This window comes from Psychrobacter sp. TB67, from assembly GCF_000511065.1.
Classification (GTDB): Bacteria; Pseudomonadota; Gammaproteobacteria; order Pseudomonadales; family Moraxellaceae; genus Psychrobacter; species Psychrobacter okhotskensis.
This window is the reverse complement of record NZ_AYYA01000052.1, coordinates 1-82,918: the sequence shown is the minus strand read 5'-3', so window position 1 is coordinate 82,918 and position 82,918 is coordinate 1. Positions and strand designations below refer to the sequence as shown.

64 protein-coding genes are annotated in these 82,918 nt (G+C 42.4%); 31 read left to right on the top strand and 33 right to left on the bottom strand.

Annotated elements, in window-relative coordinates; genetic code table 11:
• On the top strand, positions 1–510 hold a 510-nt coding region (locus W293_RS17010; RefSeq protein ID WP_025651758.1), incomplete at its 5' end, for an IS30 family transposase.
• A gap of 106 nt (positions 511–616) precedes the next feature.
• On the opposite strand, the gene W293_RS0108685 is transcribed toward W293_RS17010, so the two are convergent.
• Together W293_RS0108685 and W293_RS0108680 are read right to left on the bottom strand one after the other, a co-directional pair.
• Complete coding sequence (locus W293_RS0108685) at positions 617–1,798, bottom strand: aspartate aminotransferase family protein (protein WP_025652064.1); 1,182 nt, start codon at positions 1,796–1,798, stop codon at positions 617–619.
• Between the two features lie 49 nt (positions 1,799–1,847).
• Entirely contained in the window at positions 1,848–2,036 is a 189-nt protein-coding gene (locus W293_RS0108680; RefSeq protein WP_101211590.1) for a DNA gyrase inhibitor YacG, read from the bottom strand.
• Positions 2,037–2,306: 270 nt separating this feature from the next.
• Here W293_RS0108680 and W293_RS16310 point away from each other — a divergent pair, with 270 nt between their 5' ends.
• The gene (locus tag W293_RS16310; RefSeq protein ID WP_037025194.1) at positions 2,307–2,954 is read left to right on the top strand and encodes a DUF938 domain-containing protein; all 648 of its coding nucleotides are present in this window, start codon (positions 2,307–2,309) and stop codon (positions 2,952–2,954) included.
• 171 nt (positions 2,955–3,125) lie between these two features.
• Here the strand turns inward: W293_RS16310 and W293_RS0108670 are convergent, their stop codons facing one another.
• A complete protein-coding gene (locus W293_RS0108670; RefSeq protein WP_025652062.1) occupies positions 3,126–4,520 on the bottom strand; it encodes an ABC1 kinase family protein in 1,395 nt (464 codons plus the stop codon).
• Between the two features lie 343 nt (positions 4,521–4,863).
• The gene (purD, locus tag W293_RS0108665; RefSeq protein WP_025652061.1) at positions 4,864–6,201 is read right to left on the bottom strand and encodes a phosphoribosylamine--glycine ligase; all 1,338 of its coding nucleotides are present in this window, start codon (positions 6,199–6,201) and stop codon (positions 4,864–4,866) included.
• A 498-nt stretch (positions 6,202–6,699) separates the two neighbouring features.
• On the opposite strand from purD, the gene W293_RS0108655 reads away from it, so the two are divergent.
• On the top strand, positions 6,700–11,550 hold the full coding sequence (locus W293_RS0108655; RefSeq protein ID WP_025652060.1) for an NAD-glutamate dehydrogenase: 4,851 nt from the start codon (positions 6,700–6,702) through the stop codon (positions 11,548–11,550).
• A gap of 149 nt (positions 11,551–11,699) precedes the next feature.
• On the opposite strand, the gene W293_RS0108650 is transcribed toward W293_RS0108655, so the two are convergent.
• Both W293_RS0108650 and W293_RS0108645 read right to left on the bottom strand, forming a co-directional pair.
• Positions 11,700–15,668: an AAA family ATPase gene (locus W293_RS0108650; RefSeq protein ID WP_025652059.1), complete on the bottom strand. Its 3,969-nt coding sequence runs from the start codon at positions 15,666–15,668 to the stop codon at positions 11,700–11,702.
• A gap of 83 nt (positions 15,669–15,751) precedes the next feature.
• The gene (locus W293_RS0108645; RefSeq protein WP_227502355.1) at positions 15,752–17,347 is read right to left on the bottom strand and encodes an exonuclease SbcCD subunit D C-terminal domain-containing protein; all 1,596 of its coding nucleotides are present in this window, start codon (positions 17,345–17,347) and stop codon (positions 15,752–15,754) included.
• Positions 17,348–17,672: 325 nt separating this feature from the next.
• On the opposite strand from W293_RS0108645, the gene wecB reads away from it, so the two are divergent.
• The 9 genes from wecB to W293_RS0108600 all read left to right on the top strand — a co-directional run bounded on the left by wecB (position 17,673) and on the right by W293_RS0108600 (position 30,482).
• A complete protein-coding gene (gene wecB, locus W293_RS0108640; RefSeq protein ID WP_025652057.1) occupies positions 17,673–18,830 on the top strand; it encodes a non-hydrolyzing UDP-N-acetylglucosamine 2-epimerase in 1,158 nt (385 codons plus the stop codon).
• Positions 18,831–18,856: 26 nt separating this feature from the next.
• Entirely contained in the window at positions 18,857–20,101 is a 1,245-nt protein-coding gene (wecC, locus tag W293_RS0108635) for a UDP-N-acetyl-D-mannosamine dehydrogenase (protein WP_037025191.1), read from the top strand.
• A gap of 96 nt (positions 20,102–20,197) precedes the next feature.
• Entirely contained in the window at positions 20,198–23,146 is a 2,949-nt protein-coding gene (locus W293_RS17370) for a glycosyltransferase (protein WP_025652055.1), read from the top strand.
• A 1-nt stretch (position 23,147) separates the two neighbouring features.
• The gene (locus W293_RS0108625; RefSeq protein WP_025652054.1) at positions 23,148–25,271 is read left to right on the top strand and encodes a glycosyltransferase; all 2,124 of its coding nucleotides are present in this window, start codon (positions 23,148–23,150) and stop codon (positions 25,269–25,271) included.
• 34 nt (positions 25,272–25,305) lie between these two features.
• A complete protein-coding gene (locus W293_RS0108620; protein WP_156915609.1) occupies positions 25,306–26,928 on the top strand; it encodes a hypothetical protein in 1,623 nt (540 codons plus the stop codon).
• 16 nt (positions 26,929–26,944) lie between these two features.
• A complete protein-coding gene (locus W293_RS0108615) occupies positions 26,945–28,123 on the top strand; it encodes an SGNH/GDSL hydrolase family protein (protein WP_025652052.1) in 1,179 nt (392 codons plus the stop codon).
• Between the two features lie 61 nt (positions 28,124–28,184).
• Complete coding sequence (locus W293_RS0108610) at positions 28,185–28,940, top strand: class I SAM-dependent methyltransferase (RefSeq protein WP_025652051.1); 756 nt, start codon at positions 28,185–28,187, stop codon at positions 28,938–28,940.
• Positions 28,941–29,041: 101 nt separating this feature from the next.
• A complete protein-coding gene (locus W293_RS0108605) occupies positions 29,042–29,314 on the top strand; it encodes a hypothetical protein (protein ID WP_025652050.1) in 273 nt (90 codons plus the stop codon).
• A gap of 157 nt (positions 29,315–29,471) precedes the next feature.
• A complete protein-coding gene (locus W293_RS0108600) occupies positions 29,472–30,482 on the top strand; it encodes a glycosyltransferase (RefSeq protein WP_025652049.1) in 1,011 nt (336 codons plus the stop codon).
• A 116-nt stretch (positions 30,483–30,598) separates the two neighbouring features.
• On the opposite strand, the gene cysG is transcribed toward W293_RS0108600, so the two are convergent.
• Positions 30,599–32,203, bottom strand: coding sequence for a siroheme synthase CysG (gene cysG, locus W293_RS0108595; protein ID WP_025652048.1), 1,605 nt, complete (start codon positions 32,201–32,203; stop codon positions 30,599–30,601).
• A 213-nt stretch (positions 32,204–32,416) separates the two neighbouring features.
• Between cysG and W293_RS0108590 the strand changes: the two genes are divergently transcribed.
• Positions 32,417–32,599 (top strand): type II toxin-antitoxin system HicA family toxin, encoded by a 183-nt coding sequence (locus W293_RS0108590; RefSeq protein WP_025652047.1) that lies wholly within the window; start codon positions 32,417–32,419, stop codon positions 32,597–32,599.
• A gap of 59 nt (positions 32,600–32,658) precedes the next feature.
• Positions 32,659–33,075, top strand: a complete 417-nt coding sequence (locus W293_RS0108585; protein ID WP_025652046.1) for a type II toxin-antitoxin system HicB family antitoxin — start codon at positions 32,659–32,661, stop codon at positions 33,073–33,075.
• Between the two features lie 64 nt (positions 33,076–33,139).
• Here the strand turns inward: W293_RS0108585 and W293_RS0108580 are convergent, their stop codons facing one another.
• From W293_RS0108580 to W293_RS0108570, 3 genes are all read right to left on the bottom strand, one after another.
• On the bottom strand, positions 33,140–33,778 hold the full coding sequence (locus W293_RS0108580; protein WP_025652045.1) for a phosphoadenosine phosphosulfate reductase family protein: 639 nt from the start codon (positions 33,776–33,778) through the stop codon (positions 33,140–33,142).
• 195 nt (positions 33,779–33,973) lie between these two features.
• Positions 33,974–34,570, bottom strand: coding sequence for a DUF934 domain-containing protein (locus tag W293_RS0108575; RefSeq protein WP_025652044.1), 597 nt, complete (start codon positions 34,568–34,570; stop codon positions 33,974–33,976).
• Positions 34,563–36,248 carry a nitrite/sulfite reductase gene (locus W293_RS0108570; protein WP_025652043.1) on the bottom strand — a complete coding sequence of 562 codons (1,686 nt, stop codon included), beginning with the start codon at positions 36,246–36,248 and terminating at the stop codon, positions 34,563–34,565. The genes W293_RS0108575 and W293_RS0108570 overlap by 8 nt, the downstream gene beginning before the upstream one ends.
• Before the next feature lie 237 nt (positions 36,249–36,485).
• Here W293_RS0108570 and sat point away from each other — a divergent pair, with 237 nt between their 5' ends.
• A complete protein-coding gene (gene sat, locus W293_RS0108565) occupies positions 36,486–37,739 on the top strand; it encodes a sulfate adenylyltransferase (RefSeq protein WP_025652042.1) in 1,254 nt (417 codons plus the stop codon).
• A gap of 149 nt (positions 37,740–37,888) precedes the next feature.
• Here sat and W293_RS0108560 read toward each other — a convergent pair whose 3' ends face one another.
• On the bottom strand, positions 37,889–38,416 hold the full coding sequence (locus W293_RS0108560) for a hypothetical protein (RefSeq protein ID WP_025652041.1): 528 nt from the start codon (positions 38,414–38,416) through the stop codon (positions 37,889–37,891).
• 478 nt (positions 38,417–38,894) lie between these two features.
• Here W293_RS0108560 and W293_RS0108555 point away from each other — a divergent pair, with 478 nt between their 5' ends.
• From W293_RS0108555 to W293_RS0108535, 5 genes are all read left to right on the top strand, one after another.
• Entirely contained in the window at positions 38,895–40,031 is a 1,137-nt protein-coding gene (locus W293_RS0108555) for a sulfate ABC transporter substrate-binding protein (RefSeq protein ID WP_025652040.1), read from the top strand.
• Between the two features lie 243 nt (positions 40,032–40,274).
• Positions 40,275–41,372 carry a sulfate ABC transporter substrate-binding protein gene (locus W293_RS0108550; protein WP_025652039.1) on the top strand — a complete coding sequence of 366 codons (1,098 nt, stop codon included), beginning with the start codon at positions 40,275–40,277 and terminating at the stop codon, positions 41,370–41,372.
• Positions 41,373–41,553: 181 nt separating this feature from the next.
• Entirely contained in the window at positions 41,554–42,438 is an 885-nt protein-coding gene (cysT, locus tag W293_RS0108545) for a sulfate ABC transporter permease subunit CysT (RefSeq protein WP_025652038.1), read from the top strand.
• 1 nt (position 42,439) lies between these two features.
• Positions 42,440–43,375 carry a sulfate ABC transporter permease subunit CysW gene (cysW, locus tag W293_RS0108540; RefSeq protein ID WP_025652037.1) on the top strand — a complete coding sequence of 312 codons (936 nt, stop codon included), beginning with the start codon at positions 42,440–42,442 and terminating at the stop codon, positions 43,373–43,375.
• A gap of 96 nt (positions 43,376–43,471) precedes the next feature.
• A complete protein-coding gene (locus W293_RS0108535) occupies positions 43,472–44,194 on the top strand; it encodes a sulfate/molybdate ABC transporter ATP-binding protein (RefSeq protein WP_025652036.1) in 723 nt (240 codons plus the stop codon).
• A gap of 243 nt (positions 44,195–44,437) precedes the next feature.
• Here W293_RS0108535 and W293_RS0108530 read toward each other — a convergent pair whose 3' ends face one another.
• Positions 44,438–44,767, bottom strand: coding sequence for an ArsR/SmtB family transcription factor (locus W293_RS0108530; protein WP_025652035.1), 330 nt, complete (start codon positions 44,765–44,767; stop codon positions 44,438–44,440).
• A gap of 353 nt (positions 44,768–45,120) precedes the next feature.
• On the opposite strand from W293_RS0108530, the gene W293_RS0108525 reads away from it, so the two are divergent.
• The 3 genes from W293_RS0108525 (at position 45,121) to bfr (W293_RS0108515) (ending at position 46,760) form a co-directional block, all read left to right on the top strand.
• Positions 45,121–45,312 carry a bacterioferritin-associated ferredoxin gene (locus tag W293_RS0108525; protein WP_025652034.1) on the top strand — a complete coding sequence of 64 codons (192 nt, stop codon included), beginning with the start codon at positions 45,121–45,123 and terminating at the stop codon, positions 45,310–45,312.
• Positions 45,313–45,727: 415 nt separating this feature from the next.
• Positions 45,728–46,216, top strand: coding sequence for a bacterioferritin (gene bfr / locus W293_RS0108520; RefSeq protein WP_025652033.1), 489 nt, complete (start codon positions 45,728–45,730; stop codon positions 46,214–46,216).
• Between the two features lie 61 nt (positions 46,217–46,277).
• The gene (gene bfr / locus W293_RS0108515) at positions 46,278–46,760 is read left to right on the top strand and encodes a bacterioferritin (protein WP_025652032.1); all 483 of its coding nucleotides are present in this window, start codon (positions 46,278–46,280) and stop codon (positions 46,758–46,760) included.
• Between the two features lie 143 nt (positions 46,761–46,903).
• On the opposite strand, the gene W293_RS0108510 is transcribed toward bfr (W293_RS0108515), so the two are convergent.
• A complete protein-coding gene (locus W293_RS0108510) occupies positions 46,904–48,280 on the bottom strand; it encodes a DHA2 family efflux MFS transporter permease subunit (protein WP_025652031.1) in 1,377 nt (458 codons plus the stop codon).
• Between the two features lie 400 nt (positions 48,281–48,680).
• Here W293_RS0108510 and yghU point away from each other — a divergent pair, with 400 nt between their 5' ends.
• The 4 genes from yghU (at position 48,681) to W293_RS0108490 (ending at position 54,793) form a co-directional block, all read left to right on the top strand.
• Positions 48,681–49,538: a glutathione-dependent disulfide-bond oxidoreductase gene (yghU, locus tag W293_RS0108505; protein ID WP_025652030.1), complete on the top strand. Its 858-nt coding sequence runs from the start codon at positions 48,681–48,683 to the stop codon at positions 49,536–49,538.
• Positions 49,539–49,972: 434 nt separating this feature from the next.
• Positions 49,973–51,052 carry a DUF1176 domain-containing protein gene (locus W293_RS0108500; protein WP_227502354.1) on the top strand — a complete coding sequence of 360 codons (1,080 nt, stop codon included), beginning with the start codon at positions 49,973–49,975 and terminating at the stop codon, positions 51,050–51,052.
• Between the two features lie 562 nt (positions 51,053–51,614).
• Positions 51,615–53,279, top strand: a complete 1,665-nt coding sequence (locus tag W293_RS0108495) for a DEAD/DEAH box helicase (protein WP_025652028.1) — start codon at positions 51,615–51,617, stop codon at positions 53,277–53,279.
• 254 nt (positions 53,280–53,533) lie between these two features.
• Positions 53,534–54,793, top strand: a complete 1,260-nt coding sequence (locus tag W293_RS0108490; RefSeq protein WP_025652027.1) for a DUF819 domain-containing protein — start codon at positions 53,534–53,536, stop codon at positions 54,791–54,793.
• 217 nt (positions 54,794–55,010) lie between these two features.
• Here the strand turns inward: W293_RS0108490 and W293_RS0108485 are convergent, their stop codons facing one another.
• From W293_RS0108485 to W293_RS17615, 3 genes are all read right to left on the bottom strand, one after another.
• Positions 55,011–55,751, bottom strand: coding sequence for a peptidase (locus tag W293_RS0108485; protein ID WP_025652026.1), 741 nt, complete (start codon positions 55,749–55,751; stop codon positions 55,011–55,013).
• A 63-nt stretch (positions 55,752–55,814) separates the two neighbouring features.
• On the bottom strand, positions 55,815–56,600 hold the full coding sequence (locus W293_RS0108480) for a transglutaminase family protein (RefSeq protein ID WP_025652025.1): 786 nt from the start codon (positions 56,598–56,600) through the stop codon (positions 55,815–55,817).
• A 49-nt stretch (positions 56,601–56,649) separates the two neighbouring features.
• Positions 56,650–58,992, bottom strand: a complete 2,343-nt coding sequence (locus tag W293_RS17615; protein WP_025652024.1) for a circularly permuted type 2 ATP-grasp protein — start codon at positions 58,990–58,992, stop codon at positions 56,650–56,652.
• 312 nt (positions 58,993–59,304) lie between these two features.
• On the opposite strand from W293_RS17615, the gene rhuM reads away from it, so the two are divergent.
• Together rhuM and W293_RS0108465 are read left to right on the top strand one after the other, a co-directional pair.
• The gene (rhuM, locus tag W293_RS0108470; RefSeq protein WP_025652023.1) at positions 59,305–60,297 is read left to right on the top strand and encodes a RhuM family protein; all 993 of its coding nucleotides are present in this window, start codon (positions 59,305–59,307) and stop codon (positions 60,295–60,297) included.
• Positions 60,298–60,407: 110 nt separating this feature from the next.
• Positions 60,408–61,151: a zinc-dependent peptidase gene (locus W293_RS0108465; RefSeq protein WP_025652022.1), complete on the top strand. Its 744-nt coding sequence runs from the start codon at positions 60,408–60,410 to the stop codon at positions 61,149–61,151.
• Between the two features lie 130 nt (positions 61,152–61,281).
• Here W293_RS0108465 and W293_RS0108460 read toward each other — a convergent pair whose 3' ends face one another.
• The 5 genes from W293_RS0108460 to W293_RS0108440 all read right to left on the bottom strand — a co-directional run bounded on the left by W293_RS0108460 (position 61,282) and on the right by W293_RS0108440 (position 70,745).
• Entirely contained in the window at positions 61,282–61,968 is a 687-nt protein-coding gene (locus W293_RS0108460) for a hypothetical protein (protein WP_025652021.1), read from the bottom strand.
• 912 nt (positions 61,969–62,880) lie between these two features.
• A complete protein-coding gene (ppc, locus tag W293_RS0108455) occupies positions 62,881–65,655 on the bottom strand; it encodes a phosphoenolpyruvate carboxylase (protein ID WP_025652020.1) in 2,775 nt (924 codons plus the stop codon).
• A gap of 269 nt (positions 65,656–65,924) precedes the next feature.
• A complete protein-coding gene (gene lldD / locus W293_RS0108450; RefSeq protein WP_025652019.1) occupies positions 65,925–67,067 on the bottom strand; it encodes an FMN-dependent L-lactate dehydrogenase LldD in 1,143 nt (380 codons plus the stop codon).
• A gap of 202 nt (positions 67,068–67,269) precedes the next feature.
• The gene (gene dld / locus W293_RS0108445; RefSeq protein ID WP_037025212.1) at positions 67,270–68,976 is read right to left on the bottom strand and encodes a D-lactate dehydrogenase; all 1,707 of its coding nucleotides are present in this window, start codon (positions 68,974–68,976) and stop codon (positions 67,270–67,272) included.
• A gap of 65 nt (positions 68,977–69,041) precedes the next feature.
• Positions 69,042–70,745 (bottom strand): L-lactate permease, encoded by a 1,704-nt coding sequence (locus W293_RS0108440; protein WP_025652017.1) that lies wholly within the window; start codon positions 70,743–70,745, stop codon positions 69,042–69,044.
• Between the two features lie 293 nt (positions 70,746–71,038).
• Between W293_RS0108440 and W293_RS0108435 the strand changes: the two genes are divergently transcribed.
• The gene (locus tag W293_RS0108435) at positions 71,039–71,944 is read left to right on the top strand and encodes a LysR family transcriptional regulator (RefSeq protein WP_025652016.1); all 906 of its coding nucleotides are present in this window, start codon (positions 71,039–71,041) and stop codon (positions 71,942–71,944) included.
• Positions 71,945–72,088: 144 nt separating this feature from the next.
• Here the strand turns inward: W293_RS0108435 and W293_RS0108430 are convergent, their stop codons facing one another.
• The 8 genes from W293_RS0108430 to W293_RS17520 all read right to left on the bottom strand — a co-directional run bounded on the left by W293_RS0108430 (position 72,089) and on the right by W293_RS17520 (position 79,742).
• Complete coding sequence (locus tag W293_RS0108430) at positions 72,089–72,769, bottom strand: DUF421 domain-containing protein (RefSeq protein WP_025652015.1); 681 nt, start codon at positions 72,767–72,769, stop codon at positions 72,089–72,091.
• A gap of 265 nt (positions 72,770–73,034) precedes the next feature.
• The gene (locus tag W293_RS0108425; RefSeq protein WP_025652014.1) at positions 73,035–73,709 is read right to left on the bottom strand and encodes a glycosyltransferase; all 675 of its coding nucleotides are present in this window, start codon (positions 73,707–73,709) and stop codon (positions 73,035–73,037) included.
• A 40-nt stretch (positions 73,710–73,749) separates the two neighbouring features.
• Positions 73,750–74,547 (bottom strand): class I SAM-dependent DNA methyltransferase, encoded by a 798-nt coding sequence (locus W293_RS0108420; protein ID WP_025652013.1) that lies wholly within the window; start codon positions 74,545–74,547, stop codon positions 73,750–73,752.
• Positions 74,531–75,391: a PIG-L deacetylase family protein gene (locus tag W293_RS0108415; RefSeq protein ID WP_025652012.1), complete on the bottom strand. Its 861-nt coding sequence runs from the start codon at positions 75,389–75,391 to the stop codon at positions 74,531–74,533. The genes W293_RS0108420 and W293_RS0108415 overlap by 17 nt, the downstream gene beginning before the upstream one ends.
• Entirely contained in the window at positions 75,379–76,461 is a 1,083-nt protein-coding gene (locus tag W293_RS0108410; RefSeq protein WP_025652011.1) for an acyl-CoA dehydrogenase family protein, read from the bottom strand. The genes W293_RS0108415 and W293_RS0108410 overlap by 13 nt, the downstream gene beginning before the upstream one ends.
• 18 nt (positions 76,462–76,479) lie before the next feature.
• On the bottom strand, positions 76,480–78,057 hold the full coding sequence (locus tag W293_RS0108405; RefSeq protein WP_025652010.1) for a trehalose-6-phosphate synthase: 1,578 nt from the start codon (positions 78,055–78,057) through the stop codon (positions 76,480–76,482).
• Positions 78,054–78,947, bottom strand: a complete 894-nt coding sequence (gene otsB, locus W293_RS0108400; RefSeq protein ID WP_025652009.1) for a trehalose-phosphatase — start codon at positions 78,945–78,947, stop codon at positions 78,054–78,056. Before otsB ends, W293_RS0108405 begins: the two co-directional genes overlap by 4 nt.
• Before the next feature lie 501 nt (positions 78,948–79,448).
• Positions 79,449–79,742 carry a molybdopterin-dependent oxidoreductase gene (locus W293_RS17520; protein WP_264673011.1) on the bottom strand — a complete coding sequence of 98 codons (294 nt, stop codon included), beginning with the start codon at positions 79,740–79,742 and terminating at the stop codon, positions 79,449–79,451.
• Positions 79,743–80,611: 869 nt separating this feature from the next.
• Between W293_RS17520 and W293_RS0108385 the strand changes: the two genes are divergently transcribed.
• Positions 80,612–80,926: a hypothetical protein gene (locus tag W293_RS0108385; RefSeq protein WP_025652006.1), complete on the top strand. Its 315-nt coding sequence runs from the start codon at positions 80,612–80,614 to the stop codon at positions 80,924–80,926.
• 236 nt (positions 80,927–81,162) lie between these two features.
• On the opposite strand, the gene W293_RS0108380 is transcribed toward W293_RS0108385, so the two are convergent.
• The 4 genes from W293_RS0108380 to W293_RS0108365 all read right to left on the bottom strand — a co-directional run bounded on the left by W293_RS0108380 (position 81,163) and on the right by W293_RS0108365 (position 82,852).
• Positions 81,163–81,366: a CsbD family protein gene (locus tag W293_RS0108380; RefSeq protein ID WP_025652005.1), complete on the bottom strand. Its 204-nt coding sequence runs from the start codon at positions 81,364–81,366 to the stop codon at positions 81,163–81,165.
• A gap of 237 nt (positions 81,367–81,603) precedes the next feature.
• Positions 81,604–81,984, bottom strand: a complete 381-nt coding sequence (locus W293_RS16300) for an MgtC/SapB family protein (RefSeq protein ID WP_051395081.1) — start codon at positions 81,982–81,984, stop codon at positions 81,604–81,606.
• Between the two features lie 24 nt (positions 81,985–82,008).
• The gene (locus W293_RS16295) at positions 82,009–82,572 is read right to left on the bottom strand and encodes a transposase (protein WP_198015433.1); all 564 of its coding nucleotides are present in this window, start codon (positions 82,570–82,572) and stop codon (positions 82,009–82,011) included.
• A complete protein-coding gene (locus tag W293_RS0108365) occupies positions 82,547–82,852 on the bottom strand; it encodes an IS630 transposase-related protein (RefSeq protein ID WP_025651943.1) in 306 nt (101 codons plus the stop codon). The genes W293_RS16295 and W293_RS0108365 overlap by 26 nt, the downstream gene beginning before the upstream one ends.
• Positions 82,853–82,918 lie beyond the last annotated feature (66 nt).

The window sequence follows — 82,918 nt, the reverse complement described above, 5'->3', positions numbered from 1 at the left end:
CGTATCAATGACAGAGTCTCGATTCATGAGCGCCCTTGTATTGTTGAAGAACGTACGCGAATTGGTGACTGGGAAGCGGATACCGTTATCGGTCAGCATCACAAGCAAGCGATTGTCACGCTCGTTGAACGTAAAACGGGGCTGCTGAAGATGAAGCGTGTGGGTCATAAAACAGCACAGCAAGTATCAGAGGCAATGATAGAACTCTTAGCGCCAGTGAGGTTGCAGGTTAAGACCATTACCTCTGACAATGGTAAAGAGTTTGCTCAGCATAAAAAGGTGAAACAAAAGCTCTTTAGCTCTTTCTTCTTTGCCGATGCTTATGCGTCATGGCAGCGAGGAACCAACGAAAATACCAACGGCTTGATCAGAGAGTATCTGCCTAAAGGCTGTGACTTTAGACAAGTCTCTGATGATGAGATGCAGGACATTGAGAACAAACTAAATAACAGACCAAGAAAACGCTTAGGGTTTAAAACGCCTATGCAGGCGTTCTATAATATTAATTAGCGTTGCACTTGGTGTGTTAATCTAAGAAGCGTTAAAAAGCAAAAAGCCTATAGATAGCTACTATCTATAGGCTTTTTTAGTGTTAGCGTTTGATTAAATCAATAAATTAAAACAACACCTTTAATAGCTCAATCAAACGATCAGCCACTTGCGTGCTTTCATCACGGCTCATGTTAAGCGGTGGTAGTAAGCGCACCACATGACCACCAGTCACATTGATAATCAGCTTTTGTTCATCACGGGCTCGATCGACCAGCTGACTACAGTCCATGTCTTCAGGTAAGGCAATACCGATCATCATCCCAGCACCGCGACTGGTGACACCATGTTGTCCTAAGCTATTGACCAAGCATTCGCGAATGAACTGACCTTCCGTCACTGCATTATCCATAATATCGCTATTTGCCAATACCTCGTAGACGCTGTGCACCACACGACTGGCTAAGGGCGTGCCACCGTAAGTAGAGCCATGGCTACCAGCACCGAACAAACCGTTGGCGCGGCCACGTACCATACAAGCACCGACTGGAAAGCCATTGCCTAAGCCTTTCGCTGTCGTCAAAACATCAGGACGCGCGCTGCTATGCTGATACGCAAAATATTTGCCAGTGCGGCCATTGCCAGTTTGTACTTCATCTAGCATAAATAGCCAGTTATGAGCATCACACTCTGCTTGCAGCTCTTCTAGATAAGTAAAGCCATTGGGAGCAGTATTGAGACCGCCTTCGCCTTGAATAGGCTCTACAAAGATAGCGCAAATATCATCATGTTCTTGCGCGGCTTGCTTGATCGCTGCGATATTGCCAAAGGGGACACGGATAAAGTCATCGTCTAAGGTATAAAAGCCTTCGCGCGCTTTTGGATTGGCTGTTGCTGATAATGACAATAAGGTGCGACCGTGGAATGATTGCTCCATAACGATGACTTTTGGACGTTTAAACCCTTGCTGATGAGCGTATAAACGCGCCAGTTTTAACGCAGCTTCATTTGCTTCGGCACCACTATTGGCAAAAAACACGTTGTCCATCTGAGCTGCCGTACACAGTACTTCGCCAGCACGCTCTTGCCAATCGATACCGAATAAATTGCTCGTATGCACCAAGGTAGCAGCTTGTTGTTGAATGGCATCGGTGATTTGAGGGTGGCAATGCCCCAAGCCACAAACAGCAATACCCGTCAGGGCATCTAAGTAAGGCGTATTATCTTTGGTATACAGCCAGCTGCCTGAACCACGAGTAAAGCTGATCGGCTGACGATTATAAGTGGGCATCAGGTAAGTAGCTGACATACAAAATATCCTTGCGGTGATAACGTTATAAAGTGATTAGACGGATTGATTATAGCTCATCCGAAAATGGAGTCGACTCGGCCGGTAGGGTGTACTCTTCGTTGGCCCAAGCACCTAAGTCAATAAGCTTGCAGCGGTCACTACAAAAAGGCTTATATTTATTGTCTTGCCATGCGGTCTGAGTGCCGCAGCATGGACAAGGGTAAGTTTTGGGCACAGTGTTGGCAGTATCAGTCATAATAAGTGAGGTCATCCTCATAGGTAGTAGGAAAAGTATGCTCAGCGAATGGGAGTCGGTATAATAGCATGAGGCTAAAGAATGACAAAAGGCAAATAGCTTTCTATGTCAAACCAGCCTAAACAAAGCGAATAAAGAATACACCTAAAGCATATGCTGTAGTGCTTAACAGAGTTTTTATAAAATAGACATTACAACTAAATCAGTAATAGTTTAATAATCAAATTGATAGCCTACTAAAGACTATCGCTTACAGGACGAAATCCTACTATGACGCAACAAGCAACGCTTTCCCATCAGAAAAATCGTGCCTTTCAACCACAAAAGCTGTCAGCGCCGCGCGACTTTATTGTTCCAAAGATAATCAGCGAAAACCAAGACAACGCCCCTTTATTGTTAGAGATTGGTGCCGGGAAGGGCAAGCACGCGCTCAGTTTTGCCACACAAAATCCTGATAAGCAACTGATTGCCATTGAGCGTACCCGTAATAAGTTTGAAGCCTTTGCTAAGATTGCAACACAGCAGAATTTATCCAACTTAAACGCCATTCATGCGGATGCCATCGCCTGGATCGTACATGCCGTCGCGGCCAGTAGTATCGCCAAAATTTTTATATTATACCCTAACCCAGAGCAGCACAATCCCAACCAGCAATGGCTGAATATGCCGTTTTTTGAGTTTTTATTATCGCGACTACAAGTAGGAGGAGAGGTAGTATTAGCGACGAATATCGAAGCGTATATGGATACTGCAGAGCAACAAGCTTGCACGGTATGGTGCTTACCAAACAAGCGTTATCATGTGCCGATAGACAGCGAGCGTACCCACTTTGAGGTAAAGTACTTAGCGCGTGGAGAAACATGTTGGGAGTTGACTATGCATAAGCCAAAAGGCTATAAAACAAGGTTTGATGATTAGCAAGTTAGCGAAATGGACATTAAAAAATAGCCTAAGCAAAAAATAAACCTAATAAGGATTAGCTCCCGTATAAATAAGACAGTTGTTACATACAAAATAGCCTAAGCAAATAAAATTATAAAATAAAAAACTGCCACTAAAGGGCAGTTCAAAAATTACACTCATTTCATCTTACAGATAAGGTTTCACAAGTTTATTAGAATCCGTATAAGCATCTAAAACCGTTAGAAGGGTATAGGCGCCGATAAACTTACGGCTAATGAACATAAATTCTTTTGGCGGCAGATTAAATTCAAAAGACTGCATAGCGCGCGTCGCAGCAGAGGAAAGGCGTGAGTGTAGTTTACTATTTGCCCAGATATAACGATTTTGTTCATCCAAACACTCAGTAGGAATATCAGGATTGGTCGCTGGATCGCTAAAAGGCTCAGTTGCCAAGAGGAACAAAGAGGCGATATCGGAACAAACTTTTTCACTCATCGTGTCAAAAAAATCATAACCAGTCATGGCTTGCATCATTGCCTGATGGTCGTGACGGTAGCCAGCTTTTAGTAAGCCATGAGCAATTGTCAAAAGAGTATTATCAAACTGACGAATCGCCCCAAAATCCAATAATACTAACTTATCGACCTCGTGGTCATTGTCGCTGACACGAACGAGATAATTACCAAAATTTGGGTCTGTTTGCATCTCGCCCCAAACAAAAATCTCTTGCATCATGATCTCTATTGCCGACTGACCAATGGCATTGCGACGTTCGTGCGATAAAAGCTGCAGTGCTTCCGAGACGACGCTAATGCCGGGCTCGTAAGACATACACAATAGGCGTTTGCTTGAATAAGCGCGATTAATTTTGGGCACAGCATAGCGCGGATCATCTATCAGCCGCTCATAAAAACGCTCAGTAGTTGCAGCTTCTGCCTCATAATCGACTTCATGATGAAGTAGGTCACGTATCTCTTCAAACCATGCATCGAGCGAGCGCGTTTGCGGGACAATATTACTGACTTTTAGCAAACGCTTAAACAAGGCAAGATCAGAATTGATGGCATCTGCTACCCCTGGATATTGAATTTTTAACACCACTTGCTCACCAGTGGCTAATACCGTGGCGCGATGAACTTGGGCGAGAGAAGCCGTACCGATCGGAATAGTATCGACGTCGAGCTCGCTGAGTCTATCGCCTAATAATTGACGCAAGGTCTGCTCGATGGTTGGCCATGACAGGGTAGCGGTATCGTCATTGAGTGTTTGTAGTGCGCGCGTTATCTCAGGTGGCAATACATGCTCACCGTAAATAGCCAGCATCTGACCGATTTTGACCACGGAGCCTTTTAGTTTGCCCAGCTCTTCTGCGACATAATTTGCCTGCGCTTCCATAAAAGCTTGGTTACGTGCCGTGCGCGCTTCTTTATTCAAAAACATACCAGACACGCTGTTACCTGCCCAACGACGACCAATGTTTAGAGAAGTTTTGGCAATCGACATTCGACGTTCAAACCCTGAGGTTTTTAGATTGTCAATTGATTGCTTATTATTAGAAGGTTTAGACGTATCATTTGCCATAAATATAATCATTCATCCGGTTGGTATTGATGTGCGGGTTTGAAACCGACAATACAAGAGAGATGCGACGCGCAGGTACAAACGGGTACAAAATTGTATCATATAAAGGGGCAGGGGTTTATAAGCCTTAGCCGACCGCTAGCAGTTAGTTTGTAAGCTAACGTATTAATCTAAATGATGATACGCCCTAATAAGGTAGCAAAAAATACGACCTAGTATAGTACTAGGTCGAATCATAACTCACTTAGAGAACATGGCACTCAATACAATACATAACGTCAACGATGGTTTAAACGTGCCAGATAAGTGAATTATCCAATATTGCTAAATGGCTGATGATGAATTACGCCTGTTCGCGAGCAATGGCATGATGACCAATATCGCGGCGATACTGTGCCCCATCAAAACTAATCGCACCTGTCACTGCCAGTGCTGCTTGCTGAGCGTCTGCAATACTATCTGCTAACGCCGTCACACATAATACTCGCCCGCCGTTGGTGATGATTTCTGCATTAACGTTGTGCGCATTAGCATTGTTATCATCCGAAAATGCCGTGCCTGCGTGAAAGACCTTAACTGCGCTATTATTGTTAGCATCCAGCTCAGGCAAGCCAGCAATCACATCACCTTTCGAAGAAGTTTCAGGATAGCCTTTTGAGGCAACAACGATACCAAGGGCAGGGCGCGCATCCCATTGAGCATCGCTTGGTAACTGGCCTGCCAGCCCTTGAGCGACCAAATCTACCATCGACGATTGCAAGCGCATCAAAATTGGCTGTGTCTCTGGATCACCGAAGCGGCAGTTGAATTCAATGACATAAGGGTCACCTGCGTCATTAATCATGAGTCCTGCATATAAAAATCCAGTATAAGGATGACCGGCCTCCTTCATCGCATCGACCACTGGTTGAATAACTTGTGACATGACCTTGTCGTGGACATCTTGGGTGACAACTGGCGCAGGAGAGTAAGCACCCATGCCGCCAGTGTTGGGACCTGTATCGCCTTCAAAAGCACGTTTATGATCTTGGCTAGTCGCCATCGGTAATATATTGTCACCATCAATCATACAAATAAAGCTGGCTTCTTCACCTTGCAAGAACTGCTCGATCACCACACGGCTGCCTGCATCGCCAAACTTATTGTCGGCCAGCATATCATCGATTGCTTCATATGCTTGTTCGATAGTCTCCGCGACGATGACGCCTTTACCAGCAGCCAGACCATCCGCTTTAATAACAATGGGCGCGCCTTGCTCATCAATATAAGCTTTGGCAGCGTCAGTATCTGTGAACCCTTGATAAGCTGCCGTCGGAATATTGTTCTGTGCCATAAATTCTTTGGCAAAGGTTTTTGAGCCTTCTAACTGCGCACAATATGCCGTTGGGCCCCACGCCTTAATACCAGCAGCACGGCAGGCATCGATGATACCCGTCACCAATGGGGCTTCTGGTCCAACGATGACCATATCGATGGCGTTGTTTTGGCAAAACTCAATGACAGCATTGTGTTCATCAGTTCCGCTACCTGTAGACTCGAGAACAACGTTTTGGCATTTGGGTTCAAGGGCAGTACCAGCATTACCTGGGGCGACGTAGACGTGTTGGACGTTGTTATCTTTTGCACATTGCCATGCTAGCGCGTGTTCACGACCACCTGAGCCAATCACCAAAATATTCATCATACGTCTTGCCCTTAGCATTAAAGTTAATAATGAGTTAGTCATACACTCTGAGAGATAGCCGTATTCTAACAAAAAAAGTGCCTTGATTGCCATGAGTATCCACCTGCCAGCCGTTATTCATCAATAATTAAGGTGTGTTGTCTCATTAGCAAAGGTTATCGGCATGTTGCTGATTCATGAAATGATGTTGTACGCTTTAGCTATGCGACTAGGTGCGTTACACTTCAATATATTAATGGTATTAAATCTAGCCAGCCGTTTGCTCTTATAAACATTAGGCAATAAAAAACAACAGAGGATGCCAAAGAGAACGATATGGTTTATTAGAAGCTCGTTAATGGATGTACTGCTATCTGATATTGGTGATTCATTACATTCAGACCTTGCTAATAATTAATACTGATTAATAAGTAGAAACCAACTAAGTGCTAACAAAGAAAAGCACTTGAAAAGAAAAGCACTTGAAATACTAAACCTATAAAAAGGACAAAGGACATGCCAAACTCCCTAAGTATCGCAAAAGAGCGCATCAGCCAGATAAGCGATATTGCCACCAATTATGTACAAAATGACAAATCACTATTTGATCATTTTATTCATAGTTATTATCAGCCCCTGCATCAAGAGACGGCAGAGGCTATCAGCAATACTGACTTAGCAGGCATGGCGCTCCATCATTTTACGCTACTCAAGTCTTATGATGGTAAACAACCGCAACTCGCTATTTTGAACCCAAAAGCAGAAGAGCAGCATTTCCACAGCTCGCACACGGTCATACAAATAGTGGCGTACGACAGACCATTTTTAGTAGATACTATTTTGATGAGTCTTGAGGCTCAAGGTATCGACGTGCATCGCACTTATAACATTATTATCAGTGTTGAACGCGATGATGACGGCAACATTGCTCATATTGAAGGTGCTCATGAAAGCGCGACGTCGCACTTATCTATGATTCATTGTGAAATTGCCTATCAAGACAACGAAGAGTTGGCCGCATTACAGCAACTGTTGTTGGCAAAAGTGGATACGCTCGATACCGTCGTTGGTGACTGGAAACAAATGCGCGAGAAGCTAACGGACATCCAGTCGGAGCTGTCAAAAAAACCATTGCCAGAAGTATTCTATTCGCAGCAAGAGATTCAAGCGTTCTTAGATTGGATATTGGACGATCATTTTATCTTCTTAGGCTACCGTGAATATCGCTTAGAAGGCGATAGCATGATGGATGTCAACAGCGACGCTACCAATTCTAAGAACGCAGATTTGGATTTATTTGCCATTGGCAATAGCGGTCTTGGTTTGCTACGCGGTGCCGCAGAAGACACTTTGTCAGAAAGCTTTAGCCAATTGCCAAAAGTGTTAAAGCAGCTGTTGACCGAGCCGCGAGTATTGATGTTATCCAAATCGAGCCGTGTCTCACCTATACATCGTTCTGTATATATGGACTTCTTAGGTATTCATAAGTTTGATGACAATGGCAAACTGGTCGGTGAATATCGATTTATTGGTTTACTGACGTCGCAAGCTTATCAACTTACTGTCCAACAGATACCATTACTGCGTGAAAAAGCCAATAAAATCATGGCAATGGCAGACTTACCGCGTGATGGTCATGCACATCATAAGATGATGCACGTCATTAATACTTTACCGCGTGATGATTTGTTTCAAGCCAGCGTCGAAGAGCTTTATCCGATTGTCTCTGGTATCAGTCAATTACAAGACAAAAAGAGCCTGCGCTTATTCAGTCGTATCGACCATTATCAGCGTTTTGTTTCTTGCTTGGTCTATATTCCCCGCGATAAATTCAACACTGAACTGCGCATCAAAGTGCAAAATGTCTTGAAAGACGCGTATGGTGGCACCTCATCTGGCTTTACCACTGAATTTAATGAATCTGCCCACGCCCGTGTGCATGTCCACGTACGTACTGTGCCCGGTCAAGTTAATGATGTGAATACAGCCGCTTTAGAAGAAAAGCTGTCGGCACTCATGCAATCATGGGGCGACCACTATCAAAAAATGTTACTCGACAATGTCGGTGAGCAACAAGCCAATGCACTTAATCGTCGTTTCTTCAACTACATACCTGCCGCTTACCAAGAGCGCTTTGATACCCGTACGGCTGTCGAAGATGTTAAACGCTTATCAGGATTGACCGATGAGCAGCCAATGATTTGGCACCTATATCAGTCAACCGGTGACGCAAGCAATCAGCTGCATCTTAAGCTGTATGGACGTGAGCAACCCGTTATTTTGTCCAAAGTCTTGCCAATATTAGAGAACTTTGGTGTTTCAGTGATTTCTGCGCAAACCTATGAGTTTGACTTACCAGAGCAGCCTATCTGGATGCAAGAGTATGAACTGACCTTGGAGCATGTCGATACGGTTGATATGCAAGTGGTGCGTAATCAATTTGAAGACAGTCTCAAGCAGATTTGGGCGGGACGTGTTGAGAGTGATTCCTTTAACGAGCTGGTATTAATCACCAAACTAGACACTTATGATGTGGTCGTACTCCGTGCCTTGTCCCGCTATATGATGCAAGCCCGCGCGCCATTCTCTAGTGCTTATATTCAGCAAACGGTGGTAAAAAACAACGACATTAGCGTGGCACTAAGCAGCTTGTTCGATGCACGTATGAATCCTAAGTATAGTGAAGAGGCGCGCACAGAAAAAACCACGAAAATTCAAGAGCAAATCACCGCCGCCTTGATAGACGTTGATAGCTTGGATGAAGATCGTATCTTGCGTTGGTATTTAGACCTAATCAATGCCATGGTGCGTACCAACTTCTATCAAACGGATAGTGAAGGCGCACGTAAAGACCGTCTGTCGTTTAAGTTCTTAGCTGCAGATATTCCAAACTTGCCAAAACCGAAGCCGATGTTTGAGATATTTGTCTATTCACCACGCGTTGAAGCCGTGCATCTACGCGGTGGTAAAGTTGCCCGTGGTGGTCTGCGCTGGTCAGATCGTATGGAAGACTTCCGTACTGAAGTACTGGGTCTGGTCAAAGCGCAAATGGTCAAAAACGCAGTTATCGTGCCGGTTGGCTCAAAAGGCGGCTTTATCGTTAAGACCAAGTCGATGGCAGATGGTCGCGAAGCGTTCCAAGCTGAAGGGATTGCTTGTTATCAGACATTCCTACGCGGTATGCTCGATATCACTGACAATATCGTTGATGGAAAAATTGTCCCGCCAGCCGATACGGTGCGTCATGACGAAGACGACCCGTATTTGGTCGTTGCCGCTGACAAAGGCACGGCAAGCTTCTCCGATATAGCCAATGCCTTAGCTGCTGAATACAACTTTTGGCTTGATGACGCCTTTGCCTCCGGTGGCTCAGTCGGTTATGACCATAAGGCCATGGGTATCACAGCCCGCGGTGGTTGGGAGTCAGTCAAACGTCACTTCCGTATGCGCGGTATGGACATTCAAAACCGTGATGACTTTACTGTCGTCGGTATTGGTGACATGAGTGGTGATGTATTTGGTAATGGTATGCTGAGATCGACCCATACCAAGCTGGTCGCAGCCTTTAACCATCTTCACATCTTTATCGATCCCAATCCAGATACTGCTGCGTCTTATGCCGAGCGGGAACGCTTGTATGAAACGCCGCGCTCGACGTGGGACGATTACGAAAAGTCGCTCATTAGTCAAGGTGGTGGGGTGTTCTCACGCACGGACAAAAGCATCGCTATTAGCGCTGAGATGAAAGAGATTTTCGATATTAGCGAAGACAACTTGGCCCCTAATGAGCTTATTAGTGCACTAATGAAGTCGCCAGTGGATCTCATCTGGAACGGTGGTATCGGTACTTACGTGAAAAGCGAAAATGAAAGCCATGCTGATGTCGGTGACCGTGCCAATGATGCAGTCCGCGTCAATGGTAACGAGCTGCGTACAGCCGTCGTCGGTGAAGGGGGGAACTTGGGCTTTACCCAGCAAGGGCGTATTGAATACGCACAGACGGGCGGACGTATTTATACCGATGCCATCGATAACTCAGGCGGCGTGAACTGCTCAGATCATGAAGTCAATATCAAAATCTTACTCGGCAAAGTCGTTGAGCAAGGTGACATGACCCTGAAGCAGCGTAACGAGCTGCTAGAAAGTATGACCGATACTGTTGCAGAGCTGGTGTTGCGCCAAAACTATCTACAACCACAAGCAATTGAGCTTAGCCATATCCGCGCCGCTGCTAACCTAAGCGATCACCAGCGTTTTATCCAAATGCTAGAAAGCGAAGGTCGTCTTGATCGTGCCATTGAATACTTGCCAGCAGACGAAGAGATCGCCAAACGTCAAAAAGCGGATACCGGTCTGACCAATCCTGAACTGGCGGTGGTCATGGCCTATGGCAAAATGTGGGTTTATGACAACTTGTTGCTATCGGACTTGCCAGATGATCCATACTTTATCAATGAGCTGCGTAAGTACTTCCCAGACGAGCTGGCTACGCGTTTCTTTGATGAGATGACTGAACATCGTCTGCATCGTGAGATTATCAGTACCTATCTGACCAATAGTGTGGTCAACCGTTTGGGTATCGAGGCACTGTTCCGTCTCTATGAAGAAACCGATCAGTCTCTAGCGACTATTATTCGTGGTTATGCGATTAGCCGTGATGTCTTCAATGTGGCAAAAGCTTGGAACACGCTTGAGTCGTTAGATAATAAAGTCGATGCGACGCTGTTATTGAACCTCGAGCTGCGTCTACGTGATGCTCTCGAGCGCGGTGTGGTGTGGTTCATCAATGCCTTTGGGCAAAACTTGCAAGTGGCAGATATGATTAGCCGCTTTAGTGAAAGTGTTGAGAAACTAACCAAATCAGGCGGTTTTATTGAGCAGCAATTTTCCGAGTACTTAGAGGCAGACACCCATAGCTTGGTGGAAAAAGAGCTATCCGATACGGATGCTACCTTGTTTGCTATGCTGCCTTATCATGTTGATGCGTTAGATGCAGCGCGCCTTGCCGAGCAATATGAGCGTCCTGTCGATGAGATTGCGACCTTATACTTCGAGGCCTACCATGTCTTGCAGCTAGATTGGATGATGGATAATATCGCCAACTTACCACAGCAAGACTATTGGGATCGCCGTGCCCGTCATGCCTTAGTGAATGAGCTGTCACGTAGTCTGCGTCTGTTAATGGACGCCATATTGTCCAAGCCAGATGCACAGCAGGCATTTAGCGAATGGAAAGCGCGTCATAAAGACCATCTTGAAGGGGTAACGACGGAGATGCATAAGCTCGATAGCAATGATGAAAGTGCTATTAGCTTGTCAACGCTCTCTGTCCTTATGAGTGAGCTGAGCGGCCTAGTGACTAAATGAGTGAAAGTGAGCAAGTGACTAAGTAAAGAGTCATGAAATAAATAACAAGATAAACGTCTTTTCAAAAAAACCACCGTTATTAATTGACGGTGGTTTTTTATTGCCTTATTGTCATAATTTTTATTAACTGCCTTAACTGCTGTCTTAATTTACGAGGCTTTTTCGTCGGTAACATTGGTAACTCGGCGACAGCCTTGACCGCTGATTTGGCTAAAGCCGCCAGACAGTTTTTCGACCTTAATTTGGGTTAGGATACGATCTTTTAACGCCTGTACGTGCGAGATAATGCCAATAAGTTTACCTTCTTGCTGCAAGCTGGTTAAGGTGTCGAGCGCAATATCAAGCGACTCTTCATCAAGCGTGCCAAAACCTTCGTCCAAAAATAGCGAGTCGACGCGGATGTTGTGACTGGCCATTTGTGATAGTCCCAGTGCTAATGCTAGGCTAATAATGAAGCCTTCACCACCTGATAGATTTTTGGTACTGCGAATATCGCCGCCTTGATAGTTATCGATGACATTAAGCTCAAGGGGATTGCTGTCATCATGAATGAGCAAATAACGGTCACTCATTTTTTGTAGCTGAGTATTGGCATGGCTAATCATGACCTCAAACGTTAAGCCTTGGGCAAAGGTACGGTATTTCTTGCCATCAGCGGAACCAATGAGCGTATGTAGCTGTTGCCAAACTTGTAGTTTTTGTTTTTGCTCATTGATAGCAATGAGCTGTGCCGCTTGTTGGCCTTTTTGACTGTCGTTATCCTTAAGTTTTTGGTCAATCGCACCGATTTTTTGACTTAACTCATCAATATCTATTTGTATTTGATGGTGCTGGCCAGCAAGTATTTCTCGGTCTTCATCCGTCATAGGATTGGCAAGTTTTTGCTCTAACGCTTGCTGGGTGCTATCCAACTGTAATTTAGCTTGATGCAATGCATTATCAATCGCTAATTTACGTGTCTGTAGTGACTCACGCTCTTCTTTAGGCAGGCGGGCACTCACAAAAGCAGCTTCATCTACGAACTGTGATTCTGCGAGCAAGTTAGTAAATCCGCTTTGCTGCGTATTCAGTATAGACATCGCCGCCTGTAGCTCTGTGTCTAGCTGTTGTTCTCTAGCTGTTAATTGCTCTAGAGTCTGCTGTACAGTGTCTAGCTGCCTTTGTGCTACTACTTGCTTGGCTTTAGCCTCATCAACCGCACGGCGTAATTGATTTTCTTCATTGTCTGTATTTTTATCTGCAAAAATCTCTTTTCTATCTTGCTTTAATTGTTCGATAGCATTGGTTTTATGAGCAACTAAGTTCTCTAACTCTTTGAGCGCTGCTTCATCATTGCTAAGCTGTGCTTGCTTGGTTTCAATCTGCGCGGTCAAACTGCTTAAGCTATTGGTTAGCTGCTGCTGGCGGTTTTTCTGCTCATTAAATTGTCGTTTTAACTGGTTTAAAGCGCTGCGCTGTTGACGCAGTTTTTCAATATGACGGTCATAATCTGCGCTGTCTATTACCGTTTGCTCATCAAAACTATTACCCAATTGCTTAAGTGCATTAGATAAGTCTGCCGCATTGAGCGCTATAGTTGAGTTTAAGTGTTCTTTATATTTATCCGCTGGGTATTTATGCGTTAGAGATGAAACGGTGGTCATCAGGGGTGCCAACTCCGAGAAATTAGCGGCAATCTTATCTTTTATCCCATCAGTCTTTTGTGAGTTAAGCTTGATGTCAGTTGTTAGATTATTAATATCGTGACTAACTGTTTGTTGCTGTTTTTCGTCGGTTTCGATGGCAGTACTGAGCTTTGCCGCACTCTCAGTTAAGTTGTCATATTCGACCACTATGGTTTTAAGAGACTGTTTATGTTCAGTCAGATCATGTTTGGCGGTGTCTAATAAGGATAAGCTATGATCTATATTCGTGATGGTCGCATTAATATCATCGTTTATCTGAGTAAGAGGATTGATAATTGCTGCGATTGCTTCAGAGTAATCGTTCTTAGTCTCAAATAGTGAAGATAGGTAAGACTGGATATCACCATGTAAGATTTTGGATTGCTGCTGTAGAGCCGCTAGTTGTTGCTCTTGGTTGTTAAGAGCTTCTTTCTTTGTGGCGTATTCGATATTGTATGTTGATAAAGCCTGCTCAAGGTTATCAATAGCGGTTTCTAGTTCAGCTATTTGCTGCTGAGTTTGTTGCGTCTTAGTCTGTTTTATTGTAGACGACTGGTTTTGATCGTCATTGGCGTCGGTATTATTATTCTTGGTACTAGGGTCTAATAATGGATGATGTTTGCCATAAGGATGCTCATGCGCGCCGCAAAGCGGGCAGGGCACACCGTCCTCTAACTCTAGGATATAATCTTCAAGTTTCGCGACTTTTTGCAGTAAGGTTAGGTGTTCCTGTTTGTCTTGTTTTTTCAGTTTGGTGTTTTGAATATCTGATTTATGACTAGTAATCAGGTCGTCTAAACTCGCTATTTCTTTGTTCAGTGTAGGTAACGATTGATTGATATGTTTGATTTGGCTAGCAAGCTCAGATAGCCGCTCTAGCTTAAAACTAACTTGCTCAATCTGTGTATTGATTTGATCGACTTGCTCTTGCTCGCTGCGCATATTAGTAATGGGCTGACTTTGAATAAGTGCGGCTTGCTGCTGTTGCAGGTCGGTAAGCGCTTTACGTTGCTGCTGAATTCGGGGTTGGTCTAGGTTTTGCTGTGTAATTAACTTATCAAAATCAGTTTGTAGCTTTTTGGCTTGCTTGTCATGCGCACGCTTGTCAGTGACCAAGCTGACATTATTTTGTAGCAGCGTCTTTAATCGGCTACAAGTACTGTCAAAGGTAGCCATATCTGTATCAAGGTCGTTTAGTTCTTGATAGTCGCCAAAATATTTTTCTATATTTGCAAGCTGAGTTTTGGTTTGGTATTCCGTTTGTTTGTGACCAGTTATTTCTTGGCATAGTTTTTGGACGTTAGCGGCTAGTATTTTTTTGCGTTGATTGTCATCCGCTAAAGCTTGAGACTGCTGCTTAATATTGGCATCTAACTCCCGCGTTTTTGCGATAATAGGTAAAGTTGTTTGTAGGTTGCTTACCGCTTGTGTGTCAAGCGTAGTCGCATTTTTTAAGTGGGTGCTGGCTTGTACAAGCGCTTGTTGCTGTGTCGGAATTTTATCAAGCAAATGTTGTTGTTCAATACCCAGCCGTTTAACCATATCTCGGCTATAGCTTAGCTCGCGAAACTGACTATCAATCTCTAACGCTTTATTAGCAACATCTAAACGCTGTGCTTCTAGGATGAATACTTGCTGTGCTTGTTGTGCTGTTGAAAAATCAGTTTTATAAGTAGACAAATTTTGCTGTAATTCCTGCACACTATCTAGCCACTGAAGCTGCTCGCCCAGTGTTTTAAAGGTTTGGCGTTGCTTATCTTGCTGCTGGTTGAAGTCTGCTAATTCTGCTGCCAGAAGCTTTTCATCTTCACCACTTAATAAAGATAAGCCATCCACGCCTGCCTGCAATTTACCCAGCACGTCTTCCTCAAAGCGTTTTTTCTCATGCACATTTAAGGATATTTTGGCATAAATAGCTGTCCCCGTTATCTTCTCTAAAATGGCGGCTCTATCACCAATGTCAGACTTTAAAAAGGCGGCAAAACTGCCCTGTGCTAGCATGATGGAGCGGGTAAATTGATTGAAATCCATGCCGATAAGGTCTTGAATGTAGGCTGATGTCTTAGATTTTTTCTCTTCTAAAATCTTACCGGTTTTAACCTCACTAATCTCATGTCTAATCGGTAATAAGTTTCCCTTGGCTTTTTTGTGGGCGCGATGCTGGTACCAGTAGCATTGATAGCGTTTGGAATCTATCTCGATGATAACCTCTGCTGAGCATTCACCCGTACCTTGGGTCATGATCTCGTTCGTTGAACCAGTGATATCACCCAATCTTGGCGTTTGACTATATAAGGCTAAGCAAATCGCATCCAAAATGGTGGTCTTGCCAGCGCCCGTCTGCCCAGTAATGGCAAAGATGCCTTCATTTAGAAAAGCGGGGTCACTAAAATCAATGTGCCATTCGCCTTTTAGGGAGTTCAAGTTTTTAAGTCGTAGTTCAATCAGTCGCATGGGTAGGTCTTATTTTTATATAGAGTAGTTATAAAGAGAGTGGTGACCAGAAGTTCTTGACTAGCATCCAAAATGTGCTGTTATTATTCGGCCTGAGTATCGGCATGGCGCAGGTTATAAACGATTTGATCATAGGCGTCACGTAAGGATGATTTTTGCTCATCAGGAATATTGTGAGCAATTAAGCAGCGCTCAAATACTTCTTCCTCATTTAAATCTTGTAGGGTCTCAGAGATTTGCTGTTGGTTCAAAACTTTATTATAGGTGCGCGTGTTTTTAATTTTTAATACTTCACACGGCAAACCATCTACCATCGCCTGAATATGCTCACGCAGCTCACTGACCACGTCATCACCCGTATAAATAATTTCAAGCCAAACAGATTCTGTTGCATCAAGAGCTTGAATGGTTTTATCGATAGTCTTATTAATAGACTCCAGATCACCTGAGATTTGCGCCAATTTTTGAAATTTTGGGATGGGTAGGGAAATAACCTGCATCTGCTGTGATTCGTTATGATGTAATAGGTTGGAGGATGCAATAGAGTTATTTGTGGAATCATTACTCTGTATAGCGTCTATCTGATTGGAAACGGATCCTTCAAAGGCTTTTTGCGTATTTTCTTCGCTTTCTGCTGTGTTATCAAAACCAAATAAATCGTCCATAAAATCAGTTGTTTGAGTGGCTACTTTTTTAGCGGCTTTTTCTACCGATTGTTCAATCTTAGTCACTGTATTAGTAAGCTTAGGCATATTGCTTTCAGATGTACTATTTGACGCTGGTTTTTGATTGCTAAAATCATTCTCTACTGCGCCAAACTGTACCAGTAATACTTGTTTTTGTTGCTTAGCCTCACCCAAGCCCATTGCAATAGGCGAGCCTGAATAGCGAATACTCTCACGACCACCGACGCGCTGCGGAACATGCAAATGCCCAAGTGCCACATAGTCAAAGCTTTCATCGAACATATCAGCAGAGATTTTGCCGAGTGAGCCGACATAAAGCTCACGCACACCATCATCTTCAGTAGTCGTACCACCTGCGGCGAATAGATGCCCTGTAGCGATGATAGGGATATGACGCTGGTTTGCTTCTGCTAATTCTGTTTGCTTCGCTTTAACAATGCTGGCGACTTCATCATAATGGGCACGAATGCCTTTGATGACATTGGCATCTTTACTATCCGCGGACTCGCCAGCGCTGCTGCTACGGACATCACGGTCACGCAGATAAGGGATTGCGGCGATGATGCAATGCGGTGTACCGTCTGCATCGTCTAACACCAAGACCTCATCTTTTAAGTCTTCACAAGCGGTGCCAATGACATGAACGTTTAAGAATTTTAAGACATTGCTTGGTGCGTCCAAAAAAGTAGGGGAGTCATGGTTGCCCGCGACGATAACGATATGCTGGCAACATGATTTTGAAACTTTGCCTAAAAACTCATAATATAGCGCTTGGGCTCTATTGCTGGGGGTCATGGTATCGAAGATATCGCCCGCGACGATTAATACATCTACTTGCTGGGCGCTAATGGTGTCTTGCAGCCAGCTTAAAAAGGCTTCAAATTCCTCATAACGCATACGACCATAAAGCCTGCGTCCTAAATGCCAATCTGAAGTGTGGAGGACTGTTAAAGGTTTCATAGGCATAGACTTGGTATCGGCAAGTGTGGACATAGTTGAGCTTTAGGATATTTAGTAGAAAGTAGTCATTCTAGCAAGATTTGCTTTGGTTTTCTCTGTTAGTGACAATGGTTAAAACTTCTTTAAGTCATCACTCTTAAAAGAAGGACACACTTCAGATTGTTTTCAACATTAGTACGATGCTATAATTACTTGCACCGATAAACGGTAGTTAATTATTGATAAAAAACGGATTTTTCTATACAATATCACTTTTTGTTGATATACCTTCAAAATAAGATGCTACATCATTAGCCTTTTAGTATACAAAGCATCCTAAGCTCTACAAAATCCCCGTAAATCAAAAAAAAGCATTCCTATGAAAAAAGTATTAAGTATATTTGGCACGCGTCCTGAAGCGATCAAAATGGCACCTGTGGTTAAGGCTTTAGAGGCCAATCCTCATACTCAATCTATCGTGTGCGTGACTGCCCAACATCGCGAAATGCTTGATCAAGTATTGTCACTATTCGAGATTAATCCAGATTATGACCTAGATATCATGAAGTCTGGACAAAGTCTAACTCAGGCCAGTTCGAGAATGCTACTCGCTCTCGAGCCTATCTTAAAAGAGTGTAAACCTGACTTAGTATTGGTTCATGGCGATACTTCTACCACGCTATGTGGCGCACTGGCAGCTTTTTATCAGCAAATACCTATTGGTCATGTTGAATCAGGTCTGCGTACTTACAATATTTATTCGCCGTGGCCAGAAGAATCAAATAGGCAAATGACGAGTATCATTACTAAGCTTCATTTTGCACCGACCAAAGCTGCTGCTCAGCATCTTTATGATGAACATAACAATCCTGATTATATCTATGTCACCGGCAATACGGTGATTGATGCTTTATTAGAGGTTAAGAACAAGCTTGAAATGAATGAATCTCTACGAACTGAGTTACAACAGCAGTTTTCTGAGCTTGATTTTAGTAAACGTCGTGTCCTTATTACTGGGCATCGCCGTGAAAATTTTGGTGATGGTTTTGAGTCAATTTGCCAAGCAATTAAAGTATTAGCAGAGAAGTATCCAGATTTCGAATTCGTGTATCCGGTGCATCTCAACCCCAATGTTGAAGAGCCCGTAAATCGTTTATTAAGTGGTCTTCATAACGTCAAACTCATTGAGCCACAAGATTATCTGCCTTTTGTATATTTGATGAGTACCAGCTATATTATTCTGACTGATTCAGGCGGCATCCAAGAAGAAGCGCCGTCGCTTGGTATTCCGGTATTGGTCATGCGTGAGACGACTGAGCGTCAAGAAGCAGTAGAGGCAGGTACGGTTAAGCTAGTAGGTACTCATGGCCCTACCATCGTGGCTGAAGTTAGCAATCTCATTGAAAACGAAGCTATTTATTTAAAAATGAGCCAAGCCCATAATCCTTATGGCGACGGTAAGGCTTCAGAGCGCATCACTGAGACTATCGTTGAGTTTTTATATGAGCAAACAGCTAACACTAAAGAGTTAAGCTAACTTAATATTAAGTAAACGGGATTAAGATGAAAAATATTTGTGTATTTGGTTTAGGGTATATTGGCTTGCCAACTGCTGCGATGTTCGCCCATCATGGTGCCAATGTCGTCGGTGTCGATGTCAATCCGCATGCGGTTGATACGATTAATCAAGGCAAGATCCATATCGTTGAGCCTGGTCTTGAAGCAATTGTAAAAACAGCAGTAGATAATAATAAGCTGAAAGCTAGCCTAACGCCCGTACACGCAGATGCTTATCTTATCGCAGTGCCAACACCATTTAAGGGCGATGACCATACACCTGATCTGTCCTATATTCAAGCGGTGAGTAAAGCACTTGCACCGCTATTAGAAAAAGGTGATGTGGTCATTCTAGAGTCGACTTCACCGGTAGGGGCAACAGAGCAGATGGTTGAGTGGCTTGCTGAGGCCCGTCCTGACTTAACCTTTCCTAAATATCATGAGCCTGATATTGAAGCTGATATCTATGTGGCTTATTGTCCAGAGCGTGTGCTACCAGGCAAGGTCGTGGAAGAGCTGATATCTAATGACCGTATCATCGGTGGTATGACTAAAGAGTCGACTAAAAAAGCGCAAGAAGTCTATCGTATCTTTGTAGAAGGCGAGCTGCTAGAAACCAACTCTCGTACTGCTGAGATGGCAAAGCTGACCGAAAACGCCTCTCGTGATGTCAGCATTGCCTTCGCCAATGAGTTATCTATCATCTCTGATAAGTTAGATATCAATGTCTGGGAGCTGATCGAACTGGCTAACCATCATCCACGTGTCAATATCCTGCAGCCTGGTGCTGGGGTCGGTGGCCACTGTATCGCTGTCGATCCTTGGTTCATCGTCAACAAAAACCCTGATGAGGCGAAAATCATTCGAGCTGCTCGTGAGATTAATGATAGTAAGCCTGACTGGGTAATAGGTAAAATTAATGCTGAGATCGATAAGTTAAAAGAACAAGGTATTGAAAAGCCGACAGTAGCGCTATTAGGGTTAGCCTTTAAGCCTAACATTGATGATTTGCGTGAGAGTCCAGCAGTCAATATTGCTCAAAAAATGCTTGAAGCTGATAATGCAAATATCATATTGGTTGAACCTAATATTAATCAACTACCTGAAAAGTTAGCCGCCAGCATGTTGGTGCCTTTATCAGAAGTCGTTGACCGTGCGGATGTCGTCGCCATTTTGGTTGCTCATGATGAGTTTAAAGATAAGACGCCTTTAAAGAACATTCAAATTATGAATATGGTTGGTAATATCTAGTTTGGCTAATCTATAAAGTCGACATTCTTGAATTGCTTATAGTACATATAAAGAATATTACGTTTGAACTGTTAGTTATATTTAGGCAAATATATTATGAAAAAATTCAAAAAATTGTTTAAGAATAAGAGTAAAGACGACCGAAACGATTTAGTTGTCACTAAAGACCATAGTATCGATGCCGATGAGCTAGCAAACTATATTCGTAACCTTGAAGCAGAGAATAGGGATTTAAAAGATACTACAACTGAGAATAACACTATCTCTTATAAACTTGGAAAGACTATTATTGATACCTTAAATAATCAGTCTTCTACTACAGAATTGCCTTCCAAGCTCTTGAAAATTTATGCTGAATCACGTAAAAGAAAGTTACCTAGTTTAAAGAGTGCAAGCTTGGTAGATAAAGCCATTATTCTTCTTAGTGATAAGGAACTGCTGAATAATTATAGGTTAAGTGATGCTAAGCCTGAAAAGAAGTTAGAACATAAAAAAAATAGTAGAATTGACAGGGTTATCAAGCCAGAGAATGAGACTAATACTATTTATGAACAGAAAAATATAGAAAACCCTGTATTTAAAAAAAATATCCCTACTAGTAATTCAGTTGTTAACAGAAAAAATTATATAGATACAGACAATAAAGATGCACCTTTTGGTTCATTTAGCCATCTAGATGCTACAGAGCTATCACAAAATGCGCCTGTTTGGTATGAAGTACCAGTGCAAGCTGGACAAGTACTAACGATAAAAGCAGCTTCTAATTACTTAAATACGAAAACTACTGATCGTAAAGCTATATTATTGTTAAAAAGCTATGACTCTAATGGTAATGAGATTCATGAGCCATGTGGCAAATTGTCTTATTCTTCCCATTTAAAAGGTTATTTTAAATACTTACACTCTACTAATAATAAAGTTCAAGATTTACATACCTTCACAGTACCCGATGATGTTAGTAAAATTCATATTGGACTTTGCCCTTTTAACATAACTAAGGGTGAGCAAGTCTTCGTTAGTAATTTTAGTATTGAGCCAAAAATAAATAAGTCTCAAATTGAGAAAAAATTATCTTTTGGTTCGTTCAAACAGCAAGACACTATAGAGTTACCTCAGGAAGATCCTGTTTGGTATGAAGTGCCAGTGCAAGTTGGACAAGTACTAACGATAAAAGCCGCTTCTGAGTACCTAAATACTCAGGCTACTGATCGTAAAGCTATACTATTAATAAAAAGCTATGATTCGAATGGTAATGAGATTCATGAATCATGTGGGAAAATGTCTTATTCTTCCCATTTAAATGCATATTTTAAGTATTTACCCTTTACTCATAATAAAGTTCAAGAACTACATACCTTTATCGTACCTAGTGGTGTCAGTCAAATTAATATAGGGTTAAGCGGCTTCAATAAAAATGAAAACGAGCAAGTATTTGTTAGTAACTTTAGTATTGAGCCAAAGCTAAATGAGTCTCAGATTACCAAGTTTGTATCGCCAAGTGCGCAAGCAGCAGAGATTAGCATTATCGGTTGGCCTGAATATCCGATCAATGATAAACCTTATATTATTGGCATTATGGATGAGTTCACTACAGGTTCTTTTGAGCAAGACGTAAACCTAATCCAACCTAGACCAGACAACTGGTTTGCTTTAGCAGAGAAATATAAGCCGGTATTATTTTTCATCGAAAGTGCATGGAAAGGCAATTATGGCAGTTGGCAGTATCGTGTCGGTCAATACGCTAATAAGCCAGGTCACGAAATTGAACAGATTTGTCAGTATGCCCGTGATAAAGGCATACCTACATTGTTTTGGAATAAAGAAGATCCTGTCCATCATGAGAAGTTCATGTGTAGTGCTAAGTTAGTAGACCATATTTATACTACTGATGCTAATATGGAAAATTCTTATATTACAAAAACTGGCAATACAAACGTACACGCTCTACCATTTGCAGCACAGCCAGCTCTGCACAAACCAGCATCGCTAATGGGTCGCAAACCACGTTCATGCTTTGCTGGCAGTTGGTATGGCAATCGTCATGCTGAAAGAGGCGAAGCTATGGGCTGGCTGTTGCAAGCTGCCAATAATTATGGATTAGATATATATGACCGTAATTATGGCACTGGTATTTTCCCTTTCCCAGAAGAGTACCGAGCAGGAATCAAAGGTAGTCTGCCTTATAAAGAGCTTTGTGAAGAGTATAACCGTTATCGAGTATTCTTAAACGTCAACTCAGTTACTGAATCACCAACTATGTTTTCGCGTCGTGTGTTTGAACTGATGGCTTGTGGTACACCAGTGGTGAGTACATATGCCAAGGGCATCGAAACGTTGTTTGATTCTGATGCTGTATGGTTAGTAAATAGCCAAGAAGAGGCTGATGAAGCTATTTATACTCTAATGACTGATGATGCAGAATGGCGTAGAAGAAGTCTGGCAGGTATTCGTGAAATATTCTCAAAGCATACCTATGCTCACCGACTCAACAGTATTTTTACAGATCTGAATATAGAAAGTCGCATTGCAACAAGCCCTAATGTTATGCTCTTTGCAAAAGCTAATAACCCAGCAGAAATTGATGTGCTTGAACAGTTTGCTCAAAAACAAAGCTACAAAGAATTTCTCTTGGTTATTGAGTATGCACACAGCGTAGCTTCAGTGCAAAGTAACTTATCTGAAAACATCATTTTTCTTGATTCAGAGGAAAGAAAAACTTGGGCTATCAAAAACCAAAACGATTATTCTATCGCTGGTTGGGTAACACCTACTAATTACTACGGTGAGCATTACTTACGTGATCTTATCAATGCTAGTATTTACGAACCAAATGCAAAAGGCTGGGCGAAAGCGCTTAATAATGATGTATTTGGTTATGGTGAGCAAGGTCTATTAAGCGGCGCACTTTGGGAAATAAATGAATTTTTTAGACGTCATGTTGATGCCACAGCCGATGTTAGGATAATAGATCCTAACCTATATTTAGCGGATAGTGATCAGTTTAAGAACATAGATTTAGAGCACCAACAGGTAAGAGGAGCTTAAAATGTTAAAACGTGTATTAATATGCGCCAATCCTGACCTTAATTATATAGACGGCTCTTCCATTTGGGCACAAACCATAGCTTTAGCACTATCTGCAACGACTACTGCGAAAGTTGACTTTATAGCTAAAAGTACACCAGAACGTGATGAGTTATTCGCGCCACTAAAAACCGCGCAGTATCTCAATATTATTGATGGTGCCAAACATTCATATTGGCAGGGCAAGAGCTACAAACGACTGTCCCTACCTATGATGACTGAGCTTGCCGTAGCCCTTAATCATACCAACACTTATGATGTTATTGTCGTTAGAGGTCTAGAAATTGCTACTCAATTACTAGACCACCCTGAAGTACTTGCTAAGTGTTGGATGTATTTGACAGATATACCACAAAGCTTAGCAGATTACGATAATGAACAGCGTCATATTATGCAAAGTATCGGTCAGGGTTGCCAAAAACTACTATGCCAAACTGAAGGTTTTATAGATTTATGGCAAGCTTTAGTACCTAGCCTCACAGATGATAAGTTCAATTTATATACGCCTGTTATACCAGATATCCCAATTAATTTACCTTTATTAACAGAGCGACCTCTACAGGCTATATATGCTGGAAAGTTTAAAGCGGATTGGATGACTATGGAGATGGCAGAAGCGTGGTCTGCCATTCATTATCAAATCCCAGATAGTACGCTGGTCATGATAGGGGATAAAATTCATAACGAAGCCAATCAACCTGACTATCAGCAACGTATGCGTTACGCTTTAGAAAATACAGATGGCCTAAGCTGGCTAGGCGCTCAATCTCGAGAGTCAGTACAGCAAGAGCTACAACAAGCTAGAGTAGGACTCTCTTGGCGAGCAGAAAGCATGAATGATACGGTGGAATATTCTACTAAAATTTTAGAATATGGCGGTGCAGGCTGTGCTGCTATTCTCAACCGTAATACATTACATGAGCAATTATTAGGAAGTGACTATCCTTTATTCGCTAATAGTGCAAGGGAGTTTTCTCAGCAGCTTACTCGTGCGTTAATGGTTCCCGAGGTGGCTCAGCAAGCTGCCGATGCATTACAGAAACTAGCCAAGAAACATACCTTTTCGACACGCGTAAATGAGATACGACAATGGCTGGCAGACATACCTGCTGTACCAAAAGCTGTAAAAAAGACGCGCATATTAGTAGCAGGACATGACCTCAAATTCTTTACTTTATTACAGAGTAAACTAGAAGCCTCAGGACAGTTCGAGTTTTTGATTGATCAGTGGCAAGGTCATGATAAGCACAATGAATCACAAAGCCATGTATTACTACAACAAGCTGATATCGTTTTTTGTGAATGGTGTTTAGGCAACCTTAAATGGTACTCGCACAATAAATTACCGCATCAGCGTCTTATCGCTCGCTTTCATGCTCAAGAAGCTCGTGTACCTTATATGAGCGAAGCGAATTGGGAGGCTATTGATCATGTCGGTTTTGTTAGTGAGCATATTCGTAGGCAAGCATTAAATGTATTTAAGGGCTTTCCCATTGAGAAAACCTCTGTAATACCTAACTATCTAGACGTTACTAAGTTCACGCCTAAGAAAAAAACTGGTGAGGCACGTTATACGCTAGGTATGATAGGGGTGGCACCCAAAAGCAAGCGTTTGGATCGGGCTATTGATTTATTAGAAGCGTTGTTAGAGGAAGATGATCGATATTGCTTGCGTGTTAAAGGAAAAAATCCATTAGATTATAACTGGTTATTAAAGCGTGAAGACGAACTAGCCTATTATCAGCAAATATTTAAACGTATTAATAGTAACCCTACACTTAGGTATAAAGTAATATTTGATCCACCGGGTGATGATGTTAATGAATGGTTTACTATGGTAGGTTTTATTCTTTCTCCATCTGATTTTGAGTCTTTTCATATGGCTATCGGTGAAGGCATGCTAACAGGAGCCGTACCTATCATTTGGAACTGGGAAGGTGCTGCAGGCATCTGGGGTAAAGACTTTGTGTATAGTAATAAAGAAAGGATGATGGAAAATATTCTTAATAATACTCATGAGTCTAAGTTAGATACATCTTTTTTAAGTAATGATGTTGTTTTTAGATGGGCAAAAAAATTACAGTAATTTTTTAATTATCTATAGGGCTATAGGGAATATTATGTCCGACTCTTATTATTTATTTTCGAGCTTTAAAGAAAATCCAGAGTTTCTTTTTGATGGGTATTGTTTTGTTGGTAGTGATTTTATTTTTGGAAATTTAGGTGCCAAAAATTATATAAGTGAAAATAACACCAAGATTGAAGGAGGAGAAGATGGTTGCTACATAGTAGCTCACCGTCAAAAGGAGAAGTTTACATTTGGTAGTGATTATGGTGGATATAAAAAAGTTCTATACTACTATGACCCATTAAATAGAGTATGGGCAGTATCAAATTCTTTAAGGATACTTGTAAAACATCTTAGAGATTTTGGAGTAAATATAACATTAAATCTCTCCCAATTATATTTTCATGCTTTGACTAAAGGTGTAGCTGCACAGCAGCCAGTTTCATTTAGTACAATTGCAAATGGTATATTCTTATTGCCAACTAATACAACTTTGGTCATAGATAGTTTTGGATTAGAAATCAGAAATAATAACAATAATAAATATGAAAATCAGAAGCTTAGCTATAACTATATGTTATCTAGGTACGTTGCTATATGGACTGCTAGATTTGAAACTATATTTTCTGATTCAAGTTTAGTAATAAATCAAGCACTAACTGGTGGAATTGATTCTAGAGCAGTGTTTTCTATTACTAGCTTGGCTAGAAAAAAAATAGTCTCTTCAAAGAAAGCTCGTCATAGCTTCAAGTGTGGAAAAATAAGAGGGGATTCAGCTGACCTAGACGTAGCAGGGAAAATAACTGAACATTATGGTTATAATTTAAATGAAAATATACTTAAAGGTGAGATACGTTATTTGAATGGAGAAGAAACTTATTCTAGATGGAAGAATTTAAGTTTAGGTTTATATTTTCCAACATATTTTGACTCTAGAAAAACAAACCCTTTCCATATAAATATTAGTGGAGGAGGTGGAGAAAAGTATAGACCATATTACAGACAAAGCCGAGATGATACGTTTGAAAAATTTATTGAAAGAAATTTATCTCAAATGGAAAGCATTTCTAGTCAAATAGAGATGGAAGGAGCTATGCTAAATTCAATGAGATACCTAGATGCCAATAATCAAAAAGATCCTTTACAATTACATTATTCTGAGTTCAGAAATCGTTTACATTCAGGTTTTTTCTCTCAGTTTATAGTAGATATATCTCCACTAAACTCACATTTACTATCTGATATTGCTGATAGTTTCAGTGATAAGATAAGTAGTTCTCAGTTGTTATATGACTTGATAAACTTAGAGCCTGAAGTTCTAAATTTTGACTTTGATAAAAAGGAAAAGGCACCTAAAGTCCATCATATATCAGACTTGACCTTGCTTGACGGCTTTGGCGAAAGTATACAGAAAGGAAAGTTATATTTAGATAGCAACAACTTAGAAGAAAGAAATACAGATATCAGTAGTAAGAGTAATGCTTATACATATTACTTAGAGAAAGATGTGGAAAAAGCCATTAGTACAAAGGAGGTCAATCATATTTGGGACAAAGACTTTATAAATAACGTAGAATCTAAGGTTAGGCGTTTATCAGATGGTGAAAGGCTTACACATGCAATGGAAGGTATTTCTATCTCAAGTCTTATAGCATCATCTATGTTTTATCTATAAATATTAAGAGTGGATTATGTCTAAAAGATTTATACGTCTAAAAGAATTAAACTGCAACATGGAAAAAAATTATTCTCCTAGTGAAGCCTACTTAGAGAAAAACAATAAATTGCAAAAGAATGAAATATATCCAGTTTCCACTGATGCAAATGGTAATCAATTTAGTGTATACAAATCTCGTTTAGATAAAGAAATATATTTAATAGGTGATTCTTCAATAGAGTCTATTTATGTTAGACCTAGTATGAGACCACACAGTTGCTTAGAAAAAATACTATTAGAAAATGGTTACAGTTATTCTGTATACAATCAAGGGGTATCAGGTTCCCAGATACAAAACATAATTAATGTAATTATAAATAAGCTTGGTAATAAACAGGGATCAACATTGATTTTATCTCTCCCAACTAATGATTCAACTGTATTGAGACTAAAAGAAAATTATTTTAGTGATCATTGGAGGTATGCATCAGTCGTACCAGCATCGAATGAAAAATCACCTATTATAAAAAATATAAGTTATGAGCCATACATAAGAAACTTAAGTATAGTTATAGAAATATGTAAGTTACTTCAGATAAATCTATTTATTACAACTATAGTGTATACAGGTATTAATCTTAGATTTAAGGCTCTGAATGAAATAGCTAGAAATATTTGCGATAAAAAAAATGTAGCATTTATCGATTTTGAGGATAATTTAGCTAAAAGTAATTATTTTTTTTATGATGATGTACATTTTCTTCCTGAGGGCTGTCGGTACTATGCGGAAACTGTCTTTAATAATATTAAAGACAGTCTAGAGACAGACGGATCTAAGAGAATAGAGACTCATAGGATATGTAGTGATTTAGTTGTTGAACAGAGTGTTAACTGGTCCGACTATTTTAGTGTTTCATCTATTGATAGTATCAAGGTTATAGTTGATGGAGAGTTTTCTATGGAATCTGATGGCAGACAAGCTCTATTATCTGTAGATTATGGAGTAAAAAATGTAAATACTAACTTAGCGAAATCTAATAATGACGAGATTGGTTATTTTAAATACCTAACAGCTCCAGCTGGGAAAAGAATAGAGCTAGTTATTGACTTAGAAGTACCTTCTGACTGTATAAAGATGCGCGTAGGTGTGAGAGCTTGGAATAGTACAAATGTGAAAATTCATAATGCATTTATATCAATAATTAAAGCATAACATAATTTACAAATTAATGAGTCATAGATATATTTTTTACATCAGTTACAGGGCATTCATTGTGAAAGATACTACTATTAGTACTTTAGAAGTAGAGTCAATTAAAGAAGTCTTATTAAAAGATAGCGCAGAGAATATGGTGAAGATAAAACAAGGTTTGACTAGGGCACAAAATCTTGTCTATACGCAACTAGAAAGCTTATCTTGGTTACAACGTCGTTTGTTAACTAGCACTCAATTACCTCCTTTGAGGGGTTGGGCCAGCTCTCCGGATGTACTATTACATTTGCATACACATATTATGCAGGCTAGACCCAAAGTAGTGGTAGAGTTCGGTAGTGGTGCGTCAACTTTGGTGATTGCCGATGCACTTAGTCAGAATGGTGGAGGTAAGCTATTTTCTATAGAGAATAGCAAATATTATGGTGCACAGACGTTATCTCAATTACAGCAAAACCATCTACAAGACTGGGTAGATCTTCGCATTGGTGAATTAGAGACATGGGATGCAGAACATCTTAACCCTAATGATGCTAGCAAGCCCTCGCTTTGGTATCCAAAGTCCCTATTACAAGATATCGAAAATATAGATCTAATATGGGTGGATGGTCCACCAGGTAACACGTGTCCGTATAGTCGTTATCCAGCGCTACCAGCGCTATTAAATCAGTTATCTGATAATGTTGAGGTATGGATGGATGATACTATTAGACAGATAGAGAAAGATATTTGTGAGGATTGGGCACAAAAATATGGTTTTGATCTTGAGTACTTTACCTTAGAGAAAGGGTTAGGAAGACTTACGCGCCCTATATAAATTATTCTCCTCTTGAGTCTAATAGAAGTATTAGTTAGCGACTTTAGTAAAAGAAAGTGTGATTGTAAATTAAATATTATTTGTAAAATTGAGGTTATAGTATGTTTGATATCGTTATATCTGTAGATGATAATAAAGTTTTAGGAAAGATTGCAGTTGATAGCTATTTTTTTGAGCCATCCAAGTATGAATATGCATATTATTTATATAAAAATGGTGAAAGAATAGATACTGTATGGTATACAAAAAATATGGAAGTTGCTTTTGCTCTAAAAGATATGACTGGGGTTTTTTTTGTTAAAGCTTTTATTAAAGATATAGAGCATGGAGATACAAGAAACTATAACTCAGAGAAAATGTCTATTGACAGCTGAAGTTATAGATAAATATTTTTAGACTGAATATAGAGTAGTTGTTATTTCTATTTTTCTTGATTTTCTAATATTAAATTCATATTAATTAGCTAAGATTATATGATTTTTATACATAAAAAGATATAGTCTTAGCTATTCTGTTTAGTAGGTGTAAAAAATGAAACGTCTATTCAATGCCTCTAAAGAACCTAGAATAGCTTTAATAAGCGACGAGCTAACCTCTTTGGCATTGGACGAAAGTTCTGTAAAGATTTTTCAAATCAAAGATAAAAACTGGTTTCAGTTATTTAAGATATTTAAACCTGATTTTATTTTAGTTGAATCCGTATGGCGAGGGTATAAGGATAGTTGGCGCTATAAGGTAGCCAACTATCCTGACTATCCTGAACGCAACAATGTCGAGCTACGCAAGCTTTTAGAGATGGCAGATAGATATAATATTCTAGCAGTATTTTGGAATAAAGAAGACGGCGCGCATTTTAATCGCTTTATTAATTCTGCCAGTTTGTTCAAGTATATACTGACCGTTGATTCAAACTGCGTTGAACGTTATCAAGCGATATTGGGTGATAAGGTAAAAGTAGGGGTGTTACCCTTTGCAGTACAACCTAAGTTTCATTATCCCGCTACATCACCACCGCGCTATCGTAAGAGTTTATTTATCGGCAGTTACAGTAAGCATATCCACAATGCTCGGCAACAGTGGCAAGACATGACATTCAGTGCTGCATCGCCCTATGGATTGGATATCATCGACCGCAACTCAGATCGTAATCCTGACGTTTATCGTTATCCCGATTTACCTAACACCACAGTATTCCCTAATGTGCCTTATAATAAGACGGGTGATATATACCGTCAGTATTCACACTGTATTAACGTCAATACAGTGACGGACTCGCCTAGTATGTTTTCTCGTCGATTAATTGAGATTATGGCATGTGGACGTTTGGCTGTAAGCAATCCTAGCGTATCAGTAAGTACACGCTTTGAGGGGATGTGTGAAGTGATAGAAAGTCGCGAACAGGCGGATGAGTTATTTGCACAGCTCTCTAAAGGCTACACCAAGCAGCAGATAGATATGATGCGTTATGCGAGTGCTCATGTATTAGAGAATTACAACTACGATCAATGGTTACAGCATATCGTAGATTTTATCGAGTCATAGATAGCTTCTATTATAGAAAGAGGCTTATAGTATAAGTTATCAAAAACTACCCGCTAAATACAAAAACCTACCAGTAATTAATGGTAGGTTTTTTTGTGCGAGTTAAAAGCCTTAATTCAACCAATAACTAACTGCTCTAAGCTATCATTTTTCTCAGCTAAATTAGCAATCATCGATAATGCATGTGCTTGTTGGTCAACGACCTTATCTTTTGGTGTTGCCGCAGTACCATCTCGCAACCAATTATCATCGGTATCGCTAACATTTTGATTGTGCTGCTGATTATGTAGATTATACCAAGCCAAATCATGATGTAGCGCGACCACATCACCCATGATAAGTAGGGCGGGCGTGGGTAGCTGATTCTGTTCTTGCAATTCAACAATAGTTGCAAGCGTTCCTATCAATACTTGCTGATTGGGCATACTGGCATTGGAGATGATAGCAATAGGGGTGTCAGCATCGCGGCCAGCTTCAATTAAGCCCTCAGTTAAACGAGCCAGCGAATGCAGACCCATATAAAATACTATGGTTTCGTCAGTATTTAGAAAGTTCTTAAAGTTCTCATTGGGTGAACCAGCTTTTAAGAACCCAGTGACAAAACGCACTGATTGCGAATGATCTCGGTGAGTCAGCGGAATACCAGCATAGCTTGCGGCGGCATTGGCAGCCGTAATACCCGGAACGACTTGATAAGGAACACCATGTGCGCGTAGACTTTCGATCTCTTCGCCACCGCGGCCAAAAATAAAGGGATCACCGCCTTTTAAACGCACCACACGGCGACCTTCTTTAGCACTATTGACCAATAGCTCATTGATACCTAATTGTGCCACAGCATGATTGCTGCGTTTCTTGCCAACGAATACTTTATCAGCGTCACGGCGGCATAAATCCAATACTTGCGGTGATACCAGCGCATCATAATAGACGATATCCGCTTGCTGCATCAGACGCAGCGCTTTGAACGTGAGCAGCTCTGGGTCACCAGGCCCGGCACCGACGATATATACTTCACCTATCTCGTTTTTGCCAGTTCGAGATTTTTGGGATATATCATTCTCTGTATTTTTCTCACCGATAGCAGCTGCTGTGTTATTTAAATCAGCTTGCAATTGAGCCGCCGCTTCCTTTTCATTGCCCGCAAACATCAGCTGACTGACGGGGCCTTCAAATGCCTTTTCCCAAAACTGACGACGTCCAGTAAGGGTTGGTATTTTGGTTTTAACCTCCGCACGAAACTCGCCGGCAAGCTTAGCTAATTTACCATAGCCTTGGGGGATTAACGTCTCAAGACGGGCGCGTAATAGACGTGCCAGCACCGGCGCTTTACCATTTGACGAGATACCAATCACAATCGGATTACGATCTACGATAGCGGGGAAGATAAAATCACAGAGTGGCGGGGTATCGACGACGTTCACTGGAATATTGAGTTCCGTAGCATCGGCATGAATTTGATGGTTCAGCGCTTCGTCATCCGTGCCAGCGATAATGACGCGTGCGCCTGTCATATAAGTTTTATTATAATTCTCATAAATGAGTGCGTGCTTACTGTCACTTAGCAAGGCTTGTATTTCGTCGCTAATACTTGGTGCAAGGATAGTGATGCACGCGCCAGCACGGCTGAGCAAGTCAGCTTTGCGTAGCGCCACATCGCCGCCGCCGACGATAAGTGCTTTGCGACCTTCTAGTTTAAAAAATAGCGGAAAGGTGTTCATAGGATTACCTGTAATTCATTCAATGTAAGGTATGTCGCTATTATGAGGTATTACAGGTATACGCTCACGTAGCGAATTGGCATTAGCATATTCGTTTTTGACATGATAACGGCGGTTTTTGCGATGAAAGGGAATAGCGCCTATAAACTAAATATGTTTGATATTAAGTAACCCTAGGGGTATAATTTACTATCGATATGGGCAAAGGCTGTTATGAAAAGTCGTGAATTGATAAAAGAGATACAAGCCGATGGGTGGTATTTGGCAAGAGTAACAGGCAGTCATCATCATTTCAAACATGATAATAAGCTGGGCATAGTAACCATACCGCATCCAAAAAAGGATCTTCCCAAAGGAACGATTAAAAGCATATTAAAACAAGCTGGACTAGTGTAGTCCATTTTGTAAAATCTTAAACAAATAGAAATAACTGTATGATAACAAGAGGTAACCTTATGTTATATCCAATTGCGATCGAGCGCGGCGGCAAAGATACTGCCCACGGTATTATCGTACCTGACATTGCAGGGTGTTTCTCAGCTGCCGATAGTTACAACGATGTCTTTGAAAATACCATTGAAGCAATTACAGGTCACTTAGAATGCCTTGCAGAAGAAGGGATGGAAATCCCATTACCAAGTGATATCGAACAGTATATCGATAATCCAGATTATGAAGGAATGACATGGGCAGTCGTCGCTGTTGACGTGAATCGTTATCTTGGTAAAACTGAGAAAGTCAACGTAACGTTACCTAGTCGATTGATTCACTTAATTGATGCTAAAGTTGCCAGTAATAAAGAGCGCTATAGAAGTCGTAGTGCCTATCTATCGAACCTAGCAGAAAAAGATTTGATTATGACTGACGCTTAAACGATAAAAAACCGACTCGATTGAGTCGGTTTTTTATTTCTTTTATTATATCTAGGTTTTTAAGTTACAACTGCGTATGCAAACCACACTCACGGCTTTCTTCTACTTTCGTTGGATCAAAGTAGTCATGCTCGTTAGGTAAGTTATGCTCGTCCAAGTATACATCTAAATCGGCGTCGTTCTTGTCAAATAGTGGCGCGACTTTTAATACACCATCTTTCGATAAGCTAAGTACATCGAGACCTTGGCGGAATTCGGTTTGATCTTTACGAATGGCGTTGAACCAAACGTCAGGCTTTAGCTCATCTAGCGCACGGCGGAAGGGCTCAAGTTTCACTTGTTCTGTAAATTCATCATGCTGTGGGTTATCAATCCCTGGGATGCCATTCATCGTGGCATCACGATGCGCCGCCGTTTGCTTAGGGATATAGGTAACGACATTAAGATCTAAGTCTTTGATCACTTTATTAGCAAAACAATAAGTGGCGTCCGTGTTATAACCAGAATCTACCCATAATACGGTGATATCAGGACGTTGCTTGGCAACTAAATGCAAGATAGCCGACTCGTAAGGGCGGAAGTTGGTGGTAATGATAGGGTTTTTAGCCTGACTGAGTGCCCATTCAACGATTTGCTCTGGTGATTTTCCTTGTAGCGCTTGGTTGGCTTGATCAAGGTCTAGATCTGGGTGTAATTGACTCATAATATGTTCCTTAATGGTGGTTAATAATTTAAATGAGTAAAGTTAAAGATGGTAAAAAAATTAAATATTTAATAGTAGTCGTAGGCTTGGTTTTTAACCCAGCTGTGAAAATTTATAAAAGTAAAATGCTGGGTTAAAAACCCAGCCTACAAAAATAGGTCGTTGCTGTCATAATTTAAATTGAAATAATACAAATTAGGCGTCCGCAAACATCGGTAAGTCGGCGGCGTTGCGACCGTCATAACTGCTAGCCAGCGCGTTAAATGCTTGGCTGATGTCGGAGATGGACTGTAGGTCATGCTCGCTTATCATAAAACTGTCCGCGCCCGCACGTAGTAGGTAGGCAATTTGGTCACGCCCAAACTTGCCAGCCATACGAATCTCGCCTTGGTAACCGATCTGGCGTAGGGTCTGGGCAAAGCTAAAGCCGCGTCCATCGGTGAACACTGGCACATTAATCACAATTAAATCTTGCTGCAATAAAAACTCTGGTATGCGAGTTAGCACTTCCGTATCGCTATTCGATGTCACCCAGACACCAAGATTGCTGGCATGTTGAGCGAGTAATTCATACACCTCTTGCAATAGACCGCCAGCAATATTGCCCTTAGTATCCAATAAATCGCTAAGCGGTAAGAGCACATCGAGCTTTTCTTGCTTTTGTAAAATTTCGAGCAATGATATGTGGGTCAGTGCGATACCATCTGGTAGATCGTTAGTCGTCAGTACATGCCAAGTATCGTTTTGACTGATGTCCACAGCCTCGCTATTGAAAAGATGATGATTACCCATAGACCTTCTCCTTAAAGGGTGCAAGGCCAATACGATTGATCAGCTCACCAAAGCCTTCTACCTCATTCTCATTAGCCACGCGTTGCTCTAGATAGACGTCTACTATCTTTTGTATCGTCGTCGCGACATCATCAGATGGCACCGCTTTACCCAATATCTTGCCGATTTTGGCGTCGTTACTAGAGTTTCCGCCGAGGCTGATTTGATACCAGTATTCGCCTTTTTTATCGACACCAAGGATACCGATATCGCCGGTATGATGATGCGCACAGGCATTCATACAGCCAGACATATTGAGGCGGATTTCACCCAAATCATAAAGATAGTCGAGATCATCAAATTGCTTTTCGATTTGTTCAGCGATATTGTGGGTTGTGGCATTGGCGAGCGAGCAAAAGTCCCAGCCTGGGCAGACGATCATATCGGTGAGGGTATTGATATTTGGACGGGCCAAATGTAGCGCAACCAACTGTTGCCATAGCTCGTATAAGCGGTTGGTTTGTACATCAGCGAAAACCAGATTTTGCTGATAAGTACCACGCAATTCACCAAAGCTATGTTCATCAGCGAGGTCGGCGAGGGCGTCCATTTGCGACTCACTGATATCACCTGAAGGCACGTACTTACCATTGACCAACCCTGCTTTTAACGAAATCACCACGGCGCGATAACCTGCGATTTTATGGGCGACCGTATTTTGGTTATACCAATTGGCAAAGTCTTTATCAGCGTTTAATTGCTGCTGCAAGTCCGACTGTACTTGGAGCGCATCAAAGCTTAGATAATCAGGTTCGGTAAAATAACTACTGGCTTTGTCAAAGCTGGCATCGGTTAGAGTTAATGAGCCATCTTTGGTGTGTGCTTCCCATTCAGCGTCGACCAGTTTAGCAAAGGCAGGACCGCCCATGCTCTCGACTAATATTTTGATACGCGCTTTGAATTTATTATCGCGGCGACCATGCAGATTATAGACGCGCAAAATCGCATCTAAATAGCTGAGTAAATGATGGCGTGGTAAAAATTTATTAATGGTTTTGCCAATCACTGGCGTACGTCCAAGCCCGCCACCAACAATCACCTCAAATCCAAGCTCGCCTTCTTCATTGGCTTTTAAATGCAGTCCGATATCATGCACCTGCGTCGCTGCCCGATCATTGGCGGTACCAATGACGGCAATCTTAAATTTGCGCGGTAAAAATGCAAACTCAGGATGAAAGGTTGACCACTGGCGAATAATCTCACAATAAGGACGTGGATCAGCAATCTCTTCTTTATGAATACCGGCGTAAGGGTCAGTGGTGGTATTACGAATACAGTTGCCCGAAGTCTGAATGGCATGCATCTGTACCGATGCCAGCTCCGCCAAAATATCTGGCACTTCTTCAAGTTTTGGCCAGTTCAGCTGCATATTGGTACGAGTGGTAAAGTGTCCGTAACCTCTGTCATATTTGCGGGTAATCTCGGCGAGCTTACGCAATTGATAGGTTGCCAGCAAGCCATATGGAACCGCAATACGCAACATCGGCGCATAACGCTGGATATAAAGACCGTTCTGCAAACGCAGCGGCAAAAATTGCTCTTCTGGCAGCTCGCCTGCCAAAAACCGTTCGGTTTGGTCGCGAAATTGGGCGACTCGTTCTTCTACCAAGGTTTGGTCAGCATAATTATATTGGTACATGACGTAATCTCAATAATGATAGACGTATATGATAGCTTAAAAACTGCTCAGTGACAGTTTAGTTTAGCTTAGCGTCACATCATATAAGCTATAGCGTTAAAACATAAATTCCTATAAGTCATATCCATATCCAAAGTCAGCATAAATTTTCATAACGAAAATTCGGTAGCCTATGCGTATTCTATTTATAACCCATTTACTCAGCTTTCTCACTCATCATTAAGGTTTTAAATTAATATGACATCTTCAGTCCCCAATCAAGCAGCCTCAAAACTAGTACCCCCTCATGGTAGCGACACCCTAAAGCCACTATTATTAAAAGGTAAAGCACGCGAAGAGGCTCTAGAACTTGCCAGCACTTTGCCGACTATCACGCTAAGCTCACGTGAGCGTGGTGATTTGATTATGCTTGGTATTGGTGGCTTCACCCCGCTAAATGGCTTTATGAATCAAGCCGATTGGCAAGGCGTTGTTGACAACATGCGTCTGCAAAGTGGTGAGAATGCTGGCTTGTTTTGGCCAATCCCCATTACTTTATCTGCTCCAAGAGCACTGACCGATACTTTGAGCCAAGGTGATAAAGTGGCTTTGGTCGCGGATGATGGGGAAGTGATGGGCATCATTACTGTCGAAGAAACTTATGATATCGACAAAGACCATGAGTGCCAGCAAGTCTTTACCACAACTGATCCTGAACATCCGGGCGTGCAGCAAGTCCTGAACCAAGGCGAAGTCAACATCGCAGGTCGCGTCGAAGTACTAAGCGAAGGCGAGTTCCCCGCCTTATACCCAGAGATTTATAAAACGCCAGCTGAGACGCGCGAGATATTGGATGCCAAAGGCTGGAAAACAGTCGCCGCCTTCCAAACGCGTAACCCTATGCACCGCTCACACGAATATCTGGCCAAGATTGCGATCGAGATTTGTGATGGCGTACTGATTCATTCGCTACTCGGCGCATTAAAACCAGGAGATATCCCAGCTGAGGTACGCCAAGAAGCCATTAAGACCTTGATTGATAATTATTTCAGAGCTGATACCGTGATCCAAGCAGGCTATCCGCTAGACATGCGTTATGCCGGTCCGCGTGAGGCGCTACTGCATGCAGTATTCCGTCAAAACTACGGTTGTAGCCATCTGATTGTTGGTCGTGACCACGCTGGTGTCGGCGATTATTACGGTGCCTTTGATGCGCAGACTATCTTTGAATATGTTGGTAAAGACGACCTTATCACTCAGCCGTTAAAAATTGGCTGGACCTTTTGGTGTAATGCTTGTAATGCGATGGCATCAGACAAGACTTGCCCGCATGATGCAAGTGAACACGTTAAGGTATCAGGTACTAAGCTACGTAAAGCCTTATCAGAAGATGAGGATGTGCCAGACAACTTTAGCCGTCCAGAAGTTTTGCAGATTTTGCGTGATTACTACGCTGGTATCGCTCGTGAAGAGCGTGCAGAGATCAAACTTACTGGCGCATCAGCCGTATAATTAACATTTGTCTTATTAGCAAATAAAGCTAGTACTAAAAAATGAAAAATGAAAAAAGGTGTCAGACGATAAATCTGACACCTTTTTTATGCTCTAAAGCTAGATTATTTAAAGCTACGTATTACCTTATGTTATCGCCTCATCGAATTCTAATTCAGCTCTAAATTCCCCTCAAGTTTCTCATAGTTTCCGGCTAGCGTCCCGCCACCTGAGCAAAAATAGTTTAATGCATATTTATCTTGGCTATCAATGGTCAGCGTATCCTCTTTAAATTGGAAGAACGCCATGCTGTCATTGCTGTTGTTTATCTTGGTCTGAAAAATAATACCATGTGCATCGTCTTGACCTAGCAACGTCGCCTTAGCGTCAAACTGACACGTTGGTTTTTTGACATCGCTGCGGGCACGCACCTTTATGGCAATATCTGCCGCTCCATCAGCTCTCACTATGACGCCCACCCAATCACTGCCTTGCTTGCGCGTCGCATAGCCGTTTGAAGCATAGTCACCAACGATTTTCTGTACCGCAGGTGTCTGCACAATAGCTGTAGCCTTACTCTTCACGGTGTTATCCATCTGGTTGAGATCGCTATAACTACAGCCAGTAACGCTAATAAGAACGGTGCTGGCACAAATTAAGACAGTAGAAAATACTGAGCGGCGTTGGTATTGAATCATAGGGCGGCACCTTGGTATTAAGTGAATGATAGGTATGGCTGATGACAGATGCTGACTATAAGTACGGAGCATAAGTACGGAGCATAAGTACTGACCGATCGAGGCGATTGGTTGGCTACGTATAGTATGCCACAGTCGGTAGCATAACGCTCTTAACCCCCTAGAGGTTAAAGCTGTTCTCATTTATTTCTTAGATTAACTGCTCGATTAGTCATGAAACAAATACAACTGCTTGCTTATGCCAAGTTCAGCACTCGATAAGCTGATTTGTCACTAAGCGTTCATAAAACAAGCTGCTAGCATGTCTCTCATTATCCACAGAAGCCAGTTAATAAATTGGCCAATAAGCTACGTTAAAAATTCAGTTCAGAGAGCCAAGCTCATCGAGCAATGGCAGTTGAGACCGTCATAAGTATTTTAATAAAAACGGTCGCATCGAAACTAAAAAATACGCAATTTAAAAATACAGAGAGCATTTATGCAAACCAATAGTACTATCAATAAAGTCTCAGCGCGCATCAGCACTAGCGCTGGCGTTTCACTGTCTCAAAGTGCGCAACCTCGCACCCTTATCATAGGCGGCGCGTTGACAGCGTTAATGCTAATGGCAGGCTGTAGCCCTACGCAAGCCACACAAGACGACACAGATAAGTCCGCAAGTGCGCAAAAAGACATCAGCCTGCTTAACGTCTCTTACGATGTGTCACGCGATTTTTATAAAGACTACAATGCTTTATTCAGTGCGGATTATCAGGCAACGCATCCAGACAGTAAAATAAATATCAATCAGTCGCATGGCGGCTCAAGCAAGCAAGCCTTGTCGGTTGCCAGTGGTTTGCAAGCTGATGTGGTGACCTTAAACCAACAAAGCGATATGAATTTGCTGGTCGAAAAAGGCTTAGTCGCAGCCGACTGGCAGCAAGCACTACCTAATAATGCCGTGCCTTATACCAGCACTATGGTGCTACTGGTACGGAACGGCAATCCAAAAAACATTCAAGACTGGTCTGATTTGGCACGTAATGGTATCGATGTGGTCATCCCGAATCCAAAGACCAGTGGTACGGCGCGTTATGCCTTTTTGGGCGCTTATGGTTATGGGCTACATCAGTTTAACGAAAGCCCGCAGAACCCAACCAAAACCAATGATTTTATCCAAAAGCTACTGGCGAACGTTGTCACTTATGACAATGGTGCACGGGCAGCGACGACCAGCTTTACCCAGCGCGGCCTTGGCGATGTGCTCGTCACTACCGAAAACGAAGCACATCTGGCCGCGAAGCAGTTTGCGAAAGGAAAAGTCGACATCGTCTATCCGAGCTACTCGATTGTGATTAAAAACCCTGTTGCCGTGGTGACCGCGGTCACCGAAAAAAGCGGTAAAACTGAGGCAGCTAATACCTATCTTAAGGGTTTATGGGACACGCCAGCACAAGAGCTGATGGCACAAATGTATATGCGTCCTAGTAATGAGCAGGTGCTGACCGCGCACAAAGACACATTGCCTGATATTGACACCTTTGAGCCAGTCGAAGTTTTCGGTTCTTGGGCTCAGATTATGGAGACATTCTTTGTCGATGGTGGGCGTTTTGATCAGTTGGCACGGGTAGAGTAATGGCTAACTGTAATACCGCATTTGATTAGATCGTTACAGCTAGCCAGCACTCGACAGCAGGCAGACGTCATAAAAAGTGGTATGCCTCAAGAGATAACCACTTATAAGTTATTGATAAATTTATTTATATGACTTGGTTATTCCATTTTGGCAATAACATACACATATTCATCATTAAACATAATAAGATGGCGCTGTTAGCATACTTGCACAACATAACAAACAGACATCTCTGAGGTATTTATGACTGACGCAGCTCGTTATCAACAAAAAAACAAAGCGCTAAGTGCTCTAAGCATTGCTGGCGTGGCACTGACACTTGGACTCGCGGGCTGTAGCAACAGCGAGCAGACCGATACGACGGCCAATGCTGATGGCACGCCAGCTGCAGAAGGTCAAAATATCGAGCTGTTAAACGTCTCTTATGATGTGGCACGCGACTTTTATAAAGACTACAACCCGCTGTTCGTTGAACATTATGAAGCGGAGAACCCAAACAGTAATATCCTAATCAAGCAGTCACATGGTGGCTCAAGTAAGCAAGCCCTGTCGGTTGCTAATGGTCTGCAAGCGGATGTCGCGACCATGAATCAAGGCTCAGATATCGAGCTGCTTGAGAAAAAAGGCTTGGTTGAGTCAGATTGGGAAAGCAAATTCCCAGATAACGCTGTGCCCTTTACCAGTACTATCGTATTTTTGGTGCGTAAAGACAACCCAAAAGGTATCAATGATTGGGAAGACTTGACCAAAGATGGCCTTGAGATTGTAATGGCCAATCCGAAAGTTACCGGTAATGGTCGCTATGCATTTTTAGGGGCTTATGGTTATGGCTTACACGCCTTTAATAACGAAGAAGCACCAGCGAAAAAATACGTAAAAGACATGCTAAAAAACGTCAAAGTCTATGAGAATGGCGGGCGTGCAGCGACGACGACCTTCGTTCAGCGCGGTATTGGTGATGTCTTAGTTACCTTTGAAAACGAAGCCAACCTTGCGGCCACTGATTTTGGTGCGGGTCAAGTTGACATCGTTTATCCTAAATACTCTATCAAATCAGAAAGCCCTGTTGCGATCGTCAAAGCTGTGACTGATAAAAAAGGCACCACTGACGCGGCAAAAGCTTATCTTGATTACTTATGGAGCGAGCCTGCTCAGCAATTGGCCGCTGACCTTTACTTACGTCCTAGCGTAAAAAGCGTCCTTGATAAAAACGGTGACAAATTACCACCGGTTGAAACCTTTCGCCCGAACGATGCCTTTGGTACGTGGGATGAGATCATGAGTACTTACTTTGGCGATGGTGGTGTATTCGATCAGTTAGCGATTAATGCCCCGCAGTAACCAATACGCTTGCTTTTAAACGTACTGTCGTTACCCGCTTAGCAGTTCTAAAGTAACGTCCAATCATATAAAGGACATGGCACCCGCGCTATGTCCTTTATACCGTAAGCGGACTAATAATACATTTGATAAAACGTGGTCTTTACGATAAGTACCATCAGATAGGCAATAGGACATCACTATGAGTGCAACACCATCTTCGAGCAGCAAACCTTTGCCAAAAAAAGGCTGGCTGAACCGTTTGCGTCAGCGCAATGTGCTGCCAGGGTTTGGTCTGAGCATGGGCATTACCGTCTTTAGCTTGTCGTTATTAGTGGTACTACCGTTTGCTATGATGGCCTATACTACAACCCAAATGGGCTGGACGGGCTTTTGGGAAACCATTACCCAGCCGCAAGTAACTGCTGCTATTAAATTAAGCTTGTGGATGTCGTTTTTAGCCATGCTCACCAATATGGTGTTTGGGACGCTGGTCGCCTGGGTACTGGTGCGTTATGAATTTTGGGGTAAGTCCTTAATCAATGCCTTGGTTGATTTGCCTTTTGCACTACCAACCGCTGTCACTGGGATTTCTCTGGCCACTCTTTATGCGCCGAATGGCCTGATTGGTAAATGGTTTGATAAGTTCGACATTCAGGTGGCTTTTACGCCTATCGGTATTTGGCTCGCTTTAGTGGTGGTCAGCTTTCCATTTATTGTTCGTGCCGTGCAGCCCGTATTGGCTGAGCTATCGGTTGAGTTTGAGGAGGCGGCCGCGGTACTGGGCGCAAATCGTTTAACCACGTTTCGTAAGGTGATTTTGCCAGAGCTGTTACCAGCATTATTAATGGGCGCGGGCATGATGTTTGCCCGTGCGACTGGCGAGTATGGTTCGGTGATTTTTATCGCGGGTAATATTCCGATGCAGTCTGAAATTTTACCACTCATTATTATTAGTAAGCTTGAGCAGTTCGATATCCAAGGTGCTTCTGCCGTGGCGTTATTTATGCTGATGATTTCATTTGTGATTTTATTGACCATCAACATTGTACAGTGGAAACTGTCGCGCCGTGTAGGAGCTCGCTAAGATGCAGATATCCAATAGCTACGACTATCAAAGCAACCCAGCAACCAAAGATACCCCATGGATACGGCGCACCTTTATTGGCATCGCTGTCTTATTCATGGTTATCATGCTAGTAGTACCATTATTTGCGGTGTTCTATGAAGCCTTTAAAGGTGGCTGGCAGTTGTATATTGCCTCGCTGGTCGATCCAGAAGCGCTGCAAGCGATTAAGCTCACATTAATTACCGCCGCTATTGTGTTGCCAATTAACATGGTGATGGGTATCGCAATTGCATGGCTCGTGACGCGTTATCAATTCAAAGGTAAGCAGCTGGTCACGACCTTGCTTGATTTGCCATTTTCGGTGTCACCAGTGGTCGCCGGTTTGATGTTTGTCTTGTTATTCGGTCTTAACTCTACCGTTGGTGGCTGGCTTGAGAGCATGGGCTTTCAAGTGATTTATGCCGTTCCGGGTATTGTGTTAGCCACGTTATTTGTGACCTTTCCCTTTGTCGCACGTGAGCTGATACCGCTGATGCAGACTCAAGGTGATAGTGAGGAGCAGGCCGCGCTTACTTTGGGGGCCACCGGTTGGCAGACTTTTTGGCATGTGACCTTGCCCAATATCAAATGGGCATTGCTCTATGGTTTGATTTTGACCAACGCTCGGGCAATGGGTGAATTCGGTGCCGTGAGCGTGGTCTCAGGTCATATACGCGGTGAGACCAATACCATGCCGCTCTTGGTTGAGATTGCTTACAATGATTATAACTTTACCGCCGCTTTTGCTTTATCAAGCTTACTTGCCGCACTGGCGTTAGTGACGCTATTGATACAACAAGTCATGACCAAGGTACAAGAGCGCAAGTTTGCCAAATCTGAACGGCTAGCGAGCGCGCCTGAGCTACCAGTGAGTGCCAATGCCACCGTAGCAAAGCGCGCAGATGACAGCGTATAAGCGGCTAAAGTAGTGATTGATAAAACAGCGACTAGTAAAACAATAATCGAAATCATCTGCTACGATAAGACAAAAGATATAATAAGAGACACTATTATGAGCATCGAGATTAGGAACGTTAATAAAAAGTTTGGCAATTTTACTGCCTTAGACAATATCAATATCACCGTACCTACTGGTAAATTGACAACATTATTAGGGCCTTCTGGCTGCGGTAAAACAACCTTGTTACGCATCATCGCTGGGCTTGAGTATTCGGACTCGGGGCAGATATTGTTTGATGAGTTGGACGTTACCCATACGCCTGTGCAAAAACGCCATATCGGCTTTATGTTTCAGCACTATGCGCTATTTCGCCACAAAAACATCGCCGATAATATCGCCTTTGGCTTAACGTTATTGCCCAAGAATGAGCGACCAAGCAAAGCGGATATCAATAAGCGAGTGGCAGAGCTTCTAGAATTAGTACAGCTGCCACAAATCGCTAATGCTTATCCGCATCAATTATCTGGCGGTCAGCGTCAGCGTATTGCGCTGGCACGTGCCTTAGCAGTAAAACCAAAGCTGTTGCTATTGGATGAGCCATTTGGTGCGCTTGATGCCAAGGTACGTAAGGAGTTGCGTACTTGGCTAAAAGACATTCATCATGAGCTGGGTATCACCAGTATCATGGTCACCCATGATCAAGAAGAAGCCCGCGCTGTGTCTGATGAGATTGTGGTGATGAATCATGGCCATGTTGAGCAAGTAGGTACTTCAGAAGAGTTGATACATCATCCAGCTAACGCCTTTGTCAGTGATTTCTTAGACTTAGTATAGAAGGATTATAATCCACCTGTTTTAAGTCTTATTTTCACAGGGCTATTTTCAAAAGACTATAGCTGTTTTTAGAACAAGCATGGTGTGCAATTACTATCGTTTGCATATAAAAAAGACCTACTGATGTAGGTCTTTTTTTATGGCTTAAATTATGTATGGGCTTCAACGTAGAGGGCAGGGCAATGACTAAGTAATAGTCCAGTTAATAGTAAACTCAGCAACTATTAACTGAATGAGTAGCCTCTAAGCAAGTTTTGACATATTTAGGTTCAAGTCTTTGAGTGAGGTTTGCTCATAGGTGATATCCAAGATATCTTGACACCAGTCAGGCAGATCATCGGCTACTTCATACCACATCCAGGTACCATCGCGAGCACAGCTTAAGATGCCCAGTTTTTTTAAATGGTTCAAATGGCGCGAGATGGTTGGCTGTGGTTGATCCAATATTTCTACCAATTCGCCCACACAGCGTGCTTCTTTTTTGAATAAGATTTGGAAGATTTTTAAGCGCGTCGGATCAGATAAAACCTTAAACAATTCGATAGGTTGTATCGTAAAATTATTATCAGACATAGGATAATTCCAATAGAGCTTGGTTAATAGGGGTTCAATATAACAGCAGTTGCTTATTAAATCGATTAAAAAATGAGCAAAATTACACTTCGTCGTCATTTTAGTACCGTTAAGTATAATCGGTTACACGTTTATCTATATTCAGTTACATGAATTCATAACCAAACTCTCTAGTGGTGCATTAATGATAAACAGATAGGCCAATGCTATTGCAAATGGTAATAATTATCGTTATTATAACGACTAACAAGATAAAGTATTGAATGTTAAGTAACTTATCCGTTCAAAAAGCTTTTCTTTAATCATTTAAGTGCATCAGCAAGACATATAGTAACCATCGTAGGAGCCAGCACATGTACGTATGTATCTGTAACGACGTAAAAGAAAAGCAAATCAAAGCCGCCATTGCTGCCGGTATCGATACCCTTGACGGTCTAAAAGATACCCTTGATGTTGCGACGTGCTGTGGTTGCTGTGAGCCGATGGTCAATGATTACCTTGATGAACACCATGCCAAGCTGGATGTCTTAGCTTACGCCGTCTAACGGCTATTAGAGAAGTGCCTTTTAGGCTTGTGCATCACAAGTACCTGCCTTTCATTGCAAATACCCAGGCTTATGTTATCAGGCTTACCTTTTCTAACTCAGCTAAAAAAGTTAGCGAACAGTTATAAAGGGTAGGGTCATTGCCATTCGTATATATCGCGCCGAACTCTCTCTGTATTACTCACATACCTCTTTAGCCGCTGCAAAAAAAAGCTGGCTAATTATGATTCTCAATTAGCATCTTATTCTTAGTTCATAACGTTACAAGCCATATAGCGCCTATATGCTACTATATATGTCTTGCTTTGGAAGAATTTTTGTTGTTTTTAACTTTACTGAGCAGTTTACTGATAATACTGTTAATATATGCATTATTATGAATGTAATCTGCCAGACGAATATAGGAGTGCATGTGATGATAGGTAGCCCAAAAGTCATTGATTATTTAAACTTTCTGTTAGGTGGTGAGCTTGCGGCTCGTGACCAGTACTTTATTCACTCTGAGATGTATGCTGAATGGCATTACGGTAAATTATACGACCGTATCAACCACGAAATGCAAGATGAGACCTTGCATGCACAGGCTATCATTCGTCGTATTCTAATGTTAAGCGGTACGCCAAAAATGCAGGTTGACGGTATCAATATCGGCAGCACCGTTCCTGAAATGCTACAGCTTGACCTTGATTTAGAGTATCAAGTACAGCAGCATTTAAAAGACGGTATTGCGCTGTGCGAAGAAGAGCATGATTACGTCACGCGCGAGATGTTGGTCGAGCAGCTCAAAGACACGGAAGAAGATCATGCGCATTGGCTTGAGCAGCAGCTGCGTCTTATCGATATGATTGGTCTGCCAAATTACCTACAAAGTCAAATGGCTGAGGTATCCCCTCATCTGGCTTAATGGCTATTGATAGCTATAGACGACATTTAACTTATTAGGTAATGATAAAGGGAGAGAGATTATGAAAGGGGATAAAGACGTTACTCGTGCACTCAATAAAGTGCTTGGCCAGTCATTGATCGCTATTAACCAGTATTTTTTGCATGCGCGTATCGCACGTCATTGGGGGCTTGAAGCGCTGAATGAGAGCTTCTACAAACAGTCTATAGCGGAAATGAAGTGGTCTGATGATCTGATTGCACGGATTTTGTTGCTAGGCGGCCTACCGAATTTGCAAGATTATGGCAAAATGTTTATCGCTGAAGATGTGCCTGAAATGATTGACTGTAATCTACGCTTAGAAAAGCAGAAGTTCGATATCCTGACCGATACCATTGCCCTGTGCGAGACTCACCGTGATTATGTATCTCGTCAGCTAGTGGTAAAACTGAAAGATGGCAATGAAGAGTATCAAGACTGGCTAGAGACTCAAGAAGACTTGATAAAAGACGTTGGTGTAGAGAATTATATCCAATCGCAAATGGATGATGACAAAGCACCTTAGTCACTCATCAACAGTCACTCATCAATCAAAAAGCCAGTAGAGGTTTGATATCGTTCAAACCTCTACTGGCTTTTTTTTGTTTAGCACTTATGAGTGTGTCTTATGACATCAAGTGTCTTCAGTTTTTGAATTTAGGGCACGACCTAATACAGACCGCGACCATCTTCAGGTTTGAGACGTAAAAAATACAATCCTGAGAGAATGGTTAAAATACCCAGTATCCAATACGTCGTCTGAAAGGCAGCCAAGGTATCAAGCTCAAACCGCTCACGTAGTAGGTTGAGTAGCGCAGCGCCAAAGGCAATACCAAAGCTAATCGCTAGCTGCTGATTAACGGCCATCAAACTGTTACCGCTACTGGTTTGCACACCTTCTAAATCACCGATGGTAATGGTGTTCATCGCGCTAAACTGCATAGAGTTGCAAGCACCCATCACGGTCAAAATAGGGATGAACCAAAGCCACTGTGAGGCATTATTAAACTGCGCCAACATAATGATGAGTGTGCCCATAAAAAATGTATTGTAGACCAGTACTGTGCGGTAGCTATAACGCTGGATAATTCGACTGACCCAAGGCTTGATGCCAATCGCCCCAACCGCGATAGGCGCCAGTAGCCAACCTGCACGCGACGGTGAGTATTCAAACACCACTTGTAGTAATAGTGGCAATAGGAACGGTACGGCACTGATACCCAAGCGCGTAAATAAGTTACCCGTAATCCCAATCTTAAAGGTGCGAATATCAAATAGGCTCAATGGAAAGAGCGGCGCATGACGGCGTTTGGCATGCCAGACATAGGCGCCTATCAACGCCGTTGACAAGAACGCCAACACCAAGCCATAAGTCCCGCGACCTGTTTGTGAGCCGAATTCAACAGCGAGGGTATAGCCGCAAGCTGCTGCCGCAAACAATAAAAAACCCGTCCAATCTAAATGCTTGGTATCTTCAAATAAAGCCGGTACCAGTTTTTTGCCCATGATAAAACCAAAAACACCCATGGGTACATTGATCAAAAATATCCACTGCCAGCTGGCATATTGCACGATATAACCACCGAGTACGGGTCCTACTAACGGCGCCACCAATGCGGGAATCACTGCAAAATTCATGACGGTCAATAGCTTATTGCGGGGATACGACTTGACCAGTATCAAACGGGCAACCGGCGTCATCATCGCGCCACCGATACCCTGAATAATGCGCGAACCAATCAAAAAATCTAGGGTAGGCGATGCAGCACACAGTATAGAGCCCACGCAGAATATAACGATAGCGTATAAAAACACCCGCCGTGTACCATATTTATCGGCCAGAAATCCACTGATAGGAATAAAGATAGCCAAGGTTAAAGCGTAGCTAATAACGGCCCACTGCATCTTAAGTGGCGACTCACCCAGCGCTTGTGCCATTTGCGGTAGTGAGGTATTCAAGATAGTGGCGTCTAAAATCTGCATAAACAGCGCCACCGCTAGCACATAGGGCAGGTACTTATTCTGGGTAGGGGTTAGCGTTACCATACTGACATCACTTTATCTTAAGATTATGGGTATTCAAGAATTACGTTTATGAGCCGCTCATCTCTAAAAACCATTAAATTGCGCGTAGTATAGAAACAACGCTAGCGCAGTTAAAGATGAGCAAAGTAACCAAAGGATTTTTTATCCTAAAAATCACTACATTAATTACACGACAGGACTTTAATAAGTCGGCATAGAGCCGTTATAGTAGAACACGTATATAGTCGGTTTTACATCAATCAGATACATGAACCAAATACGTTATCAGGCTCGTTCAGTCAAATATTGGTAGCTATTTTACCTGCCAGCTTTATATCACTAGTATCTTTCATTGACTATGTTTCGTAGAACCGTATTTTTGCATACAATTTTTTGCACACAATAATAAATAGGATGTTTTATGAGTAATGATAATAATCAAGCAACTGCCAACCATAATACAGATAAAAGCACTTATACACCGCCTAAAATCTGGACCCAAGACAAGGAGAATGGTGGCAAATTCTCTAGTATCAACCGTCCAACAGCTGGCGCGCGCCATGATAAAGCCCTACCAGTAGGCGATGCACCGTTACAGCTGTACTCACTGAATACCCCAAACGGTGTCAAGGTAAACATCCTATTAGAAGAGCTGGCTGAGCTGAATGTTAAAGGCGCTGAATATGACGCCTATAAAATTGACATCTCGGAAGGCGATCAATTTGGCTCAGGCTTCGTGGCGATAAATCCAAACTCAAAGATACCTGCATTGGTTGACCATGCTGCCAAAAACAATGATGGCGAGCCTATTGCGCTTTTTGAGTCCGGTGCCATTTTATTATACTTAGCAGAAAAGTTCGGTCAGTTCGTTCCTGTATCTTCTGGTAAGGCCAGAGCAGACTGCCTGTCTTGGTTGATGTGGCAGATGGGTAGTGCACCTTTCTTAGGTGGCGGCTTTGGTCATTTCTATGCTTATGCGCCAGAACCAATGGAATACCCCATCAATCGCTATGCCATGGAAACCAAGCGCCAACTTGACGTACTCGATAAACATCTAAAAGACAACGTCTACATGTGTGGCAATGACGAAGCAGACTATAATATTGCCGACATGATCATCTGGGCATGGTATGGACAGCTGGTACTTGGCAAGCTGTATGAAGCCGCTGAGTTCTTACAAGTTGATAATTATAAAAACGTGCAGCGTTGGGCACAGACCATTGCTAAACGTCCTGCAGTAAAACGAGCAGTCGATCTAGCGCTAAAACCAATCAATTAAGTGATTGTCCCTCATGGTTCGTTGTTAGAAAAAAAAGAATGATATTAGAAAAATAAAAACAATGACGCTGTAATACAAGGCTGATAGGCAAGTTGCTTATCAGCCTTGTTATTTTTTAACATATTGATAGTGCTATCTTTATATATCGATAGTTGAATTAATACTATACTTCTCTGTTTACACAATGGTACATTAGTACAACAGATAGAAACATTGATACGTTAAGATAACAGGCCACCGTCTTGAAGGGCAGGTGTTTACAATTCTTCTATTAATGAGTAACGACTATGAAGAATAATAACGTTCTAAGCGCGCCATTAGTGTCGACTGACCATGATGCCTACCGCTATACCCATACTCATAAAAATTGTAACGTAAAAAATATGACTCACTCTAAAACTAAAGTTAAAAAAACAATAAAGATAACCACATTGATGTCTAAAAATAAAATTTTGTTACCCATACTTGCCGCACTTACTATCACGTCGTTGAGCGCTATGAGCCATGCGGCGGCCGTTGAATTTACCAGTCAAGACTGGCAGGTCGCTTGTGATAATACCCGTACTTGCCGGCTGGCAGGATACCAAGCAGAAAACAATAGTGAATTACCCGTCTCTGTCTTGTTGATACGCCGTGCAGGGGCCAATGCCAGCGTAGATGGTCAGGTCAAGTTTGGCGGGGCTAAAGAAAGTTCTGCCAAAGCTCTGATGCAACTAGGCAATCGCCATCGTATCTCCTTGTTTATCGACGGCAAGGATCTGGGTGAAACCAAACCTTTCTCCGCTGCAGCGGGCAATGCTGAGCTGACCTCAGCGCAGGTGAGCGCCCTATTGGAGGCTTTGACTAAATCGAGCAAGATTGAGCTGGTACTACGCAACTCACGCTGGCAATTGTCTGATAAAGGCGCCAGTTCGGTTATGCTCAAGGCCGATGAAGCCCAAGGTCGCGTAGGCACATCGAGTGCTTTTGTCCGTAGTAATGATGCTAAGAAGCCAAACAGTACGGTCTTACCGCCTAAGGCTGCACCGTCACTGCGTTTTGTCGCACCAAACCCTAATGCTGCGCCCAGCAGCAATAAAAAGTTTGTCATGAGATCCTCGCAGTTGTCAGCGATGATGAAAAGCACCATGCGAGACGCGGATAGCGACTGCCCAAGCCTGTCTGACAAAAACTCATGGCGCGTCAGCCGTCTAAACAGTACGCAGTTGTTGGCGCAACACGAGTGCTGGACAGGGGCTTATAACGCTGGCATGGGCATCTGGGTACTCAATGACACGAAGCCTTATAAGCCGACCTTGGTGACCACTAGTGCGACTGACTACGACAAAGGTAAAATTACTTCCGTACAGAAAGGTCGCGGAATTGGCGACTGCTTATCTAAAACTGACTGGGTATGGACCGGTAAAGCTTTTGAAAAAAGCCATGAAAGCACCACTGGGCTATGTCGCATGGTGGAAGCGGGCGGGGCATGGCAAATGCCAACTTACGTAACAGAAGTCAAAATGTCACGCTAGCAGCTTATGTATATTAATGCTTTATTAAACACTGCATTATTAAGAAGATAGCGCTTATTTTGATAGTAAATATAAAAATAGATACAGATAATGTTTTTACTGTGCTATACTGCGTCGCCACGTTAGCATTGACTAGCGTGAATTATGAGATTGATAACATCGCCTGCGATTTTGGGTCTAGGATGACCATAAGTAATTGTTGCCGATGATTTTGTGTACTTAAATAACATTTTATAAATATCAGTTATTTTTGACTCATATCTTATCTACTAACCCATGTATGGGATAGATTGGTTGTTACTTGCCTTTATCTGCTTTGGACAAAGCATCGATAATGCGTTTTTAGCAAACAAGGATGAGACACTCGGCACTACCACCAAAATACGTCAGACAGCACGAACGCATTTATTAAAGAAGTGAAGCTTTATTGGCTTGGCTTCTGATTATCAGCTATTTTATATGGTTTGATAGTGATTTAATAAAAGCTGCGTGGTGAACGGTTATCAGTGGTATGCATCAAGCTTGCTGAATTTACAGCAACTTATACTTACCAAGGATTCTCATGACTGACATCTTATCTGCAATCGCCGCTGAAAATGGCATTATCGAAGACACCACTCAAAACACGACTACTAATGAAGCAGCTTCTACTGACGCTGACGCTTCTGACGAAAATCAAGTCACTTTTACTGATCTGGGTATTGCCAAGCCGATTTTGACCGCACTTGATCGCAGTGGTTATACCAAACCAACCCCTATTCAAGCACAAGCCATTCCTTTTGCCCTAGCAGGTCGTGACTTATTATTGTCAGCGCAAACTGGTAGTGGTAAAACAGCCGCTTTCGTTATCCCTGTACTTGACCGTTTAAGCCGTGCGACTAGCTTTGATAAATTAACCAAAGCCCTTATCCTAACGCCAACGCGTGAACTTGCTCAGCAAGTACATGATAGCGTACGTACTTATTCTAAAGATATGCGTGGTCTATTCTGCGTACCATTAGTAGGTGGCGCTCCTTACAATGGTCAGATTACTGCTTTGAAAAAAGGCGTTCAAGTTATCGTTGCAACCCCTGGTCGTTTACTCGACCATATCAATGCCGGTCGCGTTGACTTATCAAGCCTAGAAGTCTTGGTACTTGACGAAGCTGACCGTATGCTTGACATGGGTTTTGCTGATGATATCAGCGACATTCTACGCGCAGCACCGACTGATCGTCAGACGATTATGTGTTCAGCGACTTGGGATGGCCCAGTAGGTAAAATCGCTGCCAGCTTCACTAAAAACCCTGAGCGTGTATCAATCAAAGTTGAATCAGCGCATATCGAAGAAAAAGTATACTACTGTGATGATTTTGATCATAAAAACCGTTTGCTTGACAAAATTGTTTGCGATAAAGAGATGGAACAAGTCATCATCTTTGCTGCGACCAAACGTAGTACTGAAAAATTAGCCAAATCTTTACAAGAGCAAGGCCATAAAGCCAGCTTCTTACATGGTGATTTGCCACAGAGCAAGCGTAATCGTATCGTTCAAGACTTGCGTAACGGCAAAGTCAAAATTCTAGTAGCAACGGATGTTGCCGCTCGTGGTCTTGACGTGCCAGCACTATCGCACGTCATTAACTACGACTTACCACGTCAAACAGAAGACTACGTGCATCGTATCGGTCGTTGTGGCCGTGCCGGTCGTACGGGTATTGCCATCAGCCTATGTAGCATGGATGATCGTCCACAGCTAAACGCGATCAACCGTTATTTAGATCGCAAAATGGAAGTATCGATCATCGAAGGTATGGAGCCTAAGAAGACTTATGTACCTAGCGAAAACAAAGGTAATGGTCGTGGCCGTGGTCGCGGACGCTCAAGTGGCGGCGGTAACGGTCAAGGCCGTGGTCGCGCGGGCGGTGGCTATCAAGGCAATCCTGCTAATGCTCGTGGTCGTTCAAGCGACAGCGCAGCAACTGGTCAACGCGCTAGCAATGACAGCGGTTATCAAGGTAAGCCACGTGATTCATCTGGCAAGCCAAATGAGCGTTCAGGTGGCAAGCCGTATCAAGGCAAGCGCACTGGTGCTCCTAGCCGTGGTGATAGCACTGGCGTTCCACGCGGTGAGCGTGCTGCAACGGGTCGTGGTCGTCCAAGTGGCAGCCAAGGTCGCCCAGCTGGTCGTGCTGATAGCCGTGGTCAAGGTCGTTCAAGCGGTGGCAACCGTAGCAACAACTCGTAATACCGTTATATTTAATGATTAATAAAGGTTATTAATAAAATAGCCACTGACTTGATCGGATAAAATAGCGTAAAAAAGCCAGATACTTGTTATCTGGCTTTTTTGTGCGTGGTGGTTCTATCTGTAGCCAATGAGTATTGGTGAGCGGTTTAAACAAACAAAAGCTATCTCTGTAGTCAATCGTTGCTTGCAGGTCTTTTTTGCCTTGTCTATACTGACAAGCCTTTACTTATCGTGTGCTGCGGAGCCATTTGATGCTCGACATTTCTCATTTAACCATTGCTCAATTAAAGGTAGACAGTTTACCAGTAGCCTTTGGCGTCATTATGGCGGTTATCGGATTGGTGTTCTATACTCAAGGATTACCGGGTAAATTTTGGCGACGTTTTTATGCGGTATTGCCGGGTATTGTACTGTGCTGCTTTATCCCAGCAACCCTAAACAGCCTTGGCATCTTTGCTGACGGCATTGGCTCACAGATTTATGGCTTTACCGCCACTTATTTGTTGCCAGCAAGTTTGCTATTGATGACCCTATCAATGGATGTGCCAAAGATATTGGGGCTTGGCTGGAAGGCCATTGCCATGTTTTTTGCCGCCAGTATCGCCATTGTCATCAGTGGCCCGATTAGCTTAGGCATTGCTAAATGGGTGTCACCTGAGATGTTTACCGACGATACTCTATGGCGCGGCTTTTCGGCGGTGGCGGGTAGTTGGATAGGCGGTGCAGCAAACCAAGCGGCGATGAAGGAATTGTTTGGCGTCAGTGATGATTTGTTTGGCATGATGATCTTGGTCGATACTACCAATGCGTCGTTATGGTTGTTGGCTATTTTGGTCATGGCCAAGCACAGCGCTAAGATAGATAAGTTTTTACGGGCTGATACCAGTAGTATTGATAAGGTCATCGCCGCTGTAGAGAGCTACGAGCGTGATCATGCCCGTCCGGCGACTTTAAATGATTTGATGGTGATGTTTGGTTTGTGTTTTGCGATGGTTGGAGTGGCGCACTTTATCGGCGGGCAGATAGCAGGCTTCTTTGCACCCTATAGCTGGGCAGTACAATACAGCTTTGCCAGCTCATTCTTTTGGATGGTGGTGATTATCACCTTAATAGGGGTAGTATTTTCCTTTACCAAAATTCGTCGCCTTGATCATGTTGGTGCCTCCAAAATTGGTACGGTATTTATCTTTGTATTGATTGCTGCTATCGGTATGCAAATCAATCTCGCCGGTATTGTCTCGCAGTGGCGCTTGCTACTCATTGGTCTATTGTGGATGAGTATTCACGTGGTGATTATCTTTATTGTCGCTAGAATCATTCGTGCACCATTTTTCTTTTTAGCAGTGGGTTCTAACGCCAATACCGGCGGCGCGTCTTCTGCACCGATTGTCGCCACGGCATTTCACCCCTCACTGGCGCCCGTTGGCGTATTCTTGGGTATTTTAGGCTATGCGGTGGGCACCTTTGGTGGTTATATCAGTACACAGATGATGCGGCTAGTGGTAGGGTGAGCGCTAACAAGCCTTAGTGTACATAAACCATAAATGTAGCTTTGGGTACTGTATGTGAGGCATTTATTAACGGCTTAATTTCCAAAAAAAAGAGAATGCTTGTTGACCAAGCCCTCTCTTTTTTTATTGATATAGTCAGTGAAAAGTAATATTGATCTTAGTCTATCTATTCTGATTCATTACTACTATCAAGCCTTCATCTGCGCCAATCATTTTTCTATTCCCAATAATCTGCTGGGCATTCAGGTAATTCACTTAAGGTATTACGTAGTGCAACCGACCACTGACGACTGATGTCGTTGAAGTATTCGTCGTCTTGCTCGATACGGTGACCCTTGGGCATCTTCAAACTGTCATTTTGATAAATCAACAAATCTATGGGCATACCTACAGACAGATTGGAGTGAATGGTTGAGTCAAATGACAACATCAGGGCTTGGGTCGCATGCTTGACGTCTGTCTCGTATTTAACCGAGCGGTCGAGAATGGGCTTGCCGTATTTACTCTCACTCAGCTGAAAAAACGGCGTATCTTGCGTGGCTCTAATGCAGTTGCCTTCTGGGTAGATCATATATAGCTCAGGAGGCTGGCCTTTGATTTGCCCGCCCAATATAAACGAGCTGGTAAAGGTGCTACTATTACTATCGTTAGCGACGCTTTGAGCATGAGTCATGATACTACGCATGCATTCACCCACCATTTGCGCCGCGTCAAACAGTGTCGCGACGGTATGTAAGCTGCTCTCAGAACGCAGGTTGATATCGGTTTTTAACTTATTAAAGACCGCTTGTGAGGTAGCAAGGCTGCCAGCGGTCTGTAGCACCATAAAACGTTCGCCTTCAACGCCGTATTGGTAGAGTTTTCTAAACGTCGAGATATGGTCAATGCCAGCGTTGGTACGGGTGTCACTCGCAAAAACCATCGCGTCTTTTAGACGAATAGCGGCGCAGTAAGTCATAAAAAATCCTTATCTCAATAAGCAGAATCGATATTGATCTTGATAGATAGACTGCATCTATTACTATGACAATCTTGAGACCAAAACTTGACTGTAAAGATTCTCATAGCCGCCGCCCATCCTTACCCCGCGTACTGGTGCGGCATCTAAGTAATCGCGACCAATAGCGACATACACATGCGAGCTTGGCTGGAACAGCAGATTTGAGATGTCAAAGGTATACCAGTAGCCCTCTAGCCAAACCTCTGCCCAAGCATGGCTGGCCATATGATTCTCTGTGTCATCGTATAGATAACCTGACACATAACGCGCTGGGATATGCTGATCCCTCAAGCAGCCTAAAAATACATGGGTATGGTCTTGGCACACACCAGCGCCGATATCAAAGGCTTCGGCTGCTGTCGTTCCCACGTGGGTGGCATCTTTGATATAAGGCATTTTGGTCAATAGCTCAGTCGCCATAGCTTTAAGGCTGTCATGGGTCGGGTCTTTTAGATAAGGTGCAGCAAAGGCGCGCATCGCCTCTGAACACTTAGTCAATGGGCTTTGTACCGTAAATAGCAAATAGGGGACGTTGTCCATGTCCTCTAATCGCTCGGTATCGGTATTGATCTCGACAATGCCGGACGCCTGCATTTGCAAGTTATTGTGTGCCTCATTACGACTAAGCGTTAGCCAGTCATTGCCAAAGCCGTCTTTTTGATTGACGGCAACTTTAGGCAGCATCACATCCCACCTATGAATCGTTTGATGCGGTAATTGCATCGGCGTCATACGAATATACTGAACGCTGCGCTGTGCCAGCTCGCCGTAGTAATAATTGGTTTGATGACTTATTTGAAGTTTCATAATGTCTTCCTCTTTAAGGTGCTTTTTGTCTATTTTACTAAGCTAAACGCTATACACCTTGCTGTAATATGATGTTGAATTCTCGGCTAATGAGCTTAAAGTCGCTAAATTGCTTTGATTTGATCATCTGATTGGTCAAGCGAGTCAGTTCACGCCAGCGCGTGTTTTCTGGCAGCTGATTAATCCAATACTTAAATTCAAGACTAATCTCGGTGGTGTCCTCATTGAGTAGGACCGCACGCTCTAATTGCTCAAAATACCGACCTAATTGCCAAAAACACGTCACGGTAGGGTGCTCTTGTTCCATTGCTGCATTACAGGCATATAGCTGTAGCGTCGCTGCTCGATAAGTACCGGCACTTGATAAGCGTTTAATGAGGTTGTACAGCTCTGCAGTATCTTTGCCAATCACGCCTTTGGCCTCTTGCACATTGGTCTCAATGGATTGGACCACGCTAGGGATTCTTTTTTGCTCTAAGTCGTAAAGTATTTGTGCCTTCATTACTTTTAGCGGCTCATTCGCCTCTGCCGCAAAGCCTAAATGGCTGATTAAGTGCTGTATTTGTGATTTTTTTAGGTCACCTTTGATCAACTGTTTCATTAGGCTGTCGTAGTAGTAGAGTCGCTCGCTATACCTACCGAGCCAGATCAAATGACTACTGGTCGACAGCAGCAATATCATTGGCGCATCATCGAGGTCCTCAAAACCCGCTTCGATAGGCTGTATGCGATTGTGGTAGCTGGCGTGACCAGCAGCACTCAGTGCTAGATTGTTAGACTTATCCGCCTGCCCATTAGCCAAGGCGGATTTGCTCGAAGCTGGCGCGTTACGCTTGTCTGAAGATCTCTTCTCTAAACTGCTGTCATCGACGACCCAAGTATCTTTGATGCCACCACCTTGTGATGAGTTGACCACTAACGAGCCTTCGACCATCGCCACACGAGTAAGACCGCCCGGTACGATATCGACCGAACCGTCGCCATGACTGAGTACAAAGGGGCGCAGGTCAATATGGCGCGGGGCGATACCATCACTAACAGCGGTGGGATTGGTAGATAATGAAATTGTAGGCTGCGCAATAAAACCGTTGGGGTTGTCGAGCAGACGCTTGCGATAGTCGCTGATCTCTTGTTTGGTAGAGGTTGGCCCTATGAGCATGCCATAGCCGCCGGAGCCTTGGGTTTCTTTGACCACCAGCTTGTCTAGATTGTCTAGTACATAGCTTAGCTCGTCAGGCTTGCGGCACTGATAGGTCTCGATATTGGGCAAGATGGGCTTTTCACCCAAATAGAACTCAATCATATCGGGCACAAAGGGGTACAAGCTTTTGTCATCTGCCACACCAGTGCCGGGCGCATTGACGACGACCACATTACCAGCGCGGTAAGCACTCATCAGACCCGACACGCCTAGTATTGAGTTGGACTGAAATGCCAAGGGATCAATGTAAGGGTCATCAATTCGGCGATAAATGATATCGACTTGTACCTTACCACGGATACCTTGCATGTAGACTTTGCTGTCCTCAACCACCAAGTCATAGCCGTGTACCAGTGGTACATTCATCTCATGCGCCAAAAAAGCATGCTCATAATAAGCACTGTTGAAGCGACCGGGGGTTAGGATAACAATCTGTGGATCATACTTGGTGGTTGAGCTGGCAAGACAGCATTTGAGACGCTGCGGATAGTCGCTAACCCCTAATACGGGCGTATGAGCGAACAAATCAGCTAATAGAGTCTCTGAAATACTGCGGCTCTCCAGCATGTAGGAGACACCAGATGGCGTACGAAGATTGTCCTCTAATACACAGAATCGACCGGTCTCGTCTCGAATGAGATCGATACCACTGATGTGCGAGTAGATAGGCTTATCAAGTTCAATGCCCATCATCCATGGCTCATAGCAACCACTGGCATAGACGTAGCTGGCAGGAACAATGTCTGCTTTCATAATGGCTTGATCGTGATAGATATCATGCAAAAAGGCATTGAGCGCAGTAATCCGTTGCTTGCAGCCAGCTTCTACTTGCTGCCATTCGCTGGCGGAGATAATGCGTGGAATGATATCAAAAGGAATCATCCGCTCAATGTTTTTGGCATCGCTATAGACAGTGAAAGTCACGCCCTTACGATAAAATATATTTTCTGCTTGCTCGTTCAGGTGGTTGAGCGCATCCATACTGATGTTGTCTAGCCAATCGCCGACAGCCTTAGCCGCAGGACGATACTCACCCTTGGCATTTTGCAGTTCATCGAAGCACTGTCGCTTTTTTTGCTTGTCTTTTGCGTGGCTCTTACTTATGGTTGGGTTAGGAGAAGTCGCCATTTGATCTTGGCTTTGACTTTGGCCATCATTTTGGCTTTGAGATTGAAGTGATTGTTGGTTCATAAATACCTCACGCATCCTTGGTAAAGTTATTATTTATGACGCATACACGGGTTATGACAGGCAGATCGGCAGGTGCAAGACGTCCAATATGTAGCCTGTGCCTTGTCTTGACTATAGCGCGTCTACGAGCCTATGCACAACAAGCCTGTGACTTTTTTAAAGTTGTCACCGTTAAAATACAACACAACAATAACTTAACTGCTGCAAAAAACAGCGATATCTTGCTTTCTTAAGGGTTCGCTAGCGATGGTACTTATATGAAGTGCTCATCTGAACAAACCCTTATAAACCCATTTAAGAGGATGGAGCAACATGGATGAAAAGAAGTTCGAGATTTATTTGGCAGATGATGGGCAAACTCAAATTGAGATTCGTCTAGAGCGCGACACCTTGTGGCTCTCACAAGCGCAACTGGCGACATTGTTTGAAAAAGACTCTGATACGATTGGTTTGCACCTAAAAAACATCTATAAAGAAGGCGAACTCGACCCCGAAGCAACTACCGAGCAATCCTCGGTAGTTCGTAAAGAGGGAAACCGACAAGTGCGACGCAACATTCGCTTTTACAATCTAGATGCCATTATTTCTGTGGGTTATCGGGTTAATTCTAAAAAAGGCACGCAGTTTCGTATATGGGCGACCCAGCGCTTACGTGAATACTTAGTGCAAGGCTATACGCTCAATCAGCAACGCTTCGATAAAAACTCTGCCGAGCTCCAGCAAGCGTTAAACTTAATCAAAAAAACAGCCCAAAGCCCTGAGCTGAATACTGATGAAGGGCGCGGCTTAATTGAGATTATCAGCCGTTATACGCAGACGTTTTTATGGCTACAACGCTATGATGAAGGCTTGCTTGACGATCCAGCAGGGCAGGAGGGCGGTGTATTGCCTAGCCTAACTGAAGCGATGAGCGCACTAAACAATTTAAAAGCGCAATTAATATCACGCGGTGAGGCAACTGAGCTATTTGCCAAGCCTCGCGGTGACGGGTTAGACAGTGTACTGGGCAATTTGCAGCAAACCGTGTTTGGCGAGCCTGCCTATCCGACTATCGAGAGTAAAGCGGCGCATTTATTGTATTTTATGGTCAAGAACCATCCCTTTACCGATGGCAATAAACGCAGTGGTGCTTTCTTATTCGTGGATTTTTTACATCGTAATAAGCGGCTGCTCAATGAAAGTGGCGAAATGGTCATTAATAACACGGGACTTGCTGCTTTAACCTTACTGGTCGCTGAGTCTGATCCCAATCAAAAAGAGACGTTGATTAAATTGATTATGAATATGCTGTCATTAGAGGCTTGATATACAGAGATATCATCCATGAGCGCTACAAAAGATAAGTCTAACTATGAATATTTGCAGTTATCATTATAACAACAACGCTTGATAATCAATTTTAAGGAAAACAACGCATGTTTAGCATAATAAAAGACTGGCACAATCAGCGCGTACTCGATAACAGTGACTTTACTAAGGCGGACTGGATGCAGGCTGCCAAGCGTATTGTGATACTTGAGCGCTTAAACGAGGACGAGATGACTCGTTTGTTTGAGTTGGCGACGTTGTTTTTGGATGATAAATCCATTACGGGCGCACAAGGCTTTGAAATCACAGATGCAGTCAGGCAGTCCATTGCCTTACAAGCCTGTTTGCCGATATTGAATCTAAGTCTAGAATGGTACGCTGGCTGGTCGTCCATTATCATTTATCCCGGTTCTTACAAAAGTGACAGTACCACTGTAGATGAGTTCGGTATCGTCCATGAAGGCAGCCAACATCGTAGCGGCGAAGCGTGGCTGCGTGGACCGGTCATTCTGTCATGGAAGGATGCCAAGCATTCAGGCGAACGCGATGGTCACAATGTCGTCATTCATGAGTTTGTCCATAAGCTCGATATGCTCAATGGCCGTGCTAATGGCTTTCCACCATTGCAACCCGGCATGGATCCTGCGCGCTGGACGGAGGTTATGGCGCGAGATTTTGAGGATTTTCAAACGCATCGTAAGTCAGGACTGGATCGATATGGCGCGACCAATCCCGCTGAGTTCTTTGCGGTGCTCAGCGAAGTGTTTTTTGAGACGCCAGAAAAGTTGGTCGACGCATATCCAGATATCTATGAGATTATGGTCAAGTTTTTTAAGCAAACACCGATGTAGTTGATGTTAAATATATTACATATTAAAAAATGAATATATAACAGTGTAAACACAAAAGGGGCAGTGCATCATACAGAATACACTGCCATTTTTTAATCTTTAATAATTAAATCATGTGCTTATTATCTAATTAGACCGTCCACTGATCATTAACAATAGCCACCAAATAACGTTTGCCTTGATAATTATCAAACACTAAACGCAATACACGCCAGTCCATACCATCATACTCTTCGCTACCTTTATAATAAAACTCAACAACATCGGATTTTTGATAGATTTTTTTTAAGTTATTGATGGTATTACCATTACGACGAAACTCATTGATGCTGACAGTGCTATCATTGTACTTTTTGGCATCAACCCAAGTATCTAAGTATTCTGGCAGCGGAATCACTAATGGGTCGCCAGTACCGTCAAGTTCGCCCCAAGTAAAGCGAATTTTTGACTGTTGCAGATATTGTGCATATTGCTCACGGCTAAAGGTTTTATCCGTTTCAGGGCGTACATAAGCGTACATGGAGAACCTGACGCCACGTGTGGGATGGATATCATCCGTGATACGAGCAAAGTCATTGTTAGCGAGTGCACGCTGGATACGTAGCGCTTGCTGTCTGAGTGTCTGCTGGCTCATATCAGAGAGCACTTGTGATGATGCGCTGCTGGTTTGCGGATTAGAGATGGTCGCGCTGGACTCAGCAGACGATTGGCAGCCAGTGACAATAAGTGTGGCCATCAGTATTGATGCCATACTTGTAGCGGTTGAGCGTTTATAAAGATAAGACTGAGGCATATGAAAACGAGATGACGGCATCATAAAAATATCCTTATCGTAATAACATTAGGTATTGGAATTATTTTTTAGATAGAGATCGTTCGATTAGATAATGACTTGTGTAGATATAAATTAATAATGGTTGTGATGTTCGTTAATACATAGCGGCTCATTGTTCAAAGCAATATTCAAAGCAACCATTGAGATTAAGTTAGCAAATATAGTCAGCATGAACTGTAATAATTGGTTTAATCCAATCTCCCTCAAACCGTTGGTTTGTTTTCGCATAATGTATATTATGTTAAATGATGGCTGTGTGGTGTTGAGTTCATGATATCTGTTTAATGCCTTCTAGCTCAATAGCAACACATAGTCTACAACTTATTATTCGGTTCTTACTTTGACCTACTTCACTATCTATTATAGTTAAACAGTTCTTACGATCTGCCTGGGGTTTTTGTACGCCTAAATATTTTTGGACTATAGTGTATTTTTGATTTAGCTCAATGTACTTATTAATACCAATAATGCGTTCAAATCTTGCCAGTACACCAACTTGCTATTCGGTGATTCCCACATGCTTTGTATTGAAGTATTATCAAAGCAATTGTCATGTTCTGATCTTTATCTTTAGCCTCTAAAATTATTGACCCCTATAGTCAAATCTATATAAACAAACTTGATATATTTTAGTTAGGCAGCCTGACGATAGAAACTCACCCACATCTGCATCCGTAATCTAGAGCTCAAAGGAACTACTAAAAACTGACTTATTCCATCTATTATCATTTGTCATAACGTTTCTTATAAAGATAAAGATTAGTTCCTCATACAGACATTCAGCTACTAGTATAGCTGAATGTCTAAATTAGTTAACCCTACACTTCTTCAACCTTCCTAAGTTGATTAGAGTAAAGTAATGTATTTAGGTATCTGAATGTACTTCTCTAGCAATCATCCCGTATTGCGCAAACCTGCTGCTAAAGCATTGATACTGCGTACTAAAGTATCTTCAACAGCAAGATCACCGTCATTACCAGTAGCATCTTTTTGTCTGGCACGTTTTAACAGCTCGATTTGTATATAGTTAATTGGATCTAAATAAGCATCTCGCCATTCAAGGGAAGCGGCAAGATTCTGCTGATGCGCCAATAATGAGGTCTGATTAAGCAGGGAGTTTAAACCTGAATAAGTCAGCTCATGCTCGTCAGTCACCGCTTTCATAATCTGTTCACGTAAAGTCTCATCGTCACATAATTGGCTATAGGCATGAGCAATACTCATATCAGACTTAGTAAACGCCATTTCAATATTGCTAATAAACACGTTAAAAAATGGCCAGTAGTCAATCATTTCCTTCATTAATGCTTCATCATCGATGACGCTATGCAGTGCACTGCCAACGCCATACCAAGCTGGCAGTGTAAAGCGCGCTAATGACCAACCAAATACCCAAGGAATGGCACGCAAAGTGGTTTTACTTGGTAGGCCTTTATTACGGTGCGACGGACGTGAACCAATATTTAATAAAGATATTTCTGCCACTGGCGTCGCTTGTGAGTAGAATTGATAAAAGCCTTCGGTATGGTCAGTCAGCTGACGATAATGCTGTTCACCCGCGTCTGCTAAACGCGCAAAGAGTGCTTCGTAATGTGGCAACTCAGGCGGTTGTATTACAAATTTTGAGGAGCAAGCTTTGAGCGTGCCAGTGATACCCATGGTCAGCTCAAATACCGCAGTATCAGTGTTGGCATATTTGGCATAAAGAACTTCGCCTTGTTCGGTCACTTTGATTTGCCCATGCAGTGTACCGGCAGGTTGCGCCGCAATTGCTTTATGGGTTGAGCCTCCACCACGACTGACTGAGCCACCACGGCCATGAAACAAGCGGGTTTTGATACCATATTCCTCAGCGATACGGTTAATGGTTTGCTGCGCGCTATACAGCTGCCATGCAGAGGTGATAATACCGCCATCTTTTGATGAATCTGAATAACCCAGCATGATTTCTTGCGTGTTATCTAAGTGTTGCAGCAACCCTCGATAAAGCGGATTATCCAAGACGGCAGGTAAAATCTTATCGATATTTTTAAGGTCTTCGATGGTTTCAAACAAGGGTGCGACGGGTAAGTCAGCGGACAGTTGCCCTTCGTCATTCACTGTACATAAGCCTGCAAAGCGCATGAGTAGTAACACTTCTAATAATTGACTGGCGTTATTGGTCATTGATATGACGTAACTGCCGAAAGTATCTTGCCCGACCAGTTTACGTAAGGTTGCCACAGAGTTCATCAAAGCCAATTGTTCGCGTGTTTTATCACTCAAGTTATCGGTATAAATGAGCGGTGTACCGGGCTTTTCAAGTAAGCGCGTTAGCCACTCTTGGCGCTCGGTTTCACCCAATGTTTGATAGTCTGGCAGATTAGAGGCATTGGCAAAAATATCGGCTATCACCTCGCTATGATAAGAGGACTCTTGACGAATATCGAGCGCTGCCAAATGAAAACCACAGGTTTTGACCAAACGAATCATATCAAGTAATAAGCCTTCGCCATGTGCCGTATCGTGAGTATTGACACTTTTCCGAATGATGCGTAAATCTTCTAACAATTCTTGCGGATTGGTGTAAGCATCTTTTTCAGCCTCGCTATCACTACCTTTGCTTTGAATATGGCTATTAGTCGATTTTATTTTGGCAAGAATAATCGATAACAGTCTTCGGTACGGCTCATTGTTGTAATCGTCAGTATTGTAATCAAAGACTCGTCTGTCGAGCTCACGATAACTTTCAATTTTTGTATACACGTCAGGTTCGATAGCGACAATTGTATCGCTGTGAATCAGTTCACGACGCAATTTTTTGATCAACACTTGATAGTGACGCAAGACGGTATTGGCATGCATCAATACGGCCATTTCTGTGGTGTCATGAGTGACAAAGGGATTGCCATCTCTGTCACCACCGATCCAAGAACCAAAGCTCATGAACGCCGGTAAGGGATAGTCTGTTAGCTCAGGATAGATATCAACAATGGCGTCTTTAATATTACGGTAAACTTTGGGAATGGCGCTGAATAAACTGGCATTGAAATAATGCAGGCCATTATTGATCTCGTCATAGACTAAAGGTTTACGCGTGCGTACTTCATCAGATGACCATAATAAATCAATGGTTTGCGCCGTTTGTTCTTTCGCTTGCTCATAGGCGAAACTGTTTTCAGGAAGATTATTCAAAGCATCGCTATGCTTGAATAAACTCTGCAATAGATTCATCGTCGTACGGCGACGCGCTTCAGTCGGATGGGCGGTGAATACTGGGATAAATTTTAGTTGCTCAATCAGCTCTTGCATTTGGGCGGGTTCAATATTGCGCTCACGACATTCAAGCAGCGTACGCCGAAACGAGCCTTCCCAGCTATGTTCCGATTGCATACGCAAGGCTTGACGTTGTTCTCGTAAGTAATTCTCTTCACTTAGATTGGCTAAGAAAAAATAGATAGAAAAGCTGCGGATGACATTTTTTAAGGTTTGGTTATCTAATGAGGCTATGAAGTCGATGAGTTGTTGCTGGTTCGCTTCGTTAGGCGCGCGTCGTTGTTGGATAAAGCCTTTGCGCAGGGTTTCAATCGTATTAAGCGTTTGTTCACCCGTTTGCCGAGAAATCGCCTCTCCTAGAAATGAGCTTAATAAGCGGATGCGTTCGCGTAGTACGTGGTTATCAATAGTCATCCTTGATCTCCTGATCAAATTCATTAAAAATAGTCGTGCCGTCTTAAATGTAGGTTTTCTATGGTGTAAGCCATTTAACCTGTTTATGTGGATCTCGAAGCTCTCGCTTCTCATCAGCCAAGACGTTGCTAGCTTTAGGTATTAATCATTTATTTTTTGGTGATACTGGGTCAGCCATTCCTGTAATGGTATATCTGTCTATCCCTAGTCAGCCAACAATATTATGAGTTTCATTATTACGATTGATGACTAAACTAACGGCTTCAAGTTTAATTCTCCAGCTTTACTAAACAGTCAGAATTAATATCAGCAATCGTTTTGGCACCAGTCAAGGTCATTGCGACGCGTATTTCTTTATCTAGCAGTTCTAACAAATTGCTTACCCCTGCACCGCCATCCGCTGCTAAAGCATAAATAAAAGCGCGCCCTAGCATGCAAATATCAGCGCCCAAAGCCAACATACGCACAATATCTAAGCCATTACGTATACCAGAGTCGGCTAAAATTTTAATCTCTCCTTTCACCGCATCAGCAATAGGAGGCAGAGCACGTGCACTGGATAAAACACCGTCCAGCTGTCGCCCACCATGATTCGATACGACTATGCCGTCGGCTCCAAAACGCACCGCATCTTTGGCATCTTCTGGGTCCAAAATACCTTTGATGACCATAGGCCCATCCCAGTACTCGCGAATCCAATCTAAATCTTTCCAAGAAATAGAGGGGTCAAAGTTATTACCTAGCCAGCCTATATAGTCTTCCAATCCTGTTGGCTTACCTAAATAAGTAGAGATATTGCCCAGATCGTGCGGACGGCCATTTAGCCCTACATCCCATGCCCATTGCGGATGCGTCATAGACTGTAAGTAACGGCGCATAGCAGCATTTTTACCGCTCATACCAGAGTGCATATCTCGGTAGCGTGCCCCTGGTACTGGCATATCTACCGTAAAAACCAAGGTCGAACACCCCGCCGCTTTGGCACGCTCCAAGGCATTTTTCATAAAGCCTCGGTCTTTTAATACATAAAGCTGAAACCACATTGGACGGATGATTTTAGGCGCCACTTCTTCAATCGGACAAACCGAAACCGTCGACATGGTAAACGGAATGCCTTTTTGATCGGCTGCCATAGCGGCTTGTACCTCCCCACGACGTGCATACATACCTGTGAGACCGACTGGTGACAATGCGACAGGCATGGATAGGGTTTCGTTAAATAATTGCGTCTCGAGACTGAGCTGTGACATATCATTCAGTACACGTTGCCTAAGAGCAATTTTTGATAAATCTTCAACATTACGCTTTAAGGTATATTCCTCATAAGCACCGCCATCTATATAATGAAATAGAAATGGTGGCAGTCGGCGCTTGGCAGCAGCCCTGTAGTCGTTTGGAGATGAAATAATCATACGCTTACCCTTTTTATGCTGTTAGATATCTATGTAATATTTTTGAATCTCTAATGGTGTGTTGATTAGTGCCAAATGATATATCTTTTTTTATTCTAGCTTTGTACTCGTGCTTCAGCATAAAGATCAGCGATAGAATGCTTAATCATAATGAATAGAACTGACTTGCTTTTGAAGCATAAAGCTCAGCCTACACTAACTATTACACACAGCACGAGCAGTTGCGTTTATTTTTTGATGTTTTACCAATGCCAGGATTAAAGGTATTGGTTGGGTCTAAACTTTTATAGAAGTTCTGCAAATCAGGTTCTGCTTCATATAAGTGTCCGACATTATGTTCAGCAGGATATTTTGCGCCGCGTTGATTCAACAGCTCTAGCATCATCGTTTTCACATATTGAGCATCACTACCCTTTTTCAAAATATAGTCTTGATGAAACACATAACAAAAGAAGTGTCCGTAATATAACTTCATTTCTAAATGCTGTGTAATTGCTTCAGGTAGGGTTTCAAGCCACTCTAATTCATTACGTGGTATAGCAATATCGAGCGCTAATATCTCGCCTACTTCTTTTTCATGGATGACCTCATATCTTAATGCTGCACCGGCGGCTGCGAAACGGTTCAAAAAAGCACTTTCTGACTCTTCTTTACTACATTCAAAATAGCTACCGGTTTTTGATGCCGCAAAAAACGACTGCAAAAATTCTTGAGCTTCCACTATCCCGTCATCACTCATTTTTATTATGAGATGATGCTCATACTTATCACGGTACGCTAGCATGCGCTCAGGTAAATGTTTTGGAAATAAGTTAGCTATAAACTGCATGACTTTATCGGTGAAATGCTTTGGCATCCATGACCACTTATGAAATTTAGCGTCAATAGCGCCTTTGATAGAAAACAATCTAGGTAAGGCATCTGTGCCGAGATGCTTAATACTTAGGAACGTGTCTTTACCGTATTTAGCGGAGACATCAAATATATCACGATGCATATACTCGCCCACTTCAGGGATATTGTCGAAGTTTGATAGTATCTGCCTTCTGAGCTGTGCAAGCTCACTCACACTGTTAGTGCCTATGTAAAAGGTTTTCTCTTTTGCCGCTATTGGATAAGTGTCAAGACGTACTGCAAACACCGCAAGCTTGCCAGCGCAGCCACTGGCTTCATACAGTCTGCGCTTGTCCGCATTAAAGCGACTGGGCGTGCTTGCATCAACGTCTTTTACTCTGGCGATGTACTCTTTGTCAGATGCGAGCTTGCCACTATCAGGTAATTCTCTTTTATCAAAATTACCATTTTGCAAATTAGTCAGTATTTCTTCTGGCGTATCACCTAGCTCTACGTCTAGATGATTAACCAATACCAGCTGTCCTTGTTCGTTTATTTGGGCAAACAACGCAAGCTCGGTATAGGCGGGCCCTCTTTTGACCAAAGCCCCACCAGAGTTATTAGATATACCGCCAATAATAGACGCGCCTAACGTCGAGGAACCGATGACGGAATGAGGCGCTCTATTGACAGCATTAAGCTGACTTTGTAGCTGATGCAATGTCGCACCAGGCAAGCTGATCACTTGCTCGTTGTCATTCACCAAATACAACTGGTTCATTGCAAGCGTATTAATCACCACAACTGGTCTATCGTAGTCATTACCGCTCGGTGTTGAGCCTTCAGTCAGACCTGTCTTAGCCGCTTGCATGATAATGATGCAGTCGCCTTCAACGCATACTTCTAGGCTACGCCAAATCTCCAGCAGTGTTTGCGGAAATAAAACGGCTAAGGCACTGCCACCACCAGAGCGCCACCCCATTCTATAGTGCTCATTTTTCTCTGGATCAGCCTGTACATTACTAGCACCCAGTAATTGTGTTAGCTTGTCTAGTACTTGATCAGCACTAAGCATGCCTTGAGAATCGCGATTTGACGAAGATATATGATGCTCCTTATCTTGTGATTGTGTGTCATTCATCATGCTAAGGGCCCTTGAAAACCAAAAATGTAAATGGCGGCCATGACGATGATGCCACAGAACAACACATAGTATATGGTGGGTAAAATAGTACGCCTAAGTGTGGCGCCCTCCATACCAAGTAAACCCACCGTTGCTGATGCAGCCACCACGTTATGTATGGCAACCATATTACCGGCTGCGGCACCAACCGCTTGAGACGCTATGATTAGAGAAGGTGAAATATGTAAGCTCATGGCGGCTTCATATTGGAATTGACTAAACATCATGTTAGAAACGGTATTAGAACCCGCGATAAAGGCCCCTAGTGCACCAATGGTAGAACTAATTAACGGAAAAGCGTTGCCAAAAGTACCCGCAAACAACTCGGCACTGGCGACTGGCATACTCGCCACATCTGATAAGTTTACCCCTGAATTGATAAAGATTCTGACCATTGGAATCGTAAAAACCAGTACAAAACCAGCTCCTAAGACCGTTTTAGTTGATTCTTTAAAGGCATTATTTAGTGCACTACCTGGTTTTTTAGTTTGCAGAGCAGCGGCAACCAAGGCGCTTATTACTAACAAGCCTCCAGGTAAGTACAGAGGACTAAAACTAGCGCTTACATCTGCCTCTCCTAAAACCGTCGTAAAATCTAACGTTGCACTGGTTAATAAGGATTCAAATCCAGCGAATACTCTTGAGCACACCAGTAAGACTGCAACGAGTAAATAAGGGAACCACGCCATAACCGCAGACATCTTTTTACTGGTTAAATCAAGCGTCACATCTTCTTTACTGACCACCAGTTTACCCATCCATTCGCTTGGCCAGTTTTTCTGAGGCGCAAAATCCCAAGTTGTTTTTGGGACTAAAAACCCTCTTTTAGCAGCGTTTACAACAATGGCTATACTAACTAAACCTCCGACCAGTGAAGGAAACTCTGGCCCTAAAAAAACACCGGTTATCATATAAGGGATTGTAAATGCCAAGCCTGCAAAAATCGCAAACGGCCAAATAGCGAAGCCTTCTTTCCAGCTTTTATTCTTACCAAAAAAGCGGGTGAGCATCATCACCATAAAAAGTGGCATAAACGTACCAATGACACCATGCATGATAGCCACTTGACTGGTAATCAGTTGTAAAAAGTCGCCCCATTGTAGTCCTTCTTGTGCCAGTTGAGCGCTAATGGCCGCTTTATCTAACCCATTATTTACCCCAATAACGATAGGCGTACCGACCGCACCAAATGATACAGGTGTACTTTGTATCATCATTCCCATCAACACCGCACCCAGCGCTGGAAATCCTATCGCCACCAGCAAAGGCGCAGCAATAGCGGCAGCTGTACCAAAACCTGAGGCACCCTCAAGAAAGCAGCCAAAGCACCATGCAATAATAATGGCTTGCACACGCCTATCTGGCGATACATTGGTAAACCCAGCACGGATAACGGCGATTGCACCAGTATTTTTCAATGTATTCAGCAAAAAAATAGCACCAAAGACAATCCACAACACCGAGACAGTTATCACCAAACCCTGAATAATAGATGATGACACTCGGTTAAGCGTCATATCCCATATAAAAATGGCAAGCGCAGCGGTAACAGCTAAAATAATTGGCATTGTTTTTTTGGCCGACCATTGCAAGCCTATAAGAAAAATACCACAGAGAACGATTGGCAGTAATGCCAACAGCCCATATATTGTTTGATTCAAAATTACATCCTTTTGATTGTGTGATCTTCCTTGAACCAAGTCATCGCAGCCTTTATTTTGACGACTCAATGATGACTAAGTTGTATTAAACATTCACAAACAGGGACTGCTAATTTATCCAAGCCGTCTTGTAGACAAAACCGAGCACGACTTGCGACAGTCTATGGCCCATGTTCAAAAAGCCCTAAAACAGTCTACGCCTTGTTAATTAATTGATATATTGCATCAATGGACAATGTTATTTTCCTTTTTTGCTATAATCTAATCCGCATTACGCCAATTGGAGCACAAGTATGGTCAAAGCTGACGATATGGTTTTATTTGTCCAAGTTGTTGAGGAAGGGTCATTTTCTAAAGTCGCTGAAAAGCTATCATTAACCAATTCAGTAGTGAGCAAGCGCATTGCAAGATTAGAAGAGAACTTAAATACTCAACTCATTTATAGAACCACTAGAAAGTTGAGCTTAACCGATGCCGGCAGGACGCTTTACGACAAAGCTAAAATTGCTAAACATGCCTTTCAGGAAGCTGAAGATGCAGTAACGGGTTACAGCGAGGATATGAAAGGCACCATACGAATAACCCTGCCTGTGGTCTCTGCAAATTTGATATTGAGCGAATCTATTGCTGAATTCTGTAAACAACATCCTGAAATATCGGTGGATTTACAAATTACCAATCGCTTGGTTGACTTGATAGAAGAAGGTTTTGATTTGGCAATAAGGACCGCTGAGCTTGAAGACTCATCGCTCATTGCAAGACGTCTTATAGATAGCCGATGGGTGATATGTGCGACGCCAGACTATTTAAAGCGATATGGTACGCCTCAAACCCCTGAAGAATTAGACAATCATGAGTGCATAATCTATAAGTTAGATAATACCTCTAACAACATATGGCCAGTATGTATAGACGGCACAGAGCAATTAATGCCTGTCCATGGTAGGTTTCATAGCAATCATCTTAGTGCGATTAAACAAGCCACGCTCAGCGATTTAGGCATTGCTTTTTTGCCCCAAGCGTTGGTCCATGAGGAGATACAACAACATACACTTACTCAGATTTTGCAACGGTTTACACGAAAGGAACTGGGCATGTATGCAGTATATCCTAAGGCCAGGCAACCAGATCAAAAGTTAAAACTGCTCGTTGCACATTTGCGAGACTCATTACATCGGAAACAGGCTTACTACTGCTAAGTAAAAAGCCTATTTTGATGTCTATAAAAAGATGAATGAAATAAAAAAGCTAATAGAGCCTTTCCTAAAAACTGTGTAACTGCTTATTCTCCTGTTATTGGATTATAAGCAGTTACACAGTTTTTAGGATAGCCTCTGCCGAATTTAATTTACGATCTTAGTACTAAGAGCCTTAGCCCAACCTACTGAGTGTTGACAACGGCTACATTCTTCATTTAGATCTGATATATATTTCACATAACCACAATGCATACAAGCGTAGGGCTGCCCATTCTCTATGGTTTTCGCTGCCTGAAACTCTTTGGGGAAAATAGGTAGCCCATACTGGGTCTCATTGCGTGGAAACAATAGTACACTAAACTCACCATCTGTTTCGAGCAATCCTGTCTCTACTTGTCCTAAATGACGCACGCCATATTGACGCATTTCAGCAAAGAACTCATCATGAGACATTTTATCTTTCTTAACATCTTCAAGTACAAACAAGCCATTTTCAACGATATAAGTAGCTTTGCCTTCTAGTAAATTCTCAAAAACCTTATATTTTGCGGTAACCCAAGTACACAATCTATAAAGTAGCAGCACAATACCCATGATAAGCACAGCTTGAATAAGCGGCAAATCTTTAGTGAACATGGGGTCACCAGCGATAGATCCCAGTGATAGAATAATAGTTAACTCAAAAATAGAAAGTTGGCGAATGCCTCGTTTACCCGTGAATCGTAGAAACAAAATAATCATAGCAAACATCACTATCACACGTATGACGATTTCAGCGGCAAACGACCAAGTCGTGTCATAGATAAAAATACTAGCCCAATCCATTAATTACCTCCCTGTGTATAATGTCTAGACCCTGATCTAGATTAAAGATGCTTTAGTTTTTATGATGTTGAAGAAGATTTAGTTTGAAGGTATTGAGGTAAGACGCCTCTCCCTCCTTCTTAAACTTTACGCACTTACTGGTATGAATATAGCTGTCTGAGGTTTGTAAGCTGTCGATTAAGCTTGTTTGACAGGATTTCTAATTAATATTTTTGAAGTATATCCACATTCAGTAATAAGTAAGTAAAATCTGATAGTGAGTATATTAATATAAATTATTGTTTTCTAGATTAGCTAAAAACACTGCAAAACCTTCTGTCGCCCGAGCTTTCAAGCGGCTACTGGTCAGCACACGAACGCGATTGCTCCAAGTAATAGCATAGCCTTGGTCTTCAAACTTTTTAACCAAATCCACATCTTCATGGCATGGCAGATGCGTAAAGCCGTCAACAGCTAAATAAGCCTCGCTGTTAAAACTTAAATTTGCCCCATGAATATGACGATGTCCCATCCTATCTTGATAATGAGCGATATAATCTTCGCGCGTTTGCGGCGTCAAATGTGCCCAGCTATCAATGTCTACCACGCCGCAAATCATATCAGTCGGCTGATAGATAATATGTTCAATTTGCTGTACCAACCAATCCATAGGCACAACTGAATCAGCATCTGTACAGGCAAGCCATGTCGCACCATTTTCGATCGCATAACGAATTCCAATGTCTCTCACTTGTCCCACACAGTGATAGTTACAGCATAGATAATCAACACCTATAGCTTTGACGATGGACTGCGTATCATCGGTACAGCTATCAAGCACCACCAGCAGACATGTTTCAATCGTTGGGGGCAATTGCTCGATAGCGGCCTGCACTGATGCTAAACATTTAGCGATAGTCATCGCCTCGTTATGAGCAGGAATTACAATACCGATTCTCATATCTCCTACCTTTGCCTATTTTGCTGAATGCTACACTTTGTCATACCAAGTTTTCTTGCATAGCTACCGAGCTTGGGGAGCGTTGCCAAACATCTAATAAGAAATCGCTGTCTATTATTTTGCTTTGATGAGTGAACGTAACCTGATGCTTCTCATTATTTGTGAAATTAAAAACATCGTGCAAGCGCTGGTGCACGGTCTCACCTGTCATCGTGAAACCCTCAATAGCATACCGCCAATGACAGCATAGTAATGTACCGCCTACAGCAAGGTTTTGCTCAGTCCAAGCGATTACTGTGTCAATATCATTGGGTGATAAATAATATAAAATCTCACTAATGACAATTAAATCAAAGGGCGGCTCATTAACAGGTGTACTAATCGATAAAAGATAAGTATCCCAAAGGGCATCTTTTAAAGTCAATAATCTATTGGGAATAACCCCTTGTATCACCTTAACATGAGGTAACTCTGCTAAGCGCTCTTTAGCAAGTTGCACCGCCTGCTGATTGCCATCAATACTCACCAAAGCATGACAACGTTGAGCCAATAGTTCACTCAGTACGCCGTTGCCACAGCCTAATTCAATGCCATGCTTATATTGAGATTGCGGCAGTATCGCTAGACACATATCACGTTTTCGTTTTTCATACCAACGAGTTTGATACTGCCATGGATCGGTATTGTCATTATATAACGCGTCAAAATACGATTCTGAATAAGCAGCTAATTGGTTGCTAATAGCAGTACCGTCAGCGGAGACAGTTTTAGAATACTCTAAACTATCGACTAAGTTACTGATATCCATTGGTGGCTTAGGTTTAGGGGTGTGACTCATATAAATAGACTTCCCAAGGTTGGCTGATTCTAGCAATCGCTTTCGCCGATAAGATTGGTGGGCTTCCCGTGCTGTCATCTGCAGTAATTTGACTTTTAAAGCAGGTGATGGCTTGGAGTTTACGCTGTAATTGCTCAGTGGTTAAATTAACTCTCATTGCACAGTGCCAAGGGATACGGCTATCGCCAGGTTTTGCCCAATGCCACGCCCAAATTAATACTTGATAACAAGCTAGGTGCTGCTGCTTGGCAAATGAAGCGACCACTTGTCCAGTTGCCTCATGATCAGGATGTCCGTCATTTATAAAAGTGGTTATTAAAATATCCTCAGGTTGAATAATTGCGGATAATTCTTGGTGAAACTGATCTTGTTGGGCAAAGACATTGCCATCTGCTAAATTTAGAGCCATAGTCGTGACCTGATTAGCCACACCCAATACTTCCAGCGCTTTAACACTTTCTTGTGGTCGGATAGTATCAAGGCTTTCTTGAGAATAAATTTGCGAGTTCGGATGACTTTGTGTGCCATTGGTCACGTGAATAAGAACAATAGGATTGCCATTTGCTGCCAGTTGTTGCAACAGACCCCCACAGCCTAGTACTTCGTCATCAGGATGCGGGGCGAAGATGCAGACTCGTTGATAGGGCGTAAAGCTTTTTGTAATCTCCAATTGAGTCAAATCTTGCAGCCCTACCCAATTTTGCCAAGCTTCTTGACTGGTGCCATCACCTTCAATAACACGGTCACCCACGATCGGATGGTTACCTTCAAAAATAGCAGCATTCGCGACGGCATCATCTTTGGGTATAAGCTTTGTAGTGTTAATAGATACTATAGTTGCCATATATTATCCTGCTTGTCTGTTAACTCATTGGCTAAAACGCTAGTTAACTCACCGATTTTCTGTAAGTCAAAAGCGCCATGGCTTTGGCGGATAAACACGGGCAGATCGGCTGACAATCTTGCAAAATGAGCATTGCGACAAAATGGCGCTGCGCCCAATGCCTGTCCGACAACCTCCACTACTTGGCGAGCGACTTGCTCAACTTGTGACCTTAACTGGCGTATGGCAAGTTCATGGCTGATCTGTGGCTCGCCATCTATTAAATCAGCAACATAATGAAAATATTTCTGAGTAACTGCCAATGCCGTACTAATTTGACCCAAATACATGGCTTTATAATCGTTTGGCTTTTGCTGATAAGCACTGATTAAATAGTCTGCTAGGTAAGACGTTGCTCCATACCAGCAAGCCGCAACGCCCGCTGCCCCATGCCAAAAACCCACCCGTTCTAGGTATTCATTGGCTCTCCCAACTTGAATAGCCGATACTTCATGGAACTGTAATGTCGCTGTATCAGTGGCCTGCATCCCTACCGCCTGCCACTCCTCGTTATCAATCTCAATACCAGATTGACTCATATCTACGACCAGCAATTGCGCTTGATCATTGGCATTACGATACGTTATGAGTCCATGATCTACCATATTGGCCCCTGAACACCACGCTTTGGTACCATTGACTTTTCCTTGCTCATAACCTATAGGATTACCTTCTGCTGCCCAAACGGCCCACAACCCTTGATCCGCTTTATCATAGCCTACTTCATGTAAAATACTTAGCGCATCCAAGTGCGACTCAAACCATTTTGCAATCGTTAAATCAATCCCTGCCACATAGGCCAGAATCTGCCAACGGCTCAACGTACCTGAGACTTCACTATTTATAGGGCTAGCGCCACTTGCCGGATGCGGGATTTTATCGCTATAGGTGATTAAGGTTTTTAAGATATTATGACGTAAAGTATCAGTTAAGCTAAGTGTACTAATGGCTTGATTATCAGCCAGCAAGTTATTTTCTATACTGGCTTTAATCTCTGATAATAAAGAGTTTTTTGCATTTAGCAGTAACATGAGGCCTCCTAATTATCCTTATGAGTCAGATATTGGAACTGAGATAGGGTTCAAGCGATCCGTTTGATGCTTTTTGACATCATACAAATCATTTAAAAAATTCTGCTGCCAAACCTGTAAGTCATCTTGTTGTAGTCCCTGTAGCAGCGATTGATAGCGCGACTGCCGCTCATCTAACGGCATTCTCAAAGCAATTCCTAAACCCTCTGTCATACTTTTTGGCTTATGTGGATCGATAATAATCGCGGCTTGCATTTGCTCGGCCGCTCCTGCATAACGTGAGAGCAATAACACGCCAGGATTGTCAGGGTTTTGTGCCGCAATATATTCTTTGGCAACTAAATTCATACCATCTTTAAGCGAATTGACCCAACCGATATCACTCTGCCAAAACATGGTCATTAATGTCTCGTGGCTTATGACGCTTTCGCAATAGCTGATAGCTTGCCAACTACCCATAGTATTCTCATTTTCAGAAATATCATTTCTACACTTGCTGAGTGAGAACTGTTGATTTATATCATTAACAGCAGTTTTCACATCGTCATAGAGACGCTGATAAGTAGGCACATTTAGGCGACTAGGACAGGCAATTTGTACTAACGTCAGCTGATTCTGATATAAAGGATTTTGCTGTAAAAAATCGCGGTATGCCGAAAAACGCTTTAACAACCCTTTTGAGTAATCGATTCTGTCCACCGCAATAATTTTTTGGGCAGCAGATTTTATAGTGTTTATATTCTGATTGGCTTTAGCATATTGCAAGGATAAATGGCTAATTTGCTGCTGTATTCTTGTCACATTTATGCCGATTGGATAGGCATCAATCCGCAAATAGTGAGGATAATTTAGACCTAAGTTAAGCATAACCTGCGTATTTTTTGACTGAGTAGAGGTACTAAAACCTTGCGGGGCATGTAAGACGTTTATTAGCAAATCTTTTAAATAATAATTGCATACAGCAAAGCAGTTGGCTCTCCCTTGCTGAGTTTGTGTACCAAGCACGTCATAATGAGCAAGATGCCTAATGAGCTCACTGCTTTTATCAAGTGATTGCCAGAAAGGTAATGAGACAAAGGGGATGTGGAAAAAAAAGCCGATACGATTGCAAATACCCAGCTGCCTACAATGATATGCCACACTTAAAAAATGATAATCATGCACCCAAATCACATCATCAGGCTCAATAATCTTCTTTAATTGTTTGGCAAAAAGGCGATTTACCGTTTGATAGCCTGCGTAATCCTCTGGCGCTTGACTAATTAAATCAGTTCTCTCGTGCAATAATGGCCACAATACATTGTTGGCAAAGCCGCAGTAAAACTGCTGATACTGCTCAGTGGTAAGTGCAGTGGTCATATAAGTGATGAATATATTGGCACACGGCGCATCAGCGCCTGATAAAGCAGTTTGTTTGATACTACTAAATTCATTAGTATAATCATCATTATAGCGCTCGACAATTTCACCATTCCAGCCCATCCAAACGACTGATTTTCCGTTTAATACGTCTTGCAGTGCTATTGCAAGTCCACCTGCCATTGGGTTGTTATCAGGCATTTTGACCCGATTAGACAAGACGATTAAGCGGCTCATACCACGTGTCTCCCTCTCACTCTCACGGTTTCTTTTACTAACTCATTATGTTGTTGGCAAAGGCTTAAAAGGCTATCTAGTAAAACAGTCACCTCATGAGTGTCATGGACGTAGTAATTGGCATGAGTAGGCTCACAACCGACCTTAATCCCCATCCCTTTTATTAACTGTGAGTCGTCTTCTAGCAATTTACTGTCACCTTGTACAGCCACAAATCCTGCTTCATCCGTAATATCATCGCCAATAAAAATAGGACAAAAACTTGTAGGGCTCTGCATTTTTTTTAGTAAAGCTAGAATGGCGCTACCTTTATTTACTCCTTTTGGCACCACCTCCCAAACATATTTACCGGATTTTAATGTCCAGTTATCATGACTTTTTAAGTTTTCTACCATGATGGTATAAGCCGCATCAGCTAAAGCAGGGTTTTTTCGAAAATGGAGGGCGACAGAATAGGGTTTGTTTTCTACGATGAAGTCATCAAAGGGAATGCAAGATTGGATAATAGACTTTCTTATTACAGCAAGTTCCATGATATTAACAGATAAAACGTTTGTTTCATTATGGTCACTGCTATCATCAAACGCTATTTCTAATCCATGAGTTGCTGCGATTGGTAATGTTAAAGGAAACAGCATTTGCTTTGCTTCAGCCAAACTGCGTCCTGTCACGGCAGCAATTTTTACACCATGGTTTTGTATCTTTTGTAAAAGTATTAAGGTTGCATTTGGGATGAAGCTGTTTTTAGGATTAAGTGTGAAATCGGCTAACGTGCCATCTATATCTAGAAACAAACAGTACTCTTGCTGATGGAATAAATGGTCAGCAAATTTTTCTGGCGAGATATAGATAGGTTCCCTATTTATGCTGGGGCTTCGTCCTGAAGTCACGTTTCTTCCTTTTTAATGTAGCGTCATGTTTCAGACAAATATGCCATACATTCGAAATAATTTGCGTATCAAAAGCCTTTGCGGTTTCTAATATATTTTTAATATGGACCTAAAAAAGTCTAATACTAAGCCATTGAATTTAATAAGAAGTGTGCCATAGCCACAGTAAAAATCTAGTGACTGGAGTGTGCTGTTTGATGTGAGTTCTGTAACTCACTAAACATGATTGCTATTTATGTTTTATTTTTTAAGAAAGCATTTAAACTACCATATTTAAACCGATTACAATTCACACTAAACCACCTAAGACTTCTGTTCATCAACTATAGATTAGACAACTTATAAAAGACATTTATTGAAATATAGTTGACTAATACAAGGCTGGAATAACTGCTTCATTGAGCGCTTCCGTCATCGAATCGGCATCTTGTAGCCATAAAATTCATGGTCCTCATTGTAACCACCTTGACTTGAGCCGAGATGGGAAAAATCATGGACAAATTAAATTGCAGTAATCCACTTAACCATCTTGAAACCAAGCTCGTTTTCACACCGCAGTCGTAGTGGCGCGCCATGTAGAACACTGAGTGGATCGTCATTCATATCGAGGGCCAGAATAGTCAGTTCGTGCTGCATATTCTCCATTTTGTGGCAGTCGTAGTAGACGCCGCCATGAGCGCCCTCAGTGAGAGAGTAGAAGACGGCGTAGCGCGCCTTCGGCATCGGACGAACCAAGTCGAGTATATGGCGCATTGGCATGCCAGTCCACTTAGCGACATCGCTCCAACCTTGAATGCAGAAATGAAATGGGTTGTAATTTGCTCCTGCTGCAGCATCGCCCGTAACTCAGCCAGGGAGTATTCGCTTGGTCGTTCGACCAATCCATCATCAATGCGCAACTGATATCCGGCGAACTCATTTACTGCAAGATCATCAAACTCTGTTGCCGGGGGTGATTTTTTCTTCAAGTGGATCACGAATCGAAGGGGTATTATGCTTATTGACAGCAGAATTAGGATTTTGATCAGACTTACTCATAATACATCCTTATTTATGGATTAAGATTGTCTGGGTAAGACTGAATAATTAATACTATAGATAGTCTGTTGGCTCAGTTACAGTCATTCCACTATAAAAGTATTACTGCGTTAACCTCGCTTGAAGTATCACTTATACATCTACACTCGGTTGCCTTGTACTACTTTTAAATTGAATCGACTATAGCAGTCTTAATAGTTTGTATAACTTGAGCACATGCTTTGCGAACTGTGTTTGACAAAGTACACCGTGGTCTTATTCGAGCACAGTTTTCATCCTTCATCTATTTTCTTAGCATGCTTTTTAACACACTATCATCCTTAACTATAAACATCACATATCCTTTTAAAAACATGTGGTACACAAGATAACAAACTTTTACCTTTTCCTACCTGAAGATGCTAAATCTGCTTGCTATATTTAACCCGTTAGTCGAGCATTATTTTTTCAAAAAGCATAACGATAACAATAAAAAAATAGAAAATAAAAAAAACAATAAAGGATTGTGCTGATACTGAAGTTAGCTCAATTAAATTATTGTATGACCGTACTTTACAGTCGATTTTGAATAGTTACAAAGTCGATCTCTTGAATCTTTATGTCTTAACTACAATAAGGATATTGAAATGAAAACATCAGTCTTAACTAAATCGATTCAAAATAAATTATGCATAGTATTTTTGGCGAGTTTATTTGGTCTCAGTGCTTGCAGTAGTGAGACAGAAGAGCCTGCTACTAATACAGAGTCTAGTGAGATGACACCTGTGCAAACAGCGAGCGAGGCTGAAGATCAGACGACTGAGTCTACAGAGGAGATAGAAGGTGCAGGAGGTACAGCATACTATTCTAGTAATGGAAATGACCAAAAGGCTGATGATACGGTCTATATCAACGAAAATAATTCAAACCTAGATAAGACACCGGCAGATGGCGTGCAGTAAGTATGGGAAGTCGCGCAATCCAGTAAATATTAAAGGGTTCCTATAAGGTTATTAGCAGTTTGAAGTGCTCCGACTAATCATTATCTTAAAATATCCCATTTTTGACGGCGGCAGCCTATCCTACAATCGAGCCTTTTATCTTTACTCGCCTAACTAAAAGCATTGACTAAAAAAGCCCGTGGCCATAGTCACGGGCTTTTTGCATTTTTAGGGTATGACTATTAAAAACATAATAATCAATATTTATTTTGGTTACGCCACTCATCTACATCACGTTCAGCATCTTCTTTTGAATGACCATAACGCTCTTGGACACGTCCAACCAATTTATCACGATCACCTTCAATATGGGTGAGATCGTCATCTGTTAAATCTGCCCACTTTTGTTTTACTGAACCTTTGACTTGGTTCCATTCGCCTTTTAGGGTCTGGTTATTCATATCATTATCATCCATTACAGCCCTGATTTAAACCCTATTAAAAAAAATGGGCACAGGCTAAGTTTCTACGACAAGGGTGGATGGAGAATAATTTACCTAAGCTGTTTCATGATATGGGTTGTACCAATTTTATTCTGGATTGACTATACTAGCTTACTTAATTAAAACTGCTTTTTGGGTTTGGGTAATTCTAAACGTCCTTGTGTTGAGGATGTCAGCTGGAACCAAATAGAGTAACTACTCCAGCTTATCTTTTGCTTTGAATGGTTCTGAAAATTGCAGGATTAGAAAGTTGACAACGGACAGTATTATTGCAATCTCATACCGCCCATAAGCCACGGAAATGCCGATAGCAGCGGTATTCCATAGACTCGCTGCCGTTGCTGTACCTTTTACCGTATTGTCGCCTTTAAAAATAGCACCACCACCGATAAAACCCATACCCGTAATAATCGCGTACATGATTCTCGCTTCAGGCTCTGATCCGTGATAGATATCTACAGCGACTAGCATAAAAGCGCACGATGCAATACTTACCAAGGGAAAGGTTCTGAGACCTGCACCCTTATCTTTCATCTCACGATTAAGGGCGATCGGTAGCGAAAGTATAAAAGCAATTCCTAGTTGAAGAAAATGATATAGTCACTGCACTACAAAAGAGTTATGTTTTGGATGAATATCATAAAACAATTTAGATAAGTCATTTTCCATCCAACCTTGGCGTAAAAACTTCACTTGAGCCCACTTTTTCTCGATGGGATTTAAGTCAGGACTATAAGGAGGTAAGAATAATAGCCTGTGACCATGCCTGTTAAGCAGCTTTTGAACGCGCTTATGAAAGGCTGCATTATCCATAACGATTACACATTTTCTCTTAAGCTTTGGTATCAGCGTGAACTTGCACCAGTGATAGAAAATCTTTTTATTAATGTTGGTCTTTAAGCAATTGAGTGCAAACAGCGTTTTGCCATATAGTGCACCAATGACGTTGGTTCGATCTTTGGCTTGCCAATTGTAACTGCCAATGCAGGGGCTACCAATGGGTGCATAACCACAAGGACGCATCGTTTCACTCTCAAACCCACTTTCGTCCATATAGACAATAGCAAAGCCTTGAGCAATGTAGTGGTTAAGCTTGGCTAGATAAGTCGCTCTTTTCACAGGACAGGCTTTGGGATGCTCAAGTGTCTTTTTTTTTGCTAACACCAATACGCTTTAAGGCTTTACTGATGCCTGTTGGGCTACAATCAAAACGCTGTGCTCGCTCATAGTGATAATCGTCAGGGTGGTCTTTGACATCTTGAGCTAAGGCTTCATCCTCTATTTTGTAGGGCTTAATATATCGAGTGGTTTTACTATGAAGACGCTTTTTCCACTTCTGGATAGTCGTTGGACTGATATCATAGAAAACAGCAGCTTCAGCAAAGGTCATGCCCTCATCTAAGCTTTTTAAGACTTGTTTGCGAAAATCTAGGGAGTAAGTCATGGTTATTTATTGTGGTAATCGTTTAGTTGATTTATTTTATAACATTTTTGTGGTCAGGTGACTATA

Coding starts and splice junctions, on each gene's coding strand:
- W293_RS0108685 (WP_025652064.1), bottom strand. CDS start 1,798: ATGTCAGCTACTTACCTGATGCCCACTTATAATCGTCAGCCGATCAGC.
- W293_RS0108680 (WP_101211590.1), bottom strand. CDS start 2,036: ATGACTGATACTGCCAACACTGTGCCCAAAACTTACCCTTGTCCATGC.
- W293_RS16310 (WP_037025194.1), top strand. CDS start 2,307: ATGACGCAACAAGCAACGCTTTCCCATCAGAAAAATCGTGCCTTTCAA.
- W293_RS0108670 (WP_025652062.1), bottom strand. CDS start 4,520: ATGGCAAATGATACGTCTAAACCTTCTAATAATAAGCAATCAATTGAC.
- purD (WP_025652061.1), bottom strand. CDS start 6,201: ATGAATATTTTGGTGATTGGCTCAGGTGGTCGTGAACACGCGCTAGCA.
- W293_RS0108655 (WP_025652060.1), top strand. CDS start 6,700: ATGCCAAACTCCCTAAGTATCGCAAAAGAGCGCATCAGCCAGATAAGC.
- W293_RS0108650 (WP_025652059.1), bottom strand. CDS start 15,668: ATGCGACTGATTGAACTACGACTTAAAAACTTGAACTCCCTAAAAGGC.
- W293_RS0108645 (WP_227502355.1), bottom strand. CDS start 17,347: ATGTCCACACTTGCCGATACCAAGTCTATGCCTATGAAACCTTTAACA.
- wecB (WP_025652057.1), top strand. CDS start 17,673: ATGAAAAAAGTATTAAGTATATTTGGCACGCGTCCTGAAGCGATCAAA.
- wecC (WP_037025191.1), top strand. CDS start 18,857: ATGAAAAATATTTGTGTATTTGGTTTAGGGTATATTGGCTTGCCAACT.
- W293_RS17370 (WP_025652055.1), top strand. CDS start 20,198: ATGAAAAAATTCAAAAAATTGTTTAAGAATAAGAGTAAAGACGACCGA.
- W293_RS0108625 (WP_025652054.1), top strand. CDS start 23,148: ATGTTAAAACGTGTATTAATATGCGCCAATCCTGACCTTAATTATATA.
- W293_RS0108620 (WP_156915609.1), top strand. CDS start 25,306: ATGTCCGACTCTTATTATTTATTTTCGAGCTTTAAAGAAAATCCAGAG.
- W293_RS0108615 (WP_025652052.1), top strand. CDS start 26,945: ATGTCTAAAAGATTTATACGTCTAAAAGAATTAAACTGCAACATGGAA.
- W293_RS0108605 (WP_025652050.1), top strand. CDS start 29,042: ATGTTTGATATCGTTATATCTGTAGATGATAATAAAGTTTTAGGAAAG.
- W293_RS0108600 (WP_025652049.1), top strand. CDS start 29,472: ATGAAACGTCTATTCAATGCCTCTAAAGAACCTAGAATAGCTTTAATA.
- cysG (WP_025652048.1), bottom strand. CDS start 32,203: ATGAACACCTTTCCGCTATTTTTTAAACTAGAAGGTCGCAAAGCACTT.
- W293_RS0108590 (WP_025652047.1), top strand. CDS start 32,417: ATGAAAAGTCGTGAATTGATAAAAGAGATACAAGCCGATGGGTGGTAT.
- W293_RS0108585 (WP_025652046.1), top strand. CDS start 32,659: ATGTTATATCCAATTGCGATCGAGCGCGGCGGCAAAGATACTGCCCAC.
- W293_RS0108580 (WP_025652045.1), bottom strand. CDS start 33,778: ATGAGTCAATTACACCCAGATCTAGACCTTGATCAAGCCAACCAAGCG.
- W293_RS0108575 (WP_025652044.1), bottom strand. CDS start 34,570: ATGGGTAATCATCATCTTTTCAATAGCGAGGCTGTGGACATCAGTCAA.
- W293_RS0108570 (WP_025652043.1), bottom strand. CDS start 36,248: ATGTACCAATATAATTATGCTGACCAAACCTTGGTAGAAGAACGAGTC.
- sat (WP_025652042.1), top strand. CDS start 36,486: ATGACATCTTCAGTCCCCAATCAAGCAGCCTCAAAACTAGTACCCCCT.
- W293_RS0108560 (WP_025652041.1), bottom strand. CDS start 38,416: ATGATTCAATACCAACGCCGCTCAGTATTTTCTACTGTCTTAATTTGT.
- W293_RS0108555 (WP_025652040.1), top strand. CDS start 38,895: ATGCAAACCAATAGTACTATCAATAAAGTCTCAGCGCGCATCAGCACT.
- W293_RS0108550 (WP_025652039.1), top strand. CDS start 40,275: ATGACTGACGCAGCTCGTTATCAACAAAAAAACAAAGCGCTAAGTGCT.
- cysT (WP_025652038.1), top strand. CDS start 41,554: ATGAGTGCAACACCATCTTCGAGCAGCAAACCTTTGCCAAAAAAAGGC.
- cysW (WP_025652037.1), top strand. CDS start 42,440: ATGCAGATATCCAATAGCTACGACTATCAAAGCAACCCAGCAACCAAA.
- W293_RS0108535 (WP_025652036.1), top strand. CDS start 43,472: ATGAGCATCGAGATTAGGAACGTTAATAAAAAGTTTGGCAATTTTACT.
- W293_RS0108530 (WP_025652035.1), bottom strand. CDS start 44,767: ATGTCTGATAATAATTTTACGATACAACCTATCGAATTGTTTAAGGTT.
- W293_RS0108525 (WP_025652034.1), top strand. CDS start 45,121: ATGTACGTATGTATCTGTAACGACGTAAAAGAAAAGCAAATCAAAGCC.
- bfr (WP_025652033.1), top strand. CDS start 45,728: ATGATAGGTAGCCCAAAAGTCATTGATTATTTAAACTTTCTGTTAGGT.
- bfr (WP_025652032.1), top strand. CDS start 46,278: ATGAAAGGGGATAAAGACGTTACTCGTGCACTCAATAAAGTGCTTGGC.
- W293_RS0108510 (WP_025652031.1), bottom strand. CDS start 48,280: ATGGTAACGCTAACCCCTACCCAGAATAAGTACCTGCCCTATGTGCTA.
- yghU (WP_025652030.1), top strand. CDS start 48,681: ATGAGTAATGATAATAATCAAGCAACTGCCAACCATAATACAGATAAA.
- W293_RS0108500 (WP_227502354.1), top strand. CDS start 49,973: ATGTCTAAAAATAAAATTTTGTTACCCATACTTGCCGCACTTACTATC.
- W293_RS0108495 (WP_025652028.1), top strand. CDS start 51,615: ATGACTGACATCTTATCTGCAATCGCCGCTGAAAATGGCATTATCGAA.
- W293_RS0108490 (WP_025652027.1), top strand. CDS start 53,534: ATGCTCGACATTTCTCATTTAACCATTGCTCAATTAAAGGTAGACAGT.
- W293_RS0108485 (WP_025652026.1), bottom strand. CDS start 55,751: ATGACTTACTGCGCCGCTATTCGTCTAAAAGACGCGATGGTTTTTGCG.
- W293_RS0108480 (WP_025652025.1), bottom strand. CDS start 56,600: ATGAAACTTCAAATAAGTCATCAAACCAATTATTACTACGGCGAGCTG.
- W293_RS17615 (WP_025652024.1), bottom strand. CDS start 58,992: ATGAACCAACAATCACTTCAATCTCAAAGCCAAAATGATGGCCAAAGT.
- rhuM (WP_025652023.1), top strand. CDS start 59,305: ATGGATGAAAAGAAGTTCGAGATTTATTTGGCAGATGATGGGCAAACT.
- W293_RS0108465 (WP_025652022.1), top strand. CDS start 60,408: ATGTTTAGCATAATAAAAGACTGGCACAATCAGCGCGTACTCGATAAC.
- W293_RS0108460 (WP_025652021.1), bottom strand. CDS start 61,968: ATGATGCCGTCATCTCGTTTTCATATGCCTCAGTCTTATCTTTATAAA.
- ppc (WP_025652020.1), bottom strand. CDS start 65,655: ATGACTATTGATAACCACGTACTACGCGAACGCATCCGCTTATTAAGC.
- lldD (WP_025652019.1), bottom strand. CDS start 67,067: ATGATTATTTCATCTCCAAACGACTACAGGGCTGCTGCCAAGCGCCGA.
- dld (WP_037025212.1), bottom strand. CDS start 68,976: ATGCTTAGTGCTGATCAAGTACTAGACAAGCTAACACAATTACTGGGT.
- W293_RS0108435 (WP_025652016.1), top strand. CDS start 71,039: ATGGTCAAAGCTGACGATATGGTTTTATTTGTCCAAGTTGTTGAGGAA.
- W293_RS0108430 (WP_025652015.1), bottom strand. CDS start 72,769: ATGGATTGGGCTAGTATTTTTATCTATGACACGACTTGGTCGTTTGCC.
- W293_RS0108425 (WP_025652014.1), bottom strand. CDS start 73,709: ATGAGAATCGGTATTGTAATTCCTGCTCATAACGAGGCGATGACTATC.
- W293_RS0108420 (WP_025652013.1), bottom strand. CDS start 74,547: ATGAGTCACACCCCTAAACCTAAGCCACCAATGGATATCAGTAACTTA.
- W293_RS0108415 (WP_025652012.1), bottom strand. CDS start 75,391: ATGGCAACTATAGTATCTATTAACACTACAAAGCTTATACCCAAAGAT.
- W293_RS0108410 (WP_025652011.1), bottom strand. CDS start 76,461: ATGTTACTGCTAAATGCAAAAAACTCTTTATTATCAGAGATTAAAGCC.
- W293_RS0108405 (WP_025652010.1), bottom strand. CDS start 78,057: ATGAGCCGCTTAATCGTCTTGTCTAATCGGGTCAAAATGCCTGATAAC.
- W293_RS0108385 (WP_025652006.1), top strand. CDS start 80,612: ATGAAAACATCAGTCTTAACTAAATCGATTCAAAATAAATTATGCATA.
- W293_RS0108380 (WP_025652005.1), bottom strand. CDS start 81,366: ATGAATAACCAGACCCTAAAAGGCGAATGGAACCAAGTCAAAGGTTCA.
- W293_RS0108365 (WP_025651943.1), bottom strand. CDS start 82,852: ATGACTTACTCCCTAGATTTTCGCAAACAAGTCTTAAAAAGCTTAGAT.